Below are 114,178 nucleotides of genomic sequence, written 5' to 3'. Positions count from 1 at the left end.
GATCGCGACGGATTCGTCGTCGAGTGGAACGACATGACCGTGGAGCTGGAGCAGCTTGCCGAGCAGCAGCTGCGCGCCGCGGAATTCGAAGGACAGCTCAAGGCGATCAGCAAGGCGCAGGCGGTCATCGAGTTCACCACCGACGGGCGGATCATCACGGCGAACGAGAATTTCCTGACGACGCTCGGATACACGCTCGACGAAATCAAGGGCCAGCATCACTCGATGTTCGTCGATCCGGCCCATCGCACCAGCACCGAGTACCGCATGTTCTGGGAAAAGCTCGGTCGCGGCGAGTTCGATGCCGGCCAGTACCGGCGCTTCGGCAAGGGGGGCAAGGAGGTCTGGATCCAGGCTTCGTACAACCCCATCCATGACCAGGACGGCAAGGTCATCAAGGTCATCAAGTACGCGACCGACATCACGGAGCAGAAACTGCGCAATGCCGATTTCGAAGGCCAGCTGCGGGCGATCAGCAAGGCGCAGGCGGTCATCGAATTCACGCTCGACGGCAAGATCCTGCACGCCAACGAGAACTTCCTGAAGACGCTGGGCTACACGCTCGACGAGGTGAAGGGCCAGCACCACTCGATGTTCGTCGATCCGGCCTATCGCAGCAGCACCGAATACCGGCTGTTCTGGGACAAGCTCGGGCGCGGCGAATACGACTCGGGCCAGTACAAGCGCATTGCCAAGGGCGGTCGCGAAATCTGGATCCAGGCCAGCTACAACCCGATCTACGACATGAACGGCAAGCCGTTCAAGGTGGTCAAGTACGCGAGCGATGTCACCGAGCAGGTGCGCGCCAACGAGGTGCTGCAACAGGCGGTCCATCAGACCCAGGAAGTCGTCGCCGCGGCGCGCGAGGGCGATCTGATGCAGCGCATTCCGCTCGACGGCAAGACCGGCTCGATTCGCGAACTCTGCGATGGCGTGAATTCGCTGGTCGACACCATGGCCGGCGTGGTCGGCCGCATCCAGGAATCGAGCGGCACGATCAATTCGGCGGCCAAGGAGATCGCGGCCGGCAACAGCGATCTGTCGGCGCGCACCGAACAGCAGGCCGCCGCGCTCGAGGAAACTGCCTCGTCGATGGAGGAGCTGACCAGCACCGTCAAGCAGAACGCCGAAAACGCGCGTCAGGCCAACCAGCTTGCGGTCGGCGCGTCCGATGTCGCGCGCAAGGGCGGGCAGGTCGTGTCCGAGGTCGTGACGACGATGTCGGCGATCAACGAGTCGAGCAAGAAGATCGTCGACATCATCAGCGTCATCGACGGCATCGCCTTCCAGACCAACATCCTGGCACTGAACGCCGCGGTCGAAGCCGCGCGCGCCGGTGAACAGGGCCGCGGCTTCGCGGTGGTCGCTGCCGAGGTGCGCTCGCTGGCGCAGCGCTCGGCTGCCGCCGCCAAGGAGATCAAGGGTCTGATCGGCGATTCGGTGGAGAAGGTCGGCAACGGTAGCAAGCTCGTCGAGCAGGCCGGCAAGACCATGGAAGAAATCGTGACCAGCGTGAAGCGCGTGACCGACATCATGGCCGAGATCAGCGCCGCGTCGCAGGAACAGAGCGCCGGCATCGAGCAGGTCAACAAGGCGATCACTTCGATGGACGAGGTCACGCAGCAGAACGCGGCCTTGGTCGAGGAAGCCTCGGCCGCGGCCCGTTCGCTGGAGGAACAGGCCGACGGCCTGTCGCAGTCGGTCGCACAGTTCCGCGTCGACGACGCGCGCACGGTGACGCCGGCCGCAGCGCCGGCAGTCGCGGCCAGGCCCGCCGCGCCACGCCCGGCAGTACGCCCGGCTGCACCGGCTCCGCGTGCCGCTGCACCGGCGGTCGCCAGGCGCAACGGCGTCAAGCCGGCGCCGGCACCGGCCGGGGATCAGTGGACGGAGTTCTGAAGCGCGGTCGTCGCCGAGAGTGTGCATCGCGGCTCGCGCCGCTCCTGCAGAAGAGGCAACTGGCAGGAGCGGCGCATGTCGCGACCCGAAGCGCAATTTGCAGGAGCGACGCGAGTCGCCGCCGATTTCCCCGGTTTCACCATGTCCGACCACAACGAAGCGAGCCGCGAGTTTCACTTCACCGCACGCGATTTCGAGCGCGTCAGGCGGATGATCTATGCGCGTGCCGGCATCGCGCTGGCCGGTGGCAAGGAAGATCTGGTCTACAGCCGCCTCGCACGACGCCTGCGCGCCTGCGGCGAGCAGCGCTTCGACCGCTACCTCGACGCACTGGAAGCCTCGGCCACGTCGCCGGAATGGGAAGGTTTCACCAACGCGCTGACCACCAATCTGACGAGCTTCTTCCGCGAGGCGCACCACTTCGATCAGCTGCAGCAGTTCCTGCGTTGTCTGCCGCGTGACCACCATGCGCGCATCTGGTGTGCGGCTGCGTCGACCGGCGAGGAGCCGTACTCGATCGCGATCAGCGCGGCCGAAGCCGGTGGCCGGGTGCCGCCGCCGGTCGAGATCGTCGCCACCGACATCGACACCCAGGTGCTGGTCACGGCAGCGCGCGGCGTCTATCCGCTGGAGCGCGTCGCACAGCTCGACAAGGCGCTGCTGCGCCGCTATTTCCGTCGCGGCACTGGCCCCAATGAAGGCTACGCGCGCATCCTGCCGGAGCTGTCGGGCGTCATCGATTTCCACGCCCTGAACCTGCTCGAAGCGCGCTGGGATCTGCGCGGCCCGTTCGACGCGATCTTCTGTCGCAACGTGATGATCTATTTCGACAAGCCGACGCAGATCAAGCTGATGCGCCGGCTCGCCGATCTGCTGGTTCCGAACGGCCTGCTGTTCACCGGTCACTCGGAGTCGTTCTTCAATCTCGGCGACATGCTCAAGCCCTGCGGCCGTACCGCCTATCGCCGCGTCGCACTCGGCGAGGTCGCCGCGTGAGCAGCGCCGCGCAACGCGCCGAGGCCGCCTGGAGCGGCGCCGAGAGTTACGGCGCGATCAGTGGCCGCCGCTATCGCGATCGCGATCTTGCCAGCGAGGCGATCAAGATCCTGCCCGGCGAATTCCATGTCACCGACGAGGACATCGTGCTGGTCACGCTGCTCGGCTCCTGCGTGTCCGCCTGTCTGCGCGATCCACTGGCCGGCGTCGGCGGCATCAACCACTTCATGTTGCCGGAGGCCGAAGCGCTCGGCGGCGGCTCGGCACGCTACGGCGCCTACGCGATGGAAGTGCTGATCAACGAACTGCTGAAGCGCGGCGCGCGCCGCGACCGCCTCGAGGCCAAGGTCTTCGGTGGCGGCAACGTCATCGCCGGCATGACGGTCGCCAACGTCGGCGCGCGCAATGCGAGCTTCGCGCTGCGCTATCTGGAAGACGAGCGCATCCGCATTCTTGCGCAGGATCTCGGCGGCGTCGACGCACGCAAGCTCGGCTACTTTCCGCGCAGCGGCCGGGTCCTGCTCAAGCATCTGCCGGTCGCCGCGACCGTCGCCGATCTCGCGGTCGAAACAGCCTACGGCCGTCAGTTGCAGCGCGAACAGCCGGCCGGCGACGTGGAGCTGTTCTGATGAGCAGGCTCAAGGTCCTGATCGTCGACGACTCCGCGCTGATCCGGCAGCTGATGACCGAGATCCTGTCCGCCGATCCGGAACTGGAAGTGGTCGGCAGTGCGCCCGATCCGCTGATCGCGCGCGAGAAGATCAAGCAGCTCAATCCGGACGTGCTGACGCTCGATGTCGAGATGCCGCGCATGGACGGCCTGACCTTCCTCGAAAACCTGATGCGCCTGCGGCCGATGCCGGTACTGATGGTGTCGTCGCTGACCGAGGCCGGCGCCGACGTGACCCTGCAGGCGCTGGAACTCGGCGCCGTCGACTTCGTCACCAAGCCCAAGCTCGATGTCAGCGCGGGCCTGAACGCCTATGCCGAACTGCTGCGCGAAAAGGTCCGCACGCTCGGTCGCGTGCGCCCGCGCAGCGCCGGCGCCGCAGCGCCGCAGCGGCTGGTGCGGCGGCCGTACCGCACCACCGACCAGATCATCGCGATCGGTGCGTCCACCGGCGGCACGGAGGCGATCCGGGCCGTGCTCGAACGCATGCCGGCCGACGCCCCGGCCGTCGTCATCACCCAGCACATTCCCGCCGCGTTCAGCGCGCCGTTCGCCGCGCGTCTCGATCGCAGTTCGGCGATGTCGGTCTGCGAGGCCGACGACGGCCAGCAGATCCTGCCGGGCCACGCGTATGTCGCGCCGGGTGACCGCCACCTGCTGATCGCGCGCAGCGGTGCCCGTTATCTGTGCCGTCTGTCGGACGGCCCGCCGCAGAATCGCCACCGTCCCAGCGTCGAGGCGATGTTCGACAGCCTTGCCGCACACGCCGGGCCGAACGTCGTCGCCACCATCCTCACCGGCATGGGCGAGGACGGCGCGCGCGGCCTGCTGACCCTGCGCGAAGCCGGCGCGCGCACCTTTGCCCAGGACGAAGCCTCCAGCGTGGTCTGGGGCATGCCGGGCGCCGCGTTCAAGCTCGGCGCCTGCGAGCGCGTCGTACCGCTCGACGCGATGGCACAGGCCCTGCTCGATGCACTCGAATAGCGCCGGTCCGGTGCCGACCACGCTGCGGCTCGCCGGCCATGCGGGAGCGACGCAAGCCGCGATTGCGCGGCCTGATGCAGTGATATGCAGGTCGCGGCTTGCGCCCGTCCTGCAAGGCGGGCGCCGCTCGCGGCGACGGCTGAAGTGATTGAATCGGTCCTTTGCTAAAGCATCACGCCGACACGCCGATATGTTGCTTGGAGACTCAGACAAATTTCAGGAGCTGCCGATGCATGCCTTGCCGTGGAAGCCGCTGGCGATCCCCGCCGCGCTCACCGCCGTGCACATCCTCGTGCGGCTGCTGCTGCCGAGCGAAACCGCCGTGTCCCTGAGTGGTTTCGCCGCCGCGCTCGCCTGGGGCGTGCTCGCGCTGTGGCAGCTGCGTGCGCTCATGCAGCAGCAGGCCGAGATCACGCGCCTGTCGCGCCAGAGCGAGCTGCGCATGCGCGGCCTCGCCGAACTGCGCGGCGGACTGATGCGCGAAGCACTGGCCACCGGCACCGAAGTCGAGCGCGTGCGCGGCCTGATCAACGATGCGGTGCGCCAGCTCGGCGTCGCGTTTTCGGAAATGGATCGCCAGTCGCGCATCCAGGAACAGGCCGTCGCCGGCATCCTCGCGCAGAACAACGGCTCGTCGGCGGGCACCGATGTCCGCCACTTCGCGGAAACCGCGGTCGGCCTGATGAGCGGGCTGGCCGATGCGCTCGGCAAGGTCAGCCAGCAGAGCGTCACCACCGTCGGCCAGATCGACGAGATGGTCAAACACCTGGACGCGATCTTCGAGTTGCTCGGCGACGTCAAGACGATTGCCGACCAGACCAACCTGCTGGCGCTCAACGCGGCGATCGAGGCCGCGCGTGCCGGCGAGGCCGGCCGCGGCTTCGCGGTCGTCGCCGAGGAAGTGCGTTCGCTGTCGGAACGCTCGACGAATTTCAACGAACAGATCCGCAAGCTGGTGTCGGTGTCCAAGGACGCGATCGCCAAGGTGCGCGACACGGTCGGCGACATGGCGACGCGCGACAGCAGCGTCAGCAGCGGCGCGCAGGACGAGGTCAACCGCCTGCTCGGTCAGGTCGCCGCGATCAACGACGGTCTCACCCAGGGGCTGCGCACGGTCGCCGATGCGCGCACGCAGATCAGCGACGCCGTCGGCCGCGCCGTGCGCTGCCTGCAGTTCGAGGACATCTCCACGCAGGCACTCGGGGTCGCGCAGGCGCACGCCAAGCGTGTCGAGGCGATCGGTTCGGAACTCGATGGCGAACCGCGGGTCTCTGATAACGCCGCGCCCGGCGCGCCGGCCGCACCGAATGCATCCGACTGGCGGGCGCCGGTCCATCGTCCGGTCGCGCAGGTGTCGATGGAAGAGGGCACGGTCGACCTGTTCTGAGGGCGCCGGCCGTTCGCTGCTGTCACGAGGTCCGTCGCGCGAGGATCTGCGGCACGAACGTCCGGCAGCCCACCAATCGCGCCGTGCGCACCCGCGTCGCGGCCGTGTTTTCCGGCCCGGCACGCGGATAGCCGCGCGATTGCGTCGTCGGGCACCGCTCACGGAGCCGTGACGGCACCCCCCGCGACCGCGATGACCGGCGCCGGCCAGCACCCGAAGCCGGCGACCGTCGATGGCGGTGCGCCCGGGTGTAGACTGCGCGCCCTCTTGCCGGGAACCGTGTCGATGTCCGTCTCGCGTGAAAATCTGCTGGCTGTTCTCGATGCCCACGTCCATCCGCTGATCGGCCGCGGCCTGGTCGCCGCCGGGGCGATCGCGTCTGCCGAAGTGGTCGGCGATGCGGCGCGCGTGGTGATCGAACTCGGCTTCCCGTCGGCCGGCATTCGCGACGCGCTGGCGCAGACACTCGGCGCGCAGATCAACGAACAACTGGGTCTGGTGGCGGAGCTGTCGATCGGCTCGCGCATCGCCAGCCACGCGGCGCGCAAGAACCTGGAGCCGCTGCCGGGCATTCGCAACATCATCGCCGTCGCGAGCGGCAAGGGCGGCGTCGGCAAGTCGACGGTCGCCGCCAATCTGGCACTGGCACTGGCCGCCGAAGGCGCGCGCGTCGGTCTGCTCGATGCCGACATCTACGGCCCGAGCCAGCCACGCATGCTCGGCGTCGCCAATTTCAAGCCGACATCACCGGACGGCAAGCGCATGAACCCGATTGCCGCGCACGGCATCCAGGTGATGTCGATCGGCTTTCTGGTCGGTGACGATCAGCCGATGATCTGGCGCGGCCCGATGGTCACGCAGGCGCTCGGCCAGCTGCTCAACGAAACGGTCTGGGACGAGGTCGACTATCTGGTCGTCGATCTGCCGCCCGGCACCGGCGACATCCAGCTGACGCTGGCGCAGAAGATTCCGGTCAGCGGCGCGGTGATCGTCACCACACCGCAGGAAATCGCGCTGCTCGACGCGCGCAAGGGCCTGCAGATGTTCCGCCGCGTGGAAGTGCCGGTGCTCGGCATCGTCGAGAACATGGCCTGGTACGACTGCGGCGATCATCGCGACTACATCTTCGGGGAAGGCGGCGGTGCTCGCATGGCGGCGCAGTACGGCATCGAGCTGCTCGGCCAGCTGCCGCTGACCACCAGCATTCGCCAGCAGATGGATGATGGCCGACCGACCGTGATCGCTGCGCCGGAGTCGGACATCGCGCAACGCTACCGGGAAATCGCCCGCCGCGCTGCCGCACAGATCGCTTACGGCGTGCCCGGCGCCGTGTTTCCGACAATCGAGATCAGCGACGACTGAGGCCGCGGGCGGCGGCGCGCGGCGCGACGATCCGCCCGTCGCCGTTCAAAGAAACTGCATGCCGAAGTACAGGCCGTGCGCGAGGCCGATCGCGCCTGCCCACAGCGCCCAGATGAAATCACTTCGCACTGCGTAATCGTCGTCGAGCATGGCGGGTAGCTTCTCCGGATATCCGATATCGCCCTACGGCGGCCCGCCGATTCCGGATGCAGGCCGGCGCTGTCCCCCGCGTAGCGTTCCGGCAGGCTGCCTTTGCGTCGCCGCCCGCCGATCACCGGTCGGTGTGCGAAGGCGCCCCGCGCCGCGGCGAGCCGCGGCCGATGTCGCCCCCTGAACCGGCGTCGCGGAAGCGCCGGGAGACCGGGCAACGGCCCGTAATAGTCTGGTAAGCCGCTTCGTCAAACCTGCGTTCCGGGAAACGGCACGGCCGCGCGCGGGTACTGCGTTCGGGCGCCGTCATGGACGGGCGTGCCGGGTTTTCCCGCGATCAAGGGGTGATCCGGCAAACCGATGAGCAGGAAAACACTGAAGCTGAGAGACCGTGACGGGCGCGTGATGCGGCGATGCGCGTGTCCGTCTGGCGCGCGCGGCGTACGGGCGTCATGAACGTCGTCACCCCGGCGTTTGCCGCGGCGACGCGCCGGAGCAGGAAGATTCTGGCGATCGAGATCGCCGGTCTCGGCGATCTGGTGCACTCGCTGCCGGCGCTCTGGGCATTGCGCTGCGCCTATCCGGCGGCCGAACTGCACTGCATGGTGCAGGAGGTCAATCTCAGCTTTCTGCAAATGCTGCCGTGGATCGACAAGGCGATTCCGTACTGCCGCTCGATCGATGCCGGCATCGGCTATCACCTGTCGATGCTGCGGCGGCTGCGTGCGGCGCACTACGACGTGGCCGTCGATCTGATCGGCTCCGACTACGCCTCCGCCATCGCCGGGCTGTCCGGCGCCGGCCGCCGCCTGATCCGTCGGCCGGGCGGATCGCGCAGCCGATGGGCCTGGCGCCTGTTCGCCAGCGACCTGGCCGATGTGCCGTTCCGCACGGGCGCGATGTACGAGCAGCGTCTGCGCTGCCTGCAGATGGCCGGTTTCGCCGCCGTCGAGGCGAAGTTCAATCTTGCTGCGGCCGCAGCCGACACGATCGTGGACGATCTTCGGCGCGATGCGCCGGCCGGCTACATTCATGTCAGTCCGTACACGAAGCTGATGCGCAAGGAGCTGCCGCCAGTGCAAATGGCCGAACTGCTGCTGGGCTTGCATCGCAGATTTCCGTCGCGACGGCTCGTCATTTCATGCTCGCGCAAGTCCCGCGAACGCGAAGCGCTTGCGCAGCTGTTGCCGGAGCTGCCGTTCCAGGCATTGAAAGTCTTTGACGGCGAGCTGAGTCTTCCGCAGCTGTTTCGCGTCATCGAGGGCGCGGCCCTGCACGTCGGCGGCGATACCGGAACGATCCATTTCGCATGGCTGGCGCGCACGCCGTCGGTCAGCTGGCATCGGCAGATCGAATCGATGAACGACTGGGCGCCGAAAGGCGAGCAGCACGCCGTGTTGTCCTGCCCTTCGGACCCGGCGGACTATCTGCGAGGCATCGACACCGAATCGCTGCTGCGCAGCGCCGCCGCCGTCATACGCGGCATGCCGGCGACGCCGATGGACGGCCCCTGCGAATGGACGCCGGCACCCGCTGGCGATCCCGGCCAGCCGGGCGAAAGGGTCGAGATCGGCAGGCCCGCGGTGGTGGCGGAACTGCGTGCCTGCTGAGCCGCGCCGCCGCGCGTCCGCATGCTGCCGTTGCGGACCGGCCGCGCCTCAGTACGGTCTTCCATCCTTGTGGACAAAGCGCCAGCTGCCGTCGTGGCGCTGCGCTTCGAGATCGTCGTCCGGATAGAACACCTGATCGCCGGTACTGCGGTCGCCGACTTCCAGATAGAGCACGTCGCCGTCCGTTTCATTGATCAGCTGGTGCGCGTCGCCGCTGCCGGCGCGAAAGCCCGCGCACATGCCGGGCGCCAGCGGCGTGCGGCCGGCGTCACTGACCAACACCGGATGACCCTGCAGGATGTAGAGGAACTCGTCCTGTGCCGAGTGCGCGTGGCGCAGCGCCGATACGGCACCGGCCGACAGGCGCGTCAGGTTGACGCCGAAATTGCAAAGCCCGAACAGATCGCCGAGGGGCCGCTTCTCCCTGCCGCCCATGCGCGAGGCGAAAGGTTCCGGATAGTTCGAGGGTTTGCTGCGCACCGGCGCGTCCAGTGCCGGCAGTGCGACGGCGGGCTTTTCGGAAAGCGGCATGTTCGGATTCTCGTTGATGGCGGAGCAGGGGCGGCCGGGCTTCCGGCAAACGGGCGCGTGGAGCGGCGTCGCGTTCGGGATCTATGCCATCTGCTGGCCGACCCACCATGTCGTGCCGCCCGCATCGCGAAAGCCGCCGCGCCGGTCCGGATCGTCCTGCTGCACGGGCGCCTGCACGCCGGTTGCCCCGGCCCGGAGTGCGCGTGCATAGGTGGCATCGACATCCGCCACGTACACATGCACGTGGCTCGGCACCGGCGGCCAGCCCTCCATGGCATCGGCCAGCATGACCACGCTGTCGTCGATGCGGACCTCGCCATGCCGCAGCCTGCCGTCCTCGTGCGGGATCATGCGCAGCGGGGTGGCGCCGAACGTGGCAACGAGAAAATCGATCGTCGCGCCGGCGTCGCCGACGATCAGATACGGGGCGACGGCGTTGTAGCCCTGCGGTTTGAATGCCATGAGTGTTGCTCCTCTGATGCTGCTTCAGACCTTACCGCGCCGGGCGATGGCGAGCCGCAGGTAGCCGCCCAGCAAGGCAAGCGGCACGGGCGCGACGATTTTCGCTGCCTGCATCGGCAGCGGGTGGGCGGGATGCAGGGCGATGCCGACGATGCCGTAGATCGTCAGCAGCACCCCGATCAGCAGCGGATTCCGCAGGCCGCCGGCCTTGGCGAAGTGACAACCCGCGAAGCCGGCGAGAATTCCCAGAAACGCGCCAAGCAGGTTCTGCCACAACAGCAGCCCTGGGTCGGTGTCCGCAAGGCGGATCAGCTGCTGACGATCCGTGATGCCGGGCGGCAGCCACAGCTGGACGATGATTCCCGTCGCAATGACAGACAGGATCAGATAGCCGATCAGCGCCGGCAGGATCGCTTTCATCGAAATCTTGTCGGAAAACATTTCGAGACTCCGGATGTCGTGTTGTCTCGCGCGCGGGAACCGGGACTCAGTCCCGCGCTCCATCCACACCCAGCACGCGGCGCAGGGTTTGCTCCGCGCTGCGTGCCTCGCTGACGAAGACGCGGAACAGGATCGCCAGCGGCAGCACCAGCATCACCGCGAGCAGGCCATGCACCGGCATGGTGTTCGACGGTCCGTAGAACGACAGCACGAACGTCGTCGACACGAACAGGCCGAAGGCCGCCGCAAAGACGATGTTGAAGATCGGCGGGCGCAGGCGGACGTGCACGGCGCCATCCTCGATGGTGCCGACGACAATCGCGGCGTTGCCACGGCGCCGGAACCGCGCGCCCGGCGTGCCGAGCAGCCCGAGCTTGAATCGCTCCGCATCAACGGTGCCGACAAACGACTTGCCCTCGCACTGCCGCAGCCAGTCTGCGATGCGAACGGGCTTGAGCGACAGCGCCGAACGCGCCGGCAGCACCGCTGCCACGAGCCGCGCGTGAACCGCCTCGCGGGACGCATTCGTTGTCAGGATCACGGATCGTCCGAATCGCATCATGAGCGTGGGCCAGGGGAGTGAGCGCAAGGCCGGTGCCGGAGCGCGAACCGGCTCTCCAGATCCGACGGTAGTGCTTCCGGCAGTCGCCGACCCCCCGTCCGCGCCCGGCGCCGGCCGTCACCCATCGTTCGATGAACGGGCCGCCGAGTCCAGGAAGGACCGGAGTACCGCTGCGACGCGCTCCGGTTGGTCATAGTGAATTCCGTGGCCTGCGTTCGGTATCGGCTCGACTTGCAGCTGCGGATGGATGCGCTGCAGTCCGGTCGCCGTGTCCCGCGACACGACGCCCGCATCGCCGACCAACATCAGGATCGGCACCTCGATTGTACGCAGCAACTGCCGGTAGTCGGGGTTGGGCGGGGTGAGAACCTGGAACGCATGAATGCTGGTCTGCAGCCGGGCATCGGCGAGTAGCCCGACCAGCTCGCGCGCACGATCCGGATGTCGTGACCGCAGTTCGACCAGAACCTCGTTCGCGTCGCGGGCCAGCAGCTGGCGGTGCTGCGCCATGACTTCGCTTTCGAACACTTCCTGCTGGCGTGGCGGATCGAGAAATGTCGGATCAAGCAGCGCCAGGCCGCGAATGGTCCGCGCGGCCGTGCTCGCGACCACCGCCGCCGTCATGCCGCCCATCGAGTGTCCGACCAGGATCGGTGCCGACAGCCCGAGTCCGGCAATCAGCCCGATGACATCGCGCGCCTGATCCTCGTACCCGTATCCGGACGGCGGCGCGCCCGACTGCCCATGCCCGCGGGCGTCCGGCATCACCACGTCGTAGTCGTCCGCCAGCGTGCGGGCCAAAGGCGTCCAGCACGCGCCGCTGCCCATCAAGCCGTGAAGCATCAGCACGGCTGGTTTGTCGCCGCCGGTTCGCAGGTAATGAAGATTGATGCCGTTCGCCCGGCAGCGTCCGTCCGTCCATTTATTCATTTGATGACGCCTGCCCATTTCGCCGCACCGTTCTGTTGCCGGAGTTTCCGGCTGCTCACTCGCCGGTGCCGCATGCGGCTTTCACTTCCGCGCCTGCCAGACCGACTCGCTCCAGGTCGGTGCCGCCGCCTTGATGATGTCGAGAACCTCCGGCGGAACGTCGCCCGCTCCGGTGAGCTGGCGCACCTCCAGCACATCGTCCGTGCCGAGACCGCAAGGCGCGCGCAGCGCCCAGGAAATCGCCTCCTCGAGCGATCCGACTTCGATGATGTAAAAGCCGCCGAGCAACTCCTTCGACTCGGCGAACGGGCCATCGACGACGTAGCGCTTCCCACCGGCCGCCGCGACGCGGGCGCCGCGCGCTGCCGGATTCAAGCCTTCGGATGCAACGAGAACGCCGGCCTTGTGCATGTCCTCGTTGAACGTCATGTACGCCGTGAGCAGGGCCTCGTCCACGCCGCCGCCGGCGTCCGGCTCCGCACGGTCCGCGCCCGCCTGTGCCGTGATGATGAATCGCATCGTCATTCTCCTGGGTCGAATGGTGGCTCGGCATTGCGACGAACGAGGCGCCGGCAAATCGACACTTTACGGCCGGATTTCGATGATCCGCATGGCAGGCCCGCAGGGCGATGAATCCGTAAGCTTCCCCGCCTGAGCGACAACTCGTAACCAGAGCTTTCTGGCATCGAGCTTGCTGCCGCCCGATGAGAATTTGGAAACGCGAGCTTCCGGTGGCACGGCACGCTGTTCGATCCCGATCAGGCCGCTGCGGCCTGATTCATCACAGCAGCAGCAAACGTTTCCGAGGGTTGCGCAGGAGAAGACAGCAGATCATGGCGTAGACGGCCGGCCCGTCCGGGCAGCAAAGCCGACAACAAGCGTGAGCGCGGATAAGCTCGTTGCGAACGTGTGGCGCTCCCGGCGCGGATTTCCATGAAGACTCGGCCTGCATCGCAGGCCCTCGACGAAGCCGAATGTACGACTGCAACCACCTTTGCACGCCGCGATCAGCGCTTCACTCACCTGCGGGCTTGCGGGAGGAGTCCATGTACACCTTGTTGGGCCGCACTACAGCAAATGGCCGAACCATGCCTTTACTGCCTCTTTGTTAATACCGTCTGATTGAGACCACCAGCATGCTGGATAAGCCATATCGACGAATCTGCGGTCTGGCAGCGCCCTGTGATCCGCGCGCACAAAGGCTTGCTGAAAGCCGCGATGCTCAGCCGTTTGAAGGACTCCCGCGATGCCCAATATGCCAAGGAGAATGTCACGCTCAGGCTTATTTGACTTTAGTGCCTTTGGGAGATGGCTGTGCAACTGAGCGGAACTCGTGCCTGGCGGGACATTTTCGATGCAAGCGATAAGTTCTTTGAAGAGGGAGACATGCTCCGGCAAAACTCTGACGTGAGGGAGCATCTGAAATTGCTCAAGATCAAACGCTGCGTAAAGTGCCTGTAAGTGCCTTACACCTCCCCACTTGAAACGCTCGAAATTCAGAACATTCAGATCTTCTTTCTTTGACTCTCTCTGCGAATAGCTGCCGCAGATGTCGCACGACGGACCTTCTCCGGCCCAAGCATGGCTTGGGAAAGCCTTTAAAACGGCGTAGCTTCCGAGCGCAGAACGATGGGCCAAACTGCGCGTTGCAAGACTTGTAATGAATGCGTCTGCAACTGCCTTTGGTTCAATGCGCTCGCGGATGGTGAGACATTTTCTGACGATACCGTCGTGATCGATGGCGATGGTGTCAAACATAACCCCCGCCTCTTTTGCGTAAGCAAAGTCTGCATCTGACACCAGTTCCTTGCGCTTCCAGCCGCCAGAACCCCAGTGCGCGTCATGCAAAATGGTAAGTGCTCGTTTGTCCATGTGCTTTTAGGCCCAACGCCAATTAGACGGACGACGAAATCCGTCTAATCCGTGACCCAATCCACATAATCCCGGCGCGGAGTCGCCAAGTCCCTGATTCTGTGTGGCGTTCTGACGGAGCGCCGGATTAGATGGATTCAGACGCGGCATTCGGGTGGCTCGCCGATCGGATGTTCAGGCTCATTAGAGCCTCGTCCCTGCCATCGGGCAAGCGGCGGGCCCGTCGGCGGCTTTCGTGGACCGTGCCCGCTACAATGCGCGCCGGCAACCGGGACCATCGCGTGAGCATCAAATCGGACAAGTGGATTCGCCGCATGGCGGCAGAGGGCATGATCGAGCCGTTCGAGGCCGGGCAGGTCCGGCATGTGAATGGCGAGAAAATCGTCAGTTACGGCACGTCGAGCTACGGTTACGACGTGCGCTGCGCCAACGAGTTCAAGATCTTCACGAACATCAATTCGACGATCGTCGACCCGAAGAACTTCGACGAGAAGTCGTTCGTCGATGTGAAGTCGGACGTCTGCATCATCCCGCCGAACTCGTTTGCGCTGGCGCGCACGGTCGAGTATTTCCGCATCCCGCGCTCGACGCTCGTGGTCTGCCTGGGCAAGAGCACCTATGCGCGCTGCGGCATCATCGTCAACGTCACGCCGCTGGAGCCGGAGTGGGAAGGGCATGTGACACTGGAGTTCTCCAACACCACGCCGCTGCCGGCGAAGATCTACGCGAACGAAGGCGTCGCGCAGATGCTGTTCTACGAATCGGACGAGGTTTGCGAGACGTCTTATCGGGATCGCGGCGGCAAATACCAGGGCCAGCGCGGTGTCACGCTCCCCAAGACCTGAGACCTGATCTCGCTTCAGGGCGGCGCGATCCCGGCCGCGATTCGCCTTGCCGTCGATCCCGCTGCGCGGGTCCCTCGCCGGGTGGCTCGCGCGGTTGATTCTAGGCCGCCGGCGGTTCCCAGAGCTCGACGCGGTTGCCGTCCGGGTCCATGACCCAGCCGAACTTGCCGAAGTCCGAGCTGTCGGTTCTCTCGTCCACCTCGCAGCCTTCGGCGCGCAGCGCGGCGAGTACGGCGTGCAGGTCGCGCACACGGTAATTGATCATGAAGCTGGCGCTGCTCGGCGCGAAGCTGTTCGAGGCCGCGTCGAAGATGCTCCATGCCAGCGGCGCGCCGGCATTCGGGTCGCCGCCGAAATGCGTGCCGCCCCAGTCCTGGATGTCGAGACCCAGATGCTGGCGGTACCAGGCTCGCAGCGCGTCCGGATTGGCTGATTTGAAAAAGATGCCGCCGACACCGATGACACGTTCCATGGTTTTCCCCTGATCTGCCCGGCCCATGATGGATCAGCAGCCGGCGGCTTGCGACGGCGGGCGAGGTGGCCGATCCTTCGCCGCTGAAGAACGACGCGGCGCCGGCATGCCGCGAACCAGAACGAAGTGGGGGGAAACGATGAAGCAGCTCATCAAGGGGCTGGTGCTGCCGGCGGTCTTGTGCCTGCCGGCCTGTCATCACGCGCCGGAGGCGGCGCCGATTGCCGCCACGCCGGCGGCACTGCATGCGCAGAGCGCCGAGTTCAAACGCGAGATTCTCAATCCGGCCGACGGTGTCTACGTGGCGATCGGCTACGGCATCGCCAATTCGATCCTGCTGGTCGGTGACGACGGCGTGATCGTCGTCGACACCACCGAAACGGCAGAGTCGGCGCGCGAGGTGCTGGCGGCGTTCCGCAAGATCACCGACAAGCCGGTCAAGGCCATCGTCTACACGCACTCGCATCCGGATCACATCGGCGGCGCGGCAGTATTCGCGGCAGGCCGCGACGTGCCGGTGTACGCGCAGCGCGAGCTGGTGGCGAACATGCAGCGCACGTCGATCGAGCTGCAGACCGCGATCACGCGCCGCTCGCAGCGCATGTACGGCATGCCGCTGCCGGCCGATCAGGTGATCAATGTCGGCATCGGCCCGTTCGTCGACATGCATGCCGACAGCACGGTCGACACGCTGCCGCCGACGCGCGTGTTCGACGAGCAGCTCGAAGACACGGTCGCCGGCATTCACTTCCGGCTCGTGCATGCGCCGGGCGAGACCGGCGACCAGTTGTTCATGTGGCTGCCGGAGCGGCACATCGTGCTGTCCGGCGACAACTTCTACCGCGCGTTTCCGAACCTCTACACGATCCGCGGCACCAGCTATCGCGATCCGCGCGCCTGGGCGGACTCGATCGACAAGCTGCGTGCGCTGCACGCCGAGGTGCTGGTGCCGAGCCATACGCGGCCGCTGGTCGGTGCCGACCGGATCGAGGCGGCGCTGACCGATTACCGTGACGCGATCCGCTATGTCTACGACCAGACGATCCGGCTCATCAACCAGGGCCGCACGCCGGACGAGATCGCCGCGACGCTGAGGCTGCCGGCGCATCTGGCATCGTCACCTTATCTGCAGACCTTCTACGGCAATGTGCCGTGGTCGGCGCGCGAGATCTACAGCGGCCTGCTCGGCTGGTACGACGGCGATCCGGCGAGCCTGCAGCCGCTGGCGCCGGACGACACCGCGCGGCACATGATTGCGCTGGCCGGCGGCATCGATGCACTGGCGAAGCAGATCACGGACGCCGAATCGCGCGGCGAGCATCAATGGGTGCTGCAGCTGTCCGGCTATGCGCTGCGCGTGGTGCCGGATCGCGACGACGTGCGCAAGGCACGCATCGCGGCGCTGCGTGCACTCGGCGCGGCGGAAAGCAATCCGAATGCGCGGCACTGGTATCAGGTCAGCGCCGGCGAGCTGGCGGGCGAGTACAAGCTGCCGGCGCGCGTCGTCAAACCGACGCCGGCGATGCTCGCGCGCATGCCGCTGGCGCGCTTCTTCGACGGCATGGCCGTCAACCTCGATCCGCAGGCCAGCGGCGACGAGACACTGAAGGTCGGCTTCGAATTCACCGACGTGCCGGAGCGCTACACCTACATCGTCCGGCAAGGCGCCAGCGAAGTGGTGCCGGCGATCACCGACGATGCCGACATCGTCGTGCGCGTGTCGGCGCAGACCTTCAAGGAAATGCTCGCGCAACTGCGCAATCCGGCGTTGACGATCGCCAGCGACTTCACGGTGGTGAAGGGCAGCAAGCTGGGCTTCGTGCGCTTCATGCGCTGGTTCGTTCCGGACGCGTCGTAGCGCATTCCGCGCTTCGCGCGGCCCGCACCCCAGCCCTCTCCCACCAGTGGGAGAGGGAGAAACGCGCTGTATCCCTCTGCCGCGGGACAGGGCGGCGCAACCGGCGATTCAGTGCTGGACAGCCGCACCCGGGCGGGATTCTTTCCGGAGGAGCGGCGCAAGCCGCGAACGCGGAGGCGACGGTTCCGCACTGCACGCGGCCCTCACGCCGGCTCTCACCCACCGGTGCGAGAGGCAGAAATGCGCCGATTCCCTCTGTGGATTGTGGAAGAGGCTGGCGCGGCCGGCGGTTCAGCGCTTGCCGCGCGCGCGCAGCACCGCCCACGCGGTTTCTTCCTTCGAGGCCTGGTAGATGTTCTTGTCGTCCGCCGACAGGTACAGATTGTTCCAGTACGCCGTCGTCATCGGCTTCGGATCGGCGGGTGACTTCTGGTCGAGCAGGTTTGCGCAATCGTCGAGTGTCGCCGCCGGTGTGTCGCTCCAGTCGTCGCCGATCTTGATCTGGCAGTTCGGCAGCGGCGTTCCTTCCAGCGTGGTCTTCGGCTCGTAGGCTTCCGACGACAGCGTCGTCGACTTGAAGGTCTGTTCGCCGGGCTCGGCGGCGGCACGCTGCGGGGCCGGGTCGGCCGCCGCGGCGTGCAGGCAGCCCAGCAGACCGCCGGCGCAGGCGAGGGCGAAGAGGGTCTTGCGAATCATGGCAGCTCCGTTGCGGTGAACCTGCCGCGCATCTTAGAGCCTCCCACCGACGCAGTCCCCGGTTTCCGACCGATGGGCATTGCGCCTGGATCGACGCGGTGCCCGGCGTCCCGACGTGCCGGCATGGCGAGGTGCCGGACGATGCTGCGATCCGTCGACATCGGCTGGCCCGTCTGCATCGCCGGATCGCGTCGCGGTGCCGCCGACCGCGCGCTTTCGTCCGCCGTATCGCTCATCTGTCGTTAAGAAGCCGCTCCGATACTCTGCGGCGAATGAGCAGCAAGCCGATCAGACTGGGCTTTGTCGAGCCGGGGCTGCGCAGGACGCCCTTCTTCCTCGAGATTCGCCGCTTTCTCGGGCCGACGGTCGAGTGTGTCTACTACGCCCGGCGCGGGATCGTCCGCCGCTATGTCGAGGCCGTCGACGCGCCGCTGTTTCCGGCCGATCCGCGGCCGCTGGATCGTGAATACCCGATCAGCGATGCCGAGTTGCGCGTCGCGGTCGGCCAAAAGCAGCTTGCGCTGCGCGAGAAGCCGGCACTGGCCAAGGCGCGGCGGCTGCTGGCGGAACTGTCCGAGTTCGTCGATCGCAGGCGGGTCGATGCGGTCCTGCTCTGGAACGGGTCGCACCTGCGCGGTGCGCTCGCCACTTATCTCGCGCGCCGCCGCGGCATCCCGGTGATCTTCGGCGAGCACGGCTACTTTCCGGGCACGCTGCAGCTCGACCTCGAGGGCGTCAATTTCCGCTCGTCGATCAGCGAACTCGTGGCCCGCGGTGCGGCGCAGCTGCCGCCGGATCGGCAGCTCGATCGCGCGCTCGATCTTGAAATCGCCCACTACAAGGCGGGACGGCCGATGCGCGTGAAGGAGGGGCGCCTGCCGCCCGTGTACCGACTCGACACCGCGACGCGCATCCGGCGCTCGCTCAAGCTCTGGTACCAGGCGCGCGGCGGCAGCCTGGCGCCGATGCGCCGCGCGGACAACGCCGATCCGGCCGCTGCGCTGCCCCCGCACTATGTGCTGCTGCCGTTCCAGGTGCGCCACGATTCGCAGCTGATCCTGCACTCGCCGCTGGTCGGCAACGACATGGAGCGCCTGCTGGCTGCGCTCGACGCCGCATTGCCCGCGGTCGATCCGCGGCTGCGGCTGGTCGTCAAATTCCATCCCGGCGAATTTCCGCAGGTGCAGAACCGCTATCGCGATCTGCCGAAGCGCTATCCGCAGGTACGCTTCTGTTCCCGCACGCCCGTCACCGCGTTGCTCGCGAACGCGGCGGCGGTGGTCACGGTCAATTCGACGGTCGGCTTCGAGGCGTTGTTGTACGACAAGCCCGTGGTGACACTGGGGCGGAATTTCTACACGGTGCCCGGGCTGGTGGAGCCGGTTCGAAGACTGGACGAGCTGCCGGACGTGTTGGCGCGGGCCTTGTCACGCCCCGCCGATCGCGAGCGTCGCCGCGCATTCCTGCGTTATGTCCATTCGAAATTCCTGACCTTCGGCAGCTGTCAGGACTTCAGCGAGCGCAGCCTGCTTGCGGTGGCCGAACGGATCGGCGAGTTGTTGAAGCGCGCGAGTTCGCCGTTGCAGCGCCCCGCGGCGGAGAAGGCGGCGCTTGCGGCAACAGCACGGCCGCGCGTGGCCGTCGCGACGCCCGCTTTCGAGGTGCGGTCCTGCGTTGCGGAGTTGCCCGCAGCGGCGGGCCTGCAGCCGGCGGCGACGAGGTATCAGAAGCGATAGCGCGGCATGCGGTGCACGTAGGCGATCGCGGCGCCATCGGCCATCGCCTTGAGTTCGACCACCGTCTGGGTGACGACCGGCTGGGTGTACCCCATGGTCGACAGATACTGATTGACCGGCGTGAGTCGGGTTTCGCAGCTTTTCTCGACTTCCGCCGCGAGCTGCAGCGGATCACGCGAACCGACGTTGATGTAGCGGTCGCCGAGCGTGTCCTGCAGACACTGCCGATAGTCGCCCGCGAGCGTCGCCGCCTGCTGCAGGTGTTGCGGGCTGACGCTGGTCGACGGCGTGTCGGCGTAGGCCGGACAGGCGGCGATGGCGGCGAGGGCAAGCAGGTAGCGCATGAAAGGTCCCGGGAATGAATCCCTGCGGCGGAAGTTGATGACTTCAGCCTAGACACCTGCACGATGCTTGCCATCGCAGAGCCGATCAGCGGATGCGATCGCCGGATCGGCGCGTGGATTTCAGGTGGCGGCGCCGGCCCGCCGCATGCGACTGAGGAAGCCCATCACGCGCGTCGCCACGCTGACTTCCTCCGGGGCCTTGATGGTCTCGACGGCATGCGCGGCGCGCAGCGCCGGTGCGCTGCGCAGTACGCGATGATGCCGCAGGGCGCTGGCGAGGCTCATGCTGAACGCGCCGCGCCGCAGCGGCTTGGGCAACAGGCGATAGACCTGGCCCTGGTTGATCAGGCCGATGAACACCGAGACGTCGGCGAATGGCGTCAGCACGATCGTGACGATCTCCGGCCGTTCCGCCTTGAGCATTTTCAGCAGGCCGGTGACGCTGTGATTGGCGACCGCAAGCTCCGAGACCACGACGCCGATGGCTTCGCGCTCCAGCGCGGTGAGCGCCTGATCGAGGTCACGCGCCCAGATCACCGGCTGCGACGTGCCGACGATGTCCTGCACGGCGTGATAGATCTCGGCGTCGTCGTCGAGTACCAGGATGGTTTCCGGGCGTGCGACTTCCGGTGCGACGAACTGCCCGGTTTCGGTCTGCAGCGGCTCCGGCGGCGCGGCCGGCCCGGCAGCGAACAGCGACGCGGAGATGTTCGTGGCCTGCGCGACGGTGTCGCGCAGTTCGGCGGCGTCCCAGGGTTTGTTGACGAAGCGGAAGATTTCGCCTTCGTTGACCGACGCCACCACGGCATCGAGTTCGGAGTAGCCGGTCAGCAGGATGCGCATGGTCTGCGGCGAGCGTGCACGCACCTGCTTGAGCAGTTCGGCGCCGCGCATCTGCGGCATGCGCTGATCGCTGACGACGACGTGCACGCGCTGCTCGGTAACGGCGCGCAGCGCCACGCCCGGATCGGTGGTGGCGAGCAGGTCGTACTGGCCGCGGAACAGCATCGCCAGCGAGCGCAGGATGCGTTCCTCGTCGTCGATCAGCAGCAGGGTCGGCTTGCTCATGTTTCGTCCTTCAGGCGGCGAGGGCGGATTCGGATGCCGCGCGCAGCGGCAGCGAAATGACGAACTTGGTGCCGCGCTGCAGTTCGGAGACGACGTGAATCGTGCCGCCGTGCGCCTGCACGATCTGCTGCGAGATCGACAGGCCCAGGCCGGTGCCCTGGCCGACCGGCTTGGTCGTGAAGAAAGGATCGAAGATCTTCGCCAGATGTTCCGCCGCGATGCCGCGGCCGTTGTCCTGGATGTGGATGCGCAGCCAGTCCGCGTCGGCCTCGGTCTTCAGCAACAGCTTGCCGCCGTCTTCGCCGACCGCCTGACCGGCGTTGGTGATCAGATTGAGCAGCACCTGGTTGATCTGCGACGGCGAGCAGCGCACCGCCGGCAGGTTCTCGCCGTAGCGCTTGATGATCTCGAGGCGGTGCTTGATCGCGTTGTGGGCGATCACCAGGGTCTGGTCGATGCAGTCGTTGATCGAGACTTCGGCGACGCGCGACTGGTCGAGCCGCGAGAAGTTGCGCAGGTTGACGACCAGATCCTTGATCGTGTCGACGCCGTGCAGGGTGTCGCGCAGCAGCGCACGCGTATCGGCCAGCAGTTCCGGGTCGGCGAGCGAGGCGCCGAGATCGCTGCAACGTGCGATCTGCTTCGCGAGCGCCGCTTCGTCGAGATCGTCGGCCGTCAGCATGTCGAGCAGCTTGTGGTGCTCGCCCAGGGTCTGCACGCCGTCCTCGAACAGGCTCGCGACCATCTCGACGTTGTTGCGCACGTAACCGAGCGGCGTGTTGATCTCGTGCGCGACGCCGGCAACCATCTGGCCGAGCGACGCCATTTTTTCCGATTGCACGAGCTGCGCCTGCGAGGCCTTCAGCGCCGTGAACGCCGAGTCGACGCGCTGCTGCAGTGCCGACAGCAAGTCGACCGCGACGCCCATGCCGGCATAGCGGCCGTCGTCTTCCAGCACGAAGTCTTCGGTGATCGGTGCGCCGAGCCGGGCGGCGACGAAGCGTGCCGCATCGTCAAGCGGGGCGCTCAGCGACACGCGGATCGGCTCGGCGTTCATCAGCGTCGTCACCGATCGCGTCCCGTACAGCTCGCGGCCGAAGCGCCGCAGGAACACGTTGTTCAGGGTATGACGACTGATCGTGCCGACCGCGCGGCCGTTGGCGACGATCGGCAGGCACAACATGCGCGCATTCGCCGCTTCCAGGAAGGCTTCTGCCGCCGCGTCCACCGTCGCGGTGGGGGCAAGCGGCGCGACATCGAGTCGCAGACGCGCCAGATCGGCAGGCGACTCGGAACCGCTTCGCAAAGGAGCATTCATCGGCGCGCGAGCGTAAACACGCGATGTGAAGTTCTTGTGGCGGATTGTTGAAGGCGCTGCTCCTCCGGGCGTCGCGGATCACGGTCCTGGGTCCTGGGTGGCGCGTCCTGGGGCGCAGCTTGCGGGTCGCGACTGGCGAGTGGCGAATGGCGACTGGCGAGTCGCAGGTTGCGGGCGGCAGGAGGCAGGTTGGCGATCATCGGTCGCCCATCGCCCATCGCCCATCGCCCATCGCCCATCGCCCATCGCCCATCGCCCATCGTGGGTCACGGATACTGCTTGCCGGTTTCCGGTTTCCGGTTTCCGAGTTTCCGGGTTTACTGACTGCGGACTGCGGACTGCGGACTGCGGACTGCGGACTGCGGACTGCGGACTGCGGCTGGTGGGGTATGCGTTGTGGTTTGTTGTCGAGAGTCGAGAGTCGAGAGTGGAGGCAGGCGACGGCTGCCGGCTGCAGTCAGCCACCGCCCCACCTCACCCAACCCTCTCCGCCCGGGCGGAGAGGGCCACCGGCGTCGGCCCTCGGTCCGGTGAAGTGCGTGCCTGCCACCCCGTCAGCCCGACGGTCGAGCCCTCTCCGCCGGCGGAGAGGCTTGGGTGAGGTGGGGTGCCTGCCACGCGCGACAAGCCCGCAAGGAGAAACGACCCTCAGTCGATCCCGACGATCCCAGCGATAGCGGCGGGTCCGGTCCGTCGGCTTGCCGATGCGCCGTTCGATCGACCGGCGCGTTGCCACCCCCAGTCGGCCCGACGATCGAGCCCTCTCCGCCAGCGGAGCGGAGAGGCTTGGGTGAGGTGGGGTGCCTGCCACGCGCGACAAGCCCGCAAGGAGAAACGGCCCTCGGCCGATCCCGACGATCCCCGTGATTGCGACGATCCCAGCGATAGCGACGGGTCCGGTCCGTCGGCTTGCTGGTGCGCCGCTCGATCGACCGGCGCGTTGCCACCCCCAGTCGGCCCGACGATCGAGCCCTCTCCGCCAGCGGGGCGGAGAGGGTTGGGTGAGGTGGGGTGCCTGCCGCGAGCGACTGGCCTGCAAGCACCGGCAGCCCTCAGTCGATCTCGACGATCCCTGCGGTCGGGCTCATCGGCTTTCCCGCATGCCGCCTGATCGACCAGCAGCGATGTGCAGGTGGTGGTCGTTTGAAATCCTCGTCCAGCGTCTGTGCGGTGATGTCACGCGCATCGAACTGGCCCTCGATCAGCGTGTCGAGTTTGAAGCTGCGGCGGTTGGTCGAGAAATACAGCGTGCCGCCGGGTGCCAGCAGCGCCATGGTGTCGCGGATCAGGCGGCCGTGATCGCGCTGGACGTCGAGCGTGCCTTCCATCTTCTTCGAGTTCGAGAAGGTCGGCGGGTCGAGGAAGATCAGGTCGAACTGCGGTGGTGTCGGCAGCTTCGCGCGTTCTTCCAGCCACAGCACGCAGTCGGCGCGCGCCAGGCTGTGCTGCGTCAGGCGCTGGCCGGGCGGTGGTGGCCGGTCAAAGCGTTTCGAGTGGTGATCGTTGAGCAGCAGATTGCGCTGTGCCCATTCCAGATACGTGTTCGACATGTCCAGCGACAGCGTGCTTGCCGCGCCGCCCTGTGCAGCATGCACGCTGGCCGCGCCGGTGTAGCAGAACAGGTTCAGAAAGCGCTTGCCGGCGGCCTCGGACTGGATGCGCTTGCGGATCGGTCGGTGATCGAGAAACACGCCGGTGTCGAGGTAGTCGTCGAAATTCACGTACAGGCGACAGCCATGTTCGTCGATGACGTACATGCGTTCGTTGTCGTTCTGGCGCTGGTACTGGCTCGTGCCTTTCTGCGACTGCCGCAGCTTGTAGTGCAGGCGCGCCGGCGCAATGTCGAGCACCGACTGCACGCCGGCCAGCGCGCCGCGCAGGCGCTTCTCGGCGCGCTGCGGATCGACGCTCTTCGGCGCCGCATACTCCTGGACGTGCGCGTGCTGTTCGCCGTCGACGGTCTCGTAAAGATCGACCGCGACCGCGTACTCCGGCAGATCGGCGTCGTAGACGCGCCAGCAGTTGACCCCGGCGCGCTTCGCCCACTTGCCGAGATGCTTGAGATTCTTGCGCAGGCGGTTGGCGAAATCGTCGGCCGCCTCGACGACCGGTGCTGCGCCGTTGACGGCAGGCGCCGCCGCGGCGATCTCGAAGCGCAGCAGCTTGCAGGGAATCGCGCCGTTGTACAGCGACGAGATCTTCTCGGCGCGCAGGCCGAGCCGTGGCGACAGGTCGTCGCGCGCGGTGAAGAAGCCGAAATGCCAGCCGCCGAAATGCTGCTTCAGCGAGACGCCGAGCAGCGAATACAGCTTGACCAGCTCGGCATCGTTGGCGAGCCGCTCGCCGTACGGCGGATTGGTGACCACCAGACCCGGCGTCGCGACCGGCGGCCGCGCGGCGATCGCGTCGCCGATGCCGAGGATCAGCTTGCCGTTCAGACCGGCGCGTTCGGCGTTGGCGCGCGCGGCGGTGATCGCGCGCGGTTCCAGATCGCTGCCGTGAAAGCGCGCCGCGAGTTTGGCGAGGCCGTCGGCGCGTCGTTGTCCGGCTTCTTCGACCAGCCGCGCCCAGACCGCCGGCTTGTGATCGAGCCAGGCCTCGAAGCCCCAGCGCGAACGCAGGATGCCGGGCGCGACATCGGCGGCCAGCCATGCGCCCTCGATCAGCAGCGTGCCGGAGCCGCACATCGGATCGAGCAGCGGTGCGTCGGCGTTGGCCATCACCTCCGGCCAGCCGGCGCGCACGAGGATCGCGCAGGCGAGGTTTTCCTTGAGCGGTGCTTCGACGCCGCGCGCGCGGTAGCCGCGGCGGTGCAGGCTCTCGCCGGCCAGATCGAGGCTCAGGGAGCCCTGTTCACGATCGAGGTGCAGATGCAGGCGGATATCCGGCTGCTCGGTATCGACGTTCGGCCGCTCGAAGCCCGCGGCGCGAAAGCCGTCGACGATCGCGTCCTTGAGCTTGAGGCCGGCGAAGTGCGTGTTGGCGATGCCCGGCGTGCGCCCGGCGACTTCGATCGCGAAGCTGCTGCCGGCGGCGAACACGTCCGGCCAGTCGATGGTTTGCGCTGCGTCGTAGATCGCCTGCGCGTCACCCAGCTCGAAGGTCTTCAGGGGCAGCAGCACGCGGCTCGCGAGCCGCGACCACAGACAGGCGCGATACGCAGTCTCCAGCGTCGCCTTGCCGGCCACGCCGCCACGCGCCTCGCGTGCCTCGCCGACGCCGAGCGCGGCGAGCTCGGCGACCAGCAGCGGTTCGACGCCGCGCGAGCAGGTGACGAAGAGGGGAAGGGAATACATGCGGCATTATCTCAGAGCCGGGGTCCTGCAGCAGCGCGCCTTGCATACGGCCGGCATCCGGTGCCCGGCCGGCGTCCTGTTTCACGTCGCAAGGCGAGACAGGCCCCGGGGCGAGCTGCACTGGTCGCGTTGTCGCAGCGAGTACAGCCGATAGGTCCCGAACTGCTTCGCGAACTCCACTTCGCCGGCGTAGTCGAGCGTGAAGTCGTCCGGCGCCTCGAGCGCAACGCGTGCGGCGAACGCCTCGGTAACGTAAATCATGCTGGGTGGCACGACCGGCTCGATGCGCGCCGCGAACGACAGCTGCGAGCCGTAGTAGGTCAGTTTTTCCTCGACCGGATCGATGCCCGAATAGGCGGGTGCGTAGTGCGCGGCGATGCGCAGTTCCAGATCGCCGAGTACGCCGTCGTCGCGCAGGCGCCGCTGTTCGATCTCGTGCTGGATGTCGGCGACGATGTGTCCGGCGCTGGCGGCGTCTTCGGTGACCACGTGCAGGGCATCGCCCCAGGTCTGACGCACCAGCACTTTCGCGGCGTGGCGGTCGAGCAGGTCGGCGAGCATTTGCATGATCTCGCGGTAGTAGCGCGGGAACATCGGATCGCGCAGGCGGCGGAAGCTGGCGAAGTCGGCAAAGATCAGTCCGACCATGCGCCGCTCGCTGCCCGCCGTGCCGGGTGGATCACAGCTCGGCGCTTCGCCTGCGAAGCGACGGCAACGCAGTGCCGCACCGCCCAGGCAGTCGACTTGCTGCAACTTCAGACCGAGGCGCTCGGCACTGAGCCGCGCCAGCCCGCGGTTCATCAGCGCCGCCTCGGCTGCGGCCCAGGCGGTTTCCGCGTACAGGAAGCCGCGCAAGGTCGCCACGCCTTCGGCTGCGTCGAGCACGCGCTGCAGGCGATGCGGTGCGCCGGCCTCGCGACCGCGCCATTGCCGGGCGAGTTCGCCGGCGGCAGTCGGCAGGGTCAGGTACAGGCGCGCGCCATGTGCGATCAGCTGTTCGCACAGCTTGAGCTCGAACGGCGTGCTCAGTGCGACGTGCAGCAGGGCGCGATCGTGAACGAGCCGGCGCAGCAGCGGCGGCAGGACGATGTCGCGGCAGTCGGCCGCGCCCTTGCCGGGCAGCAACAGGACCAGCGGCGGCAGTTGCAAGGCGTCGAGCAGCGCCGGATCGTGGCCGAGCCTCAGGCACAGCGTGCGCAGCTGCTGGCGTGTGCGGCTGCGCCGCCCGACATCGTCGCGCAGCAGTCGATTGGCGGCCGTGAGCTTTTCCCGGCAGGCGCGCAGATCGCCGAGCAGCAGCGCGGCTTCGCTTTCGGTGGCCAGCGCGTAGAAGCGGCCGATTTCGTCGCTTGCCGCGCGCGTACGCCGGATGGCGGCCTTTGCCAGCCGGCGCGCGTCGGCGCGGCGTCCGGCGAGCATCAGCATCGACGCGGCATTGATCGCGCTGTATGAGCCGCCGTGGCGGCGATAGGCTTCGCGATAGGCACTGGCCGCGCGCGCGAACTGCGCTGCACCGCCGCTGCCGGTCAGCGCCAGGTCCTTTTCGAGACGGCCGCGCAGCGCCAGCCAGTCCTCGTCCAATTCGTCGTCGTGCAGGTCGAGGCTCAGGTAGCGGTCGAGCGCCATGCGCACGTTGCCGGTATTGGCGAGCGCCTGGATGCGCAGGTATTCGAGCCGGCGCGAGCGCAGGCCGCTCTTGAGCGCGCGATAGACGATGTCGTTGCAGGCCAGTTCGTTGCCTGCGCTGCGCGCAAGCTCGGCGCTGTGCAGGACGCGACTCAGCTCGTCGTCCTCGATCGGGCCGGCGGGGATCGCCCGCACCGGGTCGCTTTGCGAGGGGTCGACGATGTGAACCGGTCGCTCGCTCGCGCAGTGCGAGGCATGCAGGCGCAGATCGGGCGGAATGCTCGCCGGGTTGCGCCGCCAGGTGACGATTTCGGCGGTGCCGCCGGGTTCCAGCGAGGCCAGCGGCCGCAGGATCGCGACGACGTGATCGGCGTGCTGGGCGAGGATCGCCGCCAGTCGCCGGTACTGGTGCTGGCGGAACGCACGCGAACTCAGGCTGCCGGCGTCGATGGATTCCGGATACAGCGGCACGATGGTCGTGCAGCGCTGCAACAGCGATTCGGCTTCGGCCGCGAGCGCGGCGCGCGCGCTGCGCGCGATTTGGCGCTGCTCGTCCTGCGCGCGCAGCACCCAGTCGTTGATCAGGTTGTCGACCGGCACCGGCAGCAGCGCGGTCATCTCGAACGGCAGACCGCGCTCGCGCAGCCAGTCGGCAGCGGTTTCGAGGAACAGCATGTCGGCACCGGGGGCCATGCCGACGAACAGCGACAGGCGGGTCGCGCCGTCGGCAATCAGCGTCGGCAGGACCTGTTCGACGAGCTGGCGCCGTGCACGGCGGGCTTCGCTGCGGCTCAACAGCAAGTGGCCGCAGGCGCCGACGCGCAGGCGCCGCGCTCCGGCATCGGCGCGCAGATGCACGGCCAGCCAGTCGCGCAGTGGCAGGATCGTCGTGCCCGCCGTCGACAGTGTCGTGCTGTTGCCCATATCCCCCGTTTCGACCGACAGCCAGGCAGCCATTATGATTCGCCGCAGGGAAACGGGGGCGGCGGCGCGTGCAAGAGTCGTATCGATACTGGGCTTTCATCAGCTACAGCCATCACGACCGGGTCTGGGCGCGCTGGCTGCATCGCCGCTTCGAGTCCTATCGCGTGCCGCGCCGTCTGCTCGGCCGCGAACACGCCGGCGCCGCGGTTCCGCGGCGGCTCTATCCGATCTTCCGAGACCGTGACGAGTTGCCGAGTTCGGCCGATCTCGGCGGCGTTGTGCAGCGCGCGCTGGTCGAGTCGCGTTTCCTGATCGTCATCTGCTCCGGGCGTGCGGCAGCGTCGCGCTGGGTCAACGAGGAGGTCGAGAGCTTCAAGAAGCTCGGCCGCGAGGAGCGCATCCTCTGCTTCAAGATCGACGCCTCCGAGCAGTGCTTCGTGCCCGCCCTGCTGCGGCACTACGACGCCGACGGACAGCCGACGGGGCGGGTCACCGAGCCGCTCGCCGCCGACGCGACGCCGACTGCCGACGGTCGCGACGCAGCGACGCTGAAGCTGATCGCCGGCATGATCGGCGTCGGCTACGACGAACTGCACCGGCGCGAACGGCGGCGGCGACTGCTGCGGCAGTTCGCCACGGCATGCGCGGCACTGGTGCTCGTCGCGCTGGCAGGCGCCGGCTGGCACTGGCAGCAGGTCGAGAAGCGTGCGGCGCTGGCAGCGCAGGCGCTGCAGACCCGGATCGAGCACCTGTACGAAGCGGGCCGCAACGAAATGCTCGCGCATGACGAGGCGCGCGCGGCGGTCTATCTGAACGAAGCCCATGGACTCGGTGTGGACACGCCGGCCCTGCGCTATCTGCTGGGCCGTGCGATGCAGGTCGTCGATGCCATGCGTCTGCGCATCCCGACACCGTCGCCCGTCATTCAGGCTCACCTCGGCCCCGACGATCGGCAGGCCTACGCGATCGGCGACGACCGCGTGCTGCGCGCCTACGATGCGCGTACCGGCCACGCCGAATACGCGCTCGATCTGGCGCCGCTGCCGGCCTTCCTGTCCGGTTACGGCAACGGCGGGCATGTCATCTGGATCGACAGCCGTCACGAGCAGGCGCCGCGTCGTCGCCTGCGGCTGCTGGACGCCGCGAGCGGGCGGACACTGGCGCAGTACGCAGCCGGCGACGACGCTCTCGGCATCGCCATGAACCCGCTCGACGACAGCGAGACGCATGTCGCTTACGTCGCGGCCGACGCCTCCATCACGGTGGCGGCACTGGCCGGCGGCAGCCGGCGCATTGCCGGCTCGTATGCGGCGACGGCGTTCTGCCACGACGGGCGCTCGCTGCTGACGGCGCGGCTCGACGGTATCGTCGAGTTGCGCGATGCGGCCGATGCTCGCCTGCGCCGTCGGTTCGACGGCCTGCGCGGTCACCCGAGCGTGCTGGCCTCGACCGCCGGCTGCGGCCTGGTCGCCGCCGGCACCAGCGACGGCGAAGTGCGTGTCTGGGATGCGCAGACCGGTGCGGTCCGCATGAGCAGCGGCCATCGCGAGCCGATCACCAATCTGATGTTCAGTGCCGACGGCAGCCGTCTGCTGAGTGTCGCCCACGCCGCGGCCAGCGTCTGGGACATGCGCAGCGGCGCATTGATCGACGCCGCGCGTCTGCGCGGCGGCGGCAACGGCATCCTGATGCGCGCCGATGGCCGCGAGATCGGCCAGCTGGTCGAAGGGCGACTGGTGATTTCCGACGTCGGATCGGGCCTCGATCTGTACACGCTCGATGGCCATCAGGGTTCGCCGAACGTGTTCCAGTTCGCAACCGACGGCGATCGCCTGATCAGCGGCGGTGCGGATGGCGCACTGCTGATCTGGGCGCTGCCCGATCGACCGGTGACGACGATCGGTACCGCACCGGAAGGCTACGCGCCGCCGACTGCCGTCAGCGACGACGGCCGGCAATTGTTCGCCGGCGATGCCAGCGGCGGCAGCCTGTGGTCGCGCGCGCCGCTGCAGCGTCTGCATCACTATGCCGACGAGCTTGGCGTGCTCAGTACTGCAGCGTTCAGCGGCGATGGCAGGGCGCTGGCGATGGCGGCGCGCGACGGCGACATCGAGATCGTCGACACCGACAGCAGTGCGACCACTCATCGCTACACCGCTGGCGCGCGACCGACCGCGCTGCATTTCGACGCTGCGGCGCACTACCTCAGCGCCGATCTGATCGGTGACGGCCTGACGATCTGGAAGCTCGCGAGCGACGAGCCGCAGTTGCAGCTGGCCGCGGGCGAAGCGCATGCGACGGCGATGGCGCCGGACGCATCGCTGCTTGCGGTTGGTGGGCACGGCGTCGTCCGGCTGCGCGATCTCGCGGCGCAGCGCTGGCGCTGGTCGGTCCGTCTGCCGATCGATCACGATGCCGACGCGGATGTCACGGTGCTCGCGTTCAGTGCCGACGGCCGGCGCCTGCTGGCGACCGCCAAGCGTGCCCAGGCTTTCGTGCTCGACGCCACCAGCGGGCAGCTGCTGTCGCAGGTGCGCGACGCGTCGTCGGCCTATTTCACGAGCGGGCGCTTCGACGCGGCCGGTACGCAGATCGTGCTCGGCGACTGGGGCAATCTCGCGTATCTGTGGCGACCTCGCGACCAGCGCTGGCTGAGCCTGAGCGGGCACACCAGTGCCGTCGAAGCGGTGTCGTTCACGGCGGATGGCGCACTGGCGATGAGCGCCGGCAACGACGGAGCGATTCGTGTCTGGGATTCGGCGACGGGCGAACTGCTCGACGCCTTCGTGGCGCACGACGATCTGATCCAGTGGAACGGCGCGCGTTTCACGCCGGACGGAAAGGCCATCATCAGCAGTGGTCGTGACGGCAGGGCGCGCCTGTGGACGCTGGCCCGGGAAGACCGCAGTGCGACGAACCTGGCCCGCGATCTGCGCTGTCGTGCATCGTGGCGGGTGGTCGGCGATGCGCTCGCGCAAGGCGCCGCCGATGTGTCGGCCTGCAGCGCAGCGGCCGGACCATGAAAAACGACGGTCGACAGGCCTGAGCCTGGCGACCGTCGCACGGGCACTACGGCTTACTTCTTGGCTTTCTTCGCGGCCTTCTTGGCCGGCGCCTTTTTGGCGACGAGCTTCTTCACCTTGGCGATGACCTTCTTCACGGCGCCGGTCTTCGCGGCTTTCTTGGCGGGCGCCTTCTTGGCAGCGGCCTTCTTGGCCGGTGCCTTCTTCGCCACCTTCTTCACGGCTTTCTTGACTGCCTTCTTGGCTGCTTTCTTCGCAGCCTTTTTCGGCGCTTTCTTCGGCGCCGGTGCTGCCATCATTTTCGTCGGTCCGGTTCCGGTAACCACTTCACCCATGTCAATCTCCCTGTGATGTCGCATAACCACGATGTTGCGGCGCATCCCTTTTGCCCGTGCATGGCGCTAAGTGATTCGCGTCGGAAAAGACGCCCGATTGGTCCGCAGCAGTGAAGCTAGCGCACTGCCGCGCGCCGCGCAAAGTATGACCATCCGCGAACCGCTCACCGTACGCAGCGCCGGCATCGACTCGAAGGTTCTGACGTGCCACGCGCGCACCGCTACAATCCGCGCCTTCGGATTCGGAACGATCACCTGCCTGCCATGCGCCTCTCGAAATTTCCGCTGTCGACGACCAAGGAGACGCCTGCCGATGCGCAGGTCGTCAGCCATCAACTGATGCTGCGCGCCGGCTACATCCGGCAGCTGGGCAGCGGTCTGTACAGCTGGATGCCGATCGGCCTGCGGACGCTGACCCGGATCGCGGCGATCGTGCGCGAGGAGATGAATCGCGCCGGTGCACTGGAAGTGCTGATGCCGTCGGTGCAGCCGGCGGAGCTGTGGCAGGAGTCCGGACGCTGGGACAAGATGGGCGCGGAAATGCTGCGCTTCAAGGATCGGCACCAGAATGATTTCTGCTACGGGCCGACGCACGAGGAAGTGATCTGCCATCACTTTCGCCAGGACTTCCGCAGCTACCGACAGCTGCCGGTCAATTTCTACCAGGTGCAGACCAAGTTCCGCGACGAGCGCCGCCCGCGCTTCGGCGTGATGCGTTCGCGCGAGTTCCTGATGAAGGATGCGTATTCCTTCCACATGACGGCGGACGACCTGCACCGCGAATATCTGAACATGCGCGACGCCTACGTGCGCATCTTCACGCGGCTCGGCGCGAACTTCCGGCCGGTGAAAGCCGACTCCGGCAACATCGGCGGCGCGCTGTCCGAGGAATTCCACATCCTGGCCGGTTCCGGCGAGGACCTGCTGGCGGTTGCCGAAGGCGGAACCTATGCCGCGAATGTGGAAGCCGCCGAGACGCTGCCGTCCGGCAAGCCGCGCGCGGCGGCGGGCGCGGCGATGACCAAAGTCTCGACGCCGGGCCAGAAGACCTGCGAGCAGGTCAGCAAATTTCTCGAGGTGTCGCTCAGTGGCAAGGTCAAGCTGCTGGTCGTGAAGGGCGCCGAGGGCGGCCTGATCGGCATCGCCCTGCGCGGCGATCACCAGCTCAACGAGATCAAGGCTGCCAAGCATCCGAAGATTGCGAGCCCGCTGACGATGGCGGCGCCGGAAGACGTGCTCAAGGTGTTCGGCTGCGAAGTCGGCTATCTCGGTCCGGTCGCGTGCCCGATTCCGGTGATCGCCGATTTCGCCGCGGCGGAAGTTGCCGACTTCGTCTGCGGCGCGAACGAAAACGACCATCACCTGAGCGGCGTGAACTGGGAGCGCGATTGTGCCGAGCCCGAGACGGCCGACCTGCGCATGATTGCCGAGGGTGACGTCAGCCCGGATGGCATCGGCACGATCAAGTTCTATCGCGGCATCGAAGGCGGTCACATCTTCCAGCTCGGCACCAAATACACCAGGGCGATGGGTGTCACGGTGCTCGATGCGGATGGCCAGGCCGTGGTCCCGGAGATGGGTTGCTACGGCATCGGCGTGACGCGCCTCGCGGCCGCCGTGATCGAGCAGTCGCATGATGCCAGCGGCATCATCTGGCCGGACGCGATCGCGCCGTTCCGCGTGATCATCTGCCCGATCGGCAGCGACAAGTCGCCGGCCGTGAAGGACGCTGCCGACAAGCTGCACGACGAACTGGCCGCCGCCGGCATCGATGTCGCGCTCGACGATCGCGGCAATCGCCCCGGTTCGATGTTCGCCGACGCCGAGCTGATCGGCATTCCGCATCGCATCGTCATCGGCGACAAGAGCCTCGCGACGCAGCAATTCGAGTACAAGCATCGCCGCGCCGAGAAGGCCGAGATGATCGCGGCGACCACCGCTGCCGTGCTCGAGCGTCTGTCGGCGTAGGACCATGCGGCGCGCACTGCTGCTCGCAGGCTGTTTCGCCGTGGTGGCCGGTCCGGCATTTGCCGGCCCCACCGGCGAGCCGGAGCCGGAATTGCGCGCGCTGCTGGCGAAGAACATCGATGCGGCCGACGGCTTCGAGCATCGCTTCGATGCCGAGGTCTGGTTCGTCGACATGTCCGGGCGTCTGCAGCCGTTCGTGCGCGACGACGCGCAGCGCCTGCAGCTGCTGCGACTCGTGCACAGCGAAGCGCGACGCGCCAAGCTCGCGCCGGAACTGGTGCTGTCGGTGATCGAAGTCGAAAGCCGCTTCAATCGTTACGCGGTGTCGAGCGCCGGCGCCCAGGGGCTGATGCAGATCATGCCGTTCTGGCTCAAGGAAATCGGCAAGCCCGACGACAACCTGTTTCACACGCAGACCAATCTGCGCATGGGCTGCACGATCCTCAAGTTCTATCTCGACAAGGAACACGGCAACCTGATCAACGCGCTCGGCCGCTACAACGGCAGCTACGGCAAACCCGACTACCCGATGCTGGTCGTCAACGCGCTGAACCGGCACTGGTACCACAGCTGATGGCTCGGCCGTCGGCTCGCTGCATGCGCGAGTTCCTGCGCTGGCAACGCGGACGGCAGGCGTCGGGTTACGACAAGATGCTGCTGGCGCGCGGGCTGTGGCCGCTGCCGTTCGACTGCTACTTGCTGCGTTTTCCGGAAGGCGCGGAAATCCGGCCGCACACCGATCCGGTAGGCGAGGGGCGGCACTTCCGGCTCAATATCGTGGTTCGTGAAGCGCGCGAGGGTGGCGAGTTCGTCTGCGCGGCGCCGATCCGGGCCAGTCGGCGCATCAAACTGTTCCGACCTGATGTCTGCGAGCACAGCGTCAGCCGCGTGCTGCGTGGCACGCGCCATGTGCTGAGCATCGGCTGGGTACGGCGCTGACGGTGGAGGTCCGAGCCGGCACCGCTTACATCGCGTGCCACCAGACCGGCAGCCAGCCGCCGTCGTGCAGGGTTTCGATCAGCAGCAGGATCGCGGCCGCCCAGCCGAACCACAGCGCGTCCGACAGGTGACGACGGAACTGGCGCGGATACATCGTGTACTGCTCCGGCTCGTCAAGCTGCGAGAATTTCGGCCAGAAGCGCGGCACCGTCGCAACGTAGCGCGTCCAGGCGTCGCCGTGCAGATCGGCCAGGCGCCGCTCCTCGGCAAGGATCACGCTCGGGTAGGTGATGGCGAACATGAGCGCGATGACCGCCGTGATGATCAGGCTTTCGCTCATGCAGCCGACGCCGACGGCGCCGATGCTGCTGAAGAAATACAGCGGATTGCGCGAGGTCGAATACGGACCGGTCGTCAGCAGCTCGCGGTTCTTGTAGCCGACGATGTAGAGATTGCACCAGAGGCGGCCGACCGTGGCGACGCCGATCAGCACCAGGCCCAGGCTGGTCAGCAGATCGCCGAACATCAGACCGGCACGGCTCCAGTAACTGCCGTTGAACAGGATCGCCACGCCCAGCAGGGCGACGAACGCGCGGGACAAGGGAATCCGCAGGCGCGATGCGCGGGCAAGGGTGGACATGGCAGGTACTCGGAAGGGAACGACGCCATTATTGCAGCGCAAGACGTGTCAACGCACGGTCAAGGCCCGGCGCGGCCTCCGTCAGCGGCTCATCAGGGCTTGCGACGCTGCCAGGCGTCCAGTCTGGCAGCCGCCTGTTTCTGCACCTTGCGCCGCAGCCAGCCACTACCCCCGAGCAGGCGGCCGCCGAGCCCCAGGGCCTGCGTCGCCCAGGCGTGGAAGTCGAAGACGTCGCGATGGTCGACGATCAGGCCGTCGCGGAAGCGGAAGCTGGCGTCGATGCGGTTGAGCACGGGCCGGCCGGTCCCGGAAAACGTGTAGTGCGCATCCCAGTGCGCGCGACCCTCGCTGTCGTCGGCGACGATGCCGCTGGCCTCGATGCGCAGGTCCTTGCCGCCGGCGCAGAGCATCGCCCACATCGCCCGCACACCGGCTCCGTCGAGCGCCGGAAACACCGGGTCGGCAAAGCGGGCATCGGCGTGATAGCAGGCCGCCATTGCCGCGGCGTCACGACGGGCGAACGCGGCGTAGAAGGTTTCCAGCAGCTGCGCATTGGGATGCATGACGGTTCCCCCGAAGTAGTGCCGCTAGAATAGCGCGCCCTGTTCCGCGGACTCCGCCATGACTGAAGTTCTCGTGCTGTATTACTCGCGTCACGGTTCGGTGGCGAAAATGGCGCGCCTGATTGCGCGCGGCATCGAGGCGGTCGACGGTGCCGGCGCGCGCCTGCGCACGGTGCCGCCGGTGACTGCCGATCACGCGGTGCGCGGTCCGGAAGTGCCGAACGAAGGCCCGCCCTACGTGCAGGCGCGCGATCTGTCCGAATGCGCCGGCCTCGTGCTCGGCAGCCCGACGCGTTTCGGCAACATGGCGGCGCCGCTCAAGCACTTCCTCGACAGCACCTCTGCGCAGTGGCTGTCGGGAACGCTGGTCGGCAAGCCGGCCGCGGTCTTCACGTCGACCGGCACGCTGCACGGCGGCCAGGAAACGACGCTGCTGTCGATGATGCTGCCGCTCATGCATCACGGCATGCTGCTGGTCGGCCTGCCGTACAGCGAACCGCAGCTGACGACGACGGCCGCCGGCGGTACGCCCTACGGTGCCAGCCATCACGCCGGCACCGGCAACGAGCCGCGCGCGCTGAGCAAGGACGAAGAAGCCCTGTGCCTGGCGCTGGGCCGGCGCGTCGCCGAGATCGCGGTGAAGCTCGCATGAAGCCACCGCGCATGCTCAGCGTCTACATGCGCGTGACGGCGCTGGTCGCGCATCTGGCACTGATCGTCCTGTTGATTGCCACCTCGACGTCGAAGCTCGGTCTGTGCGCCGGCCTGCTGCTGTTTGCGCCCTTGCCCGGCATGTTGCGCGGCAGCCGCTACGTGCACGCCTGGGCGAGCATGCTGCTCGTGGTCTACTGCGCCCTGCTGCTGGCCAACGGCTACGCGCAGACGCAGACCCAGTCGCTGATGTTCCTGCTTGCCGGGCTGGCGGCGATCGACTTCACCGGCATGGTCATGTACGTGCGCTTCGGCACGCGCGAAGCGGAAGCACAACGGCGTCAGGCGCCGTGAGCAGGAAGGCGTTCCGCCAATCCACCGATGTCGCTGCGGATCGGCGGGACGCCTTTTTCGTCAGGCGCCGAACTTGACGCCGAAGCTCACACCGTAGGTGATCGGCGACGCCCAGATCGACTGGATGCCGGTGGTGTTGGCGTTGATGTACGACAGGTAGTGCTTGTTGCCGAGGTTGTCGCCGAACACCGCGACGCTATAGCGGCTGCTCGGGTCCTGCCACTGCGCACGCAGCGACGCGACCGAATACGCGCCTTGGCGGAACTGTTCGCTGGGGTCGAAATAGAACGCCGAGCTGTAGTAGACGTTGCCGGACAGCGTGAACTGTCCGCTCGCGTCGGTGGGAATCAGATAGTTCGCGCCGATGTTCGCCGTGAAGTCCGGCGAGCGCTGCAGGCGGTCGCCGCTGGCATCGTTGGTGACCTGGACGATGGAGCCGTCACCGGATGCGCAGTACGTCGGTGCGGTCGGATCGGCCACCGCCGGATCACAGTAGCCATAGAACGGCGCGTTCTTGAACGAGCGATAGCGCGCGTGCGTCCAGGTCGCACCGGCATTGATGTCGAAGGTGCGCGTCACGCTGTAGCGGACCTGCCCTTCGACACCGTACACGCGCGCCGTTGCCGCGTTGGTGATCTGCGCGGCCCCGGCCTGAAAGCTCGAGACCTGCAGATCCTTGTAGTCGTACAGGAAACTCGCGAGGTCAAGCGCCCACTTGCGCTCTTCGTACTTGTAGCCGATCTCGTAGGCATTGTTCTTTTCCGGCTTGACCGGTTGCAGCGAGTAGCCGCCGACATTGAGGATGCCGGCCTTGTAGCCCTGCGTGTATGACGCGTAGATGCTGGATGCATCGTCGGGCTTGTAGCGCAGCACCACACGCGGCGTGAAGCTGTTGTCGCTGAGGTTCGGCACGTCGATCCGCGTCTGCGGGGCGCCATTGAACGGAATGTTTTCGCCGTCGCGTCCGGTGTAGCCGGTGAAGCCCGTGAACTGATTGGTGTTGAAGTACGCGTCGGTCACGCGGTCATGACTGAAGCGGCCGCCGAGCGTCAGGAACAGCTTGTTCTCGACCAGCGCATAGGTGGCATCCGCAAATGCGGCGAGCGAACCGGTCGTGGTGCTGGAGCCACCAAACGGCTGCAGATGCGTGGTGTCCGGGTCGGCGCCGAAACTCGGCACGTAGCCGGACGCCTTGAGGTCGGACCAGTCGTCTTTGTAGTAGAAGTAGTTGGCGCCGACTGTCCACTGCAGACTCGCATCCTTGTCGCTGGAGTTCAGCAGGAATTCCTGTGAAATGGTCGTGTCCTTGACGCCGATGTAAAGGTTGAAATACGGCACGGCCGTGGAATCGAGATCGTCGTTGTACGGCGTGAAGTCGTGCCGGTATTGGGTGTACGAGGTCAGCTGCGCGAAATCGAAATCGGCTTTGTAGGTCGCCTCGACCGCATTGGTGCGCTGGCGGAAGCTCACGGGCTGGTTCAGGGCGACATCGCCGGGCTTGGTCGCGTAGGAGCCGTCCGGCGCGCCGCGGTTGATCAACGCAAGGCCTCGGGAATCGCTATAGCCGTAGCTCGCCTGCGGATCGGCGACCGTCGAGAAGAAACGCGCATCTCCGCGCCGGTCGACGAACGCGTTGTACATCAGCGAGGTTGGGTCATTCATCGAGTCGTGCTCGTAGCGCAGCAGCAGCGAGCCCGCGTCACCGAAATCGGCTTTCATGCCGGTGCGCACCGACCAGTTCTCGTACCGACCGATGTGATTCTTCACGTCGGTGGCATCGTCGAAATAGCTGTCACCGCGGCGGTAGAGGCCTTCGATGTCGAAGGCCAGATTGTCGCCGACGCCGGTCGTGGCATAGGCCTGCAATGACGGCGCGTCGAAGCGTGCGTAGCCCGCCTTTGCTTCGGCTGACGTCTCGCGGCTCGGATCGGCCGTCGAGACGAGGATGGCGCCGCCCGTCGTGTTGCGGCCGAACAGCGTGCCCTGTGGTCCTTTCAGGACCTGAATGTTCTCCACATTCATGAGCTGGAAGTCGGACGCGTAGGTATTCGCGCGGAAAAAGCCATCGACATAAATGCCGACGTTGGGGCCGCCGCCGGACGTCGTGATCGCGGTGCCGACGCCACGGATACTTGGCTGCACGGCCGGGCCCGCGGCATCGAAGCGCAGTCCGGGTGTCACGCGGGCGGTGTCGGAGAGCTGATTGACGTTGGCCGTCGCGAGCTGATCGGCAGTCAGGGAAGTCACCGAGATCGGCACGTCGCGTGATTTTTCCTCGCGTCGCTGGGCCGTCACGATCACTTCCGCCATGTCGGTGGTGTCGTCAAGCGGCACGGCATCGGCCGCGGCTGCCGGCGCAGCTTCGGCGGCGGCCGCGTTGTCCGACGGGGTGTCCTGGGCGATGGCGGCCGACAGGGGCAGCAACGCGCTGGTGCTGATCGCGCCGGCTGCAACGACCCAGGTGAACGGATTCGACTTCATCTCTGCTCCTCCTTCTTGTGCGGCGGACGATGCCGCTGTCTGTCAGGACGAGGCCTGATGCAAAAATCGCAGGGGCCAGCCGCTACTACTCGTCACTGATGTCTATTTGACGAAAAGCATTAAACGCCTTAGGCCAATATTAGGCAAGCGTGCCGAAATCGGAACGAGATTTTCCCGGGCACGCGCGCCGTGCGTTCAGTCGGTTGAATATCTTTCAGCGACGTACACGTGACGGCGCGATCACTTGCTCGTGATCGCAGGGGCGGCTGTGGATACTTCCGGGTGGCGCCGCGTGGCGTGCTCTGCTCAGGCCGGCTAGCGGCCGACCAGCGAGCGGGCGATCACTTCCTTCATGATTTCGTTGGTACCGCCGTAGATGCGCTGGATGCGCGCGTCGGTCCAGTAGCGCGAGATCGGGTACTCGCTCATGTAGCCGTAGCCGCCGAACAGCTGCAGGCAGGCGTCGACGACGCGGCATTCCATTTCGCTGGTCGCGAGCTTGATGATCGCGGCCGTCGGCACGTCGAGCTTGCCTTCGGCGTAGAGCCGGCAGCACTTCTCGTAGAACGCGCGATTGATTTCGATGTCGGTCTTGATCCTGGCCAGCTCGAAGCGCGTGTTCTGGAAGCTCGACACGGGCTGGCCGAAGGCCTTGCGCGTGGTCACGTATTCGATCGTGCGTTCCAGTGCGCCTTCAGCGTGTGCGACCGCGGCGACCGCGAGCATCAGGCGCTCGCGCGGCAATTCATCCATCAGGTGGCCGAAGCCGTTGCCGGCGCGACCGAGCGCCGCACCGGCCCCGAGCGGCACATTGTCGAAGAACAGCTCCGAAGTATCGGCGGCGTGCATGCCGATCTTGTCGAGATTGCGGCCGCGCTTGAAGCCGGGCAGTTCGGTATCGACCAGAAACAGCGTCATGCCCTTGCCGCCAAGCCTGCCGTCCTTGGCGGCGACGATGACGACGCCGGCGTGCTGGCCGTTGGTGATGAAGGTCTTCGAGCCGTTGAGGCGATAGCCCTCGCCGTCAGGCTGGGCGTTGGTCTTGATCGCCTGCAGGTCGGAGCCGGTGCCGGGTTCGGTCATCGCCAGTGCGCCGAAACATTCGCCGCTGATCATCTTCGGCAGATATTTCTGCTTCTGTTCCTCGGAACCGAGATGCAGGATGTAGGGCGCGACGATGTCCGAGTGCATCATCAGGTTCGAGGTCAGCGACATGTAGCCGAGTCGCGCCGATTCCTCGGCGATCGCGAACGAGAATTCCAGCGGCGCGCCGGCGCCGCCGTATTCCTCCGGCACGTCCACGCACAGGAAGCCCGCCGCGCCCATCTTCAGATACAGCTCGCGCGGCACGATGCCGGCCTTTTCCCATTGCTCGTAATGCGGCTCGACCTCATCGGCAAGGAAGCGGCGCACGGTGTCGCGCCAGGCGGTCAATTCGGAGTCGAGGGCTTCGTTGCGCTGGGGTTCGGCGGCGGTCATGTCGGAATTCGGATCGGTAAATGAAAAAGCTGCGGGCCTGATGGCGCCGCAGCTCATGGTCCGGCCTGCGATCCGGTGATGCATCACCGGATCGCAGTAGGCAAAAGACGAATCAGCGCCCGACCAGCGAGCGTGCGATCACTTCTTTCATGATCTCCGAGGTGCCGCCGTAGATGCGCTGGATGCGCGCGTCGGCCCAGTAGCGCGAGATCGGATACTCGGTCATGTAACCGTAGCCGCCGAACAGCTGCAGGCAGGCGTCGGTGACCCGGCCTTCCATCTCGGTCGTCGCGAGCTTGATCATCGCTGCGGTCGTCACGTCCATCGTGCCGTTCGCATACATCGCCGTGCACTTCTCCATGTAGGCGCGATGGATCTCGATGTCGGTCTTGATCTTCGCCAGCTCGAAGCGCGTGTTCTGGAACGAGGCGATCGGCGTGCCGAAGGCCTTGCGCGTCGTCACGTATTCGATGGTCTTTTCCAGTGCACCCTGCGCATGCGCGACGGCCGACACGGCAAGCACCAGGCGTTCGCGCGGCAGCTCGTCGATCAGGTGGCCGAAGCCGCCGCCCAGGCGGCCCAGCACTTCGTCCTTGGAAATGCGCAGGTTGTCGAAGAACAGCTCCGAGGTATCGGCCGAATGCAGGCCGATCTTGTCGAGATTGCGGCCGCGCTTGAAGCCCGGCAACGTGGTGTCGACGGTGAACAGCGTGGTGCCCCTGGCGCCGGCCTTGGGATCGGTCTTGGTCGCGAGCACGACCACGCCGGCATGCTGGCCGTTGGTGATGAAGGTCTTGGAGCCGTTGATGAGGTAGTCGTCGCCGTCGGGCGTTGCGCTGGTCTTCATGCCCTGCAGGTCGGAACCGGCGCCGGGTTCGGTCATGCCGATCGCGCCGATGCATTCGCCGGACGCCATCTTCGGCAGGTACTTCTGCTTCTGCGCTTCGCTGCCCAGGTGGAGGATGTACGGCGCGGCGATGTCCGAATGCACGGTGAGATTCGAGGCCAGTGCGAGAAAACCCATGCGCGCGACCTCCTCGACGATCACGCAGGAGAACTCGAAAGGCGCGCCGATGCCGCCGTATTCCTCGGGCTGATCGACACAGAGCAGTCCGGCTTCACCCATCTGCAGGTACAAATCCTTCGGGAAGATGCCGGCCTTTTCCCACTTCTCGTAGTGCGGCTCGACGTTGTCGGCGAGAAAGCGCTTGACGGTGTCGCGGAAAAGTTCGAGTTCTTCGGTGCCCATCGTGTTACCTCGGCTTATGGCAAGTCTTACCGGCGCGCATTGTCGCGCGTGCGTTTGGTTTTGGCCCCACCCCTGGCGGGTGGTGTTCAGTCGCGAAAGCGCCTGACCAGATCGTTATAGGCGTCGATGCGGCGATCCCTCAGGAACGGCCACCAGCGCCGCACGTCCTCGCTGCGTTGCAGGTCGACGTCGGTGACCAAGACGTCGGCTTTCTCGCCGGCCTTGGCGATGAATTCGCCCTGCGGGCCGGCGACGAAGCTGTGCCCCCAGAACTGCGAGCCGGGCCACTGGCCCATCGGGTCGGGTTCGAAGCCGACGCGGTTGGCGACGATCACCGGCAGGCCGTTGGCAACGGCATGCGCACGCTGGATCGTCACCCAGGCGTCGCGCTGGCGCGCACGTTCTTCCGCGCTGTCGTCCGGGTTCCAGCCGATCGCGGTCGGATAGAGCAGCACGTCGGCACCGGCCAGCGCCATCAGGCGCGCGGCTTCCGGATACCACTGGTCCCAGCACACCAGCACGCCGAGCTTGCCGACGCTGGTCTCGATCGGCGTGAAGCCCAGGTCGCCCGGCGTGAAGTAGAACTTCTCGTAGTAGCCCGGATCGTCCGGGATGTGCATCTTGCGGTACTTGCCGGCCAGCGAGCCATCCTTTTCGAGCACGACGGCCGTGTTGTGGTACAGGCCCGGCGCGCGGCGCTCGAACAGCGAGCCGACGATGACCACGCCGAGTTCCCTGGCGAGTGCGCCGAGGAACTCGGTCGACGGGCCGGGAATCGCTTCGGCGAGGTCGAACAGTTCGGTCGATTCGTGCTGGCAGAAATACAGCGAGGTATGCAGCTCCTGCAGCAACACCAGCCGGGCGCCGCCGGCCGCGGCTGCCCGGATGCCGTCTTCCGACATCTTCAGGTTGACGTCGCGATCATCGGTGCAGGGCTGTTGCACGACGCCGACGCGCAGTGTCCGCCGCTGGCCGGCCGTCCGGTCCTGCGGTTTGCTCGGTGATTTCTTCGGGGCTGGGCTCATGGTGCGCTCGGAATCTGCATGGTCACGCAGTGCAGGCTGCCATATTGCGCGATCAGCGCGCGGCAATCGATGCCGATCACCTCGCGGTCGGGGAAGCAGGGCTGCAGGCGACCGAGCGCGATCGGATCGTTGATCGCGTCGCCATAGGTCGGCACCAGCACCGCATCGTTGAGAATCAGGAAATTCGGATAACCGGCCGGCAGGCGCCGATCGTCTTCGTCGAAGATGGCCGTCGGCAGCGGCAGGGCGACCAGCTTGTACGGCGCGCCACTGGCGGTGCGCAGCGCCTGCAACTCGGCTTCGAGCGCGCGCAGGTCTTCGTAGTGCGCATCGTTGGCGTCGTCGCAGGCCTGGTAGGCAATCGTGTTCGCATCGCAGAAGCGCGCGATCGTGTCGATGTGGCCGTCGGTGTCGTCGCCGATCAGATCGCCATGCTTCAGCCACAGCACGCGGTTCACGCCGAACCAGGTTTTCAGCCGGGCTTCGATCTGCGGTTTGTCGAAGGCGGGATTGCGGGTCTTCGCCAGCAGACAGCGCTCGGTCGTCAGCAGCGTGCCCAGGCCGTCCGATTCAATGCCGCCGCCTTCGAGCACGAAGTCCAGCGAGTCGACCGGTGCATCCCAGACCTGCTGTGCGTCGAGTGCGCGCGTGATCGTGTTGTCGAGGCCGGCTTCGAACTTGCCGCCCCAGCCGTTGAAGATGAAATCCAGATGCACGGGGTGGCCGTCGCGGAACACCGTGATCGGACCGTGATCACGGGCCCAGACATCGTTCGCCGCGACCGTGAACAGATGCAGGCGATCATCGCGTGCGCCGGCGGCGAGCAGGCGTGCGCGCAGGGCTTCGCGGTCGGAGCCGCAGGCAATGATCAGTTTCTGGAAGCGGGTGATGGCGGTCGCCAGCGTCACGAAGGTCTGCTCGACCGCATCGAACGATTTCGCGAAGTCGCCGTCGGGGCGCGGCCAGGTCAGCTGCACGGCGCTTTGCGGCGCCCATTCGGCGGGGAGGACAACACTCATGGCGTGGCGACTCGGGATCGGAAGGGGAAACGAAGCGGGGCGCTGTGCGCGCCCCGTATTCCGCTGAACCGAATTTTACCGCGCGAATGCGGCTGTTGCTTTACGGCGTCCGCTTGAGTTCGTCGACGTGCGAGATCGGCGGCGGATCGCCCTTGACGACGACATCAACGACCGTGGTGCGCTCGAAGAACACCGAATAGCCGTCGTAATCCCAGCGCGTGATCGGCGGGTGCTTGGGACTGCCGCCACCGACCGGCGCGTGGCGCTGGCGTGGCTCGCCGAATTCCTTGAGTACCGTGGCCTCGTGCTCGCCGCGGTGCGGCAGGATCACCGGGTGCGGCGGCATTTCGCCGGCCGGCGGCATGACGAGTTCATCGGCCGACGCAGGCAGCGCGTAAGCCGACACGATCAGGCCGCAGAGCGCGGCCGCCATCATAGAAAAAGTCTTGCGCATAAAAAGACTTGGCCCCCAAAGCTTGAGCCGACTATAGCACTGGCGCCGAAGATTTCGCAGGTGGGGCGGCGCGCACCGGATCGGCCAGCGTGACGCGCAGGAAGTCGGCGAAGGCCTGCACGGCCAGCGACGATTGGCGATGACCCGGATAAATCACGTGCACGCCGAGCGGCGGCGGGCGGCAATCGTCGAGCACGCTGATCAGTTCACCGTTCTGCAGTTGCGCGGCGACGATGAACGCCGGCAGTTGCGTCAGGCCGAGGCCGGCACAGGCGGCATCGCGCAGCAGCTCGCCGTTGTTCGCGCAGAGCCGGCCGTTGATGGCGACCGCTCGTGGCTTGCCGTGCTGCAGGAAGTTCCAGGCGACCTTCGGAGCGTGGCCATACGGCAGGCAGTCGTGCTCGCGCAGGTCGGCGGGCGTCTGCGGTGTCCCGCGGCGCTGGCGATAGCCGGGGCTGCAGCAGACCAGCATGTCCATCTCCGCAACACGGTGCGCGATCATCGACGAGTCGGGCAGGGTGCCGATGCGCACGCCGGCGTCATAGCCTTCACCGACCAGATCGACGCTGCGGTCGTTGAGCTGCAGTTCGACCGACAGCTGCGGATGCGCTTCGATGAAGCGTGGCAGGGCCGGACTGAGGATCATGGTGCCGAAGCTCATCGGTGCCGTGATGCGCAGGCGGCCCCGCGGTGCGCGGTTCTGGCGCGTGATGGACTGCTCGGCGGCGTCGACCTCCTGCACCAGACGACTGGCCTGCTCGTGGTAACTCATGCCGAGCGCCGTCGTGCGCAGGCTGCGCGTGGTACGGATCAGCAGGCGAACGCCAAGACGCGCTTCCAGCGCCGCCAGCCGCCTGCTGACGAACTGCTTGGACAGACCGAGTTTTTCGCCGGCGGCCGTGAAGCTGCCGGAATCGACGGTCTGCACGAACAGGCGCATGTCTTCGAGTTGATTCATTGTCATCTTTTTAGAGACAGTGATTCGCACAATAGACGATTTATCAATTGAATGGTCGACACTAGGATGGCGCCATCGTCAACGCAGAGGTGGCGCGAGCCGCCAGGGAGCAGAACATGGACATCATCCGTGCCGACCAGCGTGGTGTCGCCGAACACGGCTGGCTGTCGTCGCGGCACACGTTCTCGTTCGGCAGTTACTACAACCCGCAGCAGATCGGCTTTTCCGACCTGCGCGTGATCAATGATGACCACGTCGAGCCGGGCGAGGGTTTCGGCCGGCATCCGCATCGCGACATGGAAATCTTCTCGTACGTCCTCGACGGCGCGCTCGAACACCGGGACAGCATGGGCACCGGTTCGGTGATCCGGCCCGGCGATGTGCAGATCATGAGTGCCGGCAGCGGGGTCGCGCACAGTGAATACAACCATTCCAAAGTGCTCGATGTGCACTTCCTGCAGATCTGGATCATGCCGGCGGTGACCGGAGCCGAGCCGCGTTACCAGCAGCGTCACTTCACGGAGGACGAAAAGCGTGGGCGCCTGCGTCTGATCCTGTCCCCCGACGGCGGCGAGGATTCCTTGCAGATCCGGCAGGACGTGCGGGTCTGGGCGGGCCTGTTCGACGGCGACGAAAGCGCGACGCTGGAACTGCCGGCGCAGCGGCACGGTTATGTGCACGTCGCCCGCGGAGCGATCGAGCTCAATGGCGAAACGCTCGCGGCCGGCGACGGCCTGCGCCTGCGCGGCGGTGGGCCGCTGCGCTTCGCAGGCGGCCAGGACGCCGAAGTGCTGGTCTTCGATCTGCGGCCGTTCGAAGTCCCGCAGGCGCCGTAAGGGCGAGCCCCGCGATCCGCAATTGCGATCGCGGGGCTTTCGGTCCGGACCAGCGGTGTCAGGCGACCCGGCTGTTGCGGACCGGCTCGGCAATGGACGGAATGTCCGGCAGGATATTCTCGATGATCAGGCGGCGGTACTTGACCGCATAACGTGGCGGCGCGGACGCCAGCGCGCGCAAGGCACGCTCTTCGTCACCGGCCTCCGGCGCACGCACGAGCACGAAGTCATGACCGTCCCGCGCCAGTTCCAGCTGCTTCTGGCGGGTCGGCATGCTCGATCCGGTCGACGCGAACAAGGACGGGTGTTCGAGGTTCCGGGACGCTGCCTTGTGCATGTCGGCTGCCGACACGTACTGGACGTCGTCATCGCCGAAGCCCTGTGCGTGCAGGCTCTGTTCGGCCTTTCTGGCGGCCGCGCGATCGGCAAAGCCGCTGACGATATAGCCGGTCGGATAGAACATTCCGGCCTCGGAGATCTGATTGGCGTCTTCCTGACGCCTGAGCTTGTTCATCGCCGCACTCCATGTGACGGAAGGGAGATTCCTTCACGATTTAGAGGCGCGAAGCCGCATGAGGTTCATCAAGCCCCGGTTCAGGCCCGGCGTCTGGCATCGTCCCATGCGGAAGCCGCGATGCCCGCCCGTTCGCCGGCGTCCAGCAGCAAGGCCTCTTCGTCGTCCACGCTCCAGAGCTGGCGGCTTTCCAGATAGCGTTTGAGCCGCTTGATCGGACAGTGATCCCAGGCTGCCCGCAATTCGGCATCCGAGCGTGGCGGCTCGAAGGCATCGGCGTGCGGCGGGCGATCGCGCAGCGGCCAGGTGATCACTTCGATCAGCACCGGACCCCGGCCACCGCGCGCCCGGGTGACATGGCGCTGCAGGCTGTCGTGCATGGCGATGGCATCGTTGCCGTCGACCAGTTCGTCGACGATGCCGGCGGCGATCGTTCGGCTCGTCAGCCTTGCCGTGTCTTCTGCGGCCGGCGGCTGCCGCCACAGGCGACGCGGAACGACGAAGATCAGCGGCAGGCCATGGTGCTCGAGCATGTTCAACGACGGACGCAGTTCCGTTGCGTCCGCGAGTCCGTCATCACCGGGTGCCAGCACGATCGCCGACGCCCGATCCGGCGTCGCGCCTGCTGCGATCTCGCGGGCGCGGGCAAGTGCCCGTGACGCGGGCGCGGGCTGCTGCGCGCTGGCATCGCTCCAGTAGCGCAGCACATCGAGCAGGCCGGCGTCGCGCAGCGACTGCAGGCTGTATTCGCGTCCTGCCGCGACGAACAGATCATCGGCACGCAGGCTCAGCGCAAGGGCGGCGACGATCGCTTCCTGACCGAGACAGGCGCTGTAGTGTTCGAGCCGACCGCAGCGCTGCAACGCGAGGGCCGTTTTGTCGAAGATCCGGGTCTCGACCATGCGACGATACAGCTCGCGCAGCATTTCCGGGTGCCGTGCGAATTCCGGCAGCGGTGCGCACAGTTGTGCGTCGGCACCGAGAAACTGTGTCAGCACCGGCTTGCCGGCCTCGTCGTCCCGCGCCGTTACCGACGAACTCACTTGCGCCCCCTTGCCGTGGTTCCGCTTGGGCGACCGCAGTCCTCCGGTCGCGGCGCAACACCCCGTTTTGCGCGTGCAACCCTGCGGCAGATGACGGGAATTCTGGGCCGTCAGGGCGATGCCGGGCCATGCGGAAGATCACCCAGCACTGCGGGTATTCCCTTGCTTTGCCAGTCGCTTGCGAGGCGTGGCGCCGGCAGGGGTATGACGATGCCGGTCGCCGTGTCCTGTTCGATGGCGGGCCAGACGTTTTCGGCGGGGCTGAGCACGGCATCGCGCCCGCGGACAAACGATTGCTCGCGGACGATCGCGAGATACGCCTTGTCGAGCGCCAGCGCGCGCGCGGCTGACGGCAGCATCAGGATCGACAGATCGGTCTTCAGCTGCGCAAACGCGGCCGCGCGCGGTTGGCCGTCCGTCGCAAAGAAGCGCGCGCGCACTTCGTCATTGGCGCGGTACTCGTCGCCGGCATGGTTGTCGAGCAGATAGCTCGCGAATTCCGGCTTGCCGTCGATGCGCAGCGGGTCCGGCAAGCCGTGGAACGCGTGGTCGCCCCAGTGATACCAGCCGTATGTGGCGCCCGCCCCCAGCTTGCGCGAGAACGAGAAAATGCCGTCGTCGGTGGCGGACAGTCCGCCGTGGCAGCCGACGCAGAACTGCGATTCCTCCCGTGTCTGCGGGCGGAGCCGGCCGTGGCGGTCCTCGATGAACCCCTGATAGACCCAGCCGAGCTTGCTGGTGATGCCGCGCTCGGCATCGCCGAAATACTGCTCCGGGCGATCGGGCGACAGCGCGGCTTCCTTGCCTTCGATCAGCGCCGTCTGGCGCAGATCGGAATAGCTTTGCCAGCGCAGCTTGCGTGCATAGCGCAGCTCCTTCATGCGGGCGGCGGGCGTGATGCTGCCGTCGGCGGCGATGTCCAGGTACCGCACGCTGTGCAGGAATTCCGTGCCCTCCGGGAACAGGCCGGCAGCGACATGGACGCGGCCGGCATCCTGTTCGGCGCGGGCGCGACCGACATAGTGCATCTCGCGTTTTTCGAGCGGGGCCCAGTCGTAGACGACCCGGCTTGCCGTGTCGAGCTTGCCGTCGGCGTCGAGATCGGCGCCGAGTGTGCGCTCGTCGACGGGCTCGATCGCCACGTTCCGGCGGCGCACCAGCGCTTCGACGATCGCCAGATTGATTTCGTAGACGGCGATGTCCTCGTGGCCGTCGCTGCGCTCGCGAAACGCCGGTGGCAGGCGTATCAGCACGTCATCGAACGACCCGTTGGTGGGCATGAAGGCCCCCGGAAACGGCAGGTAGGCAAATGCACGCCAGGCGGTCGTGCTGCCGTCGGCGCGCCGATCGTAACCGCGTCCGTCGAAGCGGAATGTCGCGTCCGGTGTATAGCCGTCCCAGCGACCATTGCCGTTGACGTCCCAGGCGCGGGGCAGTTCGGCGAGGCGTCCGGCGACATCCACGCCGCCGTCGTCACGGCGGTAGTTGTCGGTGCGAACGTAGGCGAGCACGTCGTGATCAGCGGTGGCGTCGATCGCCGGTCGGCGATCGACGAAGAGGTTTTTCCAGTCGTTACGCACTTTCGCGGCAGCGCGCAGCATCGGAAATGCGTAGGACAGCTGGTTTTCCGGCTGGCTCCGGTAGTTCGGCTCGTCGGCTTCGGCGTGACAGACGTAGCAGGGGTTGTGGACGCTGCCGTCGGCGTCGCGGGTGCGCGTGAAGCACTGCGGGGGGATGTTGGCGATGTCGTTCTTCACTGGCCGACGCAGGTCGACGCCGCCGTCGTCGGGCCGTGGCTTGCAGGCGGCAAGGCTCGCGACGGATACAAGGGCAAGGAAGACGGCGTGGAACGAAATCCGCATGGGAAACAGGGTCCGGCGCGATGGATGAAAAAGGTTCCGGCGCGTTGCCGCGCCGGAACCGGTACTGCCGATACGAAGCGGTATTGCTTACTTGTGCGGTGGCAGCGAGCCGATGTAACCGAAGTACGAGCGGCGTTCGGCGCTGCCGGCGGAGACCTTGTCGCCGTCGCTTTCGCCATACGGATGCTGGATCACCGCCATGATGTAGCCGAAGTCGTTGACGTCCGGGTAGTAGTACAGCGAGGTCGTTTCCGCGCCGTACGGCGTCGAGGCGATGCGCGTCAGGTTCTTGGACTCGATGTTGTACGCCCAGATCGCGTCGTTCTGATGCTCGTCGCCCGAGTCCTCGCCGATCAGCAGGGTCTTCTGGCCCGCCATGAAGCTGATGTTGTCGGGGTTGGCGATACCATCGACATCGCAGCTGTTGTTGACGAACGGGCTGTCGTCGGCATAAGCGGCCATCGTCGACGGGTTCGTCATGTTCGGATCGCGCTTGGTCGTCATGCGGCCGGTGAGGATGCCGGTTGCCTTGGTCGCGACGAAATTGCTGTCGACGTCGTAGGCATAGACGGCGCCGCACTGGTTGTAGCGCAGCTTGATGTCGTTCGGGCCGCCGACGTCATTGGCGGTGTTGGCGACGCCGGCCTTCTTGTTGTCTTCCATGCCGCTGTTGATTTCGCTGTACGCGACGTAGAGCTTCTTGCCGTCCGGATCGAAGGTCACGCCTTCTTCCTTGCGCAGCTCCGTGGTCGCGCCCAGGTAGGCCGCGTAGCGACGAGACTCGAGGAAGGCCGCCGCCTTCTCCTGGCCGCTCTTCAGCTTCAGGCATTCCTGGCCGGTGCCGTTGGTATTGACCGACTTGAAGCCGTCGGCGCAGACACCACCGGCGGCGGTGCCGAGCTCGAAGATATCGGCGAACGCCGGCTTGGCGTCGATCAGGGCCTTGATTTCGCTGTCGCTGGCATGGCCGAGTTCGATCCACGAAATGTCGGCCGTGCCGAGCTCCGAGCCACCGGCCTCGCTGGTCTGCGTCCACTTCATGGCGTACAGGGTGCCGGCGCCGAGGTTGGCCTCGGCATCGGCAACGTAACGGTAGAAGCCGACGTTGGTGCCGTCATCGGTTTGATAGACCGTCTTCTTGTCCGGCATCACGTACGACAGTTCGTGCGCGAAACGGCCCATCGAATAATGCTTGGTCGGCGTCGCGACGCCGGATTCGCTGACCGCGACTTCGACCGGGAAGCCCCAGAAATACGGGTTGACCTTGCTGGCGTCGCCGTCGAGCACCGAGCCGCCGCCGAAGAACGGGGCCATGCTCGCAGCGCTGCCGACGCCCTTCCTGGCGTCCGGTTCGTACTCTTCCGAGCCGAGATGCGTTTCCCACGGCGTCACCGAGCCGGCGCAGGGATTCCAGATGCCGTTGATGCCGGACAGGTTGATCGCCTGCGTGCCGACGGCGCTGAGCTTGCCGGTCTCGCTGTCCTGCGAAAGCGTCGTCAGGTACATCGAACCGGGCTGGCTTTCGAATTGCGAAACCGCGTACAGCTTGCTGCCAACGCGCAGGATCGACGAGAAGTCGTTGGAATCGGCGATGGTCGTCGAGCCGTCGGCCTTCAGGATCGGCTTGTTGGTGTCGTCGACGATCTGGCCGAAGGTATTGAGCGCCGCGCTGCTGCCGCGTTGCTCGCCGGAGCGCAGGATGGTGACGTAGCCGGTTTCGCTGGTCTTGCCGTCGACGGTGGCGTAGTCGGTGCCGATGACCTGGCGCTTGGCGCCGTCGGTGGCGGCGTCGTCGATCGGCGAGAACGACGCTTCCGCGGAAGCGGAATCGTTGTTGCCGCAGGCGGCGAGCGCAAAGACGCCGACGAGGGCGCAGGCGGTCACCAGATGGGCGCCGAGCTGGCGCATTTGTCGCTGCTGCATGTCAAAACTCCCTTTGGTCGCAGATGGTCGTGGCCGTCGGGTCGCGCGCTGACGAGCGGCGCCGGAAGACGCGAGCACCGTAGTTGCGGATGTTTGCGAGTCGGTGACTGTTTGGTGACATCGACTGCAACGTTTGCCTCCAGCCGATGGTCTGAAGTGGCGCGGCGGCCCGGCCCTATGCTCCAATCAACGACTTATGCGTAACCCTTACGAGCTGTTCGCCGGCCTGCGGTACACCCGGGCCAAACGGCGCAATCACTTCATTTCGTTCATTTCCGCGGCATCGATGCTCGGGATTGCGGTCGGTGTCACTGCGCTGATCACGGTGCTGTCGGTGATGAACGGCTTCGAGCGCGAGCTGCGCACGCGCATCCTCGGCATGGCCTCGCACGCGACGATATCGGCGTATCGCGGCGGCATGGAGGACTGGCCCGGCGTCGCCAGGCTCGCCGCGCAGAACAAGTCGATCGAAGGCCTGGCCCCGTATATCGAGGGCGAGGGCATGGTCAAAGTCGGCTCCGATCTGTCCGGCACGATGCTGCGCGGCGTGCTGCCAGAGGAGGAGGACAAGGTTTCCGACATCGCCGCGCACATGAAGGCCGGCAGCTTCGACTCGCTGAAAGCCGGCACCTACAACATCGTGATCGGCAGCGAGCTGGCCGAATCGCTGGGTGTGACGATCGGCGACAAGGTCGATCTGATGGTGCCGCAGGCTTCGGTGACGCCGGCCGGCCTGCTGCCGCGCTTCCGGCGCTTCACGGTCAGCGGCGTGTTTCGCATCGGCATGTACGAATTCGACCGAGGTCTGGTGCTGATCAACCTGCACGATGCCCAGGCCCTGCTGCGCATGGGCGACACCGTGACCGGCGTGCGCCTCAAGCTGTACGACATGTTCGCCGCGCCGCGCGTCTCGCGCGAGTTGGCCAATCAGCTGCCCGGCATCTATTACATCTCCGACTGGACGCGCAGCCATGCCAATTTCTTCCGGGCGGTCTCGACGGAGAAGATGGTGATGTTCATCATCCTGTCGCTGATCGTCGGCGTGGCCGCGTTCAACATCGTCTCGACGCTGGTGATGGTCGTGCAGGACAAGCAGTCCGACATCGCGATCCTGCGCACGCTCGGAGCGTCGCCGCGTTCGATCATGATGGTATTCATGGTGCAGGGCTCGATCATCGGCTTCGTCGGCACTGCGCTCGGCGTGCTCGGCGGTGTCAGCCTTGCGCTCAATATCGAAACCCTGGTGCCGATTCTCGAATCGCTCACCCACCACCAGTTCCTGGCGCCGGACGTCTACTACATCAGCGATCTGCCGTCGCAGCTGAAACTGTCGGACGTGATCCGCATCGGCGGTCTGTCGCTGGCGCTCGGTCTGCTGTCGACGCTGTATCCGGCCTGGCGCGCCTCGCGGGTCTCGCCGGCGGAGGCGCTGCGCTATGAGTAACGCCCTGAGCAGCGTGGAGGGGCCTCGCGCGAAGCGCGGGGATCCAGCGTCGCGAAGGGCGCGATCGGGAGGTGAACGATGAGTGAAATCCCGAACAGCGAAGCGGGAATCGTGGCGCCGGCGCCACTGCCATCGTCGGTGGCCCCTCCGGACGTTCGCCAGACGGCGCCGCCCATCATTCGTGCCGTCGGACTCGGCAAGACCTTCGATGACGCCCGTCTGCGGCTCGATGTCCTGAAGGACGTCGATTTCAGTGTCGCGCGCGGTGAGCGGGTTGCGATCGTCGGCGCCAGCGGTGCCGGCAAGTCGACGCTGCTGCATTGTCTTGGCGGCCTGGATTCGCCGAGCGCCGGCGAAGTCTGGATCGGCGATGAGAACATGTCGGCCCTGTCCGATGCCGCGCGCGGCCGTTTGCGCAATCGCACCCTGGGCTTCGTCTACCAGTTCCATCACCTGCTGCCGGAATTCACGGCACTGGAAAATGTCGCGATGCCGCTGCTGATCCGGCGCATGCCGGCGGCGCAGGCGCAGGCGCAGGCCGGCGAACTGCTGCAGCGCGTCGGTCTCGGCGAACGTCTGCAGCACAAGCCCGGCGAATTGTCGGGCGGCGAACGCCAGCGCGCGGCAGTGGCGCGCGCACTGGTCACGCAACCGGCCTGCGTGCTGGCCGACGAACCGACCGGCAATCTCGATACCCGGACCGCCGAGCGCGTGTTCGATCAGATGCTCGAACTCAATCGCGAGTTCGGCACCAGCCTGGTGGTCGTCACGCATGATCTGCATCTGGCGAGCCGCATGGATCGCATATGGACGCTGGACGGCGGGCGGCTGATCCAGACCTCCGGCTCCTAGCCGCCGGACTGACGGCAGGTGTGCTGCTGTTGCACGCCCTGCCGGTACTGCTGCCACTTCCGGTTCTGCTGCTGGCAGCCGTCGCCGCGCTGTGGCCCTGGCGTTGGCGTTACCTGCTGCTGGCCTTCGTGCTCGGCCTGGCGCTCAGCCAATGGCAGGCACAGCGTCAGCTCGACGTGCAATGGCCGGAGTCGCGCTTCGACGAAGAGCGCTGGGTGCAGGGCAGCGTTGCGAGCCTGCCGGAGCGCAGCCGCGATCGCTATGGCGGCGATCAAACCGACACGCAGACCTGGCGCTTCAGTTTCGCGCCGAAAGCCGCCGACGGCGATCAACTGCCGGCCCTGATCCGGACCTCCTGGTATCGCAGCGAGGCTGCGCTCGCGGGCGGCCAGTGCTGGCGTCTGCTGCTGCGCCTGCGTGCACCGCACGGTTCGCTGAATCCCGGCGGCTTCGACTATGAGGGCTGGCTGTTTCGCCAGCATCTCGGCGCGACGGCGACGGTTCGCGACGCCGAGCCCTGCGGCGTCAGTTCCGGCTACCGCGTGCTCAAGCTGCGCCAGGCCTGGAGCACGCAGGTCGACCGGGCGCTGGGGCAGCGACCCGGTGCGGCGCTGCTGAAGGCGCTGACGATCGGCGCGACCTCGGATTTGCGCGATGCCGACTGGGACGCGTTCCGCATGACCGGCACGACGCACCTGATCGCGATCTCCGGCTTCAATCTCGCCCTGGTCGCCGGCTTTGCGTTCTTCCTGCTGCGCTGGGGCTGGGCGAGCTGGCCGCGCGCCAGTCTGTGGCTCCCGGCGCAGCGCTTTGCCCTCATCGGGTCGGCGCTGCTGGCAAGCTTGTATGCCTTGCTGGCCGGCTTCGAGCCGCCGGTCGCGCGTTCGCTGTTCATGCTGCTGGTGCTGGCGCTGGCGGCGCTCACGCACCGTCTTGCGCAGACCGGCCATGCGCTGGCATTCGCGTGGCTGGCAATCGTTGTCGTCGATCCGTCGGCGGTGATGGCGCCGGGCCTGTGGCTGTCTTTCGGTGCGGTGTCGGCGATCTTCTACATCGCCGCCGGGCGTTATCGCCCGGAGCCGGGCTGGCGCGCGGCGATTCGCGTGCAGCTGTTTCTGAGCCTGGTACTCGCACCGCTGACCCTGTTCTATTTCCAGGGGCTGGCCTGGGCGGCGCCGTTCGTCAATCTGCTCGCCGTGCCCTTGTTCGCGTTGCTGACGCCGGCGGCGCTGCTCGTGATGCTGGCCAGCGTGGTTTCGTCGACGGCCGCCATGTGGTTGTTGCCGCCGGCCGCGACCACGCTGGAATACCTGCTGCAGGCCCTGCAATGGATCGCCGCGCATTGGCCCATGGCGTGGTGGCCCGATGCCCCACCGGCTGCGGCACTGGCACTGGCCGTGCTCGGCTGCCTGCTGCTGTTCGCGCCCGCCGGCCTGCCTTTGCGTGCAACCGGCCTGCTCTGTCTGCTGCCCCTGCTGTGGCCGCCGATGCAGGCGCCGCGCGGTGCGCTGGAGATCACCGTGCTCGATGTCGGTCAGGGTCTGTCGGCGCTGGTCCGCACACGACACCACAGTCTGCTGTTCGATGCCGGGCCCGCGTACGGCGAAGGCTTCGACGCCGGGCGCTCGATCGTCGTGCCGTTCGCCCTGAGTCGTGGCCTGCACAGGCTGGACGTGTTGCTGCTGTCGCACAGCGACAACGATCACGCCGGCGGTGTGCCGGCCGTGCGCCGCCTGCTGGACGTGCGCCGCGAGATCGGCACGCCGCAGGGCGAGGCGTGCCGGGACGGCATGCACTGGCAGTGGGACGGCGTGCGTTTCGCGATCCTGCATCCGGATCAAACGGGTGGGTCGGACAACAACGGTTCCTGCGTACTGAAGATCGAGGGTCCGTACTCGATGCTGCTGCCAGGCGATATCGAGCACCAGGCCGAGGCGCGATTGCTGGAGCTCGATCGTCCGGCGCTGAAGTCCGATGTGCTGATTGCGCCGCATCATGGCAGCAGCACGTCGTCGACGGCCGGTTTCATCGCGGCGGTCGCGCCGCAGCTGGTGGTGTTTCCTGCCGGCTGGCACAACCGATTCCATCATCCACGCCCGCCCGTGGTGCGCCGTTACCTTGACTGCGGAGCGCGGCTGATGATGACGGGTGGGCAGGGCGCGATCACGGTCTTTCGTGTCGACGGACGCCTGCATGCCCGGGCCTGGCGTGATGAGGGGCGCCGCTACTGGAACGCGCCAAGCATGGCGCACGCTTACTGGTTGCAGGAAGCACTGCGGCTGCCACGCGGCACCTGTGGCGCCGACTGAGCCGCGGCGCGCCGGCGCCTGGTGCCTGGCGACAGCCGGCGGCTTGAATGGCTGCTTTGGCTGTCGCGGCGGAAAACTCAGCTCGGGATTGCCATATCGGGCGAAAAAAATCGGTAATTGTTGCGGCCGCTGCGCTTGGCCTGATACATCGCGAGATCGGCGTTGATCTTCAGCGTGTTGATGTCCCGGCCATCGTTCGGATAGATGCTGATGCCGATGCTGCCCGAGATATCGAGTTCGCAATCCTCGATGAAGAACGGCCGCGACAGTTCGTCGAGAATCTTGCTGCTGACCATGGCGGCGTCCTTCGGATCGCCGATGCCGCTCAGGACGACGACGAATTCATCGCCGCCGGTGCGGGCAACGGTGTCGCTGGCCCGGACACAGCCGATCAGTCGCTCCGCTACCGATTTCAACAGCAGATCGCCGATTCGATGGCCGAACGAATCATTGACCGGCTTGAACCGGTCGAGGTCGACAAACAACAACGCGAAGTGGGCCTTGCTGCGTTCGGCGCGAGACGCCGCTTCACCCATCCGGTCATCGAGCAGCATGCGGTTCGGCAGCCCCGTCAGGCTGTCGTAGAGCGCGAGCGTACTCAGTTGCTCATTAGTGGCCTGCAGCGCAGTTGCGAGTTTTTTCGCGAAGTGTGCATCGAGCGCCGACACGCCGAGAGCAATCGTCAGGATGAAGAATGTCGCAATGCCGATGATCAGCGCCAGTGCGGTGGTGCTCATGCCGGTGGACACAGCCGCGCGGCAATAGCTGCCGGGTGCAAAGTGAGCAGCGGCCATGCCGGTGTAGTGCATGCCGCTGATGGCGCCGCCCATCACCACCGCACTGCCGACCTTGAGCAACATTGCGACACCAAACGACTGATGCCGCAATTGAAACGCGATCCAGAGCGCGACGAACGAGGCCAGGACCGCGATGATGATGGAGGCGATGAACGTGAACGGCTGGTAGCTGATTGCCGGAAACATGCGCATCGCCGCCATGCCCGTGTAGTGCATCGCGGCAATGCCGCCTCCCATCAGCAGCGCGCTTGCCGCCAGTCTCGGGCCGCTCATCGTCTCGCGACTGGCAACGTAGAGTGCCAGTCCCGACACGAGGATGGCGATCAGCAGGGACAAGGTCGTTATCGCCGTGTCGTAGGCCACCGGAATCGGCAAGTGAAACGCCAGCATGCCGATGAAGTGCATCGACCAGATGCCGGTGCCCATCGCGAACGCGCCGCCAAGCAACCAGATTCCGGAACTTCGACCCTGCTTCTGGCTGACGCGTCCGGCGAGTTCGAGTGCCGTGTAAGACGCGAAGATCGCGACGATCAGCGACAGCGCGACGAACTCGGGATTGTAGGTGCCGGTCAATCTAGGTCCTCGCTGTGGCCCGTTGGAAACGCGCCGATTCGGCGCGTGGCTGGGTGATGTATTTCGTCGCTGCGGGCAGGGCGCGGTTCCCGGCCGTTCAAAGCGAAATCGATCTTAGCGCAGCGCGATCACCGACGCCGGGCAGTCCTCACGGTCGTCCGCTCGTCTGCGGCTTGGTCGGATTCGGCGCGTCGCCGTAGAGTGAGGCGGGGCTGTCGTGTATTGCCTTGAATGGCAATGCACGCCGACGAACGCCCGGACAGGGATGTCCGGGCCTGGCTCGATCGGGGAACGAAGTCCCGCCATGGATGGCTACAGCTTGGTCGGATTCGGCGCGTCGCCGTAGAGTGAGGCGGGGTTGTCGTGTATTGCCTTGAATGGCAATGCACGCCGACGAACGCCCGGACAGGGATGTCCGGGCCTGGCTTGATCGGGGAACGAAGTCCCGCCATGGATGGCTACAGCTTGGTCGGATTCGGCGCGTCGCCGTAGATCTCTTTCGGATCGAAGGTCTTTTCCGATTCTTCGAACGCCAGCTTGCGCACTTCGCCGCCGTCGCCGGTCGGCACGGAGCGATAGAAGCAGGAGCGGTAGCCGACGTGGCAGCTGGCATCGCCGATGACGTCGACTTTCAGCCAGACGGCATCCTGGTCGTCGTCGATGCGCAGTTCGACAATCTTCTGCACCAGCCCGGACGTCGCGCCCTTGTGCCAGATCACTTGGCGCGAGCGCGAGTAGTAGTGTGCTTCGCCCGTCAGGATGGTCTTCTTCAGGGCTTCGGCGTTCATGTAGCCGAGCATCAGCACTTCGCCATTGTGCGCTGCCGTCGTGACGCAGGGCAGCAGGCCGTGCTCGTCGAACTTCGGCGCGAGTTCGTGGCCTTCCTCGACCTGTTCGATGGTGATGCGCGGGAAGAAATGGATATCGGTGGTCATGGCGGAGGACCTTCAAATCGGGCAAACACGCGGCCCGAACGAACAGGCCGCCCAAAAAGCGGCGGCCTTTATATCACAGCGAGCTGGCTGGACGGTCAGTTGCGGTCGCGCTGCTGGCGACGGTCGAATCGCGGCGCCGGTGCGGCGTCTTCCGTCCGCCGCGGCAGGGCCTGCTCGATGCGCGCGTTGCCGCGGCCCTGCACCATGTTGCCGTCCGAGCGACCGCTGCTCATGACCGGGCGCTGGTGGCTGTCCTGCGGAGCCGGATTGCCGACCCGGGTGTCCGGACGGCCCGGTCGGTCATGGTTCCAGCCGCCGTCGCGGCCATGGTTGCCGTCGCTGCCGTAATGGTTGCCGCCCTGATCGTGATTGCCGTCATGACCGGGGTAGCCCGAGTAGCCGCCGTGATGATCGCCGCCGTGGTCGCCGTCGCGATCACGGTGATCGCGGTAGTCGTCGCGGTAACTGTTGCCGTGCGACGGGTAGCCGTAGGCAGGGTAGTAGTGGTCGCGCGAGTACACGAAGGTCGTGCTCGGGCCGTAGTAATAGCCGCCACCGTAATAGGCGCCGTCATAGCCGTAATAGCTGTCGTCGTAGTACGGGTCGCCGTAGGGGGCGGCGGCGTACGGCGTTGGCGCCGGCGCGTTGCCATAGGTGCCGGCGACATAGCCGTAGTCGACACCCGAGCGAGCGGGGACTTCGGCAATGCAGCCGGCAAGCGCCGTGCTGCCGACCGCGATCACGGCAAGCAGGGTCTTGCGGAACAGGGACGGATGTTTACTCATGGCCCGAACTCTAGCTCAAAGGTCTTAATTCGACCTGAATGACGGCGCCCGGTTCACCGTTCGACCGTGGCAATCGCACCTTTCATCACCCCTTCGTACGCCCGGACGCTCACGGCGAGGCCCGGACGTGCCGTCGCCAGCTTTCGCGCCAGGTGGGCGGCGATCTGTTCGACGGTGCTGTCGGTGTCGAGCAGATCGACGCGGCCGGTCGGCAGGCCGAGTTCGTAGGCGCCTTCGGCCGCCACATAGGCAAAGCGGATCCGGTCCCCATCCTGCGCGATGATGTCGGCGCGCGTGCCGAGGTAGATGTCGCGCCAGCCGTCGGCGACCGTCTGTTCCAGTTGTTCGTCGCGCCGGCCATCGACACGGACTTCGATGCGCGAACGATGGCCGTGGGCGATGCGCTGGCACAGGCCGGCATGCTTCTTCAGTCCGTGCACGTAGTGATAGTGGGCGCCGGCGATCAGCTCCTGGCGCAGCAGCAGCTGCAGGCCGGTGACGCTGCCCGGCAGCACGGCCTTCAGGCGCGGCGCCAGATGGGTGACCACCGATTCGGGGGTGATCGTCGCGGCGTCAATCAGGCTCAGGGCCTGACCCGGCGATCGATGTTCGATCAGCCCGGTTTGCGAGCGGAACGACAGCCGGCATTCGTCGCCGACGCGTTCGAGTCGCAGCTCCGGCGCGGTCAGCGGCACCAGCAGGCTGTGATCGACGCTGTCGTCGATGGCGCGCTTGAGACGCTTCTTGACGTCGCCGAAGTCGAGCACCATCGACTGGCCATCGAGATCGCCCTCCAGCTCGATGTCGACGATCCAGCTTTCGCCCACCAGCCCTCGCGCCGCGTCGAGAAAGGCGCAGTCGATGACGGTCAGTTGCTCAACGAAAAGACGGGACATGGCGGCGCGGTCGTCGAAGGCGATAGTGTAAGGCGGCGCGGGAGGGTACACGTCGCAGTGGCGGCGTCAATCCGTCGCGTCCGCGAACCGCCTGGGAGTCGAGATCATGCGCATCACCATCGTCATCCTGATGGCCGGCGTCCTGGCCTGCAGCGCCGCACAGGCGGAAGTAGTCTCGCAGACAGCGGCCGGCTTCGATATCGAACAGCGACTGTCGCTGAAGGCCGAACCGGCGAAGGTTTACGACGCGCTGACCGACATCGGCCGCTGGTGGAACCCACAGCACAGCTATTCGGGCGAGGCCGCGCGCCTGCATCTCGATGCCCGTGCCGGGGGCTGCTTCTGCGAAACGCTGGCCGACGGCGGCAGCGTGCAGCACGCCACGGTGATCTTTGCCGATCGACCGAAGCTGCTGCGCCTTGCTGGCGCGCTCGGTCCCTTGCAGACCATGGGCGTGTCCGCGGTCCTCGATTGGGCGTTGCAGCCGACCGCCGACGGCACCGCGCTGCTCATGCACTATCGGGTCGGCGGTTACGCTTCGACGCCGTTCGAGGTACTTGCGCCAGCGGTCGATGCGGTGCTGGACGAGCAGATGCAGCGACTGAAATCGTACGTCGAAACCGGCAAACCATAGCCGGTTCGCGGCACATGGCCGCCAGCGTGGTTTAAAATCCCGCGCTTTCCGCGGCTTATCAACGGTTTTCGTCCCTCATGACTGTCGTCACCCGCTTCGCACCGAGCCCGACCGGCTTTCTCCACATCGGCGGTGCGCGTACTGCGCTGTTTTCGTTCCTCTATGCCAAGCGGCACGGTGGCAAGTTCCTGCTGCGCATCGAGGACACCGATCGCGAGCGATCGACGCAGGAAGCGGTCGACGCGATCTTCGAGGGCATGGCCTGGCTCGGTCTGAAATCGGACTTCGACGAGGTCTATCAGACACAGCGTTTCGACCGCTACCGCGAGGTGGTGCAGCAGATGCTGGCGGCCGGTACCGCGTACCATTGCTATGCGTCGAAGGAAGAGCTCGACGCGATGCGTGCCGAGCAGATGGCACGCAAGGAAAAGCCGCGCTACGACGGCCGTTGGCGGCCGGAGCCTGGCAAGACGCTGCCGCCGGTTCCGGATGGGGTGCAGCCGGTCGTGCGCTTCCGCAACCCGCTCGAAGGCCAGGTCGTGCTGAACGATCTGATCAAGGGCGAGATCGTGTTCGACAACAGGGAACTCGACGATCTGGTGATTGCCCGCGGCGACGGTGTGCCGACCTACAACTTCTGCGTGGTCGTCGACGACTGGGACATGGGCATCACGCATGTGATCCGCGGTGACGATCACGTCAACAATACCCCGCGCCAGATCAATATCCTAAGGGCGCTCGGTGCGACGCCCCCGGCTTACGCACACGTGTCGATGATCCTCGGTGCCGACGGCGCCAAGCTGAGCAAGCGTCATGGCGCGCTGGGCGTGATGGAATACCGCGCGATGGGCTTCATGCCGGAGGCGATGCTGAACTATCTGGTGCGCCTCGGCTGGAGCCACGGCGACCAGGAGATGTTCACGCGCGAGGCGATGATCGAGAAGTTCGATTTCGACCACGTCTCGCCGTCGCCGGCGCGCTTCGACATGGAAAAGGCCTGGTGGGTCAATCATCAGTATCTGAAGATCACCGACCCGGCCATCATCGCGCCGGAGTTCGACTGGCACCTGCGGCGCATCGGCGTCGATCCCGCCAACGGTCCCGAGCTGCAGCCGGTCATCGAGCAGCAGCGCGAGCGCTGCCGTTCGCTGGTCGAGATGGCCGAGAAGTCGAAGTTCCTGTTTGCCGAACTCGACGGCTACAACGACAAGGACGCCGCCAAGCATCTGACCGCCGATGGCAAGGCCGTGCTCGCCGAACTTGCGGCGCGCCTGCAGGCCTTGCCGAACTGGACCGCTGCCGATCTGCACGCAGCGGTCAACGGCTTCGCCGAAGCGCGCGGGCTGGGTCTCGGCAAGGTCGCCCAGCCGATTCGCGTCGCGGTCGTCGGCATGGCGGTTTCGCCGCCGATCGACCAGACCCTGTTCCTGCTCGGGCGCGAGCGCACGCTTGCGCGTCTGGCGCGGGCGGTGAGCTACGAACCGGTCGTGCAGTCGTGAGCTACGTCGCGCGGAACTGGAGCGGCCTGTCGGCGGCGCGCAAGGCCGGTCTCGGTGTCGTGTTCGTCTGGTTCTTCTTCGGTGCGCAGATCCATTTCTTCAAGACGGCTTTTGATGTCGCCATCATGCCGCCCTACGTTCCGTACCCGGTGGCGATGGTCTACCTCAGCGGCGTCTGCGAGGTGCTTGGCGCGCTCGGCCTGCTGTTCGTCGGCATACGACAGCTGGCCGGCACGATGTTGTTCCTGCTGACGATCGCGGTGACGCCGGTTCACGTTTACATGCTGCAATACCCGGAACGTTTTCCGCAGGCACCGCTGTGGGCGCTGTGGCTGCGTCTGCTGGTGCAGGCCTTGCTGCTCGCCTGCATCTGGTGGAGTACCCGCGCGCCGCGCGCTGTCGTCGCAGAAGCCTAATTTCGAAGCAAACCGACCATGTCCATACAAATCACCTTTCCGGACGGCAACGTCAAATCCTTCGACGCGCCGGTGACCGGTCTCGCCATTGCCCAGGGCATTTCGCCCGGCCTCGCCAAGAAGGCCGCCGTCATCAAGGTCAACGGCGAGCTGTGGGACCTGACCCGGCCGATCGACCGCGACGCCAGCATCGCCATCGTCACGCGCGACAAGCCCGAAGCGCTGGAAGTCATTCGCCACGACGCCGCGCATGTGCTCGCCCAGGCCGTGCAGGAGCTGTTTCCGGGCACGCAGATCACCTTCGGTCCGGCGACCGAGGTCGGCTTCTACTACGACTTCGCGCGCGAGATGCCGTTCACCGACGCCGATCTGGAAACGATCGAGGCGAAGATGCGCGAGATCGTCAAACGCGATCTGCCGATCACCCGCGAAGTCTGGGACCACGACGCGGCGGTCAGGCATTTCGAAGCGGCCGGCGAGACCTACAAGGCCGAGTGGATCCGCGAGGGCATCAAGGTCGACGAGGAGCTGACGATCTACAAGCAGGGGCCGGACTGGCTCGACATGTGCCTCGGTCCGCATCTGCCGTCGACCGGCAAGCTCGGCAGCGCGTTCAAGCTGATCCGCGTCGGTGGCGTCTACTGGCGCGGCGATGCCAACAATGCGCAGCTGCAGCGCATCTACGGCGTTGCGTTCGCGACCGACGACGAGCTCAAGGCCTACCTCAAGCAGGTCGAGGAAGCCGAGAAGCGCGATCACCGCAAGCTGGCGAAACAGCTCGATCTCTTTCATCAGCAGGAAGAGGCGCCGGGCATGGTGTTCTGGCACCCGAAAGGCTGGGCGATCTGGCAGGCCGTCGAGCAGTACGTGCGTGGCGTCTATCGCAAGTCCGGCTATCAGGAAGTGCGCGGTCCGCAGATCATGGATGTGAGTCTCTGGAAGAAGTCCGGCCACTGGGACAATTACCAGGACAACATGTTCTTCACCGAATCCGAGAAGCGGACCTACGCCGTCAAGCCGATGAACTGCCCGGGCCACGTGCAGATCTACAACGCCGGCCTGCACAGCTACCGCGATCTGCCGATCCGTTACGCCGAGTTCGGCGGCTGCCATCGCAACGAGCCGTCGGGTGCGCTGCACGGCATCATGCGCGTGCGTGCGTTCACGCAGGACGACGGTCACATCTTCTGCACGGCCGCGCAGGTCGAGGCCGAGGTCACCGCGTTCCATCGCCAGGCGATGCAGGTCTACGCCGACTTCGGTTTTACCGATCTGTCGATCAAGATCGCCCTGCGTCCCGAAAAGCGGCTCGGCACCGACGACGTCTGGGACCGGGCCGAAGAGGCCCTGCGTGCCGCGCTGCGCAGCGCCGGGGTCGAGTGGACCGAGCTGCCGGGCGAGGGCGCCTTCTACGGACCGAAGATCGAATATCACCTCAAGGACTCGATCGGCCGCGCCTGGCAGGTCGGCACCATGCAGGTCGACTTCATGATGCCGGAGCGTCTCGGCGCCGAATACGTCGACGAGGCCTCGCAGCGCCAGCATCCGGTGATGCTGCATCGTGCGATCGTCGGGTCGATGGAGCGCTTCATCGGCATCCTCATCGAGCACCATGCCGGCGCGTTGCCGTTCTGGCTGTCGCCGGTGCAGGCGGTCGTCGCGCCGATCGTTTCCGACGCGGACGGCTACGCGACCGAAGTCTGCGAGCTGCTGAAGGACGCCGGCCTGCGGGCGGACACCGATCTGCGCAACGAGAAGATCAACTACAAGATCCGCGAGCACGCGATGCACAAGATTCCGGTGATCATCGTCGTCGGTCGCAAGGAAGCCGAGGAAAAGACCGTGACGCTGCGCTATCGCGGCGTCGAAGTGCAGGAGACAGTCGCACTCGCCGACGTCGTCGCGCGGCTGAAAGCCTTAGGCTAGAGCCGAGCCACCGACCGGAGATGAACCGATGCGCGCCCTGATCGCCGCTGCCCTGCTGTTCGCGACCATCCTGACCGCCAGCGCGGCGAGCGTCGACGAGCTGCCGGCCGGTGTCAGCCTGCGCGGCGACTGGCAGGAAGGCGAGGTCTTGTTCGGCAAGGCGCCGGCCGGCAGCAAGCTCTGGTTCGACGATCGTGCCTTGCGGCTGACGCCCGCCGGCGATTTCGTGTTCGGCATCAATCGCGACGCGCCGGACAGCGCCGAGCTGCGCGTGCAGTTGCCGGGTGCGGCGGTGGTGAGCTATCGCCATGCCGTCGCCAGACGCGAATACGACATCCAGCACATCGACGGCCTGCCGCCGAAGATGGTGTCGCCGCCGCCGGGCGTCTATGACCGGATTCGTGCCGATCAGCGCGAAGTGTCCGCCGCACGCAAGTATGAAGGCGACAGCACCGGGTTTCTCGAACACTTCATCTGGCCGGCCACCGGGCGCATCTCGGGCGTCTACGGCAGTCAGCGCATCCTCAACGGCGAGCCCAAGCAGCCGCACTATGGCGTCGACGTGGCCGTGCCGATCGGCACCGAAGTGCATGCGCCGGCCGACGGGGTGGTGGTGCTCGCGAATCCGGACATGTATTTCACCGGCGGCACGCTGATGATCGATCACGGTTATGGGTTGCAATCGGCGTTCCTGCATCTGTCCAGGCTGCTGGTCGGCAAGGGCCAGCAGGTCAGGCAGGGCGACGTGATTGCGCTGTCCGGCATGACCGGGCGTGCGACCGGGCCGCATCTCGACTGGCGCATGAACTGGTACGAGGCGCGGGTCGACGCGCAGAAGCTGGCGCCGCCAATGCCGGCTGCCGCGACGCCCTGAGCGGCGTCGCCGATTGAGGGCTTTCGCCGATCCCGTTTCGCCAGCTTTCCGAAAGTTCTTTAAATGCTAACGATTCTCATATAGAATCGTATTCGTCTCCCAGCGAACGTCCAGACCCAAACGCCTTCCAGGTGGGCCCGTACGGAGAAACTCGCGGCCGTTCGCGGCCGCTTTCGCTGAAAAACCGTTCAGGGGAGCGTCAAGGCAATGAAGTTTCGTTTGAGTCCGATCGCGGCTGCGGTATGGGTCATTCATGCGCTGCCGGCAACGGCGCAGGCATCGACGGAGACCGTCGCCGCCGAAACCGGTGACGCACCGGCGGCGACATCACCGCAGCAGGCCACGCAGCTGCGCGAAGTGAAGGTCGAGGCCGATGTGCCGAGTCCGTACAAGGTCGACGCGCCGTCGTCGCCGAAATTCACGCAGCCACTGCGCGACACGCCGCAGACCATCCAGATCATTCCGAAGGAGTTGTTCAGCGAACAGGGTGCGACGACTCTGAGCGAGGCGCTGCGCAACAGTCCCGCGGTCGGCACGTTCTACGCTGGCGAAAATGGCTCCACCAGCACGGGCGACACGCTCTACATGCGGGGCTTCGATGCATCGAGCAGCATCTTCGTCGACGGCATTCGTGATCTGGGTTCGGTGTCGCACGACCTGTTCAACATCGATCAGGTCGAAGTCGAGAAGGGACCTGCCGGCACCGACAACGGCCGCACCTCGCCGTCCGGCGCGATCAATCTGGTCACCAAGCAGGCGAATCTCGAAGACGCCGTGTCCGGCACCTTGACGACCGGCAGCGACGGCCAGAATCGGGCCACGGCCGATCTCAATCAGGCGCTCAACGGCCTGCCCGGCAGTGCACTGCGCCTCAATGTCCTGTGGCAGGACAGCGACGTCGCCGGCCGTGATCATGTCAACAATTCGCGCTCGGGCATCGCGCCGTCGCTGGCCTTCGGCCTCGGCAGCGGCACGCGCGCGTATCTGAACCTGCTCTACGTCAAGCAGGACAACATTCCGGACGGTTTCGTGCCGACCATCGGCCTGCCGGGCTGGACGCCGCAGGCCGGGCTGGAGACGCTGGCCGGGCATCCGGTCGATCCGGACAACTTCTACGGCACGCGCTACGACCACGACGACGACACGTCGAAGATGGCGACGTTGCAGATCGAGCACGATTTCTCCGACACGCTCAAGCTCCGCAACATCGCGCGTTGGGGCATGACGACGCAGAACTATCTGCTGACCTCGTTCATGAGCACCGGTGGTGTAGTCGTCGACGCCGACGGCAATCCGGTGCTTGATGCCGATGGCCATCCGACGCCGACCGGCAACATCAAGTGGAGCGACTACGACGATCTGTCGACCTACACGCTGGCGCGCAGCAACATCAACTACAAGGATCAGCAGAACAGGATCCTCACCGATCAGCTCAATCTGCGCTACGACTTCGATACCGGGCGCATCGAACACAATCTGAGCGCCGGTCTGGAAGTGACGCGAGAACAGTTGCTGGCGCATACCAACGTCACGATCGGCACCGTGCCGGCGGCGAATCTCTACGATCCGGACTGGAATGACAGCGGCACCTGGGCCTACGGGCGCAACGGCGCCGGCAGCAACGGTCGCACGGACACCGAATCGCTGTATGCCTTCGACACGCTCAAGCTCGGCGAACAGTGGCTGGTGACCGGCGGCGTTCGCGTCGATCACTACAGGACGGATTATCTGGCGACTGCTGCCTGCACGACGCTGGGCGCCGGCAGCAATTCCGGCCGCACCGTGTACTGCAACGGCGCATCGGTCGGCACGATCGTGACGTCGACCGATGCCGACGACAGCGACTCCCTGTTCAACTGGAAACTCGGCGTCGTCTACAAGCCGATCGCCACGGCCAGCCTGTACGCCGACTACGCACTCGCGCAGCAACCGCCGGGCGGCGCGAACTTCCAGCTGAGCAATGCGGCCGGCAGCGCGAATACCGTCAACGCCAGGCCGCAGAAGGCGCAGACCTATGAGGTCGGCGGCAAGTGGGACGTGATCCACGAGGCGCTGTCGCTCAATCTCGCGCTGTTCCGCACGAACGTCAGCAACGACATCAATTCGCAGGACACGCTCGACGGTGTCGCCCTGCAGACCGGCCGCAAGCGCGTGCAGGGAGTCGAGCTGTCCGCGGTCGGCAACATCACCGACGACTGGGCGATCACTGCGGCTTACAGCGACATCAACACCAGGGTCACCAACGGCCCCGCCGTTACCAGCGATGGATCGCCGAATCTGACCTACACGCCGGGTAACGCGTTCACGGCCTGGACCACGTACCGGCTGCCGCACGGCTTCACCGTCGGTGGCGGCGCCCGTTATGCCGGAAAGATGCACCGCGGCACGGACGGTGCCGTGGGCACGCCCACGTACACGCAGTCGTATACGGTCTGGGACGCAGTCGCCGCGTATGCCCTCAGCGAACACCTCACGCTGCGCGTCAACGCCTACAACCTGCTCGACAAGGAGTACGTCGCCGCGATCAACAAGAGCGGCTATCGCTACACGCCGGGCACGCCGCGCACCTTCCTGTTCAGTGGCGACTTCCGCTTCTGAGTCCGTTCATCGCCGGGGCGGGGACGACTTCCCCCGGCGCCTGCTTCGGGCCCTCGGGCCCGCCCAATCCAGGACCGCGTCATGCTGCTGCGCATCCCAGAACTGCTGAATCGCGAAGAGCTCGCCGCGCTACGGCGTGCGCTGGACAACGCGGACTGGGCCGATGGCCGCGAGACGGTCGGCGTGCAGGGCGCGCAGGTAAAACGCAACGAACAGCTGGCCGACAGCTCGCCGCTGAAGGCGGAACTGGGTCGAACCGTGCTGGCCGCGCTCGAGCGCAATCCGCTGTACTTCGCGGCGGCGCTGCCGCTGCGCACCCTGCCACCGCGCTTCAATCGCTATCAGGGCGGCGGTCGCTACGGCCTGCACATCGACGGTTCGGTGATGCGCCACGGAGCTGCCGCCCAGCATGTGCGGTCCGATATCTCGTGCACGCTGTTTGTCAGCGAGCCGCACGAATACGACGGCGGCGAACTGGTCGTCAGCGACAGCTATGGCGAGCATCGGGTGAAGCTGCCGGCCGGCGATCTGGTGCTGTATCCCGCCAGCAGCCTGCACCAGGTCATGCCGGTCACGCGTGGCGCGCGGCTGGCGTCGTTCTTCTGGGTGCAGAGCATGGTGCGCGACGACGGCCGGCGACGCCTGCTGTTCGAGATGGATGCGTCGATCGAAACCCTGCGTCGCAGTGGTGCCGATGCGGCGACGGTGCTGCGGCTCACCGGCGTCTATCACAACCTCCTGCGTGGCTGGGCCGAGGTCTGAGGCGATGAGCGCCTGCGTCGAAGCGCCAGGCTACACGCGTCGCAGCGGCGCAGGACTGCCGTGGCGACACGGTAGCGCTTTCGTGCTGATCGCCGTGCTGCATCTCGCGGCGCTGGCAGCGCTGCTGCACGCGCGCCGGCAGTCCGCACCCAAGCCAGTGCCGCGGACGATGATGGTGAGTTTCATCGCCGCTGCGCCAGCGCCTGTCGAAGCGCCGGCACCCAAGCCGCCGGCACCGACCAGGCCGAAAGCGAAGCTCGCGCCGAAGATGGTGGCGACGCCGCGGCCAAGCCCGACGCCGATGTCGACGCCGCCGATCACACCGCCGGTTGCCGCGCCGCAGCTGCAAATGCCGCCAGCGCCGGCACCCGCAGCTTCGCCGCCGGTGACAACGCCACCGGATTTCGTCGCCGCCTATCTCGATAACCCTGGACCCAAATATCCGGCGGCGTCGATTCGCCTGCGCGAGGAAGGCGTCGTCATGTTGCTCGTGCAGGTCAGCGCCGACGGCCGCGCGGAGCAGGTGACGGTCGATCGAAGCAGCGGCCACGCACGGCTCGACGAAGCCGCCGTCGAGGTGGTTCGCAAGCGCTGGCGATTCGTGCCGGCCAAGCAGGGCGACAGGGCCGTTCCGGCCTGGGTCCGGATTCCGATGTCATTCGCACTACACCAACACTGAGCTCACATGGACGCAACGCAAGGTCTCGGCTTCGGCCATTTCATCGAACAGGCGGACAGTGTCGCGAAGGCGATCCTGTTCATCATGCTGCTGGCGTCGGTGACGAGCTGGTATCTGATCGTCACCAAGGCGCTTGCCAATGCCCGCGCACGTCGCCGCAGCGCGCGCTTTCTCGATTTCTTCTGGAATGCGCCGTCGCTGAACGAAGTGGCGATCAAGCTCGAAGACCAGCACCCGGACGAGCCGTTCTCGCATCTTGCCTATCACGGCATCGCGGCGGTCAGGCACCACGAGCGGCACGGCATCAACCGGCTCAATGAAGCCGGCAGTTCCAGCGATTTCGTCACGCGCACGCTGCGCAAGACCATCGACGAGGAGACCGCGAACATGGAATCCGGTCTGACGATCCTCGCCTCGGTCGGCTCGACCGCCCCGTTCGTGGGACTGTTCGGCACGGTCTGGGGCATTTACCACGCGCTGATGGCGATCGGCCTGTCCGGCGCCGGCACACTCGACAAGGTGGCCGGTCCGGTCGGCGAGGCGCTGATCATGACCGCGATCGGCCTCGTGGTCGCGATCCCGGCGGTGCTCGGCTACAACTTCATCGTCCGCGCCAATCGCGTGACGCTGTCGCAGCTCGACGCATTCGCGCACGATCTGTTCGCGTTCCTCGCGACCGGCGCGAAGATCGATCCTCAGGCCTCGGCGCATGTGACTGCGCTGAAGCCGACCGTCGCGCGGGCATAGCGCGATGGCGTTCGGAAGCTTCAGCGGCAATCGCGGCAGTGCGCCGATGGCCGAAATCAACGTCGTGCCGCTGGTCGACATCATGCTCGTGCTGCTGGTGATCTTCATCATCACCGCGCCGTTGCTGACCAACGCCGTGAAGATCGATCTGCCGAAGGCGTCGAGCGAGCCGAACATCAGCAAGGCCGAGACGATCCAGCTGGCGATCGACGCCGACGGCCAGCTGTACTGGGACGGCGAGAAGGTCGAGCGCACGGAATTGCTGCGGCGCTACCACGATGCCGCGCAGAAGGAGCCGGCGCCGGAGCTGCACCTGCACGCCGACCGCGACACGCGTTACGAAGTGATTGCGGATGTGATGAGCGAAGCCGGCAAGGCCGGTTTGACGAAGATCGGCTTCGTCACCGATCCGACGCCGGCCGCTGCGCAATGAACGCTGCCGATCCCGAACTGCTGGCGCGCGCGCTGCGTGCAAGGCGGCGTCTGTTCTGGGCGCAGCAGGCACGCCAGTGGCACTGGATCAGCGCCGCGCTCTGTCTGGTCGCGATGCTGTTGTTCGCGTTCACCGGCATCACCCTCAATCACGCCGCGCAGATCGGGGCGACACCGCAGATCAGCAAGCGCGAGGCGCAGCTGCCGGCCGCGCTGCTGGCAACGCTGAAATCCCGGCCCGCGCCGCCGGATGACGTCCTGCCGGCCGCGCTGCGTGGTTGGCTGGCGAGCGCGCTCGACGTCCACGCAAGGCGTGGTGAGTGGTCCAGCGACGAGATCTACGTGTCGCTGCCGCGTCCCGGCGGCGATGCCTGGCTGGCGATCGAACTGGCCGACGGGCACGTCGAGTACGAGCGCACGGATCGCGGCTGGATCGCCTGGCTCAACGATCTGCACAAGGGCCGCAATACCGGTGCGCTGTGGAATGCGTTCATCGATCTGTTCGCGGCCGCCTGCCTGCTGTTCTGCCTGTCCGGCCTGGTGCTTCTGCAACTGCAGGCGCAGCGCCGCCGCATGACCTGGCCGATGGTCGGGCTCGGCCTGTTGTTGCCGTTGCTGCTGGTGCTGTTCTTTCTCCATCAAGGGTGACATCACATGCGCGCTTCACTATCCATCGTTCTTTGCGGCCTCGGCAGTCTCGGCCCTCTTGCTGCGGCACCGGCGCGGGCCGCCGATCTCGACATCAGGTTGCAGATCCCGCAACTGGACGTCGCCGAATATCACCGGCCCTATGTCGCGGCCTGGCTGGAACGGCCGGACCAGAGCGTCGCCGCCAATCTCGCGGTCTGGTACGACCTTCGCAAGCGTGACCACGAGGGCGAGAAATACCTCAAGGACCTGCGCCAGTGGTGGCGCCGCAGCGGTCGCGATCTGCAGATGCCGGCCGACGGCATCAGCGGCGCGACGCGCGCCGTCGGCGACTACGAACTGAAGTTCGTGCCCGGCGAAGCGCCTCTGGCGGCGCTGCCGGCCGGCGACTACCAGCTCGTCGTCGAGGCCGCGCGCGAGTCCGGCGGCCGCGAACTGCTGAAGATCCCGTTCAGCTGGCCGGTGCAGAAGGCGTCCGCGCTGCAGGCACAAGGCAACAGCGAACTCGGCACCGTCACGCTCGCGCTCAGGCCCTGAGCCCTTCATTCCGGAGTTGCCCTTCATGAAAGTTTCGATCACGAACCGGGTGCGGGTTGCCGCGCTCTTCATTTTTCTGCCGCTCGCCGCGCAGGCCCACAAGGCCTTCTTCGTGCCGTCCTCGACGGTCTTGACCGAAAGCGATCACGAGATCACGGTCGATGCCGCGGTCTCCAACGATCTGTTCTATTTCAACCACGCGCCGCTGCGACTGGATGATCTGCAGATCACGGCGCCGGACGGCAGTGCGCTGGCGCCGGAGCACGTGCTGACGGGAAGCTTTCGCAGTGTCTTCGACGTACCGCTGCCGCAGGCCGGCACCTACCGCGTCGCCTCGGTTTCGAACGGCGTGTTCGCCAACTGGCAAGGTGCCGACGGCAAGCCGCACCGCTGGCGCGGCAGCGAAGCCGATCTCGGGACCGAAGTGCCGGGTGATGCCGTGAACCTGCGCGTGACGCAGGTGGTCAATCGCGTCGAGACCTTCGTCACGGTCGGCAAGCCGAACCGCACCGCGCTCGCGCCGAGTGGCAACGGCCTGGAACTGCTGCCGCTGACACATCCCAATGATCTGGTCGTCGGCGAAGCGGCGAACTTCAAGTTGCTGCTCGACGGCAAGCCGGCGGCCGGTCTCGACGTGACGATCATTGCCGGCGGCACGCGTTATCGCGACCAGCAGAACGAGATCAGGGCGCGCACCAATGCCGACGGGCAGTTCACGATCACCTGGCCGCAGGCCGGTCTGTACTGGCTCAATGCGAGCCTGGGCGGTGGTCGCGAAGGTCCGGAGCCGGATGAGGCACCGGCCCGTGGCCAGCAGGCTGCGGCGCGTTCGCCGGCCGGCGAGGCCCGTCCGCGCCGGCTCAGCTATTCGGCGACGCTTGAAGTCCTGCCGTAGCCCACTCGTGGGCACGATCATCGATGCCGGCCGCCCGCCGGCGCGTGTACTGATTCCGGCGACGCTCGATGCCCTGCTGTTGCCGGCGGCCGATGCCGGCTTGCGGCAGCTGTTCGGCACGACGATGGGCACCTGCTGGTCCGCGCGCTTCGTGCCCGGTTTGATCGACGACGCGGCGCTGCTGATGGCGATCCAGGCAGCGCTCGACGTCGTCGTGGAGCAGATGAGCACCTGGCTGCCGTCGTCGGCGATCAGCCGCTTCAACGATGCACCGGCCGGCAGTCGCCACACGCTGCCGGCCGGCTTCGTCCACGTCTTGCGCGCGGCGCTGGCGCTGGCTCGTGACAGCGGTGGCGCCTACGATCCTGCCGTCGGTGCGCTGGTCGATCTCTGGGGCTACGGTCCTGCCGGCGCGCGTACGACGCTGCCGTCGGCCGAGGCGATCGCCGCTGCGCGCGCATGCTGTGGCTGGCGGCGCTTGTCGTTCGACGATCGGCGAGCGTCGCTGATGCAGCCCGGCGGCCTGCGGCTGGACCTTTCGTCGATCGCCAAGGGCTATGCGGTCGATCAGGTCTGCGAAGTCCTGTGCGCGCACGGTGTCGAGCATTTTCTGGTCGAGATCGGCGGCGAACTGCGCGGGCTGGGCTGCAAGCCGGACGGCACGCCATGGTGGGTGGATATCGAGCGGCACGACGACGATGATCATCTCGCGCCGCTGCGCGTCGCCCTGCACGGTCTGGCGGTCGCGACCTCGGGTGACGCGCGCCGTTGTTTCGTCGCCGACGGTCGCCGCTGTTCGCATACGCTTGATCCGCGCAGCGGCTGGCCGATTGCCGATACGCTCGCCAGTGTCACGGTGCTGCATCCCTCATGCATGCTGGCGGACGGGCTGGCGACCGCGATCGCCGTGCTGGGGCCGTCGCAAGGGCTGGAATTCGCCGAACGCCGCGCGATTGCAGCGCGGATCGTCGAACGTGCAGATGGCGTTGCGCTCGAGCGGACGACGGCGGCGTTCAGGCAGATGCTGGAGTAGGCGATGCCGCAGCGCGATCTCGGTCATGGGGCCGACAGCGGGCGCTGGTCCGGGCATGGATGATGGCCATCCCCGGCGCGACGGTATCTGTTTTTGAACTCCTGCCTCGCCATTCCCGGCGCGGCATGATTCCGACCGGCGACGCACCGGCCGACCTTCGCCGGCGCGGCCGGAATCACCCCGGCGGCCACTTGAACGGGCGGCCGGCGAGGATGTGGATGTGCAGGTGAAACACCGATTGGCCAACCGCGGCGCCGTTGTTGACCGCGAGCCGGAAGGCGTCGCCGAAGCCGGCGGCGGCGGCGACTTTCGGCGCCGTCAGCAGCAGATGCCCGAGCAGTGACTGATCGCCGGGTTCGGCATTTGCCAGCATCGTGATCGGTTTGCGCGGCACCAGCTGGACGTGAAACGGTGCCTGCGGATGGATGTCCTTGAAAGCGACGCAAAGTTCGTCTTCATAGACGATATCGGCCGGAATCTCCCGGTCGCAGATCTTCTCGAACAAGGTCTTGGTCATGCGCAGATGTCCACGGTCTGAAGCGATAAGGGCCAACTTGATAGCATAGCGGGCCTTGCAAAAGCGATCGAAATGGCAAAAAACTCAAGTCTCGACAGGAACGCCTGGCCCACCTATCGCCGGCTGCTCGGCTATTCGCTGCCGCACTGGCGGGTGATGGTCATCGCGCTGATCGCCACGGCCATGCTGGCCGGAGTCGACACCGGCTTTGCCGCGCTGATCAAGCCGCTGCTCGATCGTGCCTTCGTCGAACAGAACCAGACCTATATCCACTGGATTCCGATTTACATCGTCGGCCTGTTCCTGCTGCGTGCGCTTTCGTCGTTCGTGTCCATCTACGGCATGGCCTGGGTGGCGCGTCGCGTCGTCAAGGACATGCGCGGCCGCGTGTTCAACAAGCTGCTCGATCTGCCATCGCGTTTCTACGATCGCATCAATTCGGCGGAGCTGGTGTCGCGGCTGACGTACTACGTCGAGCAGATCGCCGAAGCGACGACCACGGTGCTGACCAGCACGCTGTCGGACTCGCTGCGGATCGTCTTCTACATCGGCTACATGTTCTATCTGAACTGGCGCTTGACGGCCTTCACCTTCGTCGTCATGCCGCTCATTGCGCTGATCATCGCCTATGTCACGCGGCGCTTCCGCCGCATCAGCGTGCGCATCCAGGACAGCGTCACCAATGTCACCGAGGCGGTCGACGAGGCCGTGCTCGGGCAGCGTATCGTCAAGATCTACAACGGTCAGGCCTTCGAGCGCGACCACTTCGCGCGCGTCAACGAGGACAATCGCTGGCTGAGCATGAAGGTTGTCGCGACACGCGCAGGCAGCGGCGCGCTGATCCAGTTCATCGCCGCCTGGGCGGTGGCGGCCATCGTCTATTTCGCGACCCAGCCGAGCATGCTGGCGCAGATGACGCCGGGCACCTTCGCGGCGTTCATGCTGGCGATGCTGTCCCTGCTGCAGCCGATCAAGAGCATGGGCGGCGTCAACGAGAAGCTGCAGCGTGGCATCACCGCCGGCATGGGCCTGTTCGAGCTGCTCGACGAGCCGACCGAAGTGAGCGGAGGCACGCGCAGCCTGCAGCGCGCCAGCGGCGCGATCGAGTTCCGCGATCTGCGGTTCCGCTACGCCAGCCAGGATCGGGACGCGCTGCGTGGCGTCAGTCTCGAGATCAAGGCAGGTCAGACGGTCGCCTTCGTCGGCAAGTCCGGCAGCGGCAAGAGCACGCTGCTCGCGATGCTGCCGCGCTTCTACGATGCCGATGCCGGCGCGGTGCTGGTGGACGGGCACGATGTGCGCGAGTACCCGCTCGCCGCCTTGCGTGATCAGATCGCGCTGGTCGACCAGCAGGTGCGGCTGTTCAATGCCAGTGTTGCCGAGAACATCGCCTACGGCCTGCAGCCGACACCGGATGAAGCGCGCATCGTCGAGGTGGCCAAGCTCGCGCATGCCTGGGAGTTCATCGAGAAGATGCCGGACGGCCTGCAGACACCCATCGGCCAGAACGGCGCCAAGCTGTCCGGCGGGCAACGGCAGCGCCTTGCAATCGCGCGTGCCTTGTTGAAGAACGCGCCGATCCTGATTCTCGATGAGGCCACTTCGGCGCTCGACACCGAATCGGAACGGATGATCCAGTCCGCGCTCGAAAGGCTGGTCGAAGGCCGGACCACGCTGGTGATCGCGCACCGGCTGTCGACGATCCAGCATGCCGACTGCATCGTCGTCATGGAAGACGGCGAGATCGCCGAAACCGGTACGCACGAAACCCTGCTCGCGGCCGACGGACTGTATGCGGCCCTGTACCGCATGCAGTTCGACGACGAGGCCGCTTGAAGCACTGGCTGGAGCGACGCTGGTACGCGCGCGAACGGCCGCCGCTCGCGCTGCGGCCTCTGGCCGCGCTGTACGGTGTCATCACGCGCACGCGTCGTCGGCGTCTGCAGGCGGCAGCACCGCGGTTGCCGCTGCCGGTGATCGTGGTCGGCAACATCAGCATCGGCGGTACCGGCAAGACCCCGTTCACGCTCTGGCTGGTCGAGCAGCTGCGCCGCTGGGGTTGGCGTCCCGGCGTCGTCAGCCGGGGCTACGGTGGCCGTGCGCCGCAGTATCCGTTCGAGGTGACGCCTGATGGCGACGTGCAGCACTGTGGCGACGAGCCGTTGCTGATCGCGCAGCGCGCGCGGTGTCCGGTGTTCGTCGATCCGGATCGTGTCGCGGCGGCCAGAGCGCTGATCGCGGCGCACGACGTCGACATCATCGTCAGCGACGACGGCCTGCAGCACTACCGTCTCGCGCGCGATCTGGAAATCTGTCTGGTCGATGGCCGGCGCGGACTCGGCAACGAAGCCTTGCTGCCGGCCGGACCGCTGCGCGAAGCGCCGTCGCGGCTCGCCGAGGTCGATCTGATCGTCGTCAACGGCGAGGGCTGGATGCACGATGCGGCCGTGCCGATGCACCTGCAGGCGGCGCCGCTTCGGCGTCTTGTCGATGGCGAGACGCAAGCCCTGTCGGCGCTGCAGGGGCAACGCGTGCATGCGCTTGCCGGCATCGGCGATCCGGCACGATTCTTCGCCAGCCTGCGCGGCGCCGGCCTGCAGATCGAATCGCATGCCTTTGCCGATCATCATGCCTACGGGCCCGACGATCTGGCCTTCGCCGACGACGCGACCGTCATCATGACCGAGAAGGACGCGGTCAAGTGCCGCCGCTTTGCCGACCAGCGGATGTGGGCACTGCCGGTCACCGCGCAGCTCGCCGAAGCGGATGTCGGGCGTGTGCGAGAATGCGTCGAGGCCTTGAAGGAGGAGCGCCGCAGACGGCGCTGACGATGGGGACGATGGACAAACGACTGCTCGATATTCTGGTGTGCCCGGTGACCAAGGCGCCACTCGAATGGCATTCCGATGTGCAGGAGCTGTGGTGCCGCGCTTCGCGGCTGGCCTATCCGGTGCGCGATGGTGTGCCGGTGATGCTGGAAGACGAGGCGCGCACGCTGGCCGAAGAGGAATTGCAGGCGTGAGCGGGTTGCATGCTGCCGCCCGGTTCAAGGTCGTCATCCCGGCGCGTCTGGGTTCGACACGGTTGCCGCGCAAGGTGCTGCGTGAAGTCGCCGGCAAGACCATCGTCCAGCACGTCTGGGAAGCCGCGCGTCTCGCCGGTGCCGAGGAAGTGCTGATCGCGACCGATTCGGACGAAGTGCAGGACGTCTGCGAAAGTTTCGGTGCGGCGGTCTGGATGACGGCGACGACACACAATTCCGGAACCGATCGCGCCAACGAGATCGCGCGGCAGGCCGGCTGGGACGCGTCGACGATCGTCGTCAATCTGCAGGGCGACGAACCGCTGATGCCGCCGGCGCTGGTCAGTCAGGCGGCCGAACTGCTCGCCAACGATCCGGAAGCGCATATCGCCTCGCTCTGTCATCCGTTGCATGCGCTCGACGAGTGGTTGAATCCGAACGTGGTCAAACTGGTCATGGATCGTCGCGGCTATGCGCTGTATTTTTCGCGCGCACCGATTCCCTGGCAGCGTCAGGGTGCGAGTCGCGAGCAGCCGCGGCTGCCGGCGGGCCTGGCGTTTCGTCACATCGGCCTGTACGCGTATCGGGTCGCTGCACTCGCCGAGTTCAGCGCGCTGCCGCCGGCGCCGCTCGAGGATTGCGAGGCGCTGGAACAGCTGCGCGCGCTCACGCATGGCTTCCGCATCAAGATGGGCATTACCGATGCACCGCCGCCACGCGGCGTTGACACCGAGGAAGATCTGCAGGCGGTCGAGCGCATCCTGAGCCGCAGCTGAGGCAAGTGTCGATCGGGCGTCGATGGCGCACGGCAGCGGGCAAGAAAAAGGCGACCATGAGGTCGCCTTTTTCCTTGTCTCCGCTTCAGCCCTTTCAGGCCGGTTTGTGTTCGTCCTGCGACGAGGTTTCGGCGGGCTTGTCCGCCTTTTGCTGGGCCGTTGCCTGCTCGAACAGCTTGAAGTAATCGGCGGCGGGCGCGCTGGCGCGGAACTGCGGCGACGTCGGTGCGGTCGGTGAGTCACTCGCGTCGATCGATTGCGGAGACTCGCTTGCTTGCGCCACGGCGACCGCCGGTCCGGCTTCGCGCGACGGCGCTTCGGTGACCGCCGGCGAATCGATGGGCGCGCGTTCTGCTTCGACGGCACTCGCTGCAAGCGATTCAGGCGCGGCGGCGGCGGGGGCCTCGGCTTCGACGTCCGATACGGTGACGCCGACCGCTTCGCTCGCAGCCGGCGCTTCAACCGCAAGCGCTGCGGTCTCGACCGCTGCGGCCCCCGTTTCGGCATCGGCCCGGTCTTCGGTGCCTGCCGAGGTGTCGCCCGTCTCGGCAACTGCCTCGACGGCCGGGGCTTCGGAGGCGGTTGGTGCGTCGTTCTCGACGGGCGTCGGCGCCGGATCTGTCGCGTTCGCCGCAGCGATCTCCGTCTCGCGCGGGATCTCCCTCAGCAACGGCAGCTGCGTCTCGGTGCGCTCCGCACGTTCACTGCGCTGCGGCGTTGCGTCGCGCGACGAATCATCGCCGGCGAGTTCGCGCCCTTCGGTCGATTCCGCGACCTGCGCGGCAGCGACGACGACAGCCGCTTCCGCAGCGTCGGACGATTCCGGACCGCTGTCCGCTTCCGTGGCTGGCGTTGCGGCGGCGTCCTTGCTGGCATTGGCCGCTTCTGCGCGCTCGCGGCGATCGCGTCCGCCGCGGCGGCGGCGGCGGCCCGTGCGAGCCCCGCCTTCGCGGGCTTCGCCGTTGCGCGGCGCTTCGGCGTTTGCAGTGGCGCCATTCGCCACCACGCTCGTGGCTTCCGTCGCCGCGTCGTTGACGGCAAGCACTGCCGTCGCGGCATCGGGTTCCGGCCGCAGCACCGGTGTGGCGGTGGGCGTCGCGGCGGCCGCGGCATTGTTGCGTGCCGGCGGATTGTTGCGTGCCGCGGCCGGCTGCTGCTGATTGCGCGGCTGCTGTGCGGTGCGCTGCGCATCCGGCTTCGGCGCATTGCGTGGCGCGTTCTGCTGCGGGCGCGGCTGCTGCGCACCGCGCTCGCGCTGGCCCTGACGACCTTCGCCGCGGCTCCCATCACGACGCTGCTGGTCGCGACCACCGCTGCCGCGACGCTCGTCGCGGCGGCCGTCACGACGCGGCGACTTGGCCGGCGCCGTTTCCCTGATCTCGGGCTGGGCGGGGCGGGGGCCGAAGCCGAGCAGACGCATCAGCTTGGTCCAGATGCTTTCGCCGACGGCTGCCGGCTGCATGACGACCTGCACCGGCTGCTGGACGACGATCGGAGCCGGCGATGACGGCAGGATCTGCTTGACCGCGGGCTCGGCAAGCGTGCGCTGCACGGCGACATTGCTCTTGCCCAGTTCTTCCTGGCTCTTGGCGTCGAAGTCCTGCGCGAGTTGATAACTGCTGCTGTTGTTGCCGTCGAGCTGCAGGAAATCGGCGCGCACGCGCTTGATCTCGTAGTTCGGGGTCTGCAGCGTCGGGTTCGGGATCAGTGTGATGTAGGTGCGATAGCGTGCCTCGATCTCGCGAACGGCCAGACGCTTTTCGTTGAGCAGGTAGGTGCCGACGTCGACCGGCAGCTGGGCGATGACGCGGCCCGTGCGATCCTTCATCGCTTCTTCTTCGATCAGGCGCAACACCGACAAGGCCATCGATTCGACGCTGCGGATGTGGCCGCGGCCGGCGCAGCGCGGGCAGGCGATCTGCGTGTGTTCGCCGAGGCTGGGACGCAGGCGCTGACGCGAGAGTTCGAGCAGGCCGAATCGCGAGATCTTGCCGATCTGGATGCGAGCACGGTCCATCTCGACAGCCGCTTCCAGGCGACGCTCGACTTCGCGCTGGTTCTTCGTCGAGTTCATGTCGATGAAGTCGATGACGATCAGGCCGCCGAGGTCGCGCAGGCGCAGCTGGCGGGCGATTTCGTCCGCCGCTTCCAGATTGGTGTTGAACGCCGTGTCTTCGATGCTGCCGCCACCGGTCGCTTTCGCCGAGTTGATGTCGATCGCGGTCAGCGCCTCGGACGGATCGATGACGATCGAGCCGCCGGACGGCAGGCGCACATTGCGCTCATGCGCCAGTTCGATCTGCGATTCGATCTGATAGCGCGAGAACAGCGGGATCTCGTCCTTGTACAGCTTCAGGCGCGCAAGGTTCTGCGGGCTGACATGCTCCATGTGCGTACGCGCCTGCTCGTAGACCTCGGCGTTGTCGATCACGACTTCGCCGATGTCCGCGCGCAGGTAGTCGCGCAGTGCGCGCAGGATGATGTTGTTTTCCTGATAGATCAGGAACGCGCCCTTGCGCTCGGCAGCGGCTTTCTCGATCGCCGCCCAGATCTCGGCCAGATAGTTCGCGTCCCACTGGATTTCCTCGAGCGTGCGACCGACGCCGTTGGAACGGATGATGACGCCCATGCCGTTCGGGATTTCCAGCTTGTCGAGCACTTCCTTGGCTTCTTCGCGCTCGTCTCCCTCCGCGCGGCGCGAGACACCGCCGGCCTTGGGATTGTTCGGCATCAGGACCAGATAGCGGCCGGCCAGCGAGACGAAGGTGGTAAGGGCCGCGCCCTTGTTGCCGCGCTCTTCCTTTTCGACCTGGACGATGATTTCCTGGCCTTCTTCGAGCTGTTCGCGCAGGTTGCCGCCCGACTTGCCTTCCTTGAAGTAGTTGCGCGCGATTTCCTTGACCGGCAGGAAGCCGTGACGCTCGGCGCCGTATTCGATGAAGCAGGCTTCGAGCGACGGCTCGACGCGCGTGATGCGACCCTTGTAGACGTTGCCCTTCTTCTGTTCGCGGGCAGCGGTTTCGATATCAAGATCCTGAAGCTTCTGCCCGTCGACAATGGCCACGCGCAGCTCCTCGCGCTGCGTGGCATTGATCAAAATGCGTTTCATGTAAAAAGTCCTGTGGAGCGCAGCAGCCATCGACGGAGGACTCGTCCCGGATCCGGCGTGTATCGCCAATCGTCATGGAGTCTCCCCGGCGCGGCTTTGCGCGATGCTGGTTTCAGATCAAAGCCGGGGCGCAGTTTTGCGCGCAGGCATTGGAATTCGGAGTGGATGTGGGGCTGGTACAATGACGGCGCACCCTGCATCTCATTTTTCTTCCGTAACCGCCGATTCGCGAACGGAAAATTTCGTCCTGAATCAACGGAAGTCGGTATTTTGACACAAGATCGTCCACAAGTCAGATATGTCACCGCAGGGGCCGGGGACGACGGTCAGCGGATCGACAATTTCCTTTTGAAACAGTTGCCTGGCGTGCCGAAGTCGCATGTCTACCAGCTCGTTCGCTCCGGTCAGGTGCGGGTCAACGGCGGTCGCGTCAAGGCGGAAAGAAAACTCGCCAGCGGCGACGAGGTCCGGATTCCGCCGGTGCGTGCGGCCGACAAGGCGCAGATCGCGCGGCCGCCGGACGCGGTGCTCAATGTCCTGCGTGCGGCCATCGTTCACGAGGACGAACACTATCTGGCGATCGCCAAGCCGGCCGGTCTGGCCGCGCATGCCGGCAGCGGCGTGCCGTACGGCGTCATCGAAGCGGTGCGCGCCTGGAACAAATACGAATTCATCGAGCTGGTCCATCGCCTCGACCGCGACACCAGCGGCGTGCTGCTGCTGGCCAAGAGCCGACCGGCGTTGCTGCGCGGGCAGAAGGCGCTGAAGAACAGCGAGGCCGAGAAGCGCTATTTCGCCTTGCTGCTGGGCAAGTGGCGCGGCGAAGACCGGGATGTCGACGCGGCGCTGGTCAAGCGCAGCCTGCCGGGCGATCGCCGCGTGCAGGTCGACGAGGAAGACGGCAAGCCGTCGAAGTCGCGATTCTCGCCGCAGAGCCGCTATCGCGACGCGACCTTGTGCGAGGTGCAGATTTTCACCGGACGTACGCACCAGATTCGCGTGCACGCACTGGCGCTGGGTCATCCGGTTGCCGGCGACACCAAATACGGCGAGCGCGAAGACAACAAACCGCTGCGCGAGCTGGGACTCAAGCGCATGTTTCTGCACTCCCACTTTCTCAAGTTCAATGCCGAGGGCGAGTTCGGCAAGCTGATCGTCAACGCGCCGCTGCCAGACGAACTGCGGGCGGTCCTCGACAAGCTGCCGCGCGCCGACAAAGCGCGGCGATGAGTGAGCCGTTGCGCTTGCGAGGCACTGCCTCGCGCAGCGGCGAACGCTCGGCCATGGATAGCCGAGCAAGGGCTCGATCGGGAGATGCAGTGCCGCCATGGGCGGCGGCACTCAGGTAAACAAATGCGCAATGTTCAGCTCGTCATCTTCGACTGGGACGGCACGCTGGCCGATTCCGCCAGCCAGATCGTCGGCGCCATGCAGCGCGCGATCGTCGCCTTGCAATTGCCGCCGCGCAGCGACCAGGCGATCGCCGAACTGATCGGCCTGGGTCTCAACGACGCCTTGCTGAAACTCTACCCCGACGCCGATCTCGGTCATTTGCGCCGGCTGCTCGACAGCTACCGCGCGCAATGGCTGGCCGAAGGGGCGGGTGAAGCCGCATTGTTCGCCGGTGCGCTCGATGCCCTGCAAGCCTTGCGCCGCGATGGCCTGCGCCTGGCGATCGCCACCGGCAAGAGCCGACGCGGCCTCGACCGTTCCCTTGCACACCATGACGCGATTCGCGGCCTGATCGTCAATTCGCGCACGGCAGACGAAACCGCTTCGAAACCCGATCCGCTGATGCTGCGTGAACTTCTCGCCGACGAGGGTCTGCAGGCCGAACAGGCGCTGATGATCGGCGACACCGAATACGACGTCGCGATGGCGGCGGCGATCGGCATGCCGGCGATCGGCGTGACCTGCGGCGTGCATGCTCCGCAGCGCCTGCTGCAGGCAGGTGCCCGCACATTGCTGGAAAGCGTCGCCGATCTGCCGGCCTGGTTGGCGACCGCGCGAAGCGCATAGCCGTCCGCTCGTGCCGGTCCCGGCGTCCGGCGTTCAGGGGTAGAGCGGCGCCAGCTCGGACGATTTCGCCTTGCGGTTTTTGCGAGGCGCATCCAGTGAATCGAGCGCCGCCGCCAGGGCCTCGCCATTCCAGTCGGCACCGGCGTAGCAGGCGCGGTCCAGCTCCTGCAGCAGTTCGGCGATACGCGCGTCGCCCAGGCGCTGTGCGATCGCCGACAGACCACTTGCCGCTTGTGCCGGGTCGCTCTGGCGTGCCCAGTTCAAGAGCTCGCGTTGCGCATCGATCGCATCGTGGCGGCGACAGGCCTGAAGGAAGGCCTTGCGCGCGTCCGGGCGTTTGGCGCGCCGGCCTGCAGACGCGCTGTCCGGCCGGACCGTTCTGCGCAGGGCACGCACATGCAGGGCCCAGGCGCACAAGCTCGCGAGCCACAGCAGGGCGAACGCGAGACTGATCCACGGCCACGCGTCGCGGCTCGGCAGCCGCGCCGACAGCGGTAGCTGCCGGCTCGCGCCGGCATCGCCGGCTGCCGGCCCGACTGCCGGTCTGTGCTCGGCGTTTGCGTTGTCTGCCGCAGCTGGAAGCGGGCTGCCGGCCGCGCCGCCGGCCGCGGCAACCTCCAGTGTCATCGCCGGCAACACGATCTCGCGCTGGACGTCGGCCTTGCGGTCCCACCAGGGCAGGTGCAGTTCCGGCAGCTGATAGCGACCGGCGCGGCCGGCGATCAGGGCGATGTCCTGATTGCGCGTGCCGACGACCTCACCGTTGTCGACCGTGGTATCGAGCTTGGCCTGGTCCGGGTAGGCCTTCACGCCGTCGGGCAGCCGCAGCTTGCTGCTCAGGTCCGGCAATTGCGCGCCGCTCAGGCCGGCCGCGCGCAAATGCAGATGCAAGGTCAGCGGGTCGCCGGCGTGCAGTTGCTGCGGGTCCGCACTCAAGGTCTGCACGAGGTTCAGGCTGCGCGCCGGCAGCCAGTCGCTGCCTTGCGCGGCGGCTGGCCGCGGCCGCACGTCGAGGCTGATCGGATCGCCATGCACGCGTATCGGCCGGGTAGCACCGAGCATGCCCGAAAAGAAGGGATCGTTGCCGAACGGTCCGCCACCGGTGCGGTCGGCCACTTCGGCGTCCAGCGTCGGTCCGTCCAGCTCGAATTTGCCGCTGCGCTGCGGCTGCAGCAGATACTGACGTTCGATGACGTCGAAGCCATGGCCGTTGCGCGTTTCGCGACTCTGCTGATCCTTGCCGACCTGCTGCACCAGCACGTCGCTCGTGCCGTTGAAGTCGAGGCTGGCCTGCTGCAGAGGCAGATCGGTGTGCAGTTGCACCGTCAACAGCAGCGATGACTGCACGTACGGGCGCTGCTCGTCGAGCGTGCTGGTGATGAAGACGTGAGGTGAAGCAGCCGCCTGGCCCTGCGTCTGTGCGCCGCCTCCGTTGCCGACCGTCAGTTGCAGGGCCTGCGTCCGTTCACCTCCCCAGGCCAGCGGCGGAATGCTCAGCGTGCCGGCATGCTTCGGCGACAGCGTGACGCGCACGCTTTGATGTCGGCTGATGCTGCCGTTGATGATCTCGATGCTTGACCCGCGACTGCTGCCGAGGACGTCGAAGTCCCGTCTCAGCGGCGCCAGATCCGGTTCGGCATTGCCACTGCCATCGCGCTGCAGGTTCAGCTGCACGGTGTCGCCGGGCTGTACCTGGTCGCGATCGAGTTCTGCGGTCGCCGCGGCGTGCACCGGCAGGCCCATCAGCAGGAGCGCAGCCAGCACCAGGGCTCGCAACGGTCGTTTCATTGCGGACCATCCTGTTGTTGCCGCATCAGGTGTTCGATCATGAATTTGCGTCGCAAGAGCCCGCCCGGATCGTCCGGAATCTGGCGCAGCCATTGTTCCTCGGCGATCTGCTGCTCGGTTTTTTTCCGGTCCTCGCCGCCAGTGGCGGCTTGCGGTGGCGGTTGCGCGGCTGGCGCCGCGGACTCGGACTGCTTCGCGCTGACGGCATCCTGCGCATCGCGCCGCGCCTGCGCCTGTTCGGCTGCGCGATCCTGCGCGGTGTTTCCGGGTTCACTCGACGGCGGTTTGCCGTTCGCTTGCGGCGCGGAGCGCACCGGTGTCGCGCTCGAGGCTGATGCGCTGCCCTTGTCGCCGTCCGGCGATGCCGGTGAGGTAGAAGATTTCGCGGCGTGCCGAGCGGCCTGTGCTTGCGCATCCGGCGTGGACTGCGGCTGCGTTCCGGATGGCGACGACTGCGACGATTGCGACGATTTTTGGGCGTCACCCGACTGGTTCTGTCCGCCGCCTTGCTGCCGGCTTTTCCGCTGCGATTGCGGCGACCCTTGTTGCTGTTGCTGTTGCTGTTGCTTGAGCGCCTTGTCGACGAGATCGCGGTTATGTCTGGCATCTTCGTTGTGCGGATCGCGGGCCAGCGCCGCATCGTATGCCTGCAACGCGCCGCTCAGATCGCCGCTGTGCGCCAGCGCATTGCCGCGGTTGTATTGCGAGTCGCCATCGTCGAAGCGGCCGAAGTCCCGGGCTGCGGCCGCGTAGTCACCGGCTGCGAGCTCGGCGTAGGCCTTGCGATGCGGATCGCGATAGGTCCGGGCTGCATCGGCCGCCTTGCCTTCGTGCAGCAGCTGTTCGCCGCGTTGATCGGCATTGCGCCACAGGCGATTCCAGGAGTCGGCGGCCTGCGCGCTGCCGACGAACGCGATGCTCGCTGCGGCGCCGAGTGCGAGCACGGTGCGGCGATTCACAGCCAGCCTCTGCGCGACAGCAGCAGGCCCAGCAGCAGCAACGGCGGCAGCAGCCATATACCGCCGTCGCGCCAGTGCTGCACTTGCACGTCCTGCTGGTCCACCGCATCAGCGAAGGACTCGTGCTGCGATTGCAAGCCCGCGAGCAGCGCCGGCATGTCGTGCTGGTCGGTGTAGCGGCCGCCGCCGGCGGTTGCCAGCTGTTGCAGTCGCGCCGTGTCGAGGCGTGCGAGCGCGGGCCGACCGTGGTCGTCCTGTTCGAAACCGCCGTTGTCGGCGCTGACCGGTGCGCCGTCGCGCGTGCCGATGCCGACGACGTCGAGCCGCGCGCCGCGCGCGCGCAGCTTCGCGGCAGCGGCGAACGCCGCGGCCGGATCGGCGAAGCCGTCGGTGAACACAACGACATGTGCCGCCCTGGCCTGGACGCCGTCGAGCAGCTTGTCGGCTTGCGCGAGGGCGGGTGCCAGGCTGTCGCCGCGTGTCGGCATGAGCTCGGGTGCCAGTGGCGGCAGCAGCGTGCGTACGGTGGCGATATCGTCCGTCAGCGGCGTGACGGTGTAAGCCTCGTCGCTGAACACCACCAGTGACACGCGCGCACCGTGCGCAGCGCCGAGCAGATCGTCGATCGCATAGCGCGCGCGCGTGACGCGATCCGGCGATACGTCGCGGGCACTCATCGATGGCGACAGGTCCAGCACCAGCACCCAGGCATCGGCGCCGCGATAGGCTGTCGTCCGGTCGCGCTGCCAGCTGGGTCCGGCCAGCGCCAGCAGCGCCAGGGTCCAGGCCAGCGCCAGCCACGGCCATGCCGCGCTGCGGCGGGTCGTGATTCCGGCGTCGAGCCGCAGGCTGGCCAGCAGCTCGGCGTCGATGACACCGGACCAGCTGCCGGCATTGCGCTGACGCCGCGCCAGCCACACGCACAGGGCCCAGGCCGGAATCAGGGCGATCAGCCACAGCGGCCGCAGGAAATGGAATGCCTGCAATGTGCTCGTCAGCGTGCTCATGACCGGCCTCGCAGGACGACCGCCGGTACGCTCAGCAGCAGGGCCAGCGTCAGCGGCCAGGCAAACCATTCGCTGCTCGGCCGGTACCACTGATCGCGACCCGCGGCCGGTTCGAGCTGATCGATGCGCGCGTATATCTTGCGCAGATCGCCGGCATCGTTGGCGCGGAAATATTCACCGCCGGTCGCCGCGGCGATCTTCTTCAGGGTGTCCTCGTCGAGATCGGTGTTGCCGCTGCTGCCGAAGAAGCCGTTCTCGACCGGTGCACCGACGCCGATCGTGTAGACCCGCAGCTTCGAATCGGCGGCCAGCTTTGCGGCATTCAGCGGCGGCATCGCGCCTGCGGTGTTTTCGCCGTCAGTCAGCAGGATCAGCACCGTGTCGCCGGCGTGATGCGCCTGCGCCGGGTCCGCGCGCAGGCGCTTGATCGCCAGGCCGATGGCGTCGCCGATCGCGGTCTGTTTGCCGGCAATGCCGACCACTGCTTCGCCGAGGAACTGGTCCACCGTCTTCAGATCGGTGGTCAGCGGTGCCTGCAGATATGGCTGGGTGCCGAACAGGATCAGCCCGACCTGATCGCCATGGCGGCGCCGGATGAAATCACCGGCGATGCTCTGCACTACCTGCAGGCGGCTGTAGCCGCCGGCCATGTCCTGAGTGGCCATCGACCCGGACACGTCGACGGCAAGCAGCAGTCGTCGTCCGGTGGTCGGCACCGGTTCCGGTGCGCCCAGCCATTGCGGTCGCACGGCCGCCGCGATCAGTGCCAGCCAGATCAGCACGAACAGCAGCTGCCGCCAGCGCGGCCGGGGACTGGCGCCGAGCGTGCCTTGCGCGGCAACCGTTGCGGCGAATGGCACGAACAGCGCCGCGCCGTCGGGCCGAGCCACCGGCAGCCAGCGCGCCAGCAGCCATGGCAGCGGCAGGCACAAGAGCATCCCTGGCCAGGCAAAGTGAATCACTTGTGCCGGCTCCGCAGGAATCCGCGCGCACCCTGCAACCACAGGGCGCGCGCCGCGCCCGGTGCGCCGCCGCCGTAGGCGGAGCGCAGGAGATCACGACCGGCATCGCCGGCCAGCGCGCCGCCGCCATGCGCGGCAAGGAATGCCAGCCACGAATCGCCGCTGAGCCGTGCGACGCTGTCACGACCGAATTGCGCCAGCGCGTAGCGGCGCAGCAGATTTTCCAGGCCGCAAGCCAGCGCGATGTCGTCCCCGGGGCCGCTTTCGAGGCCGCGCAATTCGCGCAGCGCACTGCGACGGCGACGTTGCGTCGGGCGCAGCCAGATGATCGCGAGCGTCGTGACGGTGATGATCACGATGGCCAGCAGCAACCACCAGCCCGGCGCCGGCGGCCACCAGCCGGGCGGGGCGGGTGCGTGGGCCGGGGCGAGCTGGTCCAGCCAATTGTCGGTCGCGCCGTTCATGCGGCCTCGCGCAGCAGACGTGGCAGCGTGACGGTCACCGGATCGGCGGTCGTCAGCCTCGCCAGCGGCAGACCGAGACGGCGTGTCACGGCTTCGAGGCGATGTTCTCGCTCACGCCAGACCGACTGCCAGGCGTCGCGGCTGCGCTCGCCGTCCAGCCACCAGAGTCGGCCCGGCAGGCCGAGGCGGTACTGGCCACGCGGCAGGCCGCTCGATTCGAGGGGGTCGCTCAGCCACAGCAGGCGGCAGTCACAGCGGGCCGCGGCGCTGGCGAGCTGCATCTCGCCGTGCTCGTCGAGGCCGCTGAAGTCGCTGAGCAGCAGCAGCATGCTGCCGGGCCTGAGCAGGGGCTGCACGGTCTGCAGGGCACGCTGCAGGCTGTCCGCCGCAGCGCGGCCTGGCGCGCGCGGCTGGCGTTCGACGAGGGCTTCGAGGAATGGCAGCACGCCGGCCTGACGCGCCCGCGGTGGCAGGATCAGAGGCTCGGTCTGGCCATCGGCCAGTACGGCGCCGAGGCGGTCGCCGCCGTTGACCGCCGCCCAGCCGAGCATCGCCGCGGTGCGCAGCAGCAGCGCCGACTTCAGCTGGCGCCGACTGCCGAAGAACAGGCCGGCATGCAGATCGGCGAGCAGCCATACCGGGCGTTCGCGATCTTCGCGATACAGCTTGGTGTGCAGTCGGCCGCGCCTTGCGGTGACGCGCCAGTCGATGCTGCGCGCATCGTCACCCGCTGCGTAGGGCCGTACTTCTTCGACCTCCAGGCCGCGCCCGCGCTGAGCGCTGCGGTGGCCGCCCTGAAGCTGGGCGAGGGCTGCACGTCGCGCGCCGAGCTTCAGCCCCTGCGCCGCGCCGCGCAGCGCCAGCAATTCGTCGAGATCGGGCAGGATCAAGGCGTCGGGACTTGGCTCAGGAGTTCTTCCACGCAGGCCTGCGCGGTCACGCCGCGTGCCTGCGCGCCGTAGTCGAGCAGCAGGCGATGACGCAGTGCGTCGGGCGCAATCGCCTGCACGTCCTCGGGGCTCACGTAGTCGCGGCCCTGCAGCCAGGCCAGTGCGCGGGCGCCGCGCTCGATCGCCAGCACGGCGCGCGGGCTCGCGCCCCAGCGCAACCATTCGCCGAGCTTGGCGCTGTACGGCGCCGGTCGCCGGGTCGCGTCGACCAGCGCGGCGATGTACTCGGCGACGGCATCGACCAGCGTCAGACCGAGGATTTGCCGGCGCGCCGCGAACACGGCGTCCTGCGACAGCCGCGACGCCGGTGGCGGCAGCTCCTCGGCGGTGATGGCCTCGCGCCGGTTCAGCGCCATGATGCGCAAGGTGGTGGCGCGATCCGGATAGTCGACCAGCGTGTGCAGCATGAAGCGGTCGAGCTGCGCCTCCGGCAGCGGATAGGTGCCTTCGTGCTCGATCGGGTTCTGAGTCGCCATCACCAGAAACAGGCGCGGCAGCGGATAGGTCGCGCTGCCGACGCTGATCTGGTGCTCGCCCATCGCTTCGAGCAGGGCGGACTGCACTTTCGCCGGTGCGCGATTGACCTCGTCGGCGAGGATCAGATTGTGGAACAAGGGGCCGCGCTGGAACTGGAAGATGCCTTCGCCCGGGCGGTAGATGTCCGAGCCGGTCAGATCCGAGGGCAGCATGTCCGGCGTGAACTGCACGCGCTGGAAGCTGCCGTCGAGACCATGCGCCAGCGCCTTGATCGCGCGGGTCTTGGCGAGGCCCGGCGGACCTTCGACGAGCAGGTGGCCGTCGGCGAGCAAGGCGATCAGCAGCCGTTCGATCAGCCGTTCCTGGCCGAGGATCTGCGATTCCAGATAGCTGCGCAGGCTCTTGAAGGCGGTAAGGGTGGGGTCTGCTGCGGCGCGCGGTCCGGCCGTGCTGCGATCATCCATCTACGAAGTTCCTCGTCGCGGTGGCAAAGCACGTTGATAGAGGGCCGCGTCGCGGATTTAGTTCCCGGCCTTCGATCTGCGGCCGTTCGATGGGCACAGACCTCAGGGACGTGCCAGGCCGACCTGCGCAAGCAGACGGCGCACACTGATCAGCGGCAGGCCGATCAGCGCGGTCGGATCGCTGGACTCGATCGCGTCGAACAGGCTGATGCCGTAGCCCTCGCACTTGAAGCTGCCGGCGCAGTCCAGCGCCGGCTCGGCGGCGACATAGCGTTCGATCTCGGCCGCGCTCAGCTGGCGGAAACGCACCGTCGTGATGTCGAGCGCGCGATGGATGGTCTTGCCCTGCAGGAGCACGACGGCCGTGTGAAAGCGCACTTCGCGGCCCGAGCAGGCCGCCAGCTGCGCCTGGGCCTGCGCGATGTCGCCCGGCTTGCCGAGGATCCGCTCGTCGAGCGCTGCGGCCTGATCGGAACCGAGTATCCACCGCCGGGGGTGCTTGCCACCCAGCACTTCGGCCTTCGCGCGCGCCAGCCGCTGTGTCAGCGCCGCCGCGTCCTCGCCGTCGCGCGCGGTTTCGTCGACGCTCGAAGCTTCGGCGACGAAGTCGATCTGCAGTCGCGCCAGCAGCTCGGCGCGGTAGCGCGATGCCGAAGCGAGAATCAGCGGGGTTTGCGCCGAGATCCCGACGGCATTCGCCGCCTGCTCCGAAGATGAAGATTTAGCCATTGATTCTTTTGACTTTTGACAGGGGTGTGACTATGCTTCGCGCCCTTTTTCGGGGCCGGAGCAGGCATGCCGATTCCGCATAGCGTGGTGGCGTCATCGGCACTGACGCAGCGGCAAGCCTACAGCGGTCATGTGCCGCTGGGCAGCCTGGAGCGTTTGCGCGAAGTGCTGGCGGACGATGTCGGCGAGCTGCAGGTCGAGTTGCACGCGCACAAGTCGCCCGGTCGCGAGCTTTTGCAAGGCACGATCGATGGCGAGCTGGTGCTGAGCTGCCAGCGCTGTGATGCGCGGATTGCGTGGCCCTTGCATGTCGATGTCGACCTGCGACTGGTCCACACCGAAGAGGAAGAGCAGGCCGTCTTGCACGAGACGGACCCGTATCGAGTGCAGGATGACCGCTTGCCGCTGCGGGAGATCGTCGAGGACGAGATCCTGTTGGCCTTGCCGATGCTGCCGCGTTGCGAATCGTGCGAAAATGCTGTCCAGGCGTCGACGACCCCGAAAGGGGATGAAGACGCCGTCCGCCGGGAAGTAAACCCATTCGCGGCACTGAAAGAACGCTTAGGCAAATAGAGTTAGGGCATCCGCCCGACGGAGTTGAACCATGGCAGTCCAAGATTCCAAGAAGTCCCGCGCCAAGCGCGGCCATCGCCACGCCCACTGGAAGAACAAGGCCACGGCGCCGGCGCTGTCGACCGATCCGACCTCGGGCGAGACGCATCGCCGCCACCACGTGACGGCCGACGGTTTCTACCGCGGCAAGAAGGTCATCGACACCAGCCCGGCCACCACCGACGCTGCCGAATAAGGTCCGACTTCAGGACCGCGCCGTCGGCATGACCGCCACGGCTCCCGTCGTTTTGGCGATCGACGCCATGAGCGGCGATCACGGCCTGAACATGGCCGTGGACGCCGCTCTTTCGGTGTTGGCCGAATTCCCGGTGTTGCAGCTGATTCTGGTCGGTGACCAGGATCAGATTTCGGCCGCGCTCAAGGCGCGCAAGCCGGCGGCCGAAACGCTGTTGCGCATCAGCCTGCAGCACGCCAGTGAAGTGGTGGCGATGGACGAATCGCCATCCAGGGCGCTGCGCGGCAAGAAGGATTCATCGATGCGCGTGGCGATCAATCTGGTGCGCGACGGTCGCGCGCACGCCGTCGTGTCGGCCGGCAACACCGGCGCCCTGATGGCGACCGCCAAGTTCGTGCTCAAGACCCTGAAGGGCATCGACCGGCCGGCAATGATTTCGCCGATTCCGTCGATGAACGGCCACGTCCACATGCTCGATCTCGGCGCCAATGCCGAATGCAACGCCGAGCAGCTCTTCCAGTTCGCCGTGATGGGTTCGGCGCTGGTGACCGCGATCTACGACATTCCGCGCCCCAAGGTCGCCTTGCTCAACATCGGCGAGGAAGAGATCAAGGGCAATGACGTCATCAAGCAGAGCGCGCAGCTTCTGCAGGCGTCGACCCTTAACTACGTCGGGTTCATCGAAGGCGACGGCGTGTTCCTGCGCGACGTCGACGTCGTGGTCTGCGACGGCTTCACCGGCAACATCGCACTGAAGACCGGCGAAGGTGTGGCCAAGCTGATCTATCACTTCATCAAGCAGGAATTCACGCGCTCGATGTTCACCAAGATGGCGGCGCTGGCGGCGATGCCGGCGCTCAAGGCGCTCGGCAAACGCATGGACCCGCGCAACTACAACGGCGCGAGCTTCGTCGGCGTCAATGGCATCGTCATCAAGTCGCACGGCAGTGCCGATGCGCAGGCGTTCGCTGCGGCGATTCGCGTCGCCCTGCGCGAAGTCGAGAACGACGTGCCGAGCCGCATCGCCCGCCTGCTGGCCGATGCGCTGCCGGAACGCGCGCCGGACGCGAAGCTGGCCTGAGCGGCGCGCGTCGTCGCCGGTTCGGATCGTTAGAATCGCCGCTGGTTTCCTGCGCGTCGCGACTTTCCGAAATGACCGTGATCTCCCCGTCGAGTTTCCTCGTCGCCGACATTGGCGGCACCAACGCGCGCTTCGCGATCGCGGACGCCGACGGACAGGGACGGCCGACCCTGGCAGCGATACGCGAGCTGCGCGCTTCCGAGTACCCGACCCTGGCGGCTGCGGCCGGGGACTATCTCGCCTCGCTCGGCACGGAGCGTCCGCGCACCGGGGTCTTTGCCGTGGCGTCGCCCGTCACCAGCGACGCGATCCGCTTCACCAACAGCCCCTGGTCGTTCTCCGTACGTGCATTGCAGACGGAGCTGGCGCTCGAGGCGCTGGTGCTGATCAACGATTTCGCGGCCGTCGCGCATGCCGTGGCCAATTTGCGCCGTGACGACGTGCGGGCGATCGGCGTCGATACAACAACGCTGGCAGGCGACGGCGGCGATGGTCATTACGTGGTGCTCGGGCCCGGGACGGGGCTCGGAGTCGGTGCGCTCGCGCGCCGCGGCGGCGTGTCCATCGTCATCGAAACCGAGGGCGGCCACGTCGGGTTTGCACCGGGCAACGCGTACGAGCTGAAACTGCTCGAGGCCCTGTGGCGCGATCACCCGCGCATTTCGGCGGAGCGCCTGCTGTCGGGGCAGGGCTTGCTCAATCTCTATCGCGCCGTCTGTGCGGTCGACGGCGAGCCTGCCAGCGTCGACACGCCGGAACAGATCAGTCGGCAAGCCGCTGCCGCCCCCGAGAGTGCTTGCGGTCGCAGCGTCGCCTTGTTCTGCGAATTGCTGGGCGCATTCGCCGGCGATGCCGTGCTGATGCACGGCGCCTGGGGCGGCGTCTATCTTGCCGGTGGCATCACGCAGAAGCTGTTGCCGTGGATCGAGCGCGGCGGTTTTCGCGGCCGTTTTGAATCGAAGGGGCGCTTCGAGACGCTGATGAAGCGCGTGCCGGTGCTGGCGATCACCCACCCTCAGCCGGGGCTGCTCGGCGCGGCCGCGCGTGGCCTGCTTGCCAGACCGGATCGTTGAGGTCGAACCCGCGGCCATGGTGGGCCGGGCCGGACTGCAGCGCCATGGACGGCTTGAGCCAAGCCTACTTGACGAGGTCGTTGAGGTCGAAGATCGGCACGAGAATCGCGAGCACGATCAGCAGCACGATGCCGCCCATGCCGACGATCAGCGCCGGTTCGAAGATGCTGACCGTGGTCTGCACCAGCATCTCGACCTCGCGCTCCTGATTTTCCGCCGAGCGATCGAGCATTTCGTCGAGGCGGCCGGATGATTCGCCGCTGGCGATCAGATGCACGGTGATCGGCGGGAACAGTTTGCTCGCGGCAAGCGAGCGCGACAGCCCGGCGCCTTCACGGACCTTGATGGCAGCTTCGTCGATCGCCTCGCGCATCGGCAGATTGCTGACAACCTGCGTGCCAATCCGCATCGCATCGAGAATCGGCACGCCGGAGCCGAACAGGATGCCCAGCGTGCGCGTGAAACGGCCGGTATTGGTGCCGCGCGTCAGCCGGCCGACCAGCGGCACCCGCAGCATGAACGCGTGGACGCGGCGCCTGAACGGTGTCGCGCGCATCATGCGGGCAAAGACGAACACGCCGATGGCGATCAGGATCAGCAGGTAGATGCCCCATTCGCGCAGGAAGTCGGACAGCGCGATCAGCGCGCGCGTCAGCAGCGGCAACTGCGCGTTGATGCTGTCGAAAACGCCGACGACCTGCGGCACGACGTAGGTCAGCAGCGCGACGACGACGCCGATCGCCACCACCGTCAGGATCACGGGGTAGATCAAGGCCAGCATAACGCGCGACTGCAACTGCTGACGGCGCTCCACGTAGTCGGCTAGCCGTTCGAGAATGTTGTCGAGCTTGCCGGACTGTTCGCCGGCTTCGACGGTTGCGCGAAACAGCGGCGGGAATGCGTTCGGAAACTGGTTCAGCGAATGGGCGAGGGCATTGCCCTCGACGACGCCGGCGCGCACGCCGAGCGCAATGCGCTTCACGCGCTTGGACTCACTCTGCTCCGATACCGCGGTGAGCGCTTCGTCGAGCGGCAGGCCGGAACGCACGAGGATCGCCAGCTGGCGGGTGAACAGCGACAGCTCGGCGGTGCTGATGCTGGCGCCGCCGCGGCTCAGAAAGGAGCCGCCGCTGGTGCGCGACTCGGCGACCTGCGCCACTTCCAGTGGCGTCAGACCCCGATCACGCAGCAGCTGGCGGGCGTGACGCGGTGTGTCGCCTTCGATCAGGCCTTTCTTCTGACGCCCCTGGGCATCGAGCGCGCTGTATTCGTAGGCGGCCAAGACTTACCTGCGGCCGCCGGCCGCGCCAATGCCACTCGCCTGCGAAGCGCAAGAGAGAGGGGCCGTTTGCGGTGCAAACGCCGAAGTGGGGGAAAGCCGCACGCTAGTCCTCGATCGTCACGCGCAGCACTTCACGCAGCGTCGTCAGCCCGGCGATCACCTTGTCGCGGCCGGACTGCAGGATGCCCGGGCTCTGCGTGCGCGCGTAGGCTTCGAGCTGCTGTTCGGAGGCGTTGTCGTGGATCATCGTCTCCAGCGTGCGGTCGACTTCGATCACCTCGTGCACACCGCTGCGGCCGAGATAGCCGGTATGCCGGCACAGCGGACAGCCGACCGGCTTGTGCAGGGTCAGCTGCCGGCTCGGATCCAGCCCGAGCTGTTCCTTCTCGACCGTGCCTGCTTCGTACGGCTCCTTGCAATGCTTGCAGAGCTTGCGTACGAGGCGTTGCGCCATCAGGCCGACCAGCGAAGACGACAGCTGATAGGGCTCGACACCCATGTCGCGCAGGCGCGTGACGGCACCGACCGCGGTGTTGGTATGCAGCGTCGAGAGCACGAGGTGACCGGTCTGCGACGCCTGCACGGCGATCTGTGCGGTTTCCAGATCGCGGATTTCGCCGATCATCACGACGTCCGGGTCCTGGCGCAGAATCGCACGCAGGCCGCGCGCGAACGTCATCTCGACCTTGGTGTTGACCTGGGTCTGGCCGACGCCGTCGACGTAATACTCGATCGGGTCTTCGACCGTCATGATGTTGCGCGAGTGGTCGTTCAGCACCGACAGCGCCGAGTACAGCGTCGTGGTCTTGCCGGAACCGGTCGGGCCGGTGACGAGCAGGATGCCGTAGGGGTGATGAATGATGCGCTTGAGCGCGGCGATCGAGATCTCGTCGAGGCCGAGATGCTCGAGATCGATCTTCTCGGCCTGCTTGTCGAGGATACGCATCACCACGCGTTCCTGATTGACGCCGGTCGGAATCGTCGAGACGCGCACGTCGACCTTGCGGCCGCCGAACGCGCGCGAGATGCGGCCGTCCTGCGGCAGGCGCTTTTCGGCGATGTCGAGCTTGGCCATGACCTTGATGCGCGAAACCAGGCGCGGCGCCAATTGGCGCGGTGGTGCCATCACCTCGCGCAGCACGCCGTCGACGCGGAAGCGGATCTGCAGGCGCGACTCGAAGCTCTCGATGTGGATGTCGGAGGCGTTCTCGCGAATCGCCTCGACCAGCAGGCCGTTGATGAACTTGATGACCGGCGCGTCGTCATCCGATTCGAGCAGGTCCTGACTGTCCTGCAGCGCCAGCGCCAGCGCGTCGAGGTCCGCCTCGTCGTCCTGCAGGCGGTCCATCAGGCTCGCCGTTGCCGCCGTCTGGCCTTCGTAGGTGCGCGACAACAGGGCATCGAATTCCTGCGGCGACACCGACTGCAGGCGCAGCGGCCGGCCGACGAAGCGCCGGGTTTCCTGCACCGCGTCGATGGCAATGCCGGGTCGCGCGACGGCGATCACGTGATCGCCGCGGTCTTCGGTGACGATCAGGCCATGCCGTTTTGCAAACGTGAACGGCGGACGCCGGAAACCTGCTTCCATGTTCAGTTCGACTGCGGCGCCTCGGTCGGAGCCGTGGCCGGCGCTTCGGCTGGCGTGTCGCTCGGCGTGTCGGCCTGGCCGGCCGGCGATTTCAGCGGCGGCTCGGCCGGCGGTTCGTCGCCCGGCCTGGCGGCGGTCGGCGCGATCGCGCCCGGATCGGCGTTGACCGGCGGCACGGTCGGGCTGGTCGGTGCCGTGCCCGGCAGCGCCTTCGGCGGCGTGTCGTTGAGAATCTGGTCGTAGGGCTGCAACAGCGGATTGCCCTTGCCGCCGGTGGCGTTGGCGGCATCGATCAGGCTCTGCTGGACAACCGCATATTTCTTGCGCGAGTAGTAATCGATGTCCTCGGCGCGGCGCAGGATCGTCGGCCGGATGAACAACATCAGGTTCTGCTTGGACTTCTTGACCGAGGTGCTGCGGAACAGTCCGCCGAGCAGCGGGATGTCGCCGAGCAGCGGAATCGCCGTCTTCTGGGTCTGGATCTGGTCGTCGATCAAGCCGCCGATCACGAGGATCTGGCCGCTTTCCATGCCCACCACGTTGCTCAGCGTGCGCTTGTTGGTGATCAGGTTCGACGAACCGGCCGCACCGCTGGCGATGCCGGAGATTTCGAGATTGAGCTTGAGCTTGACGGTATTGCCTTCGCCGCTGATCTGCGGCGTTACCGACAGGGTCGTGCCGACGTCCTTGCGATCGATGGTCTGGAACGGATTGACGACGCCGGAACTGCTGGTGGTGCCGCTGTTCGAGTAGCTGCCGGACAGGAACGGCACTTCCTGGCCAACCGAGAACTTGGCTTCCTCGTTGTCGAGCGTGACCAGCGACGGCGTCGACAGGATGTTGGTGTTACCGTCGCCGCGCAGCGCCTGCAACAGCACGCCGAAGATCGTCGAGCCGTGCTGGCCGCCGCCGGCGATGTTGATGCCCTGGCCGAGGGCACTGAGTGCCGAGGAGGTCTGGCCGGTGCTGGCGTAGTTGGTCAGCGCGGTCGTCACCGAGTCGCTGAGAATGCCGGCCGCCGCGATGCTGTTGGGATTGAACACCGTCCAGTTGACGCCGACATCCTTCTGCTTGTTGGCACTGACTTCGGCGATGATGCCTTCGACCAGCACCTGTGCGCGCTGGATGTCGAGTTGCGCGATGACGTCGCGAATCTGCCGCATCACCTTCGGCGTGGCGGTGATGATCAGCGCATTGGTGTCCTTGTCGGCGAGCACGCGCGTGTCGCCGCTGCCGCCGGAGGAGGACGAGGAACTGGTGACCGGGGCCGCGGCGGCTCCGCCGACGCCACCCGATTGCGATTGCTTGACGTTCTGCGCGTAGCCTTCGAGGATCGGCGCGAGATTTTCCGCCGTTGCGTAGCGCAGGTAGACGACCTGCGTGGCGCCGCCATCCGGCAGCTTGACGTCGAGCTGACGCACGACCGCCAGCAGGCGTTCGCGGTCGGCCTTGTCGCCGCTGATGAGGATGCTGTTGCTGCGCTCGTCGGCAATTACCGACGCCGGCTTGCTGGTCGGGTCGGCCTGCTTGTCCTGCTGCGCCATCGTCGTCAGCACGCGCACCACTTCCGACGCCGACGCGTACTGCAGATGCACGTTCTCGATGTCGCGGTCGCCGGCCTGGTCCATCTGCGCGATCAGGTTGCCGAGACGACGGACGTTGGCGGCGCGGTCGGCAATGATCAGCGTGTTGTTGGCTTGATACGCGGCAAGATGCGCCCACTGCGGCATCAGCGGCCGCAGGATCGGTACCAGCTGCGCCGCGCTGACGTTCTGCAGCTGGTAGACGTGGGTGACGACCTCGTCACGCGCCAGCCGGCTGCCGTCGGAACTGTAGGCGCCGCCTTCCCATTTGACGTTGGCGTCGGGAATGATCTTGATCGCCTCGCCGGACGGCACGGCCGCGAAACCGTTGACCTCCAGCACCGCGAGGAAGGTCGCGTACAGGCTGTCGGAACTCATCGGCGAGGCCGAAATCACCGTGACCTTGCCCTTCACCCGGTTGTCGACGATGAAGTTCTTGCCGGTGACGTCGCTGACGGTCGCGATCAGCGTGTTGATGTCGGCATCCTTCAGGTTGAGCGTGATGTCCGCCCGAGCGGGCGCGGCGCTCAGCCATGCGAGGGTTGCCAGCGCGCAAACCGCGAGTCGGCGGAGCTTCATAGGGATCAATTGAGGGTCACGTTGAAGTTTTGGGTCTGGCCACCGCGCTCGACGGTCAGTGACACGCTGTTGGCCTTGCTCAGTTCGGTGAGCATCTGCAGGGCTTTCTGACTGTCGTCCAATTGTATGCCATTGACCTGCGTCACCAGATCGCCGGGCCGCAGGCCGAGCTGGTTGAACGCACCGCGCTCGCGGCCCGGATAGACACGAAAGCCCTTGAGCTGGCCGTTGACGTTGGCGGGCTGCACGCGGATGTACTGCGACGCCTTGCTCGGATCGGTCAGTACTTCGTCACGGATCTGCGTCAGCATCTGCGCGGTGCCGCTCGGCACCGAGGACGGCGGGGCGCCGGCGGTGGCCGTGCTCGGTGCGTCCTTGTTGAGGCGCAGGGTCTCCAGGCTGCCGTCACGGGACAGGATCACGCGATCCGGGAAGATGGCCTGCAGGCTGACGCCGCGGATCACGTCATCGCCGATCGCGTAGGGCTTCTCGTCGCCGTTCGAGCTGCCGATCAGGGCGCGCGATTCACGATCCTGGGTTGCGGACAGAATGCCGATCAGGGTCAGCGACAGGCGCGTCTCCGGCGCCTCCGCCGCGCTCTGTGCATCCGGCACGGCCTGATAGACGCCAAACAGATTGTGGTCGACGATGCCCTGCACATCGGTTTGCCGATGGCTGGTCGCCTGCTGCGCCGGCAGCGTTGGCGCCTGCCAGCGTGCAGCGGCCGGCGTCGGAATCAGCGCCCAGACCAGACGTGCCGACAGCCAGGCAATGACGATGACGAGCAGCAGAACGGCGACCGGCGGGAGTTTGCGGCCGTGTTGCTCGTAAAGCCGGGCGAACGGCTGCAGGCTGAGGCTGGAAGTCATGGGCAGCGATCATACCTGTGCATGCCGAAAGGAAATAGCTCGGTTTTGTAAGCAGTTATTGGGCGTCCATCGAACACTTGAGCGAATCGCCGCGCTTCGGACGCGAAATACCGCGCGGCGACGCGCTGGCCCGGCGGACGGACAATCGGCAAACTCGCGGCCGGAACGTGCCGGGCCGGCCGCAAACCCGGCTTTGCTTGCCGCTCGCGGTCGCGCTGGCCGGCTGCCAGGGCGGGCCGATTTGCGGGCCGCCGATGGCTTGAGTAGCCTGCAGGCGTTCCGGGGGGGGAAACAGCATGTCGCGACGCACGCAGGTTCGCTTCGGTATCAGTGCCGTGGTGTTTGCGCTGTTTCTGCTGCACACCTCGCGCATCCTGCCATCCCGGCTGCTCGACGTGGTCGAGGCTTTCACCTACGACGCGCGTGTGCTGGTGACGCTGCCGCATCACGCCGACCCCAGGATCGTCATCGTCGATCTCGACGAGAAAAGCCTCGCCGCCGAAGGGCAGTGGCCGTGGACGCGCGACAAGCTGGCGACACTGGTCGACAACCTGTTCGACCGTTACCACGCACGCGTGCTCGGCTTCGACATCGCATTTGCCGAGGCCGACGACAAGGCCAGTCGTCTGTGGCGGACCCTGGCGGACGGTGAGCTGGCCGATCTGCCGGGCGTCGCCGAGCGCCGTTCGGCGATCGACGCCGAGGTCGACTATGACGCGCGTTTCGCGCAGGCCCTGCACGGTCGGGCGGTCGTGCTGGGTTACTTCTTCAAGCCCGGCATCGGCGCCGGCGAGCCGGAAATGACCGGCGCGCTGTGCGCACCGCTGATCGACGCCCAGGGCGCCAAGCTCTACGACCTGGATCTGCTGCAGCCGAAAGGCGTCGGCGGCAACGTTGCGACCCTGCAAAATGCGGTCGCGCACTGCGGGTTTTTCGACAATCCCAGCGTCGATTTCGACGGCGTCTACCGCCGCGTGCCGTTGATGCAGCAGTACCAGGGTGCGATCTATCCGTCGCTGGCACTCAGCGTCGCGAGGCTGGCACTCGGCGACCCGCCGCTGAGCCTCGACTTCGATCCGCCCGATGTGCGCAGTTCCCTGCACCTGGAGGATGTGCGGGTCGGCCAGCACGTCGTGCCGGTCGACGCCGAGGTTGCGGCGTACGTGCCGTATCGCGGTGACAACCGCACGTTCAATTACGTGTCGGCGACCGATGTGATTCGCGGCAGCGTTGCCGATCCGGCCGTGCTGCAGGACGCGGTCGTGCTGATGGGTGCGACCGCCGCCGGTTATCTCGATCTGCGTTCGACGCCGGTCAACAAGGTGTTTGCCGGCGTCGAGGTCCACGCCAACCTGATCGACGGCATCCTGCACGGCGGTATCCGCCAGAAGGCGCCGTACTACGACGGCATCGAAGCGGTCATGCTGCTGGTGGTGGCGGTACTGCTGGCGCTGGCGTTCGTGCGCCTTTCGGCCGGCTGGAGCGCGATCGCCGGCTTTGCGATCGTCGCGGCGCTGATCGCGCTGGCGCTTGCGCTATGGAGCGGCGCCGATTTCATCATGCCGCTCGGCGTGCCGGTGGTGTTCACGCTGGCGCTGTTCATGGCCCATCTGCTGTACGGCTATTTCATCGAGTCGCGCCGCGCGCGCAGCATTTCCAAGAGTTTCGGCGAGTACGTGCCGCCGGAAGTGGTCGCGGAAATGGCCGAGCGTGGCGGCGAAGTGTCGATGGAAGGCGAGAGCCGCGAGATGACGGTGCTGTTCTCGGACGTGCGCGGCTTCACCAGCATCTCGGAAAAGCTCGACGCCCGTGAACTGGCGGCGCTGATGAACGCCTTCCTCAGCCAGCAGACCGGCGTGATCCAGAAATACCGCGGCACCATCGACAAATACATGGGCGATGCGATCATGGCGTTCTGGGGGGCGCCGCTGGCCGATCCGGATCATGGCTTCAATGCCGTGCGCGCCGGGCTCGACATGATCCACCGCCTGCGCGATCTCGATGCCGACTTTGCCGCGCGCGGCTGGCCGGCCCTGCAGGTCGGGGTCGGCATCAATACCGGCAAGATGAGTGTCGGCAACATGGGGTCGGAATTCCGTCGCGCCTACACCGTGATGGGCGATGCCGTGAACCTGGGATCGCGTGTCGAAGGCCTGACCAAGGAATACGGCGTGGCGATCATCTGCACGCAGGCGACCCGCGACACGATGCCTTCGGACTGGGCGTTCCGCGAACTCGATCTGGTGCGCGTCAAGGGCAAGGACGAGCCGGTCGCGATCTACGAGCCGATCGGTCCGAAGGACGAAATCGATCCCGATCTGCGCCAGGATCTGGCGCGTCACCGCGGCGCGATGAAGCTGTACCGCGATCAGGACTGGGACGCGGCCGAGCGGGAGCTGCGCAGTCTCGCCCGCGGCCCCCGTCCGCACCGTGTCTACGAGCTGTTTCTCGAACGCATCGCGATCCTGCGCCGCGAGCCGCCGGGTTTTCCGTGGGACGGCGCGTTCACCTTTACCCACAAGTAGCCGGCCATGGCCCGGCAACCGATGGCCGGCCGCAAATCCCCGCACGAATGTCCGCTTGAGTTGCCTGCCGCTGTCCCCACAATGAGGGGACGACGGTAAACTGACGCCATGGCGAACGAGGTCAAACGCGGTGATGCGGGGCAGGGTCTGGCACTGGAAGAAGCCAAGCCCAGACTTGCGCGTCCACCCATGTGCAAGGTCGTCGTCATCAACGACGACTACACGCCGATGGAATTCGTGGTCCAGGTCTTGCAGGAGTTTTTCCGGCATTCCCGCGAAAAGGCGGTACAGATCATGCTGGAGATTCATACGGCGGGTCGTGGCGTTGCCGGGGTCTACCCGGCCGAGGTCGCCGAAACCAAGACGGCGCAGGTCAACGCCTACGCCCGCAAGAACCAGCATCCCCTGTTGACCGTGATGGAGAAGGTGCAGGGATGAACGGACAGTTGAGGTCAGGCGGAGTTGTTTTTCATTCGGATGCACAAGTCGCGCTCACGCGCGGAGGTCGCTGATGCTTAGCGAAGAACTGCAGAAGGCTCTCGACGCGGCGTTCGTTTCGGCACGCATGGAAGGTCACGAGCTGTTGACGGTCGAGCACCTGCTGCTCGCCCTGCTGTCGGATACGCACGTCGCCGAGGCCCTGAATTCGGGCGGTGCCGATACCGACAAGCTCGAACTGGCGCTCAAGGAGTACATCCGCGACCACATCCAGTCGATCCGCGACGTCGAGAAGCACGAAGTGCAGCCGACGCTGTCGTTCCAGCGCGTGCTGCAGCGGGCGATCTACCATGTTCAGGCCGCCGGCAAGAAGCAGGTGTCGACGCTCAATGTGCTGGTCGCGATCTTCTCGGAAAAGGACACGCATGCCGTGTTCCTGCTCAACGAGCAGGGCGTGACACGCCTCGATATCGTCAACTTCATTTCGCACGGCATCGCCAAGAACGGCGCGGCCCCGGAAAAGCCGGCCGAACAGGAACAGAACGAGGACGGCGCCGAAAAGGGCCAGACGCAGAGCGCACTCGAACAGTACGCGGTCAATCTCAATGAACGTGCCGCCGAAGGCCGCATCGATCCCCTGATCGGTCGCGATCTGGAAGTCGAGCGCGTCATGCAGACGCTGTGCCGGCGCCGCAAGAACAACCCGCTGCTGGTCGGCGAAGCCGGCGTCGGCAAGACCGCGATCGCCGAAGGCCTGGCCTGGCTGGTGGTCGAGGGCAAGGTGCCGGATCTGCTCAAGAATGCGGTCGTCTACAGCCTCGATCTCGGCAGTCTGATCGCCGGTACCAAGTACCGCGGCGATTTCGAGAAGCGTTTCAAGGCGGTGATCGTCGAGCTGCAGAAGCGGCCGGGCTCGATCGTCTTCATCGATGAAATCCACATGATCATCGGTGCCGGCGCCGCCAGTGGCGGCGTCATGGATGCCTCGAACCTGCTCAAGCCGCTGCTCGCCTCGGGTGAGCTGCGCTGCATGGGTTCGACCACCTATCAGGAATTCCGCGGCATCTTCGAGAAGGATCGCGCGCTCGCGCGGCGTTTCCAGAAGATCGATGTCGGCGAGCCGACCGTCGAGGATGCGGTCAAGATCCTCGAAGGTCTGCGCGCGCGCTTCGAGGACCATCATCAGGTCCAGTACACGCGCGGCGCCCTGCGCACCGCGGTCGAACTGTCGCACCGCCACATCACCGACCGGCATCTGCCGGACAAGGCGATCGACGTCATCGACGAAGCCGCGGCGCGGCTGCGCCTGCTGCCGGAATCGAAGCGTCGCAAGACCGTGCAGGTCCGCGACATCGAGGAAACCGTTGCGCGGATCGCGCGCATTCCGCCGAAGAGCGTGTCGAGCAATGATCGCGACAAGCTGGCGACGCTGGAGCGCGACCTCAAACTGGTGATCTACGGCCAGGACGACGCGGTCGAACAGTTGACCGCGTGCATCAAGCTGTCACGGTCGGGTCTCGGCAGTCCGGACAAGCCGATCGGCAACTTCCTGCTCGCCGGTCCGACCGGCGTCGGCAAGACCGAAGTCACGCGCCAGCTGGCGCAGCTGCTCGGCATCGAGCTGATCCGCTTCGACATGTCCGAGTACATGGAGCGGCACACGGTTTCGCGCCTGATCGGCGCGCCGCCGGGTTATGTCGGCTTCGATCAGGGTGGCCTGCTGACCGAGGGCGTGATCAAGCATCCGCACGCGGTCGTGCTGCTCGATGAAATCGAGAAGGCGCACCCGGACGTGTTCAACCTGCTGCTGCAGGTCATGGATCACGGCACGCTGACCGACAACAACGGCCGCAAGGCGGATTTCCGCAACATCATCCTGGTGATGACGACCAATGCCGGTGCCGAGGAATCAGCGCGTCGCTCGGTCGGGTTCACCGAGCAGAATCACGCCACCGACGCGATGGAAGTGATGCGCAAGATGTTCACGCCGGAATTCCGCAACCGGCTCGATGCAATCGTGCAGTTCGCGCCGCTGGAGCGTCGCGAGATCCTGCGGGTCGTCGACAAGTTCATCCTGCAGCTCGAGGAGCAGCTCAGCACCAAGAACGTGCACCTGGAAGTCGACGAGTCGGCGCGGCTGTGGATTGCCGACCGCGGTTACGACATCAAGATGGGCGCGCGGCCGATGGCGCGCGTGATCCAGGAAAGTCTGAAACGGCCGCTTGCCGAGGAGCTGCTGTTCGGCAAGCTCGCGAACGGTGGCCGCGTGCACGTGCAACTCGGCGAAAACGACCAGCTTGCTTTCGAGCTGGAAGGACGCGAGAAGGCAACGCAGCTCGAGCCGGTCTGAAGGTTTTCAGGACGAAGAAACGACGAAGCCCGCGCAAGCGGGCTTTTTTGTTGACGGCAGTCGCCACTCGCGACGCTGGTTCCCCGACACTTCGTGCCGGGGCCCCTCCACGCTGCTCGGACTCCTACTTGTCCCGGAACGTGATGCGACCCTTGCTGAGGTCGTAGGGCGTCAACTCCACCTTGACCTTGTCGCCGGTCAGGATGCGGATGTAGTGCTTGCGCATGCGCCCCGAGATGTGCGCGACGACGACGTGGCCGTTTTCCAGCTTCACGCGGAACGTCGTGTTGGGCAGCGTTTCCAGAATCACGCCCGCCATCTCGATGTGGTCTTCCTTCGCCATACGCCTCTGCAGATCGGTTAGAAGGGCGGCATTATCGGGAAACCCCCCCCGCGCATCAACCCGTGCTCGTCGTCGCGGCGCGGATTTCACGCATTTTGCCGTCGTCCAGCGCCTGCCATTGCGTGCCCTGCAGCGCTTCCAGCGGTCGGAAACGCCGCTTGTAGTCCATCTTGCGGCTGCCTTCCACCCAATAGCCGAGATAGACGTATTCCAGTGCCGACTGCCGCGCCAGGCGGATCTGTTCGAGTACCGCCAGTGTGCCAAGTCCGCGCGACTGCGCCGCCGGGTCGAAAAACGTATAGACCGCCGACAAGGCCTGCGGCAGATGATCGACGACCGCGACCGCCAGCAGTTTCCCGCCATCGCGAAAACACCAGTAGCGCACGTCCAGCCACGAACATTCGAGGAAGGCGTGAAAGGCCTTGCGGTCCAGCGGGTCCATGCCGCCGCCGGCGTGCCGCGCCTGCAGGTAGCTGCGGTACAGCGCGTAATGCTCGTCGCCAAGACGACGCTCGATGGTCACTTGCAGATCGCTGTTGCGTTCCTGGCAACGGCGCTGGCTGCGGTCGCCGTGAAACCGGTGCACGTCGATGCGAACCGGCACGCAGCGCGCACATTCGCGGCAATGCGGGCGATACGTGTGATCGCCGCTGCGGCGGAAGCCGAGTTCCAGCAGGCGCTGGTAGTGCGGCGCACCGAGGCCCGCCTCCGGATCGACGAAAGCGCTGCGCGCAAGCAGACCCGGCAAATACCCGCAGGCGTGTTCGGTGCTGAGAAACAGACGCAGCGACTGCGTCATGACCGCGGTCCGTGTCGCGTGTCGGCCGGGGCGCCGACGTCGAATGTCCAGGAGCGGTTCGGCGGCGCGGGCTCGACCGCAACCGCGAGCAATTTCAGGAACGGTTCGCGTCGCATTTCCTGGGCGCCCAGGCTCAGCAGATGTGCAGAGCTGACCTGGCAGTCGATCATCTCGAAGTTCCAGGACTGCAGCTGCCGGCACAGCCAGTACAGGGCGAGTTTCGATGCATCGCTGGCGCGCGAGAACATCGATTCGCCGAAGAACACGCGTCCGAGCGTGACCCCGTACAGGCCGCCGATCAGCGCGCCGTCGCGCCAGACTTCGACGCTGTGTGCATGGCCGCGCCGGAACAGTTCGAGATAGGCGTGGCGCATGTCCTCGCCGAGCCAGGTTCCGCGGCTGCGACCGCGCTCCGCGCTGCAGGCTTCCAGCACGGATTCGAAAGCGCGGTCGAAACTCAGTGCGTAATTGCCACGACGGATGGTTTTCCCGAGGCTGTGCGAGATGTGGATCTCGGACGGAAACAGCACCGTGCGCGGGTCCGGACACCACCAGAGGACCGGTTCGTCCGGGTTGTACCAGGGGAAAATGCCCTGCCGGTAGGCGCGCACCAGTCGTGTCGGCGACAGATCGCCGCCGATCGCCAGCAGTCCGTTCGGATCGCGCATCGCCAGATGCACGGGCGGGAATGGCTGGTGCGGATTGCGCGGGTCCAGCCAGTGCAGGCGGATCGGGCTTTCCATCGTCGCGAAGCGGCCTCCTTGAGGTGCTTCGCTAGCATACGCAGGCCGGCAGCCTGCGTGAATCGTTTGCGACGAAATACCCGGACGGGCTCAGTGGAAGGTCGGCGCGGCGGCCGGCACGTCGCGCAACACCCATTGCACGACGGCGTCGTGCTCGAAATGCGTGATCGGTTCGTTCTCGATCGGCGGCCCGGCTTCCGTCAGGCGGCCATCCTCGTCGAAATGCACGCGCGCACCGGCGGTCTGGATTTTCAGCTCGCCGCTCTTCATGTTGTCCATCATCGTCAGCTGCAGGTAACGCAGGTCGCGATTGGCGAATTCCGGCAAGCGGCTGTCGCCCGCGGCAATGCCTGCGGCCTGATCCGGCGTGAATTCGCGGATGCCGCCTTCCGGCGTGAGGATGAAATGACGGATTTGCTGGCTCATCGTGACGGGACGTTCGAAATATCCGGGTTCGACTCCAATATGACGGTTTTGCCGGCGCTTTCAAGTGCCCCGCGGTCAGGGGGCAGGCTCGCTATACTTCGCTGAATCAGCGCTGTCCCTTTGTCCGGCCGTCACGGCCCTTTTCCCTACGCATGTTCAAAGCCAAACCGCACGCCACCGATGAAGCTGCCGGCCCCGGCTGGCTCGAGCGTCTGCCGCGCGAGGCGGCGATGCTCGGTTGCCTCGGTCTTTCGCTGTTCCTGCTGGTCACGCTGGCGAGCTTCAGCCCGGACGATCCCGGCTGGTCCTCATCCGGCAGCGGTGCGCCGGTGCAGAATCTGGCCGGTCCGATCGGTGCCTGGATCGCCGATGTGCTGCTGTCGCTGTGTGGTTACGTCGCTTTCCTGCTGCCGTGGGCCGTGCTGCTGATCGGCATCCGGATCTTCAGCGAGGCCGCACCCGGCGCGCGCATGCCGCGCGGTGTACGCGTCGCCGCCTGGGTGGTGCTGCTGATCAGCCTCGCCGCGCTGTCGGCGCAACACATCGGCGCGGCCCCGACCTGGGCGCCGCAGGGCAGCGGCGGCATCGCCGGTCAGGCACTTGCCGGTGGCCTGTTGTCGGTGCTCGGTGCGTTCGGCAGCAGTCTGCTGCTGCTGACGCTGGCGATCGTTGCGGCGCCGCTGGCACTGACGTTCTCGTGGCTGGACATTCTCGATCGTGTCGGCAGCTGGGTGTTCGCACTGGCCGCGCGGCGGATCGAGCGCACCCCGAAGGCGGCAAACGAGACGGAAGGCGAGACGGTCGATGAGACGCCACGCGAGGCGCCGGCAAGGCGCGGTCGCGAGGCGGCAACACGTGTCGAACCGCAGTTCGGTGCGGCAACGCTGGCGTTCGAGGAGCCGGCCACTGTCGGCAAACGCAAGCGCAAGGCGCCGGCGCTGACCGGCACGGAAGAAGAGCAGCTCGGTCTGCTGCCACCCGCGCCCCCGACACCGATGCCGGCAGCGGCCAAGCCCGCCCAGCGCGCGAGCAAGGCCGAGGCGATCGCGGTGCCGCCGTTCGAAGGCGATCCGCTGCCGCCGCTGACCATTCTCGATCCGCCGCGACCGAGCGGACACCACTACACGGAAGACGAACTCGAACGCCTGTCGCGCGATGTCGAGCGCCATCTCGAATCGTTCGGCGTCAAGGCGCAGGTCGTGGCGGCGACGCCGGGCCCGGTCATCACGCGCTTCGAGATCCAGCCGGCACCGGGTGTGAAGGGCTCGCAGATCACCAATCTGTCGCGCGATCTGGCGCGTTCGCTGTCGGTGTCGAGCGTGCGCGTGATCGAGGTCATCGAAGGCAAGTCCGTCGTCGGCATCGAGATTCCGAACCAGAAGCGCGAGATGGTGATGCTGCGCGAGATCATCGACTCGAACTCGTACCGCAATTCCGCCTCGCCGCTGACGCTCGCACTCGGCAAGGACATCGCCGGCAACCCGATGTCCGGCGATCTGGCGAAGATGCCGCACCTGCTGGTTGCGGGTACCACCGGCTCGGGCAAGTCGGTGGCGATCAACGGCATGATCCTGTCGATGCTGTTCAAGGCGACCGCCGACGAAGTGCGCTTCATCTTCATCGATCCGAAGATGCTGGAACTGTCGGTCTACGAAGGCATTCCGCATCTCCTGACGCCGGTCGTCACCGACATGAAGGACGCCGCCAACGCGCTGCGCTGGTGCGTCGCCGAGATGGAGCGCCGCTATCGTCTGATGTCGGCGCTCGGCGTGCGCAATCTCGCCGGCCTCAATCGCAAGGTGCTTGACGCGATCGCGGCCGGTGAGCCGATCCGCGATCCGCTGAAGACCCAGCCGGACGATCTGTTCGATGCCGCCGACGCGCCGCCGTTCGTGCCGACGCTGGAGGCGATGCCGCACATCGTCGTCGTCATCGACGAACTCGCCGACATGATGATGGTGGTCGGCAAGAAGGTCGAAGAGCTGATCGCGCGCATCGCGCAGAAGGCGCGCGCCGCCGGCATTCATCTGATCGTCGCGACGCAGCGGCCGAGCGTCGATGTCATCACCGGTCTGATCAAGGCCAATATCCCGTCGCGCATGGCGTTCCAGGTCGCCTCGCGCATCGATTCGCGCACGATCCTCGACGAGCAGGGCGCCGAAACCCTGCTCGGCAACGGTGACGGTCTGTTCCGGCCGATCGGTGCCAGCCGCCTCGACCGCGTGCACGGCGCGTTCGTCGACGACCACGAAGTGCACAAGGTCGTCGCCTATCTCAAGCAGGTCGGCGAGCCGCGCTACATCGAAGACATCTGCGCCGAGGAAGCGCCGGCCAATGCCGGTGGCGGCGACGGCGGCGACGTCGAGGCGGATCCGCTCTACGATCAGGCGGTAGCGATGGTGCTGGAGACGCGCAAGGCCTCGGTGTCCTGGGTGCAGCGGCGACTGAAGATCGGCTACAACCGTGCCGCACGCATGGTCGAGCAGATGGAGGCGGCCGGCATCGTCGGCCCCAGCGGACCCGGCGGCAATCGCGACATCCTCGCGCCGGGCGGGCGCGACTAGGAAAGCCCTGCGCAGCCACTGCGCAGTGCCCGGCGCTGCTCGGATGCTCACGTACTGATGTACGCTGCGCGTCCTGCGCTCCGGCGAGCGGTGCCAGGCGCCCGCTCGCGACGCGGGGCGGGGCTTCTCTCGAGTGCTGCCGCAGGTCAGATTCAATTCAGCGCGCCGGCGGATAGTGGCGCGTCTTTTATTCAGGTTCTCAAGATGAAATCACTGCGTGCCGGGTTTGTTCTGCTGGGGATTGGTCTCAGTCTGCCGGCGTTTGCGGGACCGGCCGACGATGCGCTGCAGCGCTTTGTCGATGGCACCAAAACGCTGACGGCGCATTTCGAGCAGACCCAGGTCGATGAGCACGACGAAGTCTTGTCCCGCCGCAGCGGCCAGTTCGACCTGGCACGCCCCGGCCATTTCCGCTGGAACTACGACAAGCCTTATGCGCAGCTCATGGTCTGCGACGGCAGCAAGATCTGGAACTACGAACCGGATCTCGCACAGGTGACCGTGCGGCCGGCCGATGTCGTGCTGAAGGGCACGCCGGCGTCGCTGCTTGCCCAGCAGCGCCAGCTTGGCGATGCCTTCATCATCGAGTCCGGCGGCAAGAAGGACGGTGCCGACATCGTCCGCCTGAAGCCGAAGAATGACAGCGAGCAGACCAGCGATTTCGAGTCCATCGAGCTGTGGCTGGATCGCGGCGTGCCGATGCGGATGAAGTTCTACGATGCGCTGGGCGGCAATACCGACATCCGCTTCAGCGACGTCAAGACCGGTGTCAGACTCGACCCGGCGATCTTCAGGTTCGCGCCGCCCAAGGGGACAGAGGTGGTGGGTGACGATGTCGGAGCGGGGCGCTGACGCCGCGCACCGTCCGGGTAGCCCTCCAATGGCGGGAACGTTGTCCTCTGATCAAAGCCCGGCCCCGCCGTCCGCGGCGGAGCGCGAAGCGGGACGGCGTTGGGATGCCATCCCTGGCGAGGTTTCGTATGACTGATCGACCCCCGGCCCGGCCATCCATGGCCGGGCGCGAGCCGGGCCGGTGTGGTGATGCCATCCGTGGCGAGACTGCATATGGCTGATCGACCTCCAGCCCCGCCATCCATGGCGGGGCGCGAAGCGGGAACGTGTGGGGATGCCATCCCTGGCGAGGTTTCGTATGACTGATCGACCCCCGGCCCGGCCATCCATGGCCGGGCGCGAGCCGGGCACGACGTCCACTGGACGTCGTGCTGATCCGGCTCGCCCCCTCGCCGAACGGATGCGGCCGCAGTCACTCGACGAGGTTTCTGGCCAGGATCACCTGCTGGGTGACGGGGCGCCGCTGCGCGTGCTGCTGGAAGCCGGCAAGGTCCCCTCGATGGTGTTCTGGGGGCCGCCGGGGGTCGGCAAGACCACGCTGGCGCGCCTGCTTGCGCAATTCAGCGACGCCGAGTTCCTGACGCTCTCGGCGGTGCTTGCCGGCGTCAAGGAAATTCGTGAAGCCGTGGCCAGGGCGCAGACGCTGCGTGAAGGTCTGATGCCGAAGCGCACGGTCTTGTTCATCGACGAAATTCATCGCTTCAACAAGAATCAGCAGGATGCGCTGCTGCCGTATGTCGAGGACGGCACGATCACCTTGATCGGTGCGACCACCGAGAATCCATCGTTCGAGCTCAATGCGGCCTTGCTGTCGCGGCTGCGCGTGTTCGTGCTGCGTTCGCTGGACGAGTCCGCGATTCGCGAGTTGCTGCTGCGCGCGCTGGGCGACGAGCGAGGTCTTGCGCTGTCGGCGGACGCCCTGCCGGCGAGCTGGCTGGCGCGCATCGCCGAAGCGGCTGACGGTGACGCGCGGCGCAGTCTGGTGCTGCTGGAAACGGCGGTCGAACTGGGGCGCGCCGAAAGCAGTCGCGACGACAGCGTGCTGGAGAAGCTGATCGGCCGTGGTCTGCGGCGCTTCGACAAGCAGGGCGAGAACTTCTACGACCAGATTTCGGCCTTGCACAAGTCGGTACGCGGCAGCGATCCGGACGCGGCGCTGTACTGGTTCGCGCGCATGCTCGACGGCGGTGTCGACCCGAGCTATCTGGCACGCCGCATCACGCGCATGGCGATCGAAGACATCGGTCTCGCCGATCCGCGCGCGCAGCGCCTGTGCCTCGACGGCTGGGATACCTACGAGCGCCTCGGCAGTCCGGAAGGCGAACTGGCGCTGGCGGTCGCCGTTGTCTATCTGGCTTGCGCACCGAAGAGCAATGCCGTCTACGCCGGCTACAACGCGGCGCGCGCGCTGGTGCACGAAACCGGCAGCCTCGACGTGCCGCTGCACATCCGCAACGCGCCGACCAGGCTGATGAAGGATCTCGGCTACGGCGAGGGCTATCGCTATGATCACGACGAAGCCGGCGCGGTCGCGGCCGGCCAGCAGTTCCTGCCGGACAAGCTGGTCGGCAGCGAACTGTATGCGCCGGTGCCGCGCGGCCTGGAAATCAAGATCGGCGAGCGACTGGCGCAGCTGCGCGCGGCACGCAAGCGCTTGTGAACAAAGCTGCTGCGCTCGGCATTTTGCGCGCCGGCGGTGCTGACTCGGCACGTCCTGTGCCTCGCCTTTCTGGCCTCGGCTGCGCCAAGGTCCGGATCGGCTTCGTGCCGATTCGCCGCAATGCTCACGTACTTGAGTACGCTCCGCTTGCTCTGCTCTGGCGGCTCGCAAACTGCCTTCGCTCGCTACGCTTTCTTCACACGCTCTAAATCAGCAAGGCCGGCTAAAATGCCGGCCCTCTTTGTATTCCGCGTTCAGACCGATGCTAGACCCCAAGATCCTGCGCAGCCAGCCCGATGTCGTCGCCGCCAAGCTCGCGCGTCGTGGTTTCATTTTCGATCTCGAACGCTTTACGTCGCTGGAAGCGCAACGCAAGCGCCTGCAGGGCGAAACCGAGCAGTTGCAGGCGGAACGCAACAGCGGCAGCAAGCGCATCGGCCAGGCCAAGGCCAGGGGCGAGGACGCCTCGCCGATCCTCGCCGACATGGACCGCATCAAGGCGCGGCTCGCCGATATCGAGGGTCAGCTGGTCGCCTTGCAGGACGAGTTCGACGGTTTTCTCGGCGGCTTGCCGAACACCCCGCACGACAGCGTGCCGGACGGCAAGGACGAGAACGACAACGTCGAGCTGCGCCGCTGGGGTACGCCACGCCCGGCGGCCGGCGCCAAGGACCATGCCGATCTCGGCGAAGCACTCGGCCAGATGGACTTCGCGGCCGCGGCCAAGCTGACGGGCGCGCGCTTCACCGTGCTGCGTGGCGGGCTGGCGCGCCTGCATCGTGCGTTGATCCAGTTCATGCTCGACGTGCACACCCGCGAGCACGGCTACGAAGAACTGTACGTGCCGTACATCGTCAACGAGGCGTCGCTGCGCGGCACCGGCCAGCTGCCGAAGTTCGGCGAGGATCTGTTCACGCTGCAGGGCGAACAGGGCTGGCGGCTGATTCCGACCGCGGAAGTGCCGGTCACGAACCTGTTGCGCGACGAGATTCTCGACGTGGGCTTGCTGCCGCGGAAATGGGTGGCGCATACGCCATGCTTTCGCGCCGAGGCCGGATCGGCAGGGCGCGATACGCGCGGCATGATCCGCCAGCACCAGTTCGAGAAGGTGGAGCTGGTGCAGGCGACCACACCGGAGCGTTCGTACGAGGCGCACGAGCAACTCACGGGTCATGCCGAGGCGATCCTGAAGAAGCTCGACCTGCCGTATCGCGTCGTCGCGCTGTGCACCGGTGACATGGGCGCGTCTGCGGCCAAGACCTATGACCTGGAAGTCTGGTTGCCGAGCCAGGATCGCTATCGCGAGATTTCGTCGTGTTCGAATTTCGAGGACTTCCAGGCACGGCGCATGCTGGCGCGTTATCGCCATCCGGAGACGAAGAAGACCGAGCTGCTGCATACGCTGAACGGCTCGGGTCTGGCGGTCGGCCGCACGCTGGTCGCGATCATCGAGAACTACCAGCAGGCCGATGGCTCGATTGCGATTCCGGATGCGCTGAAGCCGTATCTTGCCGGGCTGGAGCGGATCGCGAAGTAAAGCGTTCAATCACGGATTTCGCGGATTCCGCCGAGTGAAGTTCGGCCGGCTTCTATCTGTGAAATCTGTGGTTCAAGCGTCTTATCCAATGATCCGCATTCTCCCCGATACCCTCGTCAACCAGATCGCCGCCGGGTGAAACGGCGCGCTTGCGAAGCGCAGCTTCGCGCGTCGTTTCACGCCCGGCCAGGGATGGCCGGGCCGGGGCT

General features: G+C 66.4%; 101 protein-coding genes (1 of these 101 cut by a window edge). 51 read left to right on the top strand and 50 right to left on the bottom strand.

What is annotated here, in order from left to right; genetic code table 11:
• The 7 genes from G7Y85_RS20535 to G7Y85_RS19080 all read left to right on the top strand — a co-directional run.
• Positions 1–1,899 carry the 3' portion of a methyl-accepting chemotaxis protein gene (locus G7Y85_RS20535; RefSeq protein ID WP_206675623.1) on the top strand. It extends 450 nt beyond the left edge of the window, so only the last 1,899 of its 2,349 coding nucleotides appear in the window; its start codon lies beyond the left edge, outside the window; the stop codon is at positions 1,897–1,899.
• Between the two features lie 141 nt (positions 1,900–2,040).
• Positions 2,041–2,895 (top strand): CheR family methyltransferase, encoded by an 855-nt coding sequence (locus G7Y85_RS19105; RefSeq protein WP_166261388.1) that lies wholly within the window; start codon positions 2,041–2,043, stop codon positions 2,893–2,895.
• On the top strand, positions 2,892–3,524 hold the full coding sequence (cheD, locus tag G7Y85_RS19100) for a chemoreceptor glutamine deamidase CheD (protein ID WP_166261274.1): 633 nt from the start codon (positions 2,892–2,894) through the stop codon (positions 3,522–3,524). Before G7Y85_RS19105 ends, cheD begins: the two co-directional genes overlap by 4 nt.
• A complete protein-coding gene (locus tag G7Y85_RS19095; RefSeq protein WP_166261272.1) occupies positions 3,524–4,549 on the top strand; it encodes a protein-glutamate methylesterase/protein-glutamine glutaminase in 1,026 nt (341 codons plus the stop codon). Before cheD ends, G7Y85_RS19095 begins: the two co-directional genes overlap by 1 nt.
• 229 nt (positions 4,550–4,778) lie before the next feature.
• On the top strand, positions 4,779–5,936 hold the full coding sequence (locus G7Y85_RS19090) for a methyl-accepting chemotaxis protein (RefSeq protein ID WP_166261269.1): 1,158 nt from the start codon (positions 4,779–4,781) through the stop codon (positions 5,934–5,936).
• Between the two features lie 285 nt (positions 5,937–6,221).
• Complete coding sequence (apbC, locus tag G7Y85_RS19085) at positions 6,222–7,298, top strand: iron-sulfur cluster carrier protein ApbC (RefSeq protein WP_166261385.1); 1,077 nt, start codon at positions 6,222–6,224, stop codon at positions 7,296–7,298.
• A gap of 602 nt (positions 7,299–7,900) precedes the next feature.
• Complete coding sequence (locus tag G7Y85_RS19080; RefSeq protein WP_166261266.1) at positions 7,901–9,058, top strand: glycosyltransferase family 9 protein; 1,158 nt, start codon at positions 7,901–7,903, stop codon at positions 9,056–9,058.
• 48 nt (positions 9,059–9,106) lie between these two features.
• On the opposite strand, the gene G7Y85_RS19075 is transcribed toward G7Y85_RS19080, so the two are convergent.
• The 7 genes from G7Y85_RS19075 to G7Y85_RS19045 form a co-directional block, all read right to left on the bottom strand.
• Positions 9,107–9,589, bottom strand: a complete 483-nt coding sequence (locus G7Y85_RS19075; protein ID WP_166261263.1) for a cupin domain-containing protein — start codon at positions 9,587–9,589, stop codon at positions 9,107–9,109.
• 81 nt (positions 9,590–9,670) lie between these two features.
• Positions 9,671–10,051 (bottom strand): VOC family protein, encoded by a 381-nt coding sequence (locus tag G7Y85_RS19070; RefSeq protein WP_166261260.1) that lies wholly within the window; start codon positions 10,049–10,051, stop codon positions 9,671–9,673.
• Between the two features lie 24 nt (positions 10,052–10,075).
• The gene (locus tag G7Y85_RS19065) at positions 10,076–10,471 is read right to left on the bottom strand and encodes a hypothetical protein (protein WP_166261257.1); all 396 of its coding nucleotides are present in this window, start codon (positions 10,469–10,471) and stop codon (positions 10,076–10,078) included.
• A 67-nt stretch (positions 10,472–10,538) separates the two neighbouring features.
• Positions 10,539–11,033 (bottom strand): hypothetical protein, encoded by a 495-nt coding sequence (locus G7Y85_RS19060; RefSeq protein WP_166261254.1) that lies wholly within the window; start codon positions 11,031–11,033, stop codon positions 10,539–10,541.
• Between the two features lie 138 nt (positions 11,034–11,171).
• Entirely contained in the window at positions 11,172–12,002 is an 831-nt protein-coding gene (locus G7Y85_RS19055) for an alpha/beta fold hydrolase (protein ID WP_206675622.1), read from the bottom strand.
• A gap of 63 nt (positions 12,003–12,065) precedes the next feature.
• A complete protein-coding gene (locus G7Y85_RS19050; protein ID WP_166261251.1) occupies positions 12,066–12,503 on the bottom strand; it encodes a YciI family protein in 438 nt (145 codons plus the stop codon).
• A gap of 549 nt (positions 12,504–13,052) precedes the next feature.
• The gene (locus tag G7Y85_RS19045) at positions 13,053–13,856 is read right to left on the bottom strand and encodes a hypothetical protein (RefSeq protein ID WP_166261248.1); all 804 of its coding nucleotides are present in this window, start codon (positions 13,854–13,856) and stop codon (positions 13,053–13,055) included.
• Positions 13,857–14,137: 281 nt separating this feature from the next.
• Between G7Y85_RS19045 and dcd the strand changes: the two genes are divergently transcribed.
• Positions 14,138–14,701, top strand: a complete 564-nt coding sequence (gene dcd, locus G7Y85_RS19040) for a dCTP deaminase (protein WP_166261245.1) — start codon at positions 14,138–14,140, stop codon at positions 14,699–14,701.
• Positions 14,702–14,801: 100 nt separating this feature from the next.
• On the opposite strand, the gene G7Y85_RS19035 is transcribed toward dcd, so the two are convergent.
• Positions 14,802–15,173 carry a VOC family protein gene (locus G7Y85_RS19035; protein WP_166261242.1) on the bottom strand — a complete coding sequence of 124 codons (372 nt, stop codon included), beginning with the start codon at positions 15,171–15,173 and terminating at the stop codon, positions 14,802–14,804.
• Between the two features lie 139 nt (positions 15,174–15,312).
• Between G7Y85_RS19035 and G7Y85_RS19030 the strand changes: the two genes are divergently transcribed.
• Positions 15,313–17,031, top strand: coding sequence for an alkyl sulfatase dimerization domain-containing protein (locus tag G7Y85_RS19030; RefSeq protein ID WP_166261239.1), 1,719 nt, complete (start codon positions 15,313–15,315; stop codon positions 17,029–17,031).
• Positions 17,032–17,322: 291 nt separating this feature from the next.
• On the opposite strand, the gene G7Y85_RS19025 is transcribed toward G7Y85_RS19030, so the two are convergent.
• The gene (locus G7Y85_RS19025) at positions 17,323–17,727 is read right to left on the bottom strand and encodes a hypothetical protein (RefSeq protein WP_166261237.1); all 405 of its coding nucleotides are present in this window, start codon (positions 17,725–17,727) and stop codon (positions 17,323–17,325) included.
• Positions 17,728–17,999: 272 nt separating this feature from the next.
• On the opposite strand from G7Y85_RS19025, the gene G7Y85_RS19020 reads away from it, so the two are divergent.
• Entirely contained in the window at positions 18,000–19,463 is a 1,464-nt protein-coding gene (locus tag G7Y85_RS19020) for a capsular polysaccharide export protein, LipB/KpsS family (protein ID WP_166261235.1), read from the top strand.
• Here the strand turns inward: G7Y85_RS19020 and G7Y85_RS19015 are convergent.
• From G7Y85_RS19015 to G7Y85_RS18995, 5 genes are all read right to left on the bottom strand, one after another.
• The gene (locus G7Y85_RS19015) at positions 19,451–19,807 is read right to left on the bottom strand and encodes a hypothetical protein (RefSeq protein ID WP_166261233.1); all 357 of its coding nucleotides are present in this window, start codon (positions 19,805–19,807) and stop codon (positions 19,451–19,453) included. The genes G7Y85_RS19020 and G7Y85_RS19015 overlap by 13 nt on opposite strands.
• A 120-nt stretch (positions 19,808–19,927) precedes the next feature.
• Entirely contained in the window at positions 19,928–20,875 is a 948-nt protein-coding gene (locus tag G7Y85_RS19010) for a response regulator (protein ID WP_166261231.1), read from the bottom strand.
• A gap of 10 nt (positions 20,876–20,885) precedes the next feature.
• Positions 20,886–22,193 carry a sensor histidine kinase gene (locus G7Y85_RS19005; protein WP_166261229.1) on the bottom strand — a complete coding sequence of 436 codons (1,308 nt, stop codon included), beginning with the start codon at positions 22,191–22,193 and terminating at the stop codon, positions 20,886–20,888.
• A gap of 1,052 nt (positions 22,194–23,245) precedes the next feature.
• Positions 23,246–25,489 (bottom strand): bifunctional 23S rRNA (guanine(2069)-N(7))-methyltransferase RlmK/23S rRNA (guanine(2445)-N(2))-methyltransferase RlmL, encoded by a 2,244-nt coding sequence (gene rlmKL, locus G7Y85_RS19000; RefSeq protein ID WP_166261227.1) that lies wholly within the window; start codon positions 25,487–25,489, stop codon positions 23,246–23,248.
• 81 nt (positions 25,490–25,570) lie between these two features.
• Positions 25,571–28,072 (bottom strand): tetratricopeptide repeat-containing protein, encoded by a 2,502-nt coding sequence (locus G7Y85_RS18995; protein ID WP_166261225.1) that lies wholly within the window; start codon positions 28,070–28,072, stop codon positions 25,571–25,573.
• A 35-nt stretch (positions 28,073–28,107) separates the two neighbouring features.
• Here G7Y85_RS18995 and G7Y85_RS20715 point away from each other — a divergent pair, with 35 nt between their 5' ends.
• A complete protein-coding gene (locus G7Y85_RS20715; RefSeq protein WP_166261223.1) occupies positions 28,108–31,062 on the top strand; it encodes a toll/interleukin-1 receptor domain-containing protein in 2,955 nt (984 codons plus the stop codon).
• Positions 31,063–31,115: 53 nt separating this feature from the next.
• Here G7Y85_RS20715 and G7Y85_RS18985 read toward each other — a convergent pair whose 3' ends face one another.
• Positions 31,116–31,442, bottom strand: coding sequence for a hypothetical protein (locus tag G7Y85_RS18985; protein ID WP_194241252.1), 327 nt, complete (start codon positions 31,440–31,442; stop codon positions 31,116–31,118).
• 219 nt (positions 31,443–31,661) lie between these two features.
• Here G7Y85_RS18985 and G7Y85_RS18980 point away from each other — a divergent pair, with 219 nt between their 5' ends.
• From G7Y85_RS18980 to G7Y85_RS18970, 3 genes are read left to right on the top strand one after another with little or no spacing between them, the layout of a single operon-like run.
• The gene (locus G7Y85_RS18980) at positions 31,662–33,365 is read left to right on the top strand and encodes a proline--tRNA ligase (RefSeq protein WP_166261221.1); all 1,704 of its coding nucleotides are present in this window, start codon (positions 31,662–31,664) and stop codon (positions 33,363–33,365) included.
• A gap of 4 nt (positions 33,366–33,369) precedes the next feature.
• A complete protein-coding gene (locus tag G7Y85_RS18975) occupies positions 33,370–33,939 on the top strand; it encodes a lytic transglycosylase domain-containing protein (RefSeq protein ID WP_166261219.1) in 570 nt (189 codons plus the stop codon).
• Between the two features lie 23 nt (positions 33,940–33,962).
• On the top strand, positions 33,963–34,304 hold the full coding sequence (locus G7Y85_RS18970) for a 2OG-Fe(II) oxygenase family protein (RefSeq protein ID WP_166261217.1): 342 nt from the start codon (positions 33,963–33,965) through the stop codon (positions 34,302–34,304).
• A 25-nt stretch (positions 34,305–34,329) separates the two neighbouring features.
• On the opposite strand, the gene G7Y85_RS18965 is transcribed toward G7Y85_RS18970, so the two are convergent.
• The gene (locus tag G7Y85_RS18965) at positions 34,330–34,944 is read right to left on the bottom strand and encodes a methyltransferase family protein (protein WP_166261215.1); all 615 of its coding nucleotides are present in this window, start codon (positions 34,942–34,944) and stop codon (positions 34,330–34,332) included.
• Between the two features lie 92 nt (positions 34,945–35,036).
• Complete coding sequence (locus G7Y85_RS18960) at positions 35,037–35,507, bottom strand: nuclear transport factor 2 family protein (RefSeq protein WP_166261213.1); 471 nt, start codon at positions 35,505–35,507, stop codon at positions 35,037–35,039.
• A gap of 58 nt (positions 35,508–35,565) precedes the next feature.
• Here G7Y85_RS18960 and wrbA point away from each other — a divergent pair, with 58 nt between their 5' ends.
• The gene (gene wrbA / locus G7Y85_RS18955; protein WP_166261211.1) at positions 35,566–36,159 is read left to right on the top strand and encodes an NAD(P)H:quinone oxidoreductase; all 594 of its coding nucleotides are present in this window, start codon (positions 35,566–35,568) and stop codon (positions 36,157–36,159) included.
• Positions 36,156–36,512, top strand: a complete 357-nt coding sequence (locus G7Y85_RS18950; RefSeq protein ID WP_166261209.1) for a DUF2069 domain-containing protein — start codon at positions 36,156–36,158, stop codon at positions 36,510–36,512. Before wrbA ends, G7Y85_RS18950 begins: the two co-directional genes overlap by 4 nt.
• A 60-nt stretch (positions 36,513–36,572) precedes the next feature.
• On the opposite strand, the gene G7Y85_RS18945 is transcribed toward G7Y85_RS18950, so the two are convergent.
• The 7 genes from G7Y85_RS18945 to G7Y85_RS18915 all read right to left on the bottom strand — a co-directional run bounded on the left by G7Y85_RS18945 (position 36,573) and on the right by G7Y85_RS18915 (position 45,177).
• Positions 36,573–38,993 (bottom strand): TonB-dependent receptor, encoded by a 2,421-nt coding sequence (locus G7Y85_RS18945; RefSeq protein WP_206675621.1) that lies wholly within the window; start codon positions 38,991–38,993, stop codon positions 36,573–36,575.
• 315 nt (positions 38,994–39,308) lie between these two features.
• Positions 39,309–40,472, bottom strand: a complete 1,164-nt coding sequence (locus G7Y85_RS18940; protein WP_166261207.1) for an acyl-CoA dehydrogenase family protein — start codon at positions 40,470–40,472, stop codon at positions 39,309–39,311.
• Between the two features lie 112 nt (positions 40,473–40,584).
• Positions 40,585–41,721, bottom strand: coding sequence for an acyl-CoA dehydrogenase family protein (locus G7Y85_RS18935; RefSeq protein WP_166261205.1), 1,137 nt, complete (start codon positions 41,719–41,721; stop codon positions 40,585–40,587).
• Between the two features lie 86 nt (positions 41,722–41,807).
• Entirely contained in the window at positions 41,808–42,746 is a 939-nt protein-coding gene (locus tag G7Y85_RS18930) for a carbon-nitrogen hydrolase (RefSeq protein WP_166261203.1), read from the bottom strand.
• Complete coding sequence (locus G7Y85_RS18925) at positions 42,743–43,765, bottom strand: agmatine deiminase family protein (RefSeq protein ID WP_166261201.1); 1,023 nt, start codon at positions 43,763–43,765, stop codon at positions 42,743–42,745. The genes G7Y85_RS18930 and G7Y85_RS18925 overlap by 4 nt, the downstream gene beginning before the upstream one ends.
• Before the next feature lie 100 nt (positions 43,766–43,865).
• Positions 43,866–44,219, bottom strand: coding sequence for a hypothetical protein (locus G7Y85_RS18920; RefSeq protein WP_206675620.1), 354 nt, complete (start codon positions 44,217–44,219; stop codon positions 43,866–43,868).
• A gap of 31 nt (positions 44,220–44,250) precedes the next feature.
• The gene (locus tag G7Y85_RS18915) at positions 44,251–45,177 is read right to left on the bottom strand and encodes a LysR family transcriptional regulator (RefSeq protein ID WP_166261199.1); all 927 of its coding nucleotides are present in this window, start codon (positions 45,175–45,177) and stop codon (positions 44,251–44,253) included.
• A 116-nt stretch (positions 45,178–45,293) separates the two neighbouring features.
• Between G7Y85_RS18915 and G7Y85_RS18910 the strand changes: the two genes are divergently transcribed.
• On the top strand, positions 45,294–46,013 hold the full coding sequence (locus G7Y85_RS18910; protein WP_166261197.1) for a pirin family protein: 720 nt from the start codon (positions 45,294–45,296) through the stop codon (positions 46,011–46,013).
• A 58-nt stretch (positions 46,014–46,071) separates the two neighbouring features.
• On the opposite strand, the gene G7Y85_RS18905 is transcribed toward G7Y85_RS18910, so the two are convergent.
• The 4 genes from G7Y85_RS18905 to G7Y85_RS18890 all read right to left on the bottom strand — a co-directional run bounded on the left by G7Y85_RS18905 (position 46,072) and on the right by G7Y85_RS18890 (position 51,355).
• Positions 46,072–46,527: a hypothetical protein gene (locus G7Y85_RS18905; protein ID WP_166261195.1), complete on the bottom strand. Its 456-nt coding sequence runs from the start codon at positions 46,525–46,527 to the stop codon at positions 46,072–46,074.
• 80 nt (positions 46,528–46,607) lie between these two features.
• On the bottom strand, positions 46,608–47,570 hold the full coding sequence (locus tag G7Y85_RS18900) for a thiamine pyrophosphate-dependent enzyme (protein ID WP_166261193.1): 963 nt from the start codon (positions 47,568–47,570) through the stop codon (positions 46,608–46,610).
• Positions 47,571–47,680: 110 nt separating this feature from the next.
• Positions 47,681–49,432, bottom strand: a complete 1,752-nt coding sequence (locus tag G7Y85_RS18895) for an Aq_1262 family (lipo)protein (protein ID WP_174839804.1) — start codon at positions 49,430–49,432, stop codon at positions 47,681–47,683.
• An 87-nt stretch (positions 49,433–49,519) separates the two neighbouring features.
• The gene (locus G7Y85_RS18890; RefSeq protein WP_166261191.1) at positions 49,520–51,355 is read right to left on the bottom strand and encodes a PhoX family protein; all 1,836 of its coding nucleotides are present in this window, start codon (positions 51,353–51,355) and stop codon (positions 49,520–49,522) included.
• A gap of 196 nt (positions 51,356–51,551) precedes the next feature.
• Between G7Y85_RS18890 and G7Y85_RS18885 the strand changes: the two genes are divergently transcribed.
• The 3 genes from G7Y85_RS18885 to G7Y85_RS18875 all read left to right on the top strand — a co-directional run bounded on the left by G7Y85_RS18885 (position 51,552) and on the right by G7Y85_RS18875 (position 55,960).
• On the top strand, positions 51,552–52,799 hold the full coding sequence (locus G7Y85_RS18885; RefSeq protein ID WP_166261189.1) for a lipoprotein-releasing ABC transporter permease subunit: 1,248 nt from the start codon (positions 51,552–51,554) through the stop codon (positions 52,797–52,799).
• Positions 52,800–52,877: 78 nt separating this feature from the next.
• Positions 52,878–53,651, top strand: a complete 774-nt coding sequence (gene lolD, locus G7Y85_RS18880; RefSeq protein ID WP_166261187.1) for a lipoprotein-releasing ABC transporter ATP-binding protein LolD — start codon at positions 52,878–52,880, stop codon at positions 53,649–53,651.
• 20 nt (positions 53,652–53,671) lie between these two features.
• Entirely contained in the window at positions 53,672–55,960 is a 2,289-nt protein-coding gene (locus G7Y85_RS18875) for a DNA internalization-related competence protein ComEC/Rec2 (protein ID WP_166261185.1), read from the top strand.
• 77 nt (positions 55,961–56,037) lie between these two features.
• Here G7Y85_RS18875 and G7Y85_RS18870 read toward each other — a convergent pair whose 3' ends face one another.
• The 4 genes from G7Y85_RS18870 to G7Y85_RS18855 all read right to left on the bottom strand — a co-directional run bounded on the left by G7Y85_RS18870 (position 56,038) and on the right by G7Y85_RS18855 (position 59,946).
• Positions 56,038–57,330: an MHYT domain-containing protein gene (locus G7Y85_RS18870; protein ID WP_166261183.1), complete on the bottom strand. Its 1,293-nt coding sequence runs from the start codon at positions 57,328–57,330 to the stop codon at positions 56,038–56,040.
• A gap of 458 nt (positions 57,331–57,788) precedes the next feature.
• Positions 57,789–58,265 (bottom strand): phosphoribosyl-AMP cyclohydrolase, encoded by a 477-nt coding sequence (gene hisI, locus G7Y85_RS18865; protein WP_166261181.1) that lies wholly within the window; start codon positions 58,263–58,265, stop codon positions 57,789–57,791.
• A gap of 95 nt (positions 58,266–58,360) precedes the next feature.
• Positions 58,361–59,050, bottom strand: coding sequence for a hypothetical protein (locus G7Y85_RS18860; protein WP_166261179.1), 690 nt, complete (start codon positions 59,048–59,050; stop codon positions 58,361–58,363).
• Between the two features lie 53 nt (positions 59,051–59,103).
• Positions 59,104–59,946 (bottom strand): 6-carboxytetrahydropterin synthase, encoded by an 843-nt coding sequence (locus G7Y85_RS18855; protein ID WP_166261177.1) that lies wholly within the window; start codon positions 59,944–59,946, stop codon positions 59,104–59,106.
• Between the two features lie 106 nt (positions 59,947–60,052).
• Between G7Y85_RS18855 and G7Y85_RS18850 the strand changes: the two genes are divergently transcribed.
• The 14 genes from G7Y85_RS18850 to G7Y85_RS18785 all read left to right on the top strand — a co-directional run bounded on the left by G7Y85_RS18850 (position 60,053) and on the right by G7Y85_RS18785 (position 73,626).
• Positions 60,053–60,580 carry an SRPBCC family protein gene (locus G7Y85_RS18850; RefSeq protein ID WP_206675619.1) on the top strand — a complete coding sequence of 176 codons (528 nt, stop codon included), beginning with the start codon at positions 60,053–60,055 and terminating at the stop codon, positions 60,578–60,580.
• Positions 60,581–60,657: 77 nt separating this feature from the next.
• Positions 60,658–62,079: a glutamate--tRNA ligase gene (gene gltX, locus G7Y85_RS18845; RefSeq protein ID WP_166261175.1), complete on the top strand. Its 1,422-nt coding sequence runs from the start codon at positions 60,658–60,660 to the stop codon at positions 62,077–62,079.
• The gene (locus G7Y85_RS18840) at positions 62,076–62,495 is read left to right on the top strand and encodes a DoxX family protein (protein WP_206675618.1); all 420 of its coding nucleotides are present in this window, start codon (positions 62,076–62,078) and stop codon (positions 62,493–62,495) included. The genes gltX and G7Y85_RS18840 overlap by 4 nt, the downstream gene beginning before the upstream one ends.
• A gap of 18 nt (positions 62,496–62,513) precedes the next feature.
• Complete coding sequence (thrS, locus tag G7Y85_RS18835; protein WP_166261173.1) at positions 62,514–64,421, top strand: threonine--tRNA ligase; 1,908 nt, start codon at positions 62,514–62,516, stop codon at positions 64,419–64,421.
• Positions 64,422–64,449: 28 nt separating this feature from the next.
• Positions 64,450–65,295, top strand: coding sequence for a M23 family metallopeptidase (locus G7Y85_RS18830; protein WP_166261171.1), 846 nt, complete (start codon positions 64,450–64,452; stop codon positions 65,293–65,295).
• A 207-nt stretch (positions 65,296–65,502) separates the two neighbouring features.
• On the top strand, positions 65,503–67,893 hold the full coding sequence (locus tag G7Y85_RS18825; protein WP_166261169.1) for a catecholate siderophore receptor Fiu: 2,391 nt from the start codon (positions 65,503–65,505) through the stop codon (positions 67,891–67,893).
• 81 nt (positions 67,894–67,974) lie between these two features.
• Positions 67,975–68,655 carry a Fe2+-dependent dioxygenase gene (locus G7Y85_RS18820; protein ID WP_166261160.1) on the top strand — a complete coding sequence of 227 codons (681 nt, stop codon included), beginning with the start codon at positions 67,975–67,977 and terminating at the stop codon, positions 68,653–68,655.
• Positions 68,656–68,659: 4 nt separating this feature from the next.
• Positions 68,660–69,334, top strand: coding sequence for an energy transducer TonB (locus G7Y85_RS18815; RefSeq protein ID WP_166261158.1), 675 nt, complete (start codon positions 68,660–68,662; stop codon positions 69,332–69,334).
• 6 nt (positions 69,335–69,340) lie between these two features.
• Positions 69,341–70,081 carry a MotA/TolQ/ExbB proton channel family protein gene (locus G7Y85_RS18810; RefSeq protein ID WP_166261156.1) on the top strand — a complete coding sequence of 247 codons (741 nt, stop codon included), beginning with the start codon at positions 69,341–69,343 and terminating at the stop codon, positions 70,079–70,081.
• Between the two features lie 4 nt (positions 70,082–70,085).
• Positions 70,086–70,514: an ExbD/TolR family protein gene (locus tag G7Y85_RS18805; RefSeq protein ID WP_166261154.1), complete on the top strand. Its 429-nt coding sequence runs from the start codon at positions 70,086–70,088 to the stop codon at positions 70,512–70,514.
• On the top strand, positions 70,511–71,161 hold the full coding sequence (locus tag G7Y85_RS18800; protein ID WP_166261152.1) for a PepSY-associated TM helix domain-containing protein: 651 nt from the start codon (positions 70,511–70,513) through the stop codon (positions 71,159–71,161). The genes G7Y85_RS18805 and G7Y85_RS18800 overlap by 4 nt, the downstream gene beginning before the upstream one ends.
• Before the next feature lie 6 nt (positions 71,162–71,167).
• Positions 71,168–71,698 carry a DUF2271 domain-containing protein gene (locus G7Y85_RS18795; RefSeq protein ID WP_166261150.1) on the top strand — a complete coding sequence of 177 codons (531 nt, stop codon included), beginning with the start codon at positions 71,168–71,170 and terminating at the stop codon, positions 71,696–71,698.
• A gap of 25 nt (positions 71,699–71,723) precedes the next feature.
• Positions 71,724–72,593, top strand: coding sequence for a DUF4198 domain-containing protein (locus tag G7Y85_RS18790; protein WP_166261148.1), 870 nt, complete (start codon positions 71,724–71,726; stop codon positions 72,591–72,593).
• A gap of 7 nt (positions 72,594–72,600) precedes the next feature.
• The gene (locus tag G7Y85_RS18785; RefSeq protein ID WP_366515005.1) at positions 72,601–73,626 is read left to right on the top strand and encodes an FAD:protein FMN transferase; all 1,026 of its coding nucleotides are present in this window, start codon (positions 72,601–72,603) and stop codon (positions 73,624–73,626) included.
• A 175-nt stretch (positions 73,627–73,801) separates the two neighbouring features.
• Here G7Y85_RS18785 and G7Y85_RS18780 read toward each other — a convergent pair whose 3' ends face one another.
• Positions 73,802–74,143, bottom strand: a complete 342-nt coding sequence (locus G7Y85_RS18780) for an HIT domain-containing protein (protein WP_166261144.1) — start codon at positions 74,141–74,143, stop codon at positions 73,802–73,804.
• A gap of 72 nt (positions 74,144–74,215) precedes the next feature.
• On the opposite strand from G7Y85_RS18780, the gene msbA reads away from it, so the two are divergent.
• Genes msbA through kdsB form a run of 4 tightly spaced genes read left to right on the top strand, consistent with a single transcriptional unit; the run spans position 74,216 to position 77,941 of the window.
• A complete protein-coding gene (msbA, locus tag G7Y85_RS18775; protein ID WP_166261142.1) occupies positions 74,216–75,979 on the top strand; it encodes a lipid A export permease/ATP-binding protein MsbA in 1,764 nt (587 codons plus the stop codon).
• The gene (gene lpxK / locus G7Y85_RS18770) at positions 75,976–76,971 is read left to right on the top strand and encodes a tetraacyldisaccharide 4'-kinase (RefSeq protein ID WP_166261140.1); all 996 of its coding nucleotides are present in this window, start codon (positions 75,976–75,978) and stop codon (positions 76,969–76,971) included. The genes msbA and lpxK overlap by 4 nt, the downstream gene beginning before the upstream one ends.
• Positions 76,972–76,982: 11 nt before the next feature.
• Complete coding sequence (locus G7Y85_RS18765) at positions 76,983–77,165, top strand: Trm112 family protein (RefSeq protein ID WP_166261138.1); 183 nt, start codon at positions 76,983–76,985, stop codon at positions 77,163–77,165.
• Entirely contained in the window at positions 77,162–77,941 is a 780-nt protein-coding gene (gene kdsB / locus G7Y85_RS18760; protein ID WP_366515004.1) for a 3-deoxy-manno-octulosonate cytidylyltransferase, read from the top strand. The genes G7Y85_RS18765 and kdsB overlap by 4 nt, the downstream gene beginning before the upstream one ends.
• A gap of 94 nt (positions 77,942–78,035) precedes the next feature.
• Here the strand turns inward: kdsB and G7Y85_RS18755 are convergent, their stop codons facing one another.
• Positions 78,036–81,050: an Rne/Rng family ribonuclease gene (locus G7Y85_RS18755; RefSeq protein WP_166261136.1), complete on the bottom strand. Its 3,015-nt coding sequence runs from the start codon at positions 81,048–81,050 to the stop codon at positions 78,036–78,038.
• A 267-nt stretch (positions 81,051–81,317) separates the two neighbouring features.
• Here G7Y85_RS18755 and G7Y85_RS18750 point away from each other — a divergent pair, with 267 nt between their 5' ends.
• Together G7Y85_RS18750 and G7Y85_RS18745 are read left to right on the top strand one after the other, a co-directional pair.
• A complete protein-coding gene (locus G7Y85_RS18750) occupies positions 81,318–82,280 on the top strand; it encodes an RluA family pseudouridine synthase (protein ID WP_436286645.1) in 963 nt (320 codons plus the stop codon).
• A gap of 123 nt (positions 82,281–82,403) precedes the next feature.
• Positions 82,404–83,069 (top strand): HAD family hydrolase, encoded by a 666-nt coding sequence (locus G7Y85_RS18745; RefSeq protein ID WP_166261134.1) that lies wholly within the window; start codon positions 82,404–82,406, stop codon positions 83,067–83,069.
• A gap of 33 nt (positions 83,070–83,102) precedes the next feature.
• On the opposite strand, the gene G7Y85_RS18740 is transcribed toward G7Y85_RS18745, so the two are convergent.
• The 8 genes from G7Y85_RS18740 to G7Y85_RS18705 all read right to left on the bottom strand — a co-directional run bounded on the left by G7Y85_RS18740 (position 83,103) and on the right by G7Y85_RS18705 (position 90,869).
• A complete protein-coding gene (locus G7Y85_RS18740) occupies positions 83,103–84,857 on the bottom strand; it encodes a BatD family protein (RefSeq protein ID WP_166261132.1) in 1,755 nt (584 codons plus the stop codon).
• On the bottom strand, positions 84,854–85,816 hold the full coding sequence (locus G7Y85_RS18735) for a tetratricopeptide repeat protein (RefSeq protein ID WP_166261130.1): 963 nt from the start codon (positions 85,814–85,816) through the stop codon (positions 84,854–84,856). Before G7Y85_RS18735 ends, G7Y85_RS18740 begins: the two co-directional genes overlap by 4 nt.
• The gene (locus G7Y85_RS18730) at positions 85,813–86,823 is read right to left on the bottom strand and encodes a VWA domain-containing protein (protein ID WP_166261128.1); all 1,011 of its coding nucleotides are present in this window, start codon (positions 86,821–86,823) and stop codon (positions 85,813–85,815) included. Before G7Y85_RS18730 ends, G7Y85_RS18735 begins: the two co-directional genes overlap by 4 nt.
• Positions 86,820–87,785 carry a VWA domain-containing protein gene (locus G7Y85_RS18725; protein WP_166261126.1) on the bottom strand — a complete coding sequence of 322 codons (966 nt, stop codon included), beginning with the start codon at positions 87,783–87,785 and terminating at the stop codon, positions 86,820–86,822. The genes G7Y85_RS18730 and G7Y85_RS18725 overlap by 4 nt, the downstream gene beginning before the upstream one ends.
• Positions 87,782–88,249 (bottom strand): DUF4381 domain-containing protein, encoded by a 468-nt coding sequence (locus G7Y85_RS18720; RefSeq protein WP_166261123.1) that lies wholly within the window; start codon positions 88,247–88,249, stop codon positions 87,782–87,784. Before G7Y85_RS18720 ends, G7Y85_RS18725 begins: the two co-directional genes overlap by 4 nt.
• Positions 88,246–89,139, bottom strand: a complete 894-nt coding sequence (locus tag G7Y85_RS18715; RefSeq protein ID WP_166261120.1) for a DUF58 domain-containing protein — start codon at positions 89,137–89,139, stop codon at positions 88,246–88,248. Before G7Y85_RS18715 ends, G7Y85_RS18720 begins: the two co-directional genes overlap by 4 nt.
• Positions 89,136–90,140: an AAA family ATPase gene (locus tag G7Y85_RS18710; RefSeq protein ID WP_166261117.1), complete on the bottom strand. Its 1,005-nt coding sequence runs from the start codon at positions 90,138–90,140 to the stop codon at positions 89,136–89,138. Before G7Y85_RS18710 ends, G7Y85_RS18715 begins: the two co-directional genes overlap by 4 nt.
• Positions 90,141–90,242: 102 nt before the next feature.
• Positions 90,243–90,869: a Maf family protein gene (locus G7Y85_RS18705; RefSeq protein WP_166261114.1), complete on the bottom strand. Its 627-nt coding sequence runs from the start codon at positions 90,867–90,869 to the stop codon at positions 90,243–90,245.
• Between the two features lie 87 nt (positions 90,870–90,956).
• Here G7Y85_RS18705 and G7Y85_RS18700 point away from each other — a divergent pair, with 87 nt between their 5' ends.
• From G7Y85_RS18700 to glk, 4 genes are all read left to right on the top strand, one after another.
• Positions 90,957–91,442 (top strand): YceD family protein, encoded by a 486-nt coding sequence (locus G7Y85_RS18700; RefSeq protein WP_166261111.1) that lies wholly within the window; start codon positions 90,957–90,959, stop codon positions 91,440–91,442.
• A 31-nt stretch (positions 91,443–91,473) separates the two neighbouring features.
• Positions 91,474–91,677, top strand: a complete 204-nt coding sequence (gene rpmF, locus G7Y85_RS18695) for a 50S ribosomal protein L32 (RefSeq protein ID WP_166261108.1) — start codon at positions 91,474–91,476, stop codon at positions 91,675–91,677.
• Positions 91,678–91,705: 28 nt separating this feature from the next.
• On the top strand, positions 91,706–92,758 hold the full coding sequence (gene plsX / locus G7Y85_RS18690; RefSeq protein ID WP_166261105.1) for a phosphate acyltransferase PlsX: 1,053 nt from the start codon (positions 91,706–91,708) through the stop codon (positions 92,756–92,758).
• 71 nt (positions 92,759–92,829) lie between these two features.
• Positions 92,830–93,831, top strand: coding sequence for a glucokinase (glk, locus tag G7Y85_RS18685; protein WP_166261102.1), 1,002 nt, complete (start codon positions 92,830–92,832; stop codon positions 93,829–93,831).
• Positions 93,832–93,895: 64 nt separating this feature from the next.
• Here the strand turns inward: glk and gspF are convergent, their stop codons facing one another.
• The 4 genes from gspF to gspC all read right to left on the bottom strand — a co-directional run bounded on the left by gspF (position 93,896) and on the right by gspC (position 99,732).
• Positions 93,896–95,113, bottom strand: coding sequence for a type II secretion system inner membrane protein GspF (gene gspF, locus G7Y85_RS18680; protein ID WP_166261099.1), 1,218 nt, complete (start codon positions 95,111–95,113; stop codon positions 93,896–93,898).
• Between the two features lie 103 nt (positions 95,114–95,216).
• Positions 95,217–96,701, bottom strand: a complete 1,485-nt coding sequence (gene gspE, locus G7Y85_RS18675) for a type II secretion system ATPase GspE (RefSeq protein WP_166261096.1) — start codon at positions 96,699–96,701, stop codon at positions 95,217–95,219.
• 2 nt (positions 96,702–96,703) lie between these two features.
• Positions 96,704–98,863, bottom strand: a complete 2,160-nt coding sequence (gene gspD, locus G7Y85_RS18670; RefSeq protein ID WP_241696280.1) for a type II secretion system secretin GspD — start codon at positions 98,861–98,863, stop codon at positions 96,704–96,706.
• Between the two features lie 5 nt (positions 98,864–98,868).
• Positions 98,869–99,732 (bottom strand): type II secretion system protein GspC, encoded by an 864-nt coding sequence (gspC, locus tag G7Y85_RS18665; RefSeq protein WP_166261093.1) that lies wholly within the window; start codon positions 99,730–99,732, stop codon positions 98,869–98,871.
• Between the two features lie 296 nt (positions 99,733–100,028).
• Here gspC and G7Y85_RS18660 point away from each other — a divergent pair, with 296 nt between their 5' ends.
• The 3 genes from G7Y85_RS18660 to clpA all read left to right on the top strand — a co-directional run bounded on the left by G7Y85_RS18660 (position 100,029) and on the right by clpA (position 105,045).
• Positions 100,029–102,257, top strand: coding sequence for a CHASE2 domain-containing protein (locus tag G7Y85_RS18660; protein ID WP_166261090.1), 2,229 nt, complete (start codon positions 100,029–100,031; stop codon positions 102,255–102,257).
• A gap of 108 nt (positions 102,258–102,365) precedes the next feature.
• Positions 102,366–102,695, top strand: coding sequence for an ATP-dependent Clp protease adapter ClpS (gene clpS / locus G7Y85_RS18655; RefSeq protein ID WP_166261087.1), 330 nt, complete (start codon positions 102,366–102,368; stop codon positions 102,693–102,695).
• A 73-nt stretch (positions 102,696–102,768) separates the two neighbouring features.
• Positions 102,769–105,045 (top strand): ATP-dependent Clp protease ATP-binding subunit ClpA, encoded by a 2,277-nt coding sequence (gene clpA / locus G7Y85_RS18650; protein WP_166261084.1) that lies wholly within the window; start codon positions 102,769–102,771, stop codon positions 105,043–105,045.
• A 124-nt stretch (positions 105,046–105,169) separates the two neighbouring features.
• Here clpA and infA read toward each other — a convergent pair whose 3' ends face one another.
• The 4 genes from infA to G7Y85_RS18630 form a co-directional block, all read right to left on the bottom strand.
• Positions 105,170–105,388 carry a translation initiation factor IF-1 gene (gene infA / locus G7Y85_RS18645; protein WP_166261081.1) on the bottom strand — a complete coding sequence of 73 codons (219 nt, stop codon included), beginning with the start codon at positions 105,386–105,388 and terminating at the stop codon, positions 105,170–105,172.
• 55 nt (positions 105,389–105,443) lie between these two features.
• The gene (locus G7Y85_RS18640; RefSeq protein ID WP_166261078.1) at positions 105,444–106,187 is read right to left on the bottom strand and encodes an arginyltransferase; all 744 of its coding nucleotides are present in this window, start codon (positions 106,185–106,187) and stop codon (positions 105,444–105,446) included.
• Positions 106,184–106,930: a leucyl/phenylalanyl-tRNA--protein transferase gene (gene aat, locus G7Y85_RS18635; protein ID WP_166261075.1), complete on the bottom strand. Its 747-nt coding sequence runs from the start codon at positions 106,928–106,930 to the stop codon at positions 106,184–106,186. The genes G7Y85_RS18640 and aat overlap by 4 nt, the downstream gene beginning before the upstream one ends.
• Before the next feature lie 90 nt (positions 106,931–107,020).
• Positions 107,021–107,356 (bottom strand): hypothetical protein, encoded by a 336-nt coding sequence (locus tag G7Y85_RS18630; RefSeq protein WP_166261072.1) that lies wholly within the window; start codon positions 107,354–107,356, stop codon positions 107,021–107,023.
• A 152-nt stretch (positions 107,357–107,508) separates the two neighbouring features.
• On the opposite strand from G7Y85_RS18630, the gene G7Y85_RS18625 reads away from it, so the two are divergent.
• The 4 genes from G7Y85_RS18625 (at position 107,509) to serS (ending at position 113,969) form a co-directional block, all read left to right on the top strand.
• Positions 107,509–109,920, top strand: a complete 2,412-nt coding sequence (locus G7Y85_RS18625; RefSeq protein ID WP_166261069.1) for a DNA translocase FtsK — start codon at positions 107,509–107,511, stop codon at positions 109,918–109,920.
• 57 nt (positions 109,921–109,977) lie between these two features.
• On the top strand, positions 109,978–110,772 hold the full coding sequence (gene lolA / locus G7Y85_RS18620) for an outer membrane lipoprotein periplasmic chaperone LolA (protein WP_241696279.1): 795 nt from the start codon (positions 109,978–109,980) through the stop codon (positions 110,770–110,772).
• Between the two features lie 328 nt (positions 110,773–111,100).
• A complete protein-coding gene (locus G7Y85_RS18615) occupies positions 111,101–112,432 on the top strand; it encodes a replication-associated recombination protein A (RefSeq protein WP_166261355.1) in 1,332 nt (443 codons plus the stop codon).
• Positions 112,433–112,694: 262 nt separating this feature from the next.
• Positions 112,695–113,969 (top strand): serine--tRNA ligase, encoded by a 1,275-nt coding sequence (gene serS, locus G7Y85_RS18610; RefSeq protein WP_166261066.1) that lies wholly within the window; start codon positions 112,695–112,697, stop codon positions 113,967–113,969.
• Positions 113,970–114,178 lie beyond the last annotated feature (209 nt).

This window comes from Solimonas terrae, from assembly GCF_011067135.1.
Lineage (GTDB): Bacteria > Pseudomonadota > Gammaproteobacteria > Nevskiales > Nevskiaceae > Solimonas > Solimonas terrae.
The sequence above is the reverse complement of the archived record's forward strand: the minus strand, read 5'-3'. Positions and strand labels throughout refer to the sequence as shown.

Bases quoted from the DNA above. Each gene is read 5' to 3' on its own strand.
- G7Y85_RS18855 (WP_166261177.1), bottom strand. From the start codon at position 59,946: ATGTCCCGTCTTTTCGTTGAGCAACTGACCGTCATCGACTGCGCCTTT.
- G7Y85_RS19010 (WP_166261231.1), bottom strand. From the start codon at position 20,875: ATGAGCAAGCCGACCCTGCTGCTGATCGACGACGAGGAACGCATCCTG.
- G7Y85_RS19015 (WP_166261233.1), bottom strand. From the start codon at position 19,807: ATGCGCTACCTGCTTGCCCTCGCCGCCATCGCCGCCTGTCCGGCCTAC.
- G7Y85_RS18935 (WP_166261205.1), bottom strand. From the start codon at position 41,721: ATGGGCACCGAAGAACTCGAACTTTTCCGCGACACCGTCAAGCGCTTT.
- G7Y85_RS18885 (WP_166261189.1), top strand. From the start codon at position 51,552: ATGCGTAACCCTTACGAGCTGTTCGCCGGCCTGCGGTACACCCGGGCC.
- thrS (WP_166261173.1), top strand. From the start codon at position 62,514: ATGTCCATACAAATCACCTTTCCGGACGGCAACGTCAAATCCTTCGAC.
- G7Y85_RS19005 (WP_166261229.1), bottom strand. From the start codon at position 22,193: ATGAATGCTCCTTTGCGAAGCGGTTCCGAGTCGCCTGCCGATCTGGCG.
- G7Y85_RS18975 (WP_166261219.1), top strand. From the start codon at position 33,370: ATGCGGCGCGCACTGCTGCTCGCAGGCTGTTTCGCCGTGGTGGCCGGT.
- G7Y85_RS18640 (WP_166261078.1), bottom strand. From the start codon at position 106,187: ATGACGCAGTCGCTGCGTCTGTTTCTCAGCACCGAACACGCCTGCGGG.
- rpmF (WP_166261108.1), top strand. From the start codon at position 91,474: ATGGCAGTCCAAGATTCCAAGAAGTCCCGCGCCAAGCGCGGCCATCGC.
- rlmKL (WP_166261227.1), bottom strand. From the start codon at position 25,489: ATGTATTCCCTTCCCCTCTTCGTCACCTGCTCGCGCGGCGTCGAACCG.
- G7Y85_RS19080 (WP_166261266.1), top strand. From the start codon at position 7,901: ATGAACGTCGTCACCCCGGCGTTTGCCGCGGCGACGCGCCGGAGCAGG.
- G7Y85_RS19020 (WP_166261235.1), top strand. From the start codon at position 18,000: ATGAGCAGCAAGCCGATCAGACTGGGCTTTGTCGAGCCGGGGCTGCGC.
- G7Y85_RS18895 (WP_174839804.1), bottom strand. From the start codon at position 49,432: ATGCGGATTTCGTTCCACGCCGTCTTCCTTGCCCTTGTATCCGTCGCG.
- apbC (WP_166261385.1), top strand. From the start codon at position 6,222: ATGTCCGTCTCGCGTGAAAATCTGCTGGCTGTTCTCGATGCCCACGTC.
- G7Y85_RS19030 (WP_166261239.1), top strand. From the start codon at position 15,313: ATGAAGCAGCTCATCAAGGGGCTGGTGCTGCCGGCGGTCTTGTGCCTG.
- G7Y85_RS18765 (WP_166261138.1), top strand. From the start codon at position 76,983: ATGGACAAACGACTGCTCGATATTCTGGTGTGCCCGGTGACCAAGGCG.
- aat (WP_166261075.1), bottom strand. From the start codon at position 106,930: ATGGAAAGCCCGATCCGCCTGCACTGGCTGGACCCGCGCAATCCGCAC.
- serS (WP_166261066.1), top strand. From the start codon at position 112,695: ATGCTAGACCCCAAGATCCTGCGCAGCCAGCCCGATGTCGTCGCCGCC.
- gspC (WP_166261093.1), bottom strand. From the start codon at position 99,732: ATGACTTCCAGCCTCAGCCTGCAGCCGTTCGCCCGGCTTTACGAGCAA.
- G7Y85_RS18945 (WP_206675621.1), bottom strand. From the start codon at position 38,993: ATGAAGTCGAATCCGTTCACCTGGGTCGTTGCAGCCGGCGCGATCAGC.
- glk (WP_166261102.1), top strand. From the start codon at position 92,830: ATGACCGTGATCTCCCCGTCGAGTTTCCTCGTCGCCGACATTGGCGGC.
- G7Y85_RS18910 (WP_166261197.1), top strand. From the start codon at position 45,294: ATGGACATCATCCGTGCCGACCAGCGTGGTGTCGCCGAACACGGCTGG.
- G7Y85_RS19065 (WP_166261257.1), bottom strand. From the start codon at position 10,471: ATGAAAGCGATCCTGCCGGCGCTGATCGGCTATCTGATCCTGTCTGTC.
- G7Y85_RS18740 (WP_166261132.1), bottom strand. From the start codon at position 84,857: ATGAAACGACCGTTGCGAGCCCTGGTGCTGGCTGCGCTCCTGCTGATG.
- G7Y85_RS18890 (WP_166261191.1), bottom strand. From the start codon at position 51,355: ATGCAGCAGCGACAAATGCGCCAGCTCGGCGCCCATCTGGTGACCGCC.
- G7Y85_RS18850 (WP_206675619.1), top strand. From the start codon at position 60,053: ATGCGCATCACCATCGTCATCCTGATGGCCGGCGTCCTGGCCTGCAGC.
- infA (WP_166261081.1), bottom strand. From the start codon at position 105,388: ATGGCGAAGGAAGACCACATCGAGATGGCGGGCGTGATTCTGGAAACG.
- G7Y85_RS18805 (WP_166261154.1), top strand. From the start codon at position 70,086: ATGGCGTTCGGAAGCTTCAGCGGCAATCGCGGCAGTGCGCCGATGGCC.
- G7Y85_RS18920 (WP_206675620.1), bottom strand. From the start codon at position 44,219: ATGCGCAAGACTTTTTCTATGATGGCGGCCGCGCTCTGCGGCCTGATC.
- G7Y85_RS19070 (WP_166261260.1), bottom strand. From the start codon at position 10,051: ATGGCATTCAAACCGCAGGGCTACAACGCCGTCGCCCCGTATCTGATC.
- G7Y85_RS19095 (WP_166261272.1), top strand. From the start codon at position 3,524: ATGAGCAGGCTCAAGGTCCTGATCGTCGACGACTCCGCGCTGATCCGG.
- G7Y85_RS18970 (WP_166261217.1), top strand. From the start codon at position 33,963: ATGCGCGAGTTCCTGCGCTGGCAACGCGGACGGCAGGCGTCGGGTTAC.
- hisI (WP_166261181.1), bottom strand. From the start codon at position 58,265: ATGACCACCGATATCCATTTCTTCCCGCGCATCACCATCGAACAGGTC.
- G7Y85_RS18960 (WP_166261213.1), bottom strand. From the start codon at position 35,507: ATGCATCCCAATGCGCAGCTGCTGGAAACCTTCTACGCCGCGTTCGCC.
- G7Y85_RS18985 (WP_194241252.1), bottom strand. From the start codon at position 31,442: ATGCGCCGCAACATCGTGGTTATGCGACATCACAGGGAGATTGACATG.
- wrbA (WP_166261211.1), top strand. From the start codon at position 35,566: ATGACTGAAGTTCTCGTGCTGTATTACTCGCGTCACGGTTCGGTGGCG.
- G7Y85_RS18980 (WP_166261221.1), top strand. From the start codon at position 31,662: ATGCGCCTCTCGAAATTTCCGCTGTCGACGACCAAGGAGACGCCTGCC.
- G7Y85_RS18830 (WP_166261171.1), top strand. From the start codon at position 64,450: ATGCGCGCCCTGATCGCCGCTGCCCTGCTGTTCGCGACCATCCTGACC.
- G7Y85_RS18940 (WP_166261207.1), bottom strand. From the start codon at position 40,472: ATGACCGCCGCCGAACCCCAGCGCAACGAAGCCCTCGACTCCGAATTG.
- G7Y85_RS19035 (WP_166261242.1), bottom strand. From the start codon at position 15,173: ATGGAACGTGTCATCGGTGTCGGCGGCATCTTTTTCAAATCAGCCAAT.
- G7Y85_RS19055 (WP_206675622.1), bottom strand. From the start codon at position 12,002: ATGGGCAGGCGTCATCAAATGAATAAATGGACGGACGGACGCTGCCGG.
- gspD (WP_241696280.1), bottom strand. From the start codon at position 98,863: ATGAAGCTCCGCCGACTCGCGGTTTGCGCGCTGGCAACCCTCGCATGG.
- G7Y85_RS18965 (WP_166261215.1), bottom strand. From the start codon at position 34,944: ATGTCCACCCTTGCCCGCGCATCGCGCCTGCGGATTCCCTTGTCCCGC.
- G7Y85_RS18915 (WP_166261199.1), bottom strand. From the start codon at position 45,177: ATGAATCAACTCGAAGACATGCGCCTGTTCGTGCAGACCGTCGATTCC.
- lolA (WP_241696279.1), top strand. From the start codon at position 109,978: ATGTACGCTGCGCGTCCTGCGCTCCGGCGAGCGGTGCCAGGCGCCCGC.
- G7Y85_RS19105 (WP_166261388.1), top strand. From the start codon at position 2,041: ATGTCCGACCACAACGAAGCGAGCCGCGAGTTTCACTTCACCGCACGC.
- G7Y85_RS18710 (WP_166261117.1), bottom strand. From the start codon at position 90,140: ATGGATGATCGCAGCACGGCCGGACCGCGCGCCGCAGCAGACCCCACC.
- G7Y85_RS18625 (WP_166261069.1), top strand. From the start codon at position 107,509: ATGTTCAAAGCCAAACCGCACGCCACCGATGAAGCTGCCGGCCCCGGC.
- G7Y85_RS18720 (WP_166261123.1), bottom strand. From the start codon at position 88,249: ATGAACGGCGCGACCGACAATTGGCTGGACCAGCTCGCCCCGGCCCAC.
- G7Y85_RS18905 (WP_166261195.1), bottom strand. From the start codon at position 46,527: ATGAACAAGCTCAGGCGTCAGGAAGACGCCAATCAGATCTCCGAGGCC.
- G7Y85_RS18630 (WP_166261072.1), bottom strand. From the start codon at position 107,356: ATGAGCCAGCAAATCCGTCATTTCATCCTCACGCCGGAAGGCGGCATC.
- G7Y85_RS18860 (WP_166261179.1), bottom strand. From the start codon at position 59,050: ATGAGTAAACATCCGTCCCTGTTCCGCAAGACCCTGCTTGCCGTGATC.
- G7Y85_RS18660 (WP_166261090.1), top strand. From the start codon at position 100,029: ATGTCGCGACGCACGCAGGTTCGCTTCGGTATCAGTGCCGTGGTGTTT.
- G7Y85_RS19045 (WP_166261248.1), bottom strand. From the start codon at position 13,856: ATGGACAAACGAGCACTTACCATTTTGCATGACGCGCACTGGGGTTCT.
- G7Y85_RS18755 (WP_166261136.1), bottom strand. From the start codon at position 81,050: ATGAAACGCATTTTGATCAATGCCACGCAGCGCGAGGAGCTGCGCGTG.
- G7Y85_RS18780 (WP_166261144.1), bottom strand. From the start codon at position 74,143: ATGACCAAGACCTTGTTCGAGAAGATCTGCGACCGGGAGATTCCGGCC.
- lolD (WP_166261187.1), top strand. From the start codon at position 52,878: ATGAGTGAAATCCCGAACAGCGAAGCGGGAATCGTGGCGCCGGCGCCA.
- G7Y85_RS18730 (WP_166261128.1), bottom strand. From the start codon at position 86,823: ATGAGCACGCTGACGAGCACATTGCAGGCATTCCATTTCCTGCGGCCG.
- G7Y85_RS18950 (WP_166261209.1), top strand. From the start codon at position 36,156: ATGAAGCCACCGCGCATGCTCAGCGTCTACATGCGCGTGACGGCGCTG.
- G7Y85_RS18810 (WP_166261156.1), top strand. From the start codon at position 69,341: ATGGACGCAACGCAAGGTCTCGGCTTCGGCCATTTCATCGAACAGGCG.
- msbA (WP_166261142.1), top strand. From the start codon at position 74,216: ATGGCAAAAAACTCAAGTCTCGACAGGAACGCCTGGCCCACCTATCGC.
- G7Y85_RS19075 (WP_166261263.1), bottom strand. From the start codon at position 9,589: ATGCCGCTTTCCGAAAAGCCCGCCGTCGCACTGCCGGCACTGGACGCG.
- clpA (WP_166261084.1), top strand. From the start codon at position 102,769: ATGCTTAGCGAAGAACTGCAGAAGGCTCTCGACGCGGCGTTCGTTTCG.
- G7Y85_RS19025 (WP_166261237.1), bottom strand. From the start codon at position 17,727: ATGATTCGCAAGACCCTCTTCGCCCTCGCCTGCGCCGGCGGTCTGCTG.
- G7Y85_RS18995 (WP_166261225.1), bottom strand. From the start codon at position 28,072: ATGGCTGCCTGGCTGTCGGTCGAAACGGGGGATATGGGCAACAGCACG.
- G7Y85_RS18745 (WP_166261134.1), top strand. From the start codon at position 82,404: ATGCGCAATGTTCAGCTCGTCATCTTCGACTGGGACGGCACGCTGGCC.
- G7Y85_RS18930 (WP_166261203.1), bottom strand. From the start codon at position 42,746: ATGAGCCCAGCCCCGAAGAAATCACCGAGCAAACCGCAGGACCGGACG.
- G7Y85_RS18800 (WP_166261152.1), top strand. From the start codon at position 70,511: ATGAACGCTGCCGATCCCGAACTGCTGGCGCGCGCGCTGCGTGCAAGG.
- G7Y85_RS18795 (WP_166261150.1), top strand. From the start codon at position 71,168: ATGCGCGCTTCACTATCCATCGTTCTTTGCGGCCTCGGCAGTCTCGGC.
- G7Y85_RS18925 (WP_166261201.1), bottom strand. From the start codon at position 43,765: ATGAGTGTTGTCCTCCCCGCCGAATGGGCGCCGCAAAGCGCCGTGCAG.
- G7Y85_RS18705 (WP_166261114.1), bottom strand. From the start codon at position 90,869: ATGGCTAAATCTTCATCTTCGGAGCAGGCGGCGAATGCCGTCGGGATC.
- G7Y85_RS18825 (WP_166261169.1), top strand. From the start codon at position 65,503: ATGAAGTTTCGTTTGAGTCCGATCGCGGCTGCGGTATGGGTCATTCAT.
- gltX (WP_166261175.1), top strand. From the start codon at position 60,658: ATGACTGTCGTCACCCGCTTCGCACCGAGCCCGACCGGCTTTCTCCAC.
- G7Y85_RS18820 (WP_166261160.1), top strand. From the start codon at position 67,975: ATGCTGCTGCGCATCCCAGAACTGCTGAATCGCGAAGAGCTCGCCGCG.
- plsX (WP_166261105.1), top strand. From the start codon at position 91,706: ATGACCGCCACGGCTCCCGTCGTTTTGGCGATCGACGCCATGAGCGGC.
- G7Y85_RS18790 (WP_166261148.1), top strand. From the start codon at position 71,724: ATGAAAGTTTCGATCACGAACCGGGTGCGGGTTGCCGCGCTCTTCATT.
- G7Y85_RS19090 (WP_166261269.1), top strand. From the start codon at position 4,779: ATGCATGCCTTGCCGTGGAAGCCGCTGGCGATCCCCGCCGCGCTCACC.
- clpS (WP_166261087.1), top strand. From the start codon at position 102,366: ATGGCGAACGAGGTCAAACGCGGTGATGCGGGGCAGGGTCTGGCACTG.
- gspE (WP_166261096.1), bottom strand. From the start codon at position 96,701: ATGGAAGCAGGTTTCCGGCGTCCGCCGTTCACGTTTGCAAAACGGCAT.
- G7Y85_RS18615 (WP_166261355.1), top strand. From the start codon at position 111,101: ATGGCCGGGCGCGAGCCGGGCACGACGTCCACTGGACGTCGTGCTGAT.
- G7Y85_RS18815 (WP_166261158.1), top strand. From the start codon at position 68,660: ATGAGCGCCTGCGTCGAAGCGCCAGGCTACACGCGTCGCAGCGGCGCA.
- G7Y85_RS19050 (WP_166261251.1), bottom strand. From the start codon at position 12,503: ATGCGATTCATCATCACGGCACAGGCGGGCGCGGACCGTGCGGAGCCG.